The 101071-nt window shown below is 64.5% G+C and carries 90 protein-coding genes and 2 tRNA genes (1 of these 92 running past the window's edge); 46 read left to right on the top strand and 46 right to left on the bottom strand.

Annotated elements, in window-relative coordinates; translation table 11 throughout:
- Positions 1 to 80: 80 nt before the first annotated feature.
- The gene (locus JAO75_RS06825; RefSeq protein ID WP_199047757.1) at positions 81 to 650 is read right to left on the bottom strand and encodes an NADPH-dependent FMN reductase; all 570 of its coding nucleotides are present in this window, start codon (positions 648 to 650) and stop codon (positions 81 to 83) included.
- A gap of 217 nt (positions 651 to 867) precedes the next feature.
- Between JAO75_RS06825 and JAO75_RS06820 the strand changes: the two genes are divergently transcribed.
- The gene (locus JAO75_RS06820; RefSeq protein ID WP_199047756.1) at positions 868 to 3210 is read left to right on the top strand and encodes an HWE histidine kinase domain-containing protein; all 2343 of its coding nucleotides are present in this window, start codon (positions 868 to 870) and stop codon (positions 3208 to 3210) included.
- 69 nt (positions 3211 to 3279) lie between these two features.
- Here the strand turns inward: JAO75_RS06820 and JAO75_RS06815 are convergent, their stop codons facing one another.
- The 4 genes from JAO75_RS06815 to JAO75_RS06800 all read right to left on the bottom strand — a co-directional run bounded on the left by JAO75_RS06815 (position 3280) and on the right by JAO75_RS06800 (position 7029).
- A complete protein-coding gene (locus JAO75_RS06815; RefSeq protein WP_199047755.1) occupies positions 3280 to 3531 on the bottom strand; it encodes a hypothetical protein in 252 nt (83 codons plus the stop codon).
- Complete coding sequence (gene clpA / locus JAO75_RS06810; RefSeq protein ID WP_199047754.1) at positions 3528 to 5993, bottom strand: ATP-dependent Clp protease ATP-binding subunit ClpA; 2466 nt, start codon at positions 5991 to 5993, stop codon at positions 3528 to 3530. Before clpA ends, JAO75_RS06815 begins: the two co-directional genes overlap by 4 nt.
- A 28-nt stretch (positions 5994 to 6021) precedes the next feature.
- Positions 6022 to 6402, bottom strand: a complete 381-nt coding sequence (clpS, locus tag JAO75_RS06805) for an ATP-dependent Clp protease adapter ClpS (RefSeq protein ID WP_425523159.1) — start codon at positions 6400 to 6402, stop codon at positions 6022 to 6024.
- A 297-nt stretch (positions 6403 to 6699) separates the two neighbouring features.
- On the bottom strand, positions 6700 to 7029 hold the full coding sequence (locus JAO75_RS06800) for a phasin family protein (RefSeq protein WP_199047752.1): 330 nt from the start codon (positions 7027 to 7029) through the stop codon (positions 6700 to 6702).
- Between the two features lie 271 nt (positions 7030 to 7300).
- On the opposite strand from JAO75_RS06800, the gene JAO75_RS06795 reads away from it, so the two are divergent.
- Positions 7301 to 8869 carry a D-alanyl-D-alanine carboxypeptidase gene (locus JAO75_RS06795; RefSeq protein WP_246742392.1) on the top strand — a complete coding sequence of 523 codons (1569 nt, stop codon included), beginning with the start codon at positions 7301 to 7303 and terminating at the stop codon, positions 8867 to 8869.
- A 79-nt stretch (positions 8870 to 8948) separates the two neighbouring features.
- Here JAO75_RS06795 and JAO75_RS06790 read toward each other — a convergent pair whose 3' ends face one another.
- The 6 genes from JAO75_RS06790 to JAO75_RS06765 all read right to left on the bottom strand — a co-directional run bounded on the left by JAO75_RS06790 (position 8949) and on the right by JAO75_RS06765 (position 13734).
- Positions 8949 to 9659: a DnaJ domain-containing protein gene (locus JAO75_RS06790; protein WP_199047750.1), complete on the bottom strand. Its 711-nt coding sequence runs from the start codon at positions 9657 to 9659 to the stop codon at positions 8949 to 8951.
- Positions 9660 to 9741: 82 nt separating this feature from the next.
- Positions 9742 to 10449 carry a glutathione S-transferase N-terminal domain-containing protein gene (locus tag JAO75_RS06785; RefSeq protein WP_199047749.1) on the bottom strand — a complete coding sequence of 236 codons (708 nt, stop codon included), beginning with the start codon at positions 10447 to 10449 and terminating at the stop codon, positions 9742 to 9744.
- Positions 10450 to 10542: 93 nt separating this feature from the next.
- A complete protein-coding gene (locus JAO75_RS06780) occupies positions 10543 to 10899 on the bottom strand; it encodes a hypothetical protein (RefSeq protein ID WP_199047748.1) in 357 nt (118 codons plus the stop codon).
- Positions 10900 to 10979: 80 nt separating this feature from the next.
- Positions 10980 to 11240, bottom strand: a complete 261-nt coding sequence (locus JAO75_RS06775) for a hypothetical protein (RefSeq protein ID WP_199047747.1) — start codon at positions 11238 to 11240, stop codon at positions 10980 to 10982.
- A gap of 25 nt (positions 11241 to 11265) precedes the next feature.
- Positions 11266 to 11703, bottom strand: coding sequence for a DUF1489 family protein (locus tag JAO75_RS06770; protein ID WP_199047746.1), 438 nt, complete (start codon positions 11701 to 11703; stop codon positions 11266 to 11268).
- Positions 11704 to 11757: 54 nt separating this feature from the next.
- A complete protein-coding gene (locus JAO75_RS06765; RefSeq protein ID WP_199047744.1) occupies positions 11758 to 13734 on the bottom strand; it encodes an acetyl/propionyl/methylcrotonyl-CoA carboxylase subunit alpha in 1977 nt (658 codons plus the stop codon).
- Between the two features lie 226 nt (positions 13735 to 13960).
- Between JAO75_RS06765 and JAO75_RS06760 the strand changes: the two genes are divergently transcribed.
- On the top strand, positions 13961 to 15307 hold the full coding sequence (locus tag JAO75_RS06760; protein ID WP_199047742.1) for an Nramp family divalent metal transporter: 1347 nt from the start codon (positions 13961 to 13963) through the stop codon (positions 15305 to 15307).
- Between the two features lie 120 nt (positions 15308 to 15427).
- On the opposite strand, the gene JAO75_RS06755 is transcribed toward JAO75_RS06760, so the two are convergent.
- From JAO75_RS06755 to JAO75_RS06735, 5 genes are all read right to left on the bottom strand, one after another.
- Positions 15428 to 18136, bottom strand: coding sequence for a valine--tRNA ligase (locus JAO75_RS06755; RefSeq protein ID WP_199047740.1), 2709 nt, complete (start codon positions 18134 to 18136; stop codon positions 15428 to 15430).
- Positions 18137 to 18227: 91 nt separating this feature from the next.
- Entirely contained in the window at positions 18228 to 18746 is a 519-nt protein-coding gene (locus JAO75_RS06750; protein ID WP_199047739.1) for a PopZ family protein, read from the bottom strand.
- Between the two features lie 157 nt (positions 18747 to 18903).
- Positions 18904 to 20316 (bottom strand): TolC family outer membrane protein, encoded by a 1413-nt coding sequence (locus tag JAO75_RS06745; protein WP_199047738.1) that lies wholly within the window; start codon positions 20314 to 20316, stop codon positions 18904 to 18906.
- Between the two features lie 191 nt (positions 20317 to 20507).
- Positions 20508 to 21170: a protein-L-isoaspartate O-methyltransferase family protein gene (locus tag JAO75_RS06740; RefSeq protein ID WP_199047737.1), complete on the bottom strand. Its 663-nt coding sequence runs from the start codon at positions 21168 to 21170 to the stop codon at positions 20508 to 20510.
- Positions 21171 to 21192: 22 nt separating this feature from the next.
- A tRNA-Cys gene (locus JAO75_RS06735) sits at positions 21193 to 21266 on the bottom strand.
- 209 nt (positions 21267 to 21475) lie between these two features.
- Between JAO75_RS06735 and JAO75_RS06730 the strand changes: the two genes are divergently transcribed.
- The 4 genes from JAO75_RS06730 (at position 21476) to sseA (ending at position 24827) form a co-directional block, all read left to right on the top strand.
- A tRNA-Asn gene (locus tag JAO75_RS06730) sits at positions 21476 to 21550 on the top strand.
- Between the two features lie 85 nt (positions 21551 to 21635).
- Positions 21636 to 23117 carry a cryptochrome/photolyase family protein gene (locus JAO75_RS06725; RefSeq protein WP_199047736.1) on the top strand — a complete coding sequence of 494 codons (1482 nt, stop codon included), beginning with the start codon at positions 21636 to 21638 and terminating at the stop codon, positions 23115 to 23117.
- A gap of 103 nt (positions 23118 to 23220) precedes the next feature.
- Positions 23221 to 23943 carry an alanyl-tRNA editing protein gene (locus tag JAO75_RS06720; RefSeq protein WP_199047735.1) on the top strand — a complete coding sequence of 241 codons (723 nt, stop codon included), beginning with the start codon at positions 23221 to 23223 and terminating at the stop codon, positions 23941 to 23943.
- Between the two features lie 29 nt (positions 23944 to 23972).
- Positions 23973 to 24827, top strand: coding sequence for a 3-mercaptopyruvate sulfurtransferase (gene sseA, locus JAO75_RS06715; RefSeq protein ID WP_199047733.1), 855 nt, complete (start codon positions 23973 to 23975; stop codon positions 24825 to 24827).
- 72 nt (positions 24828 to 24899) lie between these two features.
- Here the strand turns inward: sseA and JAO75_RS06710 are convergent, their stop codons facing one another.
- The 4 genes from JAO75_RS06710 to JAO75_RS06695 form a co-directional block, all read right to left on the bottom strand.
- Positions 24900 to 25688, bottom strand: coding sequence for an amino acid ABC transporter ATP-binding protein (locus JAO75_RS06710; RefSeq protein ID WP_425523156.1), 789 nt, complete (start codon positions 25686 to 25688; stop codon positions 24900 to 24902).
- Positions 25689 to 25694: 6 nt separating this feature from the next.
- Positions 25695 to 27014 (bottom strand): amino acid ABC transporter permease, encoded by a 1320-nt coding sequence (locus tag JAO75_RS06705; protein ID WP_199047731.1) that lies wholly within the window; start codon positions 27012 to 27014, stop codon positions 25695 to 25697.
- Between the two features lie 8 nt (positions 27015 to 27022).
- The gene (locus JAO75_RS06700; RefSeq protein WP_199047730.1) at positions 27023 to 28234 is read right to left on the bottom strand and encodes an amino acid ABC transporter permease; all 1212 of its coding nucleotides are present in this window, start codon (positions 28232 to 28234) and stop codon (positions 27023 to 27025) included.
- 113 nt (positions 28235 to 28347) lie between these two features.
- Positions 28348 to 29367 (bottom strand): amino acid ABC transporter substrate-binding protein, encoded by a 1020-nt coding sequence (locus JAO75_RS06695; protein ID WP_199047729.1) that lies wholly within the window; start codon positions 29365 to 29367, stop codon positions 28348 to 28350.
- Between the two features lie 228 nt (positions 29368 to 29595).
- On the opposite strand from JAO75_RS06695, the gene metC reads away from it, so the two are divergent.
- The gene (gene metC / locus JAO75_RS06690; protein WP_199047728.1) at positions 29596 to 30792 is read left to right on the top strand and encodes a cystathionine beta-lyase; all 1197 of its coding nucleotides are present in this window, start codon (positions 29596 to 29598) and stop codon (positions 30790 to 30792) included.
- Between the two features lie 23 nt (positions 30793 to 30815).
- On the opposite strand, the gene JAO75_RS06685 is transcribed toward metC, so the two are convergent.
- From JAO75_RS06685 to JAO75_RS06675, 3 genes are read right to left on the bottom strand one after another with little or no spacing between them, the layout of a single operon-like run.
- Positions 30816 to 31181 (bottom strand): lipid-A-disaccharide synthase N-terminal domain-containing protein, encoded by a 366-nt coding sequence (locus JAO75_RS06685; protein WP_199047727.1) that lies wholly within the window; start codon positions 31179 to 31181, stop codon positions 30816 to 30818.
- Complete coding sequence (locus JAO75_RS06680) at positions 31181 to 31915, bottom strand: glycosyltransferase family 2 protein (RefSeq protein WP_199047726.1); 735 nt, start codon at positions 31913 to 31915, stop codon at positions 31181 to 31183. Before JAO75_RS06680 ends, JAO75_RS06685 begins: the two co-directional genes overlap by 1 nt.
- 48 nt (positions 31916 to 31963) lie before the next feature.
- Positions 31964 to 33646, bottom strand: coding sequence for an ArnT family glycosyltransferase (locus JAO75_RS06675; protein ID WP_425523157.1), 1683 nt, complete (start codon positions 33644 to 33646; stop codon positions 31964 to 31966).
- Between the two features lie 218 nt (positions 33647 to 33864).
- Here JAO75_RS06675 and JAO75_RS06670 point away from each other — a divergent pair, with 218 nt between their 5' ends.
- The gene (locus JAO75_RS06670; RefSeq protein WP_199047724.1) at positions 33865 to 34158 is read left to right on the top strand and encodes a hypothetical protein; all 294 of its coding nucleotides are present in this window, start codon (positions 33865 to 33867) and stop codon (positions 34156 to 34158) included.
- A 10-nt stretch (positions 34159 to 34168) separates the two neighbouring features.
- The gene (locus tag JAO75_RS06665; RefSeq protein WP_343234565.1) at positions 34169 to 35338 is read left to right on the top strand and encodes an RtcB family protein; all 1170 of its coding nucleotides are present in this window, start codon (positions 34169 to 34171) and stop codon (positions 35336 to 35338) included.
- A gap of 21 nt (positions 35339 to 35359) precedes the next feature.
- On the opposite strand, the gene JAO75_RS06660 is transcribed toward JAO75_RS06665, so the two are convergent.
- Both JAO75_RS06660 and JAO75_RS06655 read right to left on the bottom strand, forming a co-directional pair.
- Positions 35360 to 35791 carry a hypothetical protein gene (locus tag JAO75_RS06660; RefSeq protein WP_199047721.1) on the bottom strand — a complete coding sequence of 144 codons (432 nt, stop codon included), beginning with the start codon at positions 35789 to 35791 and terminating at the stop codon, positions 35360 to 35362.
- 155 nt (positions 35792 to 35946) lie between these two features.
- Complete coding sequence (locus JAO75_RS06655; protein ID WP_246742390.1) at positions 35947 to 36636, bottom strand: sigma-70 family RNA polymerase sigma factor; 690 nt, start codon at positions 36634 to 36636, stop codon at positions 35947 to 35949.
- A 209-nt stretch (positions 36637 to 36845) separates the two neighbouring features.
- Between JAO75_RS06655 and xylB the strand changes: the two genes are divergently transcribed.
- From xylB to JAO75_RS06640, 3 genes are all read left to right on the top strand, one after another.
- On the top strand, positions 36846 to 38276 hold the full coding sequence (gene xylB / locus JAO75_RS06650; protein ID WP_199047717.1) for a xylulokinase: 1431 nt from the start codon (positions 36846 to 36848) through the stop codon (positions 38274 to 38276).
- A 112-nt stretch (positions 38277 to 38388) separates the two neighbouring features.
- The gene (locus JAO75_RS06645; RefSeq protein ID WP_199047715.1) at positions 38389 to 39339 is read left to right on the top strand and encodes a carbohydrate kinase family protein; all 951 of its coding nucleotides are present in this window, start codon (positions 38389 to 38391) and stop codon (positions 39337 to 39339) included.
- A 17-nt stretch (positions 39340 to 39356) separates the two neighbouring features.
- The gene (locus JAO75_RS06640; RefSeq protein WP_199047713.1) at positions 39357 to 40610 is read left to right on the top strand and encodes an AGE family epimerase/isomerase; all 1254 of its coding nucleotides are present in this window, start codon (positions 39357 to 39359) and stop codon (positions 40608 to 40610) included.
- On the opposite strand, the gene JAO75_RS06635 is transcribed toward JAO75_RS06640, so the two are convergent.
- Positions 40601 to 41536 (bottom strand): ribokinase, encoded by a 936-nt coding sequence (locus tag JAO75_RS06635; RefSeq protein ID WP_199047711.1) that lies wholly within the window; start codon positions 41534 to 41536, stop codon positions 40601 to 40603. The two genes, JAO75_RS06640 and JAO75_RS06635, sit on opposite strands and share 10 nt — an antisense overlap.
- Before the next feature lie 412 nt (positions 41537 to 41948).
- Between JAO75_RS06635 and JAO75_RS06630 the strand changes: the two genes are divergently transcribed.
- On the top strand, positions 41949 to 42683 hold the full coding sequence (locus tag JAO75_RS06630) for a PhoH family protein (protein ID WP_210340180.1): 735 nt from the start codon (positions 41949 to 41951) through the stop codon (positions 42681 to 42683).
- 51 nt (positions 42684 to 42734) lie between these two features.
- On the opposite strand, the gene JAO75_RS06625 is transcribed toward JAO75_RS06630, so the two are convergent.
- Entirely contained in the window at positions 42735 to 43322 is a 588-nt protein-coding gene (locus JAO75_RS06625) for a cold-shock protein (protein ID WP_246742389.1), read from the bottom strand.
- A gap of 507 nt (positions 43323 to 43829) precedes the next feature.
- On the opposite strand from JAO75_RS06625, the gene JAO75_RS06620 reads away from it, so the two are divergent.
- Together JAO75_RS06620 and JAO75_RS06615 are read left to right on the top strand one after the other, a co-directional pair.
- Positions 43830 to 43991, top strand: a complete 162-nt coding sequence (locus JAO75_RS06620; RefSeq protein WP_199047709.1) for a hypothetical protein — start codon at positions 43830 to 43832, stop codon at positions 43989 to 43991.
- 338 nt (positions 43992 to 44329) lie between these two features.
- Positions 44330 to 44713, top strand: coding sequence for a response regulator (locus JAO75_RS06615; RefSeq protein WP_199047708.1), 384 nt, complete (start codon positions 44330 to 44332; stop codon positions 44711 to 44713).
- Positions 44714 to 44798: 85 nt separating this feature from the next.
- Here JAO75_RS06615 and JAO75_RS06610 read toward each other — a convergent pair whose 3' ends face one another.
- Positions 44799 to 46175: a cytochrome P450 gene (locus tag JAO75_RS06610; protein ID WP_199047707.1), complete on the bottom strand. Its 1377-nt coding sequence runs from the start codon at positions 46173 to 46175 to the stop codon at positions 44799 to 44801.
- Between the two features lie 209 nt (positions 46176 to 46384).
- On the opposite strand from JAO75_RS06610, the gene JAO75_RS06605 reads away from it, so the two are divergent.
- Positions 46385 to 46807, top strand: coding sequence for an SET domain-containing protein (locus tag JAO75_RS06605; RefSeq protein WP_199047706.1), 423 nt, complete (start codon positions 46385 to 46387; stop codon positions 46805 to 46807).
- A gap of 12 nt (positions 46808 to 46819) precedes the next feature.
- Here the strand turns inward: JAO75_RS06605 and JAO75_RS06600 are convergent, their stop codons facing one another.
- The 6 genes from JAO75_RS06600 to uxaC are packed head-to-tail and all read right to left on the bottom strand — an operon-like array spanning position 46820 to position 53810.
- Positions 46820 to 48298, bottom strand: a complete 1479-nt coding sequence (locus JAO75_RS06600) for a mannitol dehydrogenase family protein (RefSeq protein ID WP_199047704.1) — start codon at positions 48296 to 48298, stop codon at positions 46820 to 46822.
- A 7-nt stretch (positions 48299 to 48305) separates the two neighbouring features.
- Positions 48306 to 49148, bottom strand: a complete 843-nt coding sequence (locus JAO75_RS06595) for an ABC transporter permease (protein WP_199047703.1) — start codon at positions 49146 to 49148, stop codon at positions 48306 to 48308.
- Between the two features lie 3 nt (positions 49149 to 49151).
- Positions 49152 to 50063 carry an ABC transporter permease gene (locus JAO75_RS06590; protein ID WP_199047702.1) on the bottom strand — a complete coding sequence of 304 codons (912 nt, stop codon included), beginning with the start codon at positions 50061 to 50063 and terminating at the stop codon, positions 49152 to 49154.
- Positions 50063 to 51148 carry an ABC transporter ATP-binding protein gene (locus JAO75_RS06585; protein ID WP_199047701.1) on the bottom strand — a complete coding sequence of 362 codons (1086 nt, stop codon included), beginning with the start codon at positions 51146 to 51148 and terminating at the stop codon, positions 50063 to 50065. The genes JAO75_RS06590 and JAO75_RS06585 overlap by 1 nt, the downstream gene beginning before the upstream one ends.
- A gap of 21 nt (positions 51149 to 51169) precedes the next feature.
- Complete coding sequence (locus tag JAO75_RS06580) at positions 51170 to 52357, bottom strand: ABC transporter substrate-binding protein (protein ID WP_199047700.1); 1188 nt, start codon at positions 52355 to 52357, stop codon at positions 51170 to 51172.
- Positions 52358 to 52406: 49 nt separating this feature from the next.
- Positions 52407 to 53810, bottom strand: a complete 1404-nt coding sequence (gene uxaC, locus JAO75_RS06575) for a glucuronate isomerase (RefSeq protein ID WP_199047699.1) — start codon at positions 53808 to 53810, stop codon at positions 52407 to 52409.
- Positions 53811 to 53929: 119 nt separating this feature from the next.
- Here uxaC and JAO75_RS06570 point away from each other — a divergent pair, with 119 nt between their 5' ends.
- Positions 53930 to 54658: a GntR family transcriptional regulator gene (locus JAO75_RS06570; protein ID WP_199047694.1), complete on the top strand. Its 729-nt coding sequence runs from the start codon at positions 53930 to 53932 to the stop codon at positions 54656 to 54658.
- A 61-nt stretch (positions 54659 to 54719) separates the two neighbouring features.
- Complete coding sequence (gene uxuA / locus JAO75_RS06565) at positions 54720 to 55916, top strand: mannonate dehydratase (protein WP_199047692.1); 1197 nt, start codon at positions 54720 to 54722, stop codon at positions 55914 to 55916.
- A 14-nt stretch (positions 55917 to 55930) separates the two neighbouring features.
- Here the strand turns inward: uxuA and JAO75_RS06560 are convergent, their stop codons facing one another.
- The gene (locus JAO75_RS06560; RefSeq protein WP_199047690.1) at positions 55931 to 57079 is read right to left on the bottom strand and encodes an amidohydrolase; all 1149 of its coding nucleotides are present in this window, start codon (positions 57077 to 57079) and stop codon (positions 55931 to 55933) included.
- Positions 57080 to 57284: 205 nt separating this feature from the next.
- On the opposite strand from JAO75_RS06560, the gene JAO75_RS06555 reads away from it, so the two are divergent.
- The 11 genes from JAO75_RS06555 to JAO75_RS06505 all read left to right on the top strand — a co-directional run bounded on the left by JAO75_RS06555 (position 57285) and on the right by JAO75_RS06505 (position 68759).
- Positions 57285 to 58172, top strand: a complete 888-nt coding sequence (locus JAO75_RS06555; protein WP_199047688.1) for an SDR family oxidoreductase — start codon at positions 57285 to 57287, stop codon at positions 58170 to 58172.
- Between the two features lie 214 nt (positions 58173 to 58386).
- Positions 58387 to 59163, top strand: a complete 777-nt coding sequence (locus JAO75_RS06550) for a FadR/GntR family transcriptional regulator (RefSeq protein ID WP_199047687.1) — start codon at positions 58387 to 58389, stop codon at positions 59161 to 59163.
- The gene (locus tag JAO75_RS06545; protein ID WP_199047686.1) at positions 59153 to 60214 is read left to right on the top strand and encodes an ABC transporter ATP-binding protein; all 1062 of its coding nucleotides are present in this window, start codon (positions 59153 to 59155) and stop codon (positions 60212 to 60214) included. The genes JAO75_RS06550 and JAO75_RS06545 overlap by 11 nt, the downstream gene beginning before the upstream one ends.
- Before the next feature lie 5 nt (positions 60215 to 60219).
- Positions 60220 to 61314 (top strand): ABC transporter ATP-binding protein, encoded by a 1095-nt coding sequence (locus JAO75_RS06540; protein WP_425523154.1) that lies wholly within the window; start codon positions 60220 to 60222, stop codon positions 61312 to 61314.
- A gap of 39 nt (positions 61315 to 61353) precedes the next feature.
- The gene (locus JAO75_RS06535; protein ID WP_199047684.1) at positions 61354 to 62853 is read left to right on the top strand and encodes an ABC transporter substrate-binding protein; all 1500 of its coding nucleotides are present in this window, start codon (positions 61354 to 61356) and stop codon (positions 62851 to 62853) included.
- Between the two features lie 76 nt (positions 62854 to 62929).
- Positions 62930 to 63877: an ABC transporter permease gene (locus JAO75_RS06530; RefSeq protein ID WP_199047683.1), complete on the top strand. Its 948-nt coding sequence runs from the start codon at positions 62930 to 62932 to the stop codon at positions 63875 to 63877.
- Positions 63874 to 64749, top strand: coding sequence for an ABC transporter permease (locus tag JAO75_RS06525; protein WP_199047682.1), 876 nt, complete (start codon positions 63874 to 63876; stop codon positions 64747 to 64749). Before JAO75_RS06530 ends, JAO75_RS06525 begins: the two co-directional genes overlap by 4 nt.
- Before the next feature lie 25 nt (positions 64750 to 64774).
- The gene (locus tag JAO75_RS06520; protein ID WP_199047681.1) at positions 64775 to 66568 is read left to right on the top strand and encodes a gamma-glutamyltransferase family protein; all 1794 of its coding nucleotides are present in this window, start codon (positions 64775 to 64777) and stop codon (positions 66566 to 66568) included.
- 12 nt (positions 66569 to 66580) lie between these two features.
- Positions 66581 to 67303 carry a DUF1028 domain-containing protein gene (locus JAO75_RS06515; protein WP_199047679.1) on the top strand — a complete coding sequence of 241 codons (723 nt, stop codon included), beginning with the start codon at positions 66581 to 66583 and terminating at the stop codon, positions 67301 to 67303.
- A 78-nt stretch (positions 67304 to 67381) separates the two neighbouring features.
- The gene (locus JAO75_RS06510) at positions 67382 to 68233 is read left to right on the top strand and encodes a sulfite exporter TauE/SafE family protein (protein WP_199047677.1); all 852 of its coding nucleotides are present in this window, start codon (positions 67382 to 67384) and stop codon (positions 68231 to 68233) included.
- Between the two features lie 46 nt (positions 68234 to 68279).
- Entirely contained in the window at positions 68280 to 68759 is a 480-nt protein-coding gene (locus JAO75_RS06505) for an opioid growth factor receptor-related protein (RefSeq protein ID WP_199047675.1), read from the top strand.
- A gap of 13 nt (positions 68760 to 68772) precedes the next feature.
- Here the strand turns inward: JAO75_RS06505 and JAO75_RS06500 are convergent, their stop codons facing one another.
- The 6 genes from JAO75_RS06500 to JAO75_RS06475 form a co-directional block, all read right to left on the bottom strand.
- On the bottom strand, positions 68773 to 70296 hold the full coding sequence (locus tag JAO75_RS06500) for a carboxypeptidase M32 (RefSeq protein ID WP_199047673.1): 1524 nt from the start codon (positions 70294 to 70296) through the stop codon (positions 68773 to 68775).
- Positions 70297 to 70311: 15 nt separating this feature from the next.
- Positions 70312 to 71316, bottom strand: a complete 1005-nt coding sequence (locus tag JAO75_RS06495; protein ID WP_199047671.1) for an ABC transporter ATP-binding protein — start codon at positions 71314 to 71316, stop codon at positions 70312 to 70314.
- Entirely contained in the window at positions 71268 to 72287 is a 1020-nt protein-coding gene (locus tag JAO75_RS06490; RefSeq protein ID WP_199047669.1) for an ABC transporter ATP-binding protein, read from the bottom strand. The genes JAO75_RS06495 and JAO75_RS06490 overlap by 49 nt, the downstream gene beginning before the upstream one ends.
- Positions 72284 to 73195, bottom strand: a complete 912-nt coding sequence (locus tag JAO75_RS06485) for an ABC transporter permease (RefSeq protein ID WP_199047667.1) — start codon at positions 73193 to 73195, stop codon at positions 72284 to 72286. Before JAO75_RS06485 ends, JAO75_RS06490 begins: the two co-directional genes overlap by 4 nt.
- Positions 73192 to 74166, bottom strand: a complete 975-nt coding sequence (locus tag JAO75_RS06480; RefSeq protein ID WP_199047665.1) for an ABC transporter permease — start codon at positions 74164 to 74166, stop codon at positions 73192 to 73194. The genes JAO75_RS06485 and JAO75_RS06480 overlap by 4 nt, the downstream gene beginning before the upstream one ends.
- A gap of 143 nt (positions 74167 to 74309) precedes the next feature.
- The gene (locus JAO75_RS06475) at positions 74310 to 75890 is read right to left on the bottom strand and encodes an ABC transporter substrate-binding protein (protein WP_199047663.1); all 1581 of its coding nucleotides are present in this window, start codon (positions 75888 to 75890) and stop codon (positions 74310 to 74312) included.
- Between the two features lie 96 nt (positions 75891 to 75986).
- Between JAO75_RS06475 and JAO75_RS06470 the strand changes: the two genes are divergently transcribed.
- From JAO75_RS06470 to JAO75_RS06430, 9 genes are all read left to right on the top strand, one after another.
- Entirely contained in the window at positions 75987 to 77063 is a 1077-nt protein-coding gene (locus JAO75_RS06470) for a GntR family transcriptional regulator (protein ID WP_199047661.1), read from the top strand.
- Positions 77060 to 77755 carry a creatininase family protein gene (locus JAO75_RS06465; RefSeq protein WP_199047659.1) on the top strand — a complete coding sequence of 232 codons (696 nt, stop codon included), beginning with the start codon at positions 77060 to 77062 and terminating at the stop codon, positions 77753 to 77755. The genes JAO75_RS06470 and JAO75_RS06465 overlap by 4 nt, the downstream gene beginning before the upstream one ends.
- Positions 77755 to 78771, top strand: coding sequence for a ketopantoate reductase family protein (locus JAO75_RS06460; protein ID WP_199047657.1), 1017 nt, complete (start codon positions 77755 to 77757; stop codon positions 78769 to 78771). The genes JAO75_RS06465 and JAO75_RS06460 overlap by 1 nt, the downstream gene beginning before the upstream one ends.
- Entirely contained in the window at positions 78768 to 79523 is a 756-nt protein-coding gene (locus JAO75_RS06455; RefSeq protein WP_199047655.1) for an SDR family NAD(P)-dependent oxidoreductase, read from the top strand. The genes JAO75_RS06460 and JAO75_RS06455 overlap by 4 nt, the downstream gene beginning before the upstream one ends.
- Positions 79524 to 79569: 46 nt before the next feature.
- Positions 79570 to 80466, top strand: coding sequence for a polysaccharide deacetylase family protein (locus JAO75_RS06450; protein ID WP_199047653.1), 897 nt, complete (start codon positions 79570 to 79572; stop codon positions 80464 to 80466).
- Complete coding sequence (locus JAO75_RS06445; protein WP_199047651.1) at positions 80466 to 81500, top strand: DmpA family aminopeptidase; 1035 nt, start codon at positions 80466 to 80468, stop codon at positions 81498 to 81500. The genes JAO75_RS06450 and JAO75_RS06445 overlap by 1 nt, the downstream gene beginning before the upstream one ends.
- 25 nt (positions 81501 to 81525) lie before the next feature.
- Positions 81526 to 82497: an isoaspartyl peptidase/L-asparaginase family protein gene (locus JAO75_RS06440; RefSeq protein ID WP_199047649.1), complete on the top strand. Its 972-nt coding sequence runs from the start codon at positions 81526 to 81528 to the stop codon at positions 82495 to 82497.
- 94 nt (positions 82498 to 82591) lie between these two features.
- Complete coding sequence (locus JAO75_RS06435; RefSeq protein ID WP_199047647.1) at positions 82592 to 83446, top strand: oxidoreductase; 855 nt, start codon at positions 82592 to 82594, stop codon at positions 83444 to 83446.
- Positions 83447 to 83567: 121 nt separating this feature from the next.
- Positions 83568 to 84026: a YbaK/EbsC family protein gene (locus JAO75_RS06430; RefSeq protein ID WP_199047645.1), complete on the top strand. Its 459-nt coding sequence runs from the start codon at positions 83568 to 83570 to the stop codon at positions 84024 to 84026.
- 62 nt (positions 84027 to 84088) lie between these two features.
- Here the strand turns inward: JAO75_RS06430 and JAO75_RS06425 are convergent, their stop codons facing one another.
- Positions 84089 to 85237: a glycerophosphodiester phosphodiesterase gene (locus JAO75_RS06425; RefSeq protein ID WP_199047643.1), complete on the bottom strand. Its 1149-nt coding sequence runs from the start codon at positions 85235 to 85237 to the stop codon at positions 84089 to 84091.
- Between the two features lie 105 nt (positions 85238 to 85342).
- Positions 85343 to 86080, bottom strand: coding sequence for an FCD domain-containing protein (locus tag JAO75_RS06420; protein WP_199047641.1), 738 nt, complete (start codon positions 86078 to 86080; stop codon positions 85343 to 85345).
- A gap of 374 nt (positions 86081 to 86454) precedes the next feature.
- On the opposite strand from JAO75_RS06420, the gene aldA reads away from it, so the two are divergent.
- The 7 genes from aldA to JAO75_RS06385 all read left to right on the top strand — a co-directional run bounded on the left by aldA (position 86455) and on the right by JAO75_RS06385 (position 95421).
- Complete coding sequence (aldA, locus tag JAO75_RS06415) at positions 86455 to 87927, top strand: aldehyde dehydrogenase (RefSeq protein ID WP_199047639.1); 1473 nt, start codon at positions 86455 to 86457, stop codon at positions 87925 to 87927.
- 76 nt (positions 87928 to 88003) lie between these two features.
- Positions 88004 to 88984 (top strand): ABC transporter substrate-binding protein, encoded by a 981-nt coding sequence (locus JAO75_RS06410; protein WP_199047637.1) that lies wholly within the window; start codon positions 88004 to 88006, stop codon positions 88982 to 88984.
- A gap of 72 nt (positions 88985 to 89056) precedes the next feature.
- A complete protein-coding gene (locus tag JAO75_RS06405) occupies positions 89057 to 90580 on the top strand; it encodes a sugar ABC transporter ATP-binding protein (RefSeq protein ID WP_199047635.1) in 1524 nt (507 codons plus the stop codon).
- Positions 90573 to 91574, top strand: coding sequence for an ABC transporter permease (locus tag JAO75_RS06400; protein WP_199047633.1), 1002 nt, complete (start codon positions 90573 to 90575; stop codon positions 91572 to 91574). The genes JAO75_RS06405 and JAO75_RS06400 overlap by 8 nt, the downstream gene beginning before the upstream one ends.
- Before the next feature lie 8 nt (positions 91575 to 91582).
- The gene (locus JAO75_RS06395) at positions 91583 to 92557 is read left to right on the top strand and encodes an ABC transporter permease (RefSeq protein WP_199047631.1); all 975 of its coding nucleotides are present in this window, start codon (positions 91583 to 91585) and stop codon (positions 92555 to 92557) included.
- 42 nt (positions 92558 to 92599) lie between these two features.
- Positions 92600 to 93688, top strand: a complete 1089-nt coding sequence (locus JAO75_RS06390; protein ID WP_199047629.1) for a mandelate racemase/muconate lactonizing enzyme family protein — start codon at positions 92600 to 92602, stop codon at positions 93686 to 93688.
- 44 nt (positions 93689 to 93732) lie between these two features.
- Entirely contained in the window at positions 93733 to 95421 is a 1689-nt protein-coding gene (locus tag JAO75_RS06385; protein ID WP_199047627.1) for a GMC family oxidoreductase, read from the top strand.
- A gap of 47 nt (positions 95422 to 95468) precedes the next feature.
- Here the strand turns inward: JAO75_RS06385 and JAO75_RS06380 are convergent, their stop codons facing one another.
- From JAO75_RS06380 to JAO75_RS06370, 3 genes are all read right to left on the bottom strand, one after another.
- Complete coding sequence (locus JAO75_RS06380; RefSeq protein WP_199047625.1) at positions 95469 to 96776, bottom strand: HlyD family type I secretion periplasmic adaptor subunit; 1308 nt, start codon at positions 96774 to 96776, stop codon at positions 95469 to 95471.
- Positions 96777 to 96792: 16 nt separating this feature from the next.
- The gene (locus tag JAO75_RS06375) at positions 96793 to 98532 is read right to left on the bottom strand and encodes a type I secretion system permease/ATPase (protein ID WP_199047623.1); all 1740 of its coding nucleotides are present in this window, start codon (positions 98530 to 98532) and stop codon (positions 96793 to 96795) included.
- A gap of 127 nt (positions 98533 to 98659) precedes the next feature.
- Positions 98660 to 101071, bottom strand: the 3' portion of a protein-coding gene (locus tag JAO75_RS06370) for a peroxidase family protein (RefSeq protein WP_199047621.1). It continues 4572 nt past the right edge of the window; the window shows 2412 of its 6984 coding nt (coding positions 4573–6984); its start codon lies off the right edge, out of view; the stop codon is at positions 98660 to 98662.

The raw sequence follows: 101071 nt of genomic DNA, 5'->3' as shown, positions 1-101071 counted from the left end.
AACAGATCACCCATCAGCGCCTCCAGAACAGAGACACTGAAGCACTCCTCAGGCCAAATTAATAGGTCCTGAGCCTAGGCTTAAGGTGCGGACGCCTTCGGCCGCGCGGCGAAGGCCACGAAGCCTTCCAGGTATTTGCGAAGCTGCTCCTCGATCTTCTGGTCCGCCAGGGTGCCGTCCTGGTTGAACACCGTCTGCGCCTTGGACACCATCAGGCGCCCGCCGTTCCAGAGGTCGGCTCCGAGGTAGCGCAAAACGGGAAGCCAGGCGTTCTGTGACAGGATGGTGCCGAAGCCGCCCGGCGAGGCGCCGATCAGGCCAACGGGCTTGCCGCTGAAAACCCGCTTGATGTCGTCGGCCGGGCGGGAGAGCCAGTCGATGGCGTTCTTGAACACGCCCGGTATCGAGTTGTTGTATTCCGGCGTGACGAGCAGGAGCCCATCCGCGGCCGCGATGGCGTCTTTAAGCGCCGCAACCTTCTCCGGAATCCCCTCGTTCGCCTCGAGATCCGCATCGTAGAGCGGGATGCCCCGGATGGTCGCAACAGTGAGTTCGGCACCCTCGGGCATGAGGCCCGCCGCATTGCGCAGAAGCGCGGCATTGAACGAGCCCTGACGCAGGCTCCCCGACAGGCCGATCAATCTCGTCATGGTGCCCTCGCCTTACTGCCGATGCGGAAGGGTACCCGCCTAGGGTGCCAAGTCAAACCCTGGTGTCGGCGGCCCCGAGTAAAACGCAAACATGGATCGGGCAGGGCCTAGAAAAGGAGGGACAATGGTTCATATGTCGCCTATTGAACATTGATCATTCTGGTGAACGCTCGCCCATGAGCACCTCCCCGCCCGGCCCCTCCCACGAGAACGCTCGATGCAATATCGGTTGAAGAGCCAGCCCGACTTCCTGGCCGGCGGCGGACTCATGGGCGAGAAAATCCGCCGCCATGGCTGGTCGTCCACCCCGATCGGCGACGTGGAGACATGGCCGCACTCCCTGCGCACGGCCGTGAGCATGATGCTCCATTCGAAGTTTCCGACCTTCATGGTCTGGGGACCGGAGCTGACCGCCTTCTATAACGATGCCTACAGGCCGATGCTGGGCAGCAAGCCCGAGGCCCTCGGCCGCCCTTTTCGGGAGATCTGGTCGGAAGCCTGGGACATCATGGGGCCGATTGCCGAAAAGGCACTCACCGGCGAGGCCAGCTATTTCGAGGATCTGCCGATCACCCTGGAGCGGAAGGGATATCCGGAGCAGACCTGGTGGACCTTCTCCTACAGCCCCGTTCATGACGAGAACGGCGATGTCGCGGGCGTTCTCTGCATCGTGCATGAAACGACCGCGAAGGTGCTGAGCGAGCAGCGGCTCGAGTTTCTCGTCCGCCTGAGCGACCGCCTGCGCGGCCTGAACGAGCCGATCGAGGTCATCACCGCTGCGCAGCAGATGCTGGGAGAGCACCTCGCGGTCAGCCGCGTCGGCTTCGGAGAGGTCGAGGAGACGGCCCGCTACTTCACCACCGAGCGCAACTGGACGGACGGCACGGTGGCGCCCCAGATCGGGACCCACGATCTTACGGCGTTCGGCCCGGAGATCCATGGAGCCCTCAAGCGCGGCGAGACCCTGGTCGTCCACAACGCGGCCGAGGACCCGCGCACGAACTCGCCGGAACACCTCGCCGCCTTCGCGGCCCTGGAATTCTCGTCCGTCGTGACGGTCAGCCTGATCAAGCGCGGACGCATGGTCGCGGCGATCTACGTGCACAACCGGATGCCCCGGTTCTGGACCGCCAGCGAGGTGAAGCTCGTCGAGGATGTGGCGGAACGCATCTGGGATGCCCTCGAACGCGCCCGCGCGGAGACCGCGCTCCGGGCCAGTGAGGATCGCTTGCGACTGGCCATCGATGCAGGCCGCATGGCCGTCTGGGAACATAAAACGGCGACGGATCGCATCACGGTGAGCCCTGAGCTCAACCGCATGCTCGGGTATCCGGTGGATACGGAGCTGGACCTGGCCGACCTGCGAACGCGCTATTATCCGGGAGACCGGGAGCGGCTGTCAGCCGCCGCCATGGCGGCTCTCAAGAAGGGAGAGCGGTTCTTCGAGGTCGAGTATCGTTACTACAGGGTCGACGGATCGCTGCGCTGGCTCCTGATGCGTGCCGAGATGCTGCTGGGTCCCGATGGGTTTCCGACCAGAACCATCGGCGTTCTCCTGGACATTACCGACCGCAAGGCTGCCGAGGAGGCCCTGATCGAGAGGGAGGCGGAGCTGATGGCAGCCCTCGAGGCCGGCTCGCTCGCCATCTTCGACTTCGATCATGTCGAAGGAAGGATGAACCCCTCACCGCGCCTCAGCGAGCTTTACGGCTACCCGCCCGATCATGTGCTGACCCTTGCGGACATCCGGGCCCGCTATCATCCCGACGACGTCACGCAAATTCTCAACAAGCGCGACAGGGAGCAGGAGGACGCGAGCTTCCGCAGTTTCGAATGGACGCTGCGCCTGATGATGCCCGACGGCGAAATCCGGTGGGTGAACGGACGCGGTGAGTATGTGCGGGATGCAAACGACCGGATCGTCAGGTCCCGCGGCGTCGTCATGGATATCACCGAGCGTAAGCGGTGGGAGGAGCATCAGCAGCTTCTCATCCACGAACTGAACCACCGGGTGAAGAACACGCTGGCGACCGTCCAGTCCATCGCGTCCCAGACCCTCCGCAATGCCGGCACCATGCAGGAGGCCCGCTCCGCCATGGAGGCGCGCCTGCTCGCCCTCTCCCGCGCCCACGACGTGCTCACGCGGGAGAACTGGGAAGGAGCAGGCCTCATCGAGATCGTCCGGGAGGCCATGGCGCCTTACCGCCACGAGCGCGAGAGGCGCATCCACATCGAAGGCCCGGACGTGCGGCTTTCCCCGCGCATGGCGCTGGCCATCGCCATGGCGCTGCAGGAACTCGCCACGAATGCGGTGAAGTATGGCGCCTTGTCCAATGAAACTGGCGAAGTGCGGATTGCCTGGTCGGTGAGCGATGGATCGGACAGGCGCCTGCATCTGACCTGGTCCGAGACGAACGGGCCGGCGGTCGAAGTTCCCAAACGCCGGGGCTTCGGCACCCGGCTCATCGAGCGCAGCCTCGCCCAGGACCTCCATGGGAAGGCGTCAATCGACTTCGCCCCGGCCGGCATCGTCTGCACGGTCGATGCTCCGGTTGCCTGAGGACAAGGAAAAGCCGCACCGGATCGAATCCGGTGCGGCTTTATATGCGCTCGACTGAACGTAAGGCCTTCAGAGGGTGGCCAGGATGGCTTCGATGCCTTCCATGATCGCCGCCGGCGAGGTGCCGAGAGCGCTCAAGCCCACTTCCAGAAACCAGTAGCAGCCGAGAATGATCACCGGCACGAGGATCCAGCCGAGGATCTCCTCGAACCAGACGCGCCGGCGACGGCGCTCGTAGCGCTTCTCGCGCCACGAGACCTTCGCCGGAGCATCGAGGGTGCGGGACCCCTGGAGGGGTCCCTCGTGAATTTCAGACGTCATGCTCTAACCAGTGGAACCTTCGGAACGGTGCGGACACCTCCGCCCCCATTACCATCGGGGCCCTTCGGCTTCACCGACTTTTTCGTCTTCGAGGGCGCGGACTTCGCCTTGGGCTTCTTCTTGGCGTTGGTCGGGACCTTCTCGGGCTTCGGCTTCACCGGGCCTTCCACATACTCGAAGCCCAGGCTCTGCAGGCCGATCTCGTCGGTCTTGACCACGACCTTGACCGCGCCGCCATCCTTGAGCTTGCCGAAGAGCACCTCGTCGGCCAGCGGCGTCTTGATGGTCGACTGGATCAGACGGCCCATCGGGCGGGCGCCCATGGCCTCGTCGTAGCCGTGCTCCACCAGCCAGTCGCGGGCCTCCTCGGTGAGCTCGATCGACACGTTGCGGTCGGAGAGCTGGACGTCCAGCTGCATGACGAACTTGTCGACGACCTTCTGGACCACTTCCTTCGGCAGGTGACCGAACGAGATGATGGCATCGAGGCGGTTGCGGAATTCCGGCGTGAACAGCTTGTTCACCGCTTCCGTATCGTCACCTTCCCGCTTGGTGCGGGTGAAGCCGTAGGCCGGGCGGGCCATGTCGGCGGCGCCCGCATTCGTGGTCATGATGATGATCACGTTGCGGAAATCGACCTGCTTGCCGTTATGGTCCGTCAGCTTCCCGTGGTCCATGACCTGAAGCAGGATATTGAACAGATCCGGATGCGCCTTCTCGATCTCGTCGAGCAGGAGCACGCAGTGCGGATGCTGGTCGATCCCGTCGGTCAGGAGACCGCCTTGATCGAAGCCCACGTAGCCGGGAGGCGCGCCGATCAGGCGGCTGACCGTGTGCCGCTCCATGTACTCCGACATGTCGAAGCGCAGGAGCTCGACGCCGAGCGACGTGGCCAGCTGCTTGGCGACCTCCGTCTTGCCGACGCCCGTGGGGCCGGCGAAGAGATAGGAGCCGATGGGCTTTTCCGCATCGCGCAGGCCGGCCCGGGCCAGCTTGATCGCCGAGGAGAGCGCCTCGATGGCCTTGTCCTGCCCATAGACCACCCGCTTGAGGGTGTCCTGCAGGTGCGCGAGCACCTCCGCGTCGTCCTTCGACACGGTCTTGGGCGGGATGCGGGCCATGGTGGCGATGGTGGCCTCGATCTCCTTGATGCCGATGGTCTTCTTGCGACGGCCCTCGGGCAGGAGCATCTGCGAGGCGCCAGTCTCGTCGATCACGTCGATCGCCTTGTCCGGCAGCTTCCGGTCGTTGATGTAGCGGGCCGACAGCTCCACCGCCGCCTTCACGGCGTCGTTGGTATATTTGAGCTTGTGGAAGTCCTCGAAATAGGGCTTCAGGCCCTTCACGATCTCGATGGCGTCCGGCACGGACGGCTCGTTGACGTCGATCTTCTGGAAGCGACGGACGAGGGCCCGGTCCTTCTCGAAATACTGGCGGTATTCCTTGTAGGTGGTCGAGCCGATGCAGCGGAGGCTGCCCTGGGCAAGAGCCGGCTTCAGAAGATTCGAGGCATCCATCGCACCGCCGGAGGTGGCGCCGGCGCCGATCACCGTATGGATCTCATCGATGAACATGATGGCGTTCGGGTGGGCCTCGATCTCCTTCATGACCTGCTTCAGGCGCTCTTCGAAGTCGCCCCGATAGCGGGTGCCGGCGAGCAGCGTGCCCATGTCGAGGGAGAAGACGGTGGCGCCCTTCAGAACCTCCGGCACCTGGCCCTGGACGATCTTGCGGGCGAGGCCCTCCGCGATGGCGGTCTTGCCGACGCCGGGATCGCCGACGAGGAGCGGGTTGTTCTTCTGGCGGCGGCACAGGACCTGGATGGTGCGCTGGACCTCGGATTCACGGCCGATGAGCGGATCGATCCGGCCTTCCTTCGCCTTCTTGTTGAGGTTGACGCAGTAAGCCTCGAGGGCATCGCCCTTTTTCTTGGCCCGCGCATCGCCCTCGTCCTGGGTCGGACGCTCGTTGGACGATTCCTCCTCGGAGGACCCGCGCGGAGAGCGGCTCTCGGTGAGGCCCGGGCGCTTGGCGATGCCGTGGCTGATGTAGTTGACCGCATCGTAGCGGGTCATGTCCTGCTCCTGCAGGAAGTAGGCGGCATGGCTCTCCCGCTCGGCGAAGATGGCGACCAGCACGTTGGCGCCCGTCACTTCATCCCGCCCCGAGGACTGCACATGGATCACCGCCCGCTGGATCACGCGCTGAAAGCCGGCCGTCGGCTTGGAATCCTGGCGCCCGTCCGCGACGAGATTGGCGAGTTCACTGTCGACGTAGTCCACCAGGTTGCGGCGGAGAACGTCGAGATCGACATTGCAGGCCCGCATGACGGCCGCAGCATCCTGGTCGTCGACCAGGGCCAGGAGGAGGTGTTCGAGGGTTGCGTATTCGTGGCGGCGCTCGCCGGCGAGAGCGAGGGCTCGGTGAAGGGCTTGTTCAAGACTGCGAGAAAAGCTCGGCAACGGCTTGTCCTTTATGAGCGGGGCTCGGCTAATTCTTTTCCATTACACATTGCAGAGGGTGCTGGTGTTTCCGGGCGAAATCCATCACCTGGGTTACCTTGGTCTCGGCAATTTCGTACGTAAAAACTCCACACTCCCCGACACCGTTCTGGTGCACATGCAGCATAATCCGGGTCGCATCCTCGCGGTTCTTGTTGAAGAAACGCTCCAGCACATGCACCACGAACTCCATCGGGGTGTAATCATCGTTCAAGAGGAGAACGCGGTAAAGGTTCGGCCGTTTCGTGCGCGGCTTGGTTTTCGTGATGATGGCCGTGTTGGAGCGACCGCCATCGTCGCCTCCGGGATCCCCCCCGGGAGGCTGTGACCCGCCGGCAGCCGACAGCGGCGACTGCCCCGACAGTGTCATTGTACCTTGAGCTAACCGCAGCATCGTTGGACGACCGCCCCTTCTTCTCGTCTTGGCCCCACCCATGGCCCGCTCCGTTTTGGACCACAGCACAAAGCCAAATCTATAGTCGCTCCATCAGGTTCGCTAGATCAACCAGATGGGTGGTCGCAGCTTGGATGAAAAGAGCGACATCTTGGTCACGCCTTCGCGAGGCCGGCTCCGCGACGGCCAAGCTTGCGGCGCATGGCTCCCCAACGCAAAACGCCCGGCACGAGGCCGGGCGCTTCATCCTAAGGGATGTAAAACTTTTTAGCCTTACGACGCCTTGGAGAGGAGGCCCTCGTAGGGCTTCAGCGTCTCGGTGGCGAGGGAGGAGTAGAGCGAGCCCAGCTTGGTCGACTGGCTGACCAGGTTGTCGTAGGCGCCCTTCACATAGGCCGTCTGGATCTCGACCGCCTTGTCCAGGGTCTGCACGCCGAGCAGCTTCTCGACCGTGGAGGAGGTGTGCTCGAACGACTTGCGGGCGAAATCGGCCGCCTCGGTTGCGATGGCCTGGGAGTTGCTGGAGAAAGCACCGATGGCCTTCATGGTGGCATCCAGGTTGTCCTGGCCGAGCTTCTGGAATTGGGCGAACGGCTGAAGCATTGTGAACCTCGACAATAAGGCGTTAAATGGTGGTCGGCGCCGCTAGGCCGCTGACGGAGTTCTTTATGTGCACTGCACAAAATTTTGTCAAGTTCTATTGTGCATCGCACAATTCATTACACGACAGAATCGTCCCTGTTAACGCCCCCGTAACCGCAACCTCTTACCGTCAGAGGATGTGTTGCGCCGGCAACGGCTCCCATTAGTGAGCCGGGCGCACGGGCCTAAAAACCAAACGAAACAGGGAATTTTGAGTATGAATTCGGTTTGGATGGGACACCGAAAGACTTGGGCTCTCGTTGGTATCGCTGCGTCATTTGCCATCACGATCACCTCCCCGGCTGAAGCGGCCCGCCGCAAGGCGCCGGCTCGTGCCAGCTACAGCCCTCCCACGGCCTCCATCGTGGTCGATGCCAAGACGGGCAAGGTTCTGCAGGGCGAGAACATCGATGCGCCCCGTATCCCCGCCTCCATTACCAAGGTCATGAGCCTTTACCTGCTCTTCGAGCAGCTGGAGCGGGGCCGGATGAGCCTCAACACCCCCCTGACGGTCTCGTCCTATGCCGCCAGCCAGCCGCCGACCAAGCTCGGCCTGCGCCCGGGCTCGACCATCGAGGTCGACGACGCCATTAAGGCGATGGTCACCCTTTCGGCCAACGACGTCTCTGTCGTGGTGGCCGAGAACGTGGCCGGTTCGGAAGACGCCTTCGCCCAGATGATGACCCGCAAGGCCCGGGAACTCGGCATGAGCTCCACGGCCTTCTACAACCCGCACGGCCTGCCGCACGACCCGCCGAACATCACCACGGCGCGCGACCTGGCGGTTCTCGGCCGGGCGATCCAGGACCGCTTCCCGAAATACTTCGCCTATTTCGAGACCCGCTCCTTCCAGTACGGCCAGCGCACGATCCGCGGCCACAACCGCCTGTTGGGCAAGGTCGAGGGCGTGGACGGGATCAAGACCGGGTATACCCGCCTGTCCGGCTTCAACCTGCTGACCTCGGTCAACACCGCCAACCGCAGCATCGTGGCCGTGGTGCTCGGCGGCCGCTCCGGCGCCTCCCGCGACCAGAAGATGGCCGGTCTGATCGACGATCACCTGCCCCGTGCCTATGCCGGCGCCCGCATCGCCCCGCCAGTAGTGGAAGGCTCCCCACAGCCCGCCATGGTGGCGGAGGCTCCCGCTCCCCGTCCGGTGGAGCCTGCTCCCGCCCAGGCTCCGGTCAGGGTCGCGGCCGCCACCCCGGAGGCTCCGATGGCCCAGGCCACGACGCCTCAGCCCGAGCGCAAGCCGCTCGACCTGAACACTCTGCGTCCGGTGGTGGCATCCGCGGCGGGCGCAAGCTCCACCACGACCCCCTCCTCCACCTCCTCGGTGCGCTGGCAGAAGGGCCAGGAGCCTCTGCCGCTGAACGCCCAGGCCTATGCCTCGCTGCCAGCCCAGGCTGCTCCGGCTCAGATCCCGGCCTCGCAGAAGGCTGCTCTGGCGGCCAAGATCGAAGCGAAGCCCGTCGAGGCGGCTCCGGCCCCGACAAAGACCGCCTCTCTCAAGGTTGAAGTCCCCGAGCCGAAGAAGGTCGAGCGCCCGGCGGTGACGGGCTGGGTGATCCAGCTCGGCGCCACGGACGACGAGTCCAAGGCGAAGGAAATGCTCGACTCCGCCCGCAGCCGCTTCGGCAAGCTGCTCGGCAAGGCCTCCCCGTTCACGGAGAAGGTCACCGTCGACGGCAGCACGCTCTACCGGGCCCGTTTCTCCGGCTTCTCGGAATCGGATGCGGCCGCGAAGACCTGCAAGCAGCTCAAGAAGAGCGGCGTGAACTGCTTCGCCGCCCGCGGCTGAGACAGGATTGAAGAACCCTGAGACGGTGCGTGTGCTTGCACCGTCTCGGCTTTGATACAACCGGATCGCGCGTGGAGTATCAGCGATGTCGGCCCAGCAGGACTTCTCTCGCCTCGTTCACGCGAGCCGCGAGGTACGCCGTCCCCCCATGGTCGGGATGGAGCCTCTTCATCAAGGTTCGATGCGCTTTTCGGACCTCGTCGAGGCCCGCACCCGGCTGAAGCCCCAGGATCTGATAGGCTTCTTCTTTCGTCATTACGCCCGACTGCGCCTGAGTGCGCGTCCGCGTGTCACGGTCTCCCTGAGCGTTTTCACGCCAGCCGGTAAACCGGCGATCAAGATACGCCTCTAGCAGGGGAACACCCTGGGGATCGTGGGCGCTGCATTCGTCGTAGAGGCGGCGCAGGCTTCCCGGGTCGAGACTGGAAAGGCGCCTGCCCGCGAAGGCTCCGACCAGAATGCTGCCCTCGACCGCGCCGGTCGAATGATCGATTTCCATCTCGATCATGGCGGAGCGGATGCGGGAGAAGCGTCCAGGCTGCGGCTGAAGCCTGCGCCAGGGGCCGGTAAAGTCGATGGGGCTCCATCCGAGCGCCCAGGCGCCGAGCCCGCCGATGAGCAGCGCGAGGCCGGGCTGGCCCTTGATGCCCACCCAGGCGGCCGCACCCAGGGCGGCAACGCCGCCTATAGTCCTGACAGCCTTCGCCAAAGCCTTCGTGTCGGTGCGCGTGTAATTCCTGCCCAGCCACCACAGAAGGGCGAGCGCGGCGATTCCCAAAAGCAGCATCATCGTTTTACGTCCCCATCCCAACATGTGGGCCGGGATGGGGTGGATGTAAATCGCCGCCGGCGAGAATGCGGCAGCCGCAGGCTCACTCCGGGCGCGCCGGAATGGCGAGGCCGCGCTGAACGGCCGGACGGGCCAGGCCGCGCTCCAGCCATGCCGGCACCCTCTTCAGGGTGTCGAACTCCACCAGTTCGCCCGCGCCGTAGAAGCCGATCAGGTTGCGCACCCAGCCCAGCAGGGAGATGTCGGCGATGGTGTAGTCGTCGCCCATGATCCAGTCGCGGCCCTCGAGCCGGGTCTCCAGCACGCCGAGCAGGCGCTTGGATTCGTTGCGGTACCGCTCCAGCGGCCGCTTGTCCTCGATCTCTCGGCCGGCGAACTTGTGGAAGAAGCCGAGCTGACCGAACATCGGGCCGACAGAGGCCATCTGGAAGAACACCCACTGGACGGTCTCGTAGCGGCGTGCCGGATCGGAGGGCAGAAGCCGGCCGGTCTTCTCCGCCAGATACAGCAGGATGGCGCCGGACTCGAACAGCCCGAACGGCTTGCCGCCCGGCCCGTCGGGATCGATGATCGCCGGGATCTTGCCGTTCGGGTTCAGCGCCAGGTACTCGGGAATCCAGGTCTCGTTCTTGCCGATGTCGATGTAGTGCGGCTCGTAGGCGAGCCCGGCCTCCTCCAGCATGATGGAGACCTTCACGCCGTTCGGCGTGGGTGTGGAATAGAGCTGGATCCGGTCGGGGTGCTGGGCCGGCCAGCGGGTCGAAATCGGGAAAGCGGACAGATCGGCCATGGGAACTCCATCATCGACGTGAGTCGTGGTGGAGCGATGCTAGAGGCATGGCAACGGCTTGCAAACGCGAAGCCGCAGCCTGCCGATCAAGTCTTAGTGCAGCAGGCGGGCCGCGCCGCGTTGGCTCTCGCGCTCCCAGGCCTGGACGACGACACCGTTGATGCCTGAATCGTGCAACCTGTCGCTGAGATCGATGAAGTGGCGCTCGGTGGCCTCCACGTCGAACTCGATCTGCTCGTCTTCCGCCTGCTCCAGCTCGCAGGCCGCATAGCGTTCGTAGGCGGCCGACATCTCGGCATAGGCGAAAGCCACCGGCAGGGTGCGGAAGATGGTGGAGAATTCTTCATCCAGCTCGCCGGTCGTCAGGTCGCGCATTTGGACGAGATAGCCGTCGTCATGCTCACAGACCTCGTAACGCCAGTGCCGGCCTTCGGATGCACACATCAGCATCGGAACCTCCACTCAACTGAACTGCTGAGCCAATGCGAATCGCGGCAGTGAGGTTCCAGGATGATCCCCAGCAAATAAGTCTAACGGCGAAAGCCCATCTCGGCGCGGACGCGGCCGCTGATCCGCACCTGCGTGCCGTTGCCGAGATCGATGAAGCCCTGCTCCGCCCTGGGGCCGTCCCGCCTTTCCGCCCTTGAACGGGTGGCCGGGAGGGGCTCCTCGCAGCCGGGCGGCAGCCTCACCTCCATGCCCGGCGGCAGGTGCGGCGTGCGGCACTCTTTCGCAAGCGCCGGACCGGCTGTGGCCATCAGCAGGAGAGAGAGGACGATTGGGAGCTTCATCGCAGCGCCTCCAAACTCACATATGTTAGAGAAGGCCGAGTTCGGCCAGTTCCCGACGCATGTCCTCGGGCATCTTGGCCAGATCGCCCGCCTTCCCATCGATATCACGCGGAGCATCCTTAGCAACGAGATAGCGCCAGCCCTGGAACGGTCGGTAGGGCCTCGGCTCCACAGCGACCACCTTCGGGTCCAGCACCAACCGGCAACGCCCGATGCCCTCTCCATCGGTGAAGGGGCGCACGTCGAGAAGCGCCTGCCGGGCTGCCACATGGCCTTTGATGACCCAATACAGCGAACCGCCGCCCAGAAGCTCATCCACGCGCTTCGGCACCATGCGGGTCGTATGCGTCTGCTCGTAGTCGCGACCGAGCCGGCGATGAAGCGCGCGGTTCTCCTCGATCCATTCCTCGAGATCGGTGATCGAGTCGCAGCCGACGCAGAGTTTGATCAGGTGAAGTGCCATGTCTGCTTTCAACCATGCGCATCGCAGATCGGACATCCGGCGATGCGCCGCAGGTCAATCATTGGTCTTGAACACGATCAGGCGTGAACCTTCCGCCACCTGGGCGCCCGGCTCGGCGGCGATCTCCGCCACCTCGGCATCGGAGGGCGCCACCAGCACGTGCTCCATCTTCATGGCCTCGACGATGGCGAGCCGCTGCCCCTTCTCGACCCGATCGCCCGGCTGCACGAACACGGCGACGAGCTTGCCGTGCATTGGCGCCTTCACTGAGCCGCCCTCGTCCATGTGTTCGAGATCCACATCGAAGGGATCGTAAGGCTGCACCAGTGTCTGGCGCCCGTTGCGCAGGATGTAGACACCATGCGGCGCTTCGATCTCCCGGTCGATCTCCTCGTCGGCCCAGGGGTCGCTCTCGCCGAAAGCCACCGTGCTCGCGCCATGATGGTCGGGGCTGAACACCTCACGGGCATCGACCCGCTCGCCGTCGACGAGAAGCGGCACGCCGACACTGCGGGCGCCGAGCAGTTGGAAGCCGTCCGGGTTCGACCAGGGCGAGGACGGCTCGTCGCTCTTCTGCAGTTCGGCCATGCGCAGCCGCTCGATCTCCCGCGAGATGAGCGCCGCCGCGCCGAACGATACGGCGACATCGTCGCGTGGCTGAGGCCCGACGCCGAGCGCGTCGAGATTGCGGTCGATGAAGCCGGTGTCGAACTCCCCTGCCCTGAAGCCTTCCGCCTCGCAGAGTTTTTTCAGGAATGCCGCGTTGGTCTTGGGACCGGCGACGATCGTCTGCCCGAGCGCCTCCGCCAGAAGCGAAAGCGCTTCCTCGCGGGTCGCGCCGTGCGCAATGACCTTGGCGATCATCGGATCATAATAGGGCGTGACCTCCGCTCCGGCCTCGACGCCGGTGTCGATGCGGATGCCCTCGCCTTCCGGGAATTCCAGGGCCCAGAGCTTTCCGGTCGAGGGCAGGAACTCCTTCTCCGGATCCTCCGCATAAAGGCGCGCCTCGACCGCATGGCCATCGATGGCGAGATCGTCTTGCGAGAACGGCAAGCGCTCGCCGGACGCCGCGCGGAACTGCAGCTCCACGAGGTCGAGCCCCGTGATTGCTTCCGTGACCGGATGCTCCACCTGCAGGCGGGTGTTCATTTCCATGAAGTAGAAGCGGTCCGGGCGCAGGCCCTCGCGGCCGTCGGCGATGAACTCGACGGTGCCGGCGCCCACATAGCCGACTGCGCGGGCGGCCTCGACGGCGGCCCGGCCCATGACGTCGCGCATCTCGGGCGGCATGCCGGGAGCCGGCGCCTCCTCGATCACCTTCTGGTGGCGGCGCTGGAGCGAGCAGTCGCGCTCGAAGAGGTGCACCACGTTGCCGTGGCTGTCGGCGAAGACCTGGATCTCGATGTGACGCGGCGAGAGGATGTATTTCTCCACCAGCACGCGCGGATCGCCGAAGGCGCTCGCGGCCTCGCGCTGGGCGCTCTCGAGCGCGGCGTCGAAATCGGCCGCCTTCTCGACCCGCCGCATGCCCTTGCCGCCGCCGCCCGCGACCGCCTTGATGAGAACCGGATAGCCTATCTCGTAGGCCTTCTGGCGCAGGAAGTCGGGGTCCTGCTTGGCGCCATGGTAGCCCGGCACCACCGGCACGCCGGCCTGCTGCACGAGGGCCTTGGCGGCATCCTTCAGGCCCATGGCCTTGATCGCCGAGGCCGGCGGGCCGACGAACACGATACCGTTCGCAGCACAAGCTTCGGCGAACTCGGCCCGCTCGGACAGGAAGCCGTAGCCCGGATGAATGGAGGCTGCCTTGGCGCGCTTGGCGACTTCGATAATCCTGTCGATCTGGAGATAGCTCTCGCGGGCGGGCGCGGGGCCGATGAGATAGGCCTCGTCCGCCATCTGCACGAAGAGCGCCTCCGCGTCCGCTTCCGAATAGACCGCAATGGTGCGCATCCCCAGTTGCCGGGCGGTGCGGATGATGCGGCACGCGATCTCGCCGCGATTGGCAATCAGGACGCTCTCGAGCATGTCCATCCCTTGTCTGATGTCCGTTCAGGTTTTGGGAAACCTAGAGCAAACCTCAAGCCTCTTGTCACGCCCGAACAGCCGAACGCAGCCCTGCTCAACAGGCGCGCTGTCCCTTTTGGGTAAGGCCGAGCCATCTGTTGCAACTTTGTGCAACTCTCCTCTTGCCCGGACGTTTGTTCCACGCTAGCCTCTTATTGCAAATAATTTGCAACTGCAGAAAGTGACCATGGATCAGTCGGCTCCCGTCTCCCTCGTGCAGAAGGCCGCGTGGCGGCGCTCCTCGGACCTGCCCTCCCTGCCGGAGGTCAACCGCTCGATTGCCGTGCGGTCGGGCTCGACGTGGCGGCGGGCAGCGGCGTTCCTCGGCCCGGGCTATCTGGTGGCTGTGGGTTACATGGATCCGGGCAACTGGGCGACCTCGCTGGCGGGCGGCTCGAAATACGGCTACGCCCTGCTCTCCGTGGCGCTGATCTCCAACATCATGGCGATCATCCTGCAGTCGCTCTGCGCCCGGCTGGCGGTGGCCACCGGCCGCGACCTCGCCCAGGCCTGCCGCGACGCCTATCCGAGGCCCGTCGCCTGGGTGCTCTGGGCGCTGGCGGAACTCGCCATCTGCGCCACGGACCTTGCCGAGGTCATCGGCACGGCCATCGGCCTCAACCTGCTCTTCGGCATCCCGCTCGAGATCGGCGTCATCATCACGGCGCTCGACGTGTTCCTGATCCTGTATCTGCAGAATCTCGGCTTCCGCTGGGTCGAAGCCTTCATCATCACCCTGCTCGGCGTCATCGCGGTCTGCTTCGGCATTCAGATCGCCATGGCCGACCCGAACTGGGCCGGCGTGATCGCGGGCTTTGCGCCGACGACCCAGATCGTCACCGATCCGGACATGCTCTACCTGGCGCTCGGAATCCTCGGCGCGACGGTGATGCCGCATAACCTCTACCTGCATTCCGGCATCGTGCAGACCCGCGCCTATGGCGACACGGTTCCTGAAAAGCGCGAGGCCCTGCGCTTCGCCACCTGGGATTCCACCATCGCGCTGATGTTTGCTCTTACCATCAACGCATCGCTGCTCATCCTCGCCGCAGCCGCCTTCCACCACACGGGGCGGACGGAGATCGCCGAGCTCGGCGAGGCGCATACGCTGCTCCAGCCGATCCTGGGCAGCGCCATCGCCCCGATGCTGTTCGGCCTGTCGCTCCTGTGCTGCGGCCTGAACTCGACGGTCACGGCCACCATGGCGGGCCAGATCGTCATGGAAGGCTTCATCAACTTCAAGATGGCGCCCTGGATGCGCCGACTCGTCACCCGCGGCATCGCCATCGTTCCGGCCTCCATCGTCACCATCGCCTATGGCGAGAGCGGCACGGCGAAACTGCTGATCCTGAGCCAGGTCATCCTGAGCCTCCAGCTCCCCTTCGCGATCATTCCCCTAGTGACGATGACCGCCTCCAAGGCCAAGATGGGCGCCCTCGTCACGCCGCGCTGGCTCACGGCCCTTGCCGGCATCATCGCGGCGGTGATCGTGGTGCTGAACGTAAAGCTCTTGGTGGACTTCGTGCTGGGATGAGCAGACCGTCATGGCCGGGCTCGTCCCGGCCATCCACGTCTTTGGTACTGCTGCCCCCCTGAAACGTGGATGCCCGGCACAAGGCCGGGCATGACGACGTCATAGGGCTGAAACGCTGCCTCAAGCGTCCTTCAGTCGTCCAAGCGCCTCTTCCATCTTCGCCTTGCGGGTCAGCGCCTCCTCGCGGCGCTCGCGCTGCTCCTCGACCACCTCTTCCGGCGCGCGCTTGATGAAATCCGCGTTGCCGAGCTTCGCGTCTATCTTGGACACCTCACCATCGAGCTTCTGGACTTCCTTGGCGAGGCGCGCGCGCTCCGCGTCGAGGTCGATCACGCCCTCCAGCGGCAGGGCCGCCACCTCGCCGCGGATGAGGAGCTGGATCGAGCTCTTGGGAGCGGCCTCCGCGAAGGAGATGTCCGAGATGCGCGCGAGGCGCTTCACGATATCGCCCCAGCGGCCGGCGCGAGCCTGCACGTCGGTGGAGGACGCCACGAGCACCAGGGGGATCTGCGCGCCCGCAGGCACGTTCGTCTCGGAGCGGGCCGAGCGGATCTCGTTGACGAGATCCACCACCCAGCCGATGTCGGCTTCGGCCTTCTCGTCGATGAGGTGATCGAGGCTCGACCACGGGGCGAGCGCCAGGATCGTCTCCCGCCGAGGGCCGTCCTCGCCCTTGATCGCCCACAGCTCTTCCGTGAGGAAGGGCATGAACGGATGCAGGAGCTTGCAGATCTCGTCGAAGATGAACGCAATCGTCGCCCGCGTTTCGGTCTTCGCCGGGGAGTCGGCGCCCTGCAGCACGGGCTTGGCGAGTTCGAGCGTCCAGTCGCAGAACACATTCCAGACAAAACGGTAGGCTGCGAGCGCCGCCTCGTTGAACTTGTAGGCCTGGATGCCCGCGGACACCTCGTTGATCGCCTTGGCGCATTCGCTGAGCGCCCATTTGTTGAGCGTCTCCGTCACGGCCTTCGGATCGAAGCCCTCGACGCGGCGGCACTCGTTCATCTCGGCGAAGCGCGCCGCGTTCCAGATCTTGGTGGCGAAGTTGCGGTAGTTCTCCACGCGCTGCACGGAGAGCTTGATGTCGCGTCCCTGCGCGGCCATGGAGGCCAGCGTCATGCGCAGGGCATCGGCGCCGTACTGTTCCACCACGTCGAGCGGGTCGATGACGTTGCCCTTGGACTTCGACATCTTGGCGCCCTTCTCGTCGCGGACGAGGGCGTGGATGTAGACCGTGTCGAAGGGCACTTCATCCATGAAGTGCAGGCCCATCATCATCATGCGGGCGACCCAGAAGAAGATGATGTCGAAGCCCGTGACCAGGGTGTTGGTCGGGTAGTAGCGCTTGAGTTCCGGCGCATCGTTCGGCCAGCCGAGGGTCGAGAACGGCCACAGGGCAGACGAGAACCAGGTGTCGAGCACGTCCTCGTCGCGCTTGAGCGCCACGTCCTTGCCGTGCTTGGCGCGCGCCTCGGCCAGAGCCTCTTCCTCGCTCATGGCCACATAGGCGTTGCCCTGGTCGTCGTACCAGGCCGGGATCTGGTGGCCCCACCAGAGCTGGCGCGAGACGCACCAAGGCTCGATGTTCTCCAGCCACTGGAAGTAGGTCTTCTCCCAGTTCTCGGGCACGAACTTGGTCTGGCCCTTGCGCACCACGCCGAGAGCGCGATCGGCGAGCGGCTTCACGTTCACGTACCACTGGTCCGTGAGGTAAGGCTCGATCACCACGTTCGAGCGGTCGCCGTGCGGCACCACGTGGGTGTTCGGCTCGATCTGGACGAGGATCTCGCGCTCCTCCAGCATCGCCACGATGCGCTTGCGCGCCTCGGCCCGGTCGAGGCCGTCGAGGGCGAGAACGGCCTTGAGATCGTCCGTCTGCTGGAGCCCTTCGAGGAAGCCTTCGTTCCCGGCAAGCGCAAGCTGCGCCTCCGTGCCGAAGATGTTGATGAGCGGCAGCTTGTGGCGCTTGCCGACTTCAAAGTCGTTGAAGTCGTGCGCCGGCGTGATCTTCACCGCGCCGGTGCCCTTCTCCGGGTCGGAATATTCGTCGGCCACAATGGGAATGCGACGGCCCACCAGCGGCAGGATGGCGAACTTCCCGATCAGGTCCTTGTAGCGCTCATCCTCGGGGTGCACGGCCACGGCCACATCGCCCAGCATGGTCTCGGGACGGGTGGTAGCCACCGTGATCGAGCGATCTGGCGCGCCGTCGATGGCGTAGCGGATGTGCCAGAGATTGCCCTTCACCTCGACCTGCATGACCTCCAGGTCGGAGATAGCGGTCTGGAACTTGGGATCCCAGTTCACGAGGCGCTTGTCCTTGTAGATCAGGCCCTGCTTGTAGAGGTCGACGAAGACCTTCAGCACGGCTTGGGACAGGCCCTCGTCCATGGTGAAGCGCTCGCGCGACCAGTCGCAGGAGGCGCCGAGGCGTTGGAGCTGGCTCTTGATCTTGCCGCCGGACTCTTCCTTCCACTCCCAGACGCGGCTGATGAACTCCTCGCGGCCGAGGTCGCGGCGCTGGATCTGGCGCTCGGCGAGTTGGCGCTCGACAACCATCTGGGTGGCGATGCCGGCATGGTCCATGCCCGGCTGCCAGAGCACGTCCCGGCCGCGCATGCGCTCGAAGCGGCAGAGAATGTCCTGGATCGTGTTGTTGAGGGCATGCCCCATGTGGAGCGAGCCGGTCACGTTCGGCGGCGGGATGACGATGGTGTAGGGTACGGCGTCCTTGCGATCCTGGCGACCGGCCTTGAAGGCCTCGGCCTCCTCCCAGCGGGTGGAAATGCGGGCTTCGACAGAGGAAGGATCGAACGTCTTGTCCATCATGATAGGTACCGGCCTGTTGGCGCGAACAACGCGCAAGCAAGTGGGCTACAAACCGGACGGATTGGATGAAGTCAACAGAGGGGCTGAAATCTCAGCCCCGGCAGCGGGTCACGCGCTCGATTTCATCCCGGACGAGACGCTCGACCAGGGAAGGAAGGTTGTCGTCGAGCCAGGTCTTCAGCATGGGCCGCAGCATCTCCTTCATCAGATCCTCGACCGTCTGGGGCTGGGCGGGCTTCACGGTCTCGCTCAGGCGGTTGAAGGCACCGGACACCGAGGCGCTGGCCGCACCGGAGAGGAGACTATCGGCGGCAGCCTTCACAACGGGCTCGGGCACGATGATGGCAGCCGGTTCGTCCGCCGCATCGGGCGCCCTCCATTCAGGATAGGATCCGGCCTCGGAACGGCTGTCGACGAACTCGGCATCCCCTCGGCTCCAGGGGCCCAGAAGCGGCTCGTTGGGGCTCGTGCCGATGAGCGGCGACACATGGAGCTCCGCGATGTCCAGCACGCTCTTCAAGGGTGAGGAACTCGGCTCCTGAGGTTCTGAGGCTGGCGTTTCCTGGTCGTCGGAGATGATCCGCCGGATGGAAGCAAGAATATCTTCCATCGATGGCTCGTTAACTTTCAGGCTCGATGAACCCATAGCCGTATCCAAATCAAATTACGCTAAGAATCACATTCTCATGAATGTTCGTTAAGTATTTTACGCAAGCTTCAAGAAAACAAGCGGGGCCAGAACTAAAAAGCTCTGGCCCCGAAACTTATCAACGACCGTCAGGAATGGTCGTTCCGATCCAAAGATCCTTGACCTGCTGGTAATGGATCGTCGGGCTATAATGATTCACCCTCAAGGCAAGGGCGCGGGAGTTGAGCCGCCCCATGGCGCTGACCAGGGCATAGGAGGCCACCACCCGGTCGCGCTGGGCCTGGATGAGATTAACACGGGCCGTCAGGAGTTCCTGCTGGGCGTTCAGCACGTCCAGGGTCGTGCGCTGGCCGACGCGGGCCTCCTCGCGAACGCCGCTCAAAGCGGTCTCGGCAGCATCGATCTGCGCCTGCGCGGCCTGGATCTGGGCGCGGGCCGCCTCCAGCCGCCCCCAATTCGCGGTGACCTGAGCGCGCACCTGATCGCGCACAAGATCCGCCTCGAGGCGGCGCTGACCGGCCTCTTCCTTGGCCTGGCGGGTTTGGGAGTAGACTTGGCCGCCCTCGTAGATCGGAACCGTCAGCCGCGCGACCACGGAGGCCGACAGGGCACTGTCTCCTTCCCCCTGGCGGTCGTAGCGCTGGTCGACCGATCCTGCCACGCCCAATTGCGGCGCGAGCGCGCCCTGGGCGACCTTCACCTGCAGTTCGGCCACATCCACCGCATGCTGGCGCGCCTTAATAGCAGGATGCTCGTTCAGGGCGACCCTCAGGGCCGCCTCAATCGAACGCGGCGTCAGGGCGTCCAGAGGGCGACCGGGAGCCAGCTGCCGGGGCTCGACACCCACGATCTGGCGATAGACGGCGATGCTGTTGCGCAGGTTGGCTTCAGCCAGACTGGCCTCGGACCGCGACGCGGCAATGCGCGCCTCCGCCTGTGCGACGTCGGTCCGGGTGACCTCGCCGACGTTGAAGCGGTCCCGCGTCTGCCGCAGCTGCTCGTCGATCACCTCGACGTTGTTGCGCTGCAGGTCGAGAATGGCCGTATCCCGCAGGACATCCATATAGGCGGTCGCCGCATCGAGCAGAACGCTCTGCTCGGTCGTGTTGAGCTGCTCCCGCGAACCGAGCACGCCGGACTCGGCAGCACGGACGCGATTGCGGGTCTGAAATCCGTCGAAGATGGGCTGAGTGATCTCGACGCCGAACCCGCGGGGCGTCAGGCGGCTGATGCTGCTTCCGCCGCCGAAAGGACCTCTCGGCCTGCCGGTATCAGCCTCGGTGAAGGTGCGCCCGATATCCGCCGTCGCATTGATCCGCGGGCGATAGCCGGACTTCGCCTGAGCGACGTCCTCGTCCCGGACCCGAACCCCGGCCCGCTGGGCATTCAGCTCGGGGTTACTGCTATAGGCGCGCGCCAGCGCGCTCTCCAAGGTTTCCGCCGAAGCCCCGCTGGCGCCCATGAGCACGAACACCGAGGTCATCGCCCCAAAGAGCAAGCGATACGTCTTCTTGGAATTCTTCTCGTTCACGCGCACCTGCCTAGCGATTCAAGGCTGCCGACCGCCATCGACGCCATTCTAGAAATCGTTCCGACTCAAAGCGCAACAATAACCACGGGGATCGAGTCGGCAACCGCGCGGTGGGCTCGATTTCATTTTTGCGCCAGGGTGGCGCAAAAAAGCGACACCGCAAACCCGGGAAATTAAGGCTTTGGAAAGGATTAGAACGTGAAGCCCGGGACTTGGACGAAAGGGGTCAGCAGAGGAGCGGCCGCTTCGAACAGGGCACGCTCGCCGACCGCATCGCCTGTGCGCACGTAGACCGTCGCGCGGGCTGCGCGCCCACGGCCCTTCACGCAGGCAAGGCGCCCGCCTTCGGCAAGCTGCCGGAGCAGCGCCTCCGGGCGAACCTCGACAGCACCGTTGATGAGAATGGCGTCATAAGGAGCATTGGCCGCATGGCCCTGCTCCAGGGGCCCCGTCACGACAGTGACGTTCCCTGCGCCGGCCGCGCTCAGGCTCTGCCTTGCGGCACCGGCCAGGGTCTCGTCGGATTCGAGCGCCGTCACCTGGGCGCCAAGCTCATGGAAGACCGCCGAGGCATAACCCCGGCCGCAGGCCACGTCGAGAACGCGGTCACCCTTGTCGATCCCGAGAGCCTGAACCAGGCGCCCCAGGATCATCGGAGAGAGCATGTAACGCCGCTCGGCGCCGTCGGCGACGAGAATGTCCTGATCGATATAGGCAAGCTCTTCCCGGCCTGGCAGCACGAAAAGCTCGCGTGGCACGGCATCCATGGCGTCGAGAAGAGGGATGTCGTTCACATCGAAAGTGCGCAGCTGGCCATCAACCATGATACGGCGCGCTTGAGCGAAATCGACCATCGACAATGCCTTCAGAAATTGTTGGAGGCCTCGCCCGGAATCGAACCGGGGTGCAAGGATTTGCAGTCCTCTGCGTAACCACTCCGCCACGAGGCCATCCGGGGCGTGCCGCGAACGCGACGGCTGCTCCATAGCAAGCGTCCCCCCAAAGAGCAACAGCCCCTTTTGAACTCACGCGCGCCAAGAAGGGGGTTGCAACGCCTGAAACCCGTGCTATATGCCTCCCACCTCGCCGGGAACGGTCTTCGAAGACCCCGCGGCGCTCAAGAAGCTCACAGTTCAGCTTCTTTGGAGGTTAGGCTTATTCCGGCGTGGCGCAGCGGTAGCGCAGCGGACTGTTAATCCGTTGGTCGTAGGTTCGAATCCTACCGCCGGAGCCAACCTTCTCCCACTCTCCCATCACATACTGTCGATCATGCTGCCCTGCGGTGTCGCGCTTTGCAGGCGTGACTGTATTGTGCCGCCATGAACAGCGATTCACATGCCCCCGTTCTCGTCTGGTTTCGCGACGATCATCGCCTGAACGACAACCCTGCCCTGTCTGCAGCGGCAGCCAGCGAGTCGCAGGTTCTATGCTTTTACGTGCTCGACGATGCGCCCGAGGGTCTCCGTCCGCTCGGCGGCGCAGCCCGCTGGTGGCTTCATGGATCGCTGAAGGCGCTCGGCGATTCCTTGGAGCACGCCGGCTCCAGCCTTCTCATCCTGAAAGGCTCTCCGTCGAAGGTAGTCGAAGAGATCATACGGGCGACCGGCGCTTCGGCCATCTACTGGAACCGCCGCTACGGCGCAGCCGAGATCGCCGTCGATAGCGCCATCAAGGCGCGCCTGACCGAGGGCGGGATCAAGGCTCACAGCTTCAACGGCCGCCTCCTGCATGAGCCCTGGGAGATCACGAACCAGGCCGGCAAGCCGTTCCAGGTCTTCACGCCCTATCTTCGGGCCGTGAATGCCCGGCCCATCAAACCTCCGCTTCCAGCCCCTCGCCGGCTGAAAGGCGGGGTCTGGGCGCCGCCGATTCTCGAGCGTGCCATTCCGCTGACGGAACTCGGCCTCGAACCTTCATCCCCCGATTGGGCCGGCGGCATGCGGCAGGAATGGCAACGGGGTGAGCACGCCGCTCGAAGCAAGTTGTCCCGGTTCATCGAGACGGGCCTGAAGGGCTATGCCGAACGGCGGGACAGGCCCTCGCAGGCGGGCACCTCGCGCCTGTCGCCGCACCTGCGCTTTGGGGAGATCAGCCCGCGCCAGGTCTGGCATTCGGTCATGAGCGCGGTCGACGCAGAGCCCGGCCTGGAGCGGGATGCGGAGAAGTTCCTGAGCGAGGTCGCCTGGCGCGACTTCACCCACCAATTGCTCCACTTCTACCCGCACCTGCCGGACAGGCCGCACAGCAGCCGGTTCGAAAGCTTCCCCTGGAACGAGGACCGCCCGGCCCTCAGGGCTTGGCGGAGAGGCCTCACCGGCTACCCCATCGTCGATGCCGGCATGCGCCAGCTCTGGCAGACGGGCTGGATGCACAACCGGGTGCGCATGATCACCGCCTCCTTCCTGGTCAAGCATCTGCTGACGGATTGGCGGCAGGGCGAAGCCTGGTTCTGGGACACGCTCGTCGATGCGGATCCGGCGAACAACGCCTTCAGCTGGCAGTGGATCGCCGGCTCGGGTCCCGATTCGGCTCCCTTCCACCGGATTTTCAACCCGGTGACCCAGGGCGAGAAGTTCGATCCTGAGGGGGAGTACATCCGAACCTACGTGCCCGAACTCTCGCGGCTCCCGCCGGCCCTCATCCACAAGCCCTGGGAGGCTGCGCCCGGGTTGCTGCGTGAGGCGGGCGTCGTTCTGGGCGACACTTATCCCGAGCCCATCGTTCCTCATGGCCCGGCGCGACAGCGGGCTCTCGAGGCCTTCCGCAGCCTGCGGAGCCCGGTGTCCGAGCCCTCCGCCTGACATCCGACCAAGGGAGTGGCTTGACCCGCCGCTCCCATTGCCGTCAGCATCGCGCCTCGCTTTTCCACAAGGGCCCTTCGCCCCGCCACATGTTGAGACGCTCATGACCGCCACGACGCTGCTTTTCCGCGACGATGCCTATGCCACCTCCTGCGAAGCGCGGGTTCTCGGAACCACCCCTGAGGGTGGCGTCGTCCTCGACCGCACGGTGTTCTATGCCCAAGGCGGCGGGCAGCCGGGCGACGCGGGCATGCTCGTGAAGGCCGAAGGCGAAAGGATGGAGATCACCAACACCGTCTACGCAGCGGACCGCTCGCAGGTGGCTCATCTGATCGGACCCGAAGCGGCATCGCGGCTCATGGAGGGCGAGACCGTCACCGTACAGCTCGACTGGCCGCGGCGCCTCAAGCGCATGCGCATCCACACGGCGCTTCATCTCCTGAGCGTGGTGCTGCCCTATCCGGTCACCGGCGGAGCCATCGGAGACGGCGACGGGCGGCTCGATTTCGACATCCCGGATGCGGGACTCGACAAGGATGAGATCACGGAAAAGCTCAACGCATTGATCGCAAAGGACGCGCCCGTCACAGAGCGGTGGATCACCGATGAGGAGCTGGATGCCAATCCAGGCCTCGTGAAAACCATGGCGGTGAAACCGCCGCGCGGATCCGGACGGGTGCGTCTGGTGGAGATCGAGGGCATCGATCTTCAGCCCTGCGGCGGCACCCATGTGCGGCGCACGGCCGAGATCGGCACCGTCGCCATCACTGCCATCGAGAAAAAGGGCAAGCAGAACCGCCGCGTTCGCCTGTCCCTCGCCGACTGAATTCTTCCCTCACGCAAGAGGAATGGCCCATGCTTCAACCCTTCGTATCGACCGCCTGGCTACAGGAGCACCTCGACGATCCGGACCTCGTGGTCGTGGACGGCTCCTGGTACCTGCCCACGCAGAACCGTGACCCTCAAGCCGAGTATCTTGCGGGTCACATCCCCGGCGCAGTGCGTTTCGACATCGACACCGTGAAGGATACCTCGTCGTCCCTGCCCCACATGCTGCCCTCGCCTGAGGATTTCGCGAAGGCGGTCGGCGCGATGGGGATCAGCGAGAGCATGACCATCGTCGTTTACGACGGCGCCGGCTTGTTCTCGGCCCCACGTGTGCGCTGGACATTCCAGGCCTTCGGGGCCCGCAAGGTCTCGATCCTCGACGGCGGCTTTCCCGCATGGAAGGCGGAAGGACGGCCCGTCGAAACGGGACCGGAGAAGCCCCACGCTCCCCGCACCTTCACGCCAGCGTTCAACCCTTCGGCCGTTGCGGATGCCTCGGCGGTGCAGGGGGCGCTGCAATCGAAGACCGCCCAGGTGGTCGACGCCCGGCCTGCCGCCCGCTTCATGGGCGAGGCTCCCGAACCGCGCCCCGGCCTGCGCATGGGCCATATTCCCGGCAGCCTCAACCTGCCCTTCGACCGGATCGTCGAGAACGGCCGCCTGAAGGACAAGGACGGTCTTGAGAAGGCTATCGCGGAGGCCGGAATCGACCCCGACCAGCCGGTGATCACCAGTTGCGGCTCCGGCGTCTCGGCCGCCATCCTCGGCGTCGCCTTCGAGGTCACAGGCCGCCCGATCAAGGCGATCTATGACGGTGCCTGGGCCGAATGGGGCGCGCGAGACGACCTGCCGGTGGCGACGGGGCCGGCGAAGAAAGACTGATATCTCGATTGTGAATCGACCAACAAAAAGGCCCCGAAATGTCGGGGCCTTTTTTCGTCGGCTCGATCCGCCTCAGTGCAGGATCTGGGAGAGGAAGAGGCGGGTGCGCTCGTGCTGCGGGTTCTTGAAGAATTCGTCGGGCGTGTTCATCTCCACGATCTGCCCGTAATCCATGAAGATCACCCGGTCGGCCACCTGACGGGCAAAGCCCATCTCGTGGGTCACGCACAGCATGGTCATGCCCTCGTCGGCGAGGCCCACCATGGTGTCAAGAACCTCCTTCACCATCTCGGGGTCCAGCGCAGAGGTCGGCTCGTCGAACAGCATGATCTTCGGGCTCATGCACAGAGAGCGGGCGATCGCCACGCGCTGCTGCTGGCCGCCCGAGAGCTGGCCCGGATACTTGTTCGCCTGCTCCGGGATCTTGACCCGGGTCAGGTAGTGCATGGCGATCTCCTCGGCCTCCTTGCGGGGCATCTTCTTCACCCAGATCGGAGCCAGCGTGCAGTTCTCCAGGATCGTCAGATGCGGGAAGAGATTGAAGTGCTGGAACACCATGCCGACGTCCCGGCGCACCTCGTCGATGCGCTTGAGGTCGTCCAGCAACTCCACGCCGTCGACGATGATGCGGCCCTTCTGATGCTCCTCGAGGCGGTTGATGCAGCGGATCATCGTGGACTTGCCGGAGCCCGAGGGACCGCAGATCACGATGCGCTCGCCGCGCCGTACGTTCAGGTTGATGTCCCGCAGAACGTGGAACTCCCCGAACCACTTGTGGACGTCGATCATCTCGATCGCTGGCTGAGCCTGCGGGTCGACGGTGGCGGAGGGGATATGCTGAGCTGACATTGTCGTTGCCATGGATGTTTACCGTTTCTGACCAGCCGCAAGGCGCCGCTCGACTCCAAGCGAGTATCGCGACATGCCGAAGCAGAAGATGAAGTAGAAAAGGGCGGCGAAGGCATAACCCGTGAGGCCGATGGTGGGGGCAGCCCAGTCCGGGTCGATGCGCGAGGCCTCGATCGTCTTCACGAGGTCGAAGATGCCCACGATGGCGACCAGCGAGGTGTCCTTGAACAGGCCGATGAAGGTGTTCACGATGCCCGGGATCACGATGCGCAGGGCCTGCGGGAGGATGATCAGGGACATCATCTGTGGGTAGTTCAGGCCGAGCGACATCGCCCCCTCATACTGCCCCTTCGGCATGGCTTGAAGGCCGCCGCGCACCACCTCGGCCATGTAGGCGGAGGCGAACAGCGCCGTGCCGATGAGCGGCCGCAGCAGGCGGTCCACCGTCATGTCGCCCGGCAGGAAGAGCGGCAGCATGGTGTTGGCCATGATCAAGACCGTGATCAGCGGCACGCCGCGCACGAACTCGATAAAGATGACCGATGCCAGCCGTACAATCGGAAGATTCGAACGCCGGCCCAGGGCCAGAACGATTCCGAACGGCAGCGAGACCACGATGCCGACCGTCGCGACCAGCAGGGTCACGAGGATGCCGCCCCACAGGGACGTGGGCACATGCTCAAGGCCGAAATTGAAATCCACCAGGGCGAGGGTCACGCCGATCACGGCCACGATGCCGCCACCCAGGATGAGGGCCGGGCGCATGGAGGTCTTGAGCAGAGCGGACACGAAGGCGAAGAGCGCAATGATCAGCGCGCCGAAGATGGCGAACCCGATCCAGAAGCGGACGCTGAAATTCTCGTTGCCGCCGGTGAGCAGGATGTAGGAGACGACCGGGAACACCCAGAAGAAATAGACCGCACCCAGGTCCCGCCGCGGCGCCTTCAGCCACAGGAGCCACACGACGCCGATGGCCAGGAGGGAGAAGAAGATGTTCACCCGCCAGCGCTCGGAGATCGTGTAGGAGCCGTAGATGAAGTAGTTGATCTTGTCCCAGATGAACGCCCAGCAGGCGCCGCTCTCGCTGCCGCCTGCGTCGGCGCGGCAGGCTGCACGGTCGGCGCCGGTCCAGACAGCGTCGAACACCAGGAAATTCAGCAGAGGCGGAACGCTGATATACAGGAGGTAGAAAACCACCAGCGTCAGGATCGTGTTGAAGGGGCCGGAAAAGAGATTCTCCCGAACCCAAGCGATGGGACCGCGGGCCAGATTGGGCGGAGGCAGGGCCTCCGCCTCCCTGGCGCGGACGAAACGGGGCATATCGACGGCGGTGCTCATAGGATCTCCTACCGTTCGACGATCGCCACACGGCGGTTGTAGATGTTCATGAAGAACGAGGTCAGCAGGCTGATCGTGAGATACACGCCCATGGTGATCACCACGACCTCGATGGCCTGGCCGGTCTGGTTGAGCACGGTGCCCATGAAGACCTGCACGAGGTCCGGGTAGCCGATGGCCACCGCAAGCGACGAGTTCTTCGTCAGGTTCAGATACTGGCTCGTCAGCGGCGGGATGATGACGCGCATGGCCTGCGGGATCACCACCAGACGAAGGATTTTGCCCGGTGGAAGACCGAGAGATCCCGCGGCTTCCGTCTGCCCTTTCGACACCGCCAGGATGCCGGCGCGGACGACCTCGGCGATGAAGGCGGCCGTGTAGGTGACGAGGCCGAGAAGCAGCGCCACGAATTCAGGCAGGATCTGCATGCCGCCGGTCAGGTTGAAGGTTCCCCTGCGCGGCAGCTCGAACGTGATCGGATTGGCGCCGACGAGGGCCAGCACGATCCAGGTCAGGATCGGCAGGCCGAGGACCAAGGCGAGCGTAACCTTCCCGACGGGGTACTGCCGGCCGGTCTGCTCCTGCTGCTTCTTCGCCCAGCGCCGGTAGATGAATGTACCGATCAAGCCGAGAAGGAAGACGGCGACAAGTACACCGATGTTGGGGCCCCAGAGGGGCTGGGCCATGAACAGGCCGCGTGAGTTCAGGTAGAATCCGGCGCCCATCTCGAGGGAATCGCGCGGGTGCGGCAGGGCTCCAAGCACTGCGATGTACCAGAACAGCAGCTGGACCAGCAGCGGGACGTTCCGCAGCACCTCGACATAGACCATGGCCACTTTCGCCACCATCCAGTTCTTGGACAGCCGGGCGATGCCGATCAGGAAGCCGAGGAAGGTCGTGAAGAAGATGCCGATCGCGGAAACGATCAGGGTGTTCAGAAGGCCGACGATGAAGGCATCGCCGTAGGTGCCGCCGGCCGCACTGAACTCGATCAGGGTCTGGCTGATGTCGAAGCCGGCCGTGTTGTTGAGGAAGCCGAAGCCTGAGGCGATCCTGGCGCGCTGCAGGTTTTCGACGGCGTTCGTCGCGGCCACATAGAACAGGACGATGATCGCCGCGACGAGAACGACCTGATAAAAAGCTCCACGAACCTTGGGATCGTAGAGAAACGACTTCTTGGGGGGCGATGTCTGACTGACAGCGGTCTGCACTGAGTTCATCCTCTGGCGGCTCTCGATACCCGGCCGTCATCCCCTGTTCGTGCCCGGGTCAAGCGGCTTTCATTATTCTTGAAGGGCGCCCGGTTGTCCGGGCGCCCTGTTCTTGGATCGGCTTAGCGAACCGGGATGCCGTATTGCAGGCCGCCCTTGGTCCAGAGCGCGTTCTGACCGCGCTTGATCTTCAGGCGCGAGCCTTCGCCGACGTTCTTCTCGAACGACTCGCCGTAGTTGCCCACATGCTTGATGATCCGGTAAGCCCAGTCATTGGTGAGGCCGATGGCCTCGCCGAACTTGCCTTCGGTGCCGAGCAGACGCTTGATCTCCGGGTTGTCGGAGGTCTTCATCTGGTCGACATTGGCCTTCGTGACGCCGAGCTCTTCAGCGTTCAGCATGGCATTGTGGGTCCAGCTGACGATGTCGCTCCACTGGTTGTCGCCATGGCGGACAGCCGGGCCAAGCGGCTCCTTTGAGATGATCTCGGGCAGAACGATATGATCGTCCGGAGCCGAGGCGCGCAGACGCTCGGCGTAGAGGCCCGAGGCGTCGGTGGTGAAGGCGTCGCAACGGCCGGAATCATAGGCCTTGAAGGTCTCGTCCGAGGTCGCGAAAGCCACCACTTCGTACTTCATGTTGTTGGCACGGAAGTAGTCGGCGAGGTTCAGCTCGGTCGTGGTGCCCTGCTGCGTGCAGATCGAAGCGCCGTTCAGCTCCTTGGCCGAGGAGACGCCGAGCTTCTTGCGGACCATGAAGCCCTGGCCGTCGTAGTAGTTGATGGCCGGGAAGTCGAGGCCGAGCTGCGTGTCGCGCGACATCGTCTTGGTCGAGTTGCGGGACAGCACGTCCACCTCGCCCGACTGAAGCGCCGTGAAGCGATCCTTGGCGGCGAGCGGAATGTAGCGGACCTTGGACGGATCGTCGAAGATCGCGGCCGCGATGGCGCGGCAGAGGTCGACGTCGAGGCCGGTCCAGTTACCCTGGGCGTCCGGCTGGCCGAAGCCGGCGAGGCCGGTGTTCGAGCCGCAGGTCAGAAAGCCCTTCTGCTTCACGCTGTTGAGCGTTGCCTGGGCCGAGGCGCCCGTGGCGAACAGGCTGGCCGTCAGGCCGAAGGCAATCGATACGAGAGCCTTTTTCATGTTTCTATGTTCTCCCAATAGTTCAACATGACTCGACGGATCCTGGATATCCCCCAGCCGAGCCCCGTTTAGACCGTTCCGCGCCGCCTCGGTCGAGACGGCATCGGGATCCATCAAATTCAATGATTGATCACTGGTCAAGTCTTGATGGGAGGCAATTCGGGCCCGACTTGACGCCAAAGGCTGCGCGGTTTCAGATCGGGACCTCCTCAGCAAGCCCTTGAAGCGATGTCAAAACTCCCCCCAAAGCCAGAAAACATCTCCGAACGCACCCGCCTCGTCCACGCCGGCCGGGAGCCGTTCGACCAGCACGGATTCGTGAATACGCCGATCTATCGCGGATCCACGGTTCTCTATCCCACGACGGACGACCTGCTGCACCGGCGCGGGCGTTATTCCTATGGGACGAAGGGGACTCCGACCACCAGTTCGCTCGAAACGGCCTGGACCGAATTGACCGGCGCGGCAGGAACGGTGCTCGCACCTTCGGGCCTTGCGGCGGTCACCCTGGCCCTGATGTCCTGCCTCAAGTCCGGCGACCATCTGCTGATGACGGATTCGGTCTATTTGCCGACGCGGCAGTTCTGCAACGGCATGCTGAAGAAATTTGGTGTGGAAACCACCTATTACGATCCCGGAATCGGCGCCGGGATCGAGGCTCTGATCCGTCCGAACACTGCAGCCGTGTTCACGGAGGCACCTGGATCGCAGTCCTTCGAGATGCAGGATATCCCTGCCATCGCCGAGGTGGCGCACCGGCGTGGGGCCGTGGTCCTCATGGACAATACCTGGGCGACCCCCCTGCTCTTCCCGCCGCACGAACGCGGCGTGGACATCGCCATCGAAGCGGGCACCAAATACCTGAGCGGCGGGTCTGACCTGCTGCTCGGCATGGTCTCGGCCAACGAGCGTTGTTTCAAGGCCCTGCGCGACACTTACGATTCCTTCGCCATGTGCCCGGGGCCGGAGGACGTGTTCCTGGGCCTGAGAGGCCTGCGCACCATGGCGCTGCGCCTGCGGGAGCACGAGAAGCAGGCCCTTGAGATGGCCCGCTGGCTCGATGCCCGACCGGAGGTGGCGAAGGTGCTGCACCCGGCGCTTGAGAGCTATCCCGGCCACGAGATCTGGAAGCGCGACTTCAAGGGGTCGTCGGGCCTGTTCTCGGTGGTCCTCAAGCCGTCCTCGAACCAGGCTCTGGCGGCCATGCTCGACGGGCTCTCCCTGTTCGGCATGGGGTATTCCTGGGGCGGGTTCGAGAGCCTCGTGATCCCGTTCGACTGCGCCAGCTATCGCACGGCTACGCGATGGGAGCCGGGCGGCCACTCCCTGCGCTTCCACATCGGGCTCGAGGATCTGGACGACCTGAAGCGGGATCTCGATGCAGGCTTCGCCAGGCTCCGGGAGGCGGATGCCCGCGCGGCCTGAGGCTTGTCAGGGGTTCGGCGGGTCTATCCCGCCGAAGCCTCGGCCTCCGCGGCCGGCACGATCCCACCTTCGGACTTCCGCTTTTCCTTGGCGATCAGCATGAGATTGCGGACATAGATGAAGATCGAGAAGGCCTGGCCGAGAATGATGACGATGTCGCTGCGGGCGAAGCCGTAGACCAGGGTCATCAGGCCGCCCGAGATCGACAGGATCCAGAACCCGACCGGGATGACGCTCTTCTCCGCCTTCTCGCTGGCAACCCATTGGACGATGAAGCGCGCCCCGAAGACGAACTGGGCCAGCACGCCGAAAGCAGCCCACAGGTCGAATCGGGCGACGACCAGATCGTAGAAATAAAGTCCCAGGTCATGGGAAAGGCGCATCAACATCAGACGATTTCCTGAGCGGCGGGAACACGGCGGCGGCGACGGATCAACCACCAGACTCCGGCTAAATCAAGGATGCCGACCCAGAGGCGGTCGAACATCCCATAATTGGAACGGCCGGCATGGCGCGGGCGGTCGACCACGTCCACATGGGCGATCCGGTAGCCCTCGCGCTTGACCAGGGCCGGCATGAAGCGGTGAAGAGCGTCGAAGTAGGGCAACCGCAGGTACACGTCGCGCCGGAAGGCCTTGAGTCCGCAGCCCGTGTCCCGGGTGCCGTCCTTGAGGATCCGCCCGCGCACGCCGTTGGCGATGCGGGACTGCCACTTCTTGTAGGTGCCGTCCTTGCGCCCCACCCGCTGCCCGGCGGCAAGGGCAACAGCCGGATCGTCGAGAGCCGCGACCAGTTGGGGAATGAAGGCCGGGTCGTTCTGCCCATCCCCGTCGAGGGTGATCACGATAGGCGCCCGAGCCGCGTGAACGCCGGTCCGGACGGCAGCGCTCTGGCCGCAGCTTGCCTCGTGGCGCATGAGGCGCAGCCACGGGCGCGTCGCTCGGGCGCTCAGAACCCGCTGGCCGGTGTCGTCGGTCGAACCGTCGTCCACATAGACCACCTCAAAGGGCGCCAGTGGTGCGCAGGCCCGCTCGATCTCCTCAACGAGGGGAAGGATGTTGAGCGCCTCGTTCTTGACCGGCACGACGACGCTGATGCGCGGGCTTATGGAAAGATTGGTCATCCGTTCAGGGCCACCTGCGGCCACCTCTTCGACGTGCATGTCCAGGCCCTAGAACCCGGTCGCGTAAGCCGCGATGTCGACTTGCCGCCCGCTGTTGATATTGAATCCCATAACCCTGGTCGAGAGCACGGGCTGCTGCCGCAGGCGCTGGTTCTCGGCCTGGAACTCGCCCTCGAAGCGCTTGTCCACGAAGACGACGCGGCAGCCGCCCTGGTTCAGGAACCGGGAGGCTTCGGCCCCGCTGTCGAGCATGTCGAGATTCGTGCCCGCCAGGAAGACGAGGCTCGGCTCGCGGTAGCCCAGGGTCGCGACCTGCGGGTTCTCGCACGGCAGGTTGCGGGCCACTTCCGCCAGCCGGTCCGAGATCTTGAGAGATCGCAGGTCGAGTTGGGCGAAGCCAAACACGCCGATGGCGAGAAAGGCCGAGGAGATGAAGCTCGCCCAAAGGGTCGGGACCATCCGGTTCTTCACGAAAAGCCACCAGGCCAGGAGGGCGAGGAGGGACGACACCACGAGGGCCGGCAGCGCCCGGAAGGGCGGCAAGCCATCGAACGACCAGGCGATCGCGGACAGGCCGATCGTGAGGCCGACCGGGATGAACGGGATCAAGACCGTCGCCAGCCTGGCGAACGGCCGGTGCGGCCCGACGAAGTGCCGCGCGACGGCCATGACCGTGATGATCGCCACCGCCGGAAGCAGAGGCAGGGTATAATGGGGCAGCTTCGTCGGCACGGCTTCGAACACGATCCAGGACGGCACGATCCAGGCGAGCGCGAAGGCCACGGGCTCTTCGCGCCGGTGGATCCAGGCGAACGGGACCGCGATGGTGGCCAGGATGGCGCCGGGCCAGAAGGTCGCGAAGAAGGACAGCAAATAGAAGCCAGGCGGCGCCCAATGGTACTTCTGCGCCGTACCGACCTTGCCCAGCATGTCCTTACCCACAGAGGCGGCAAAGAACTCACCGCCGCTCTTGATGGCGATGGCGACGAACCAGGGCAGGACGATTGCGAGGGTGAAGAGGAGGCCGAGCCAGGGCCGCAGCGTCAGCAGCCAGCGGGCGGAGCGCTCCTTGTAGGAGAGAACCGCAGCCGCGAGACCGGCGAACATGAGGACGAGCGGCCCCTTGATGAGGATGCCCAGGGCGAAGCCGGCCCAGAAGATGAGCAGCGCCCGCCGGGGCAGGACGCCGGCGCCCCGGCTCAGGTAGGCCCGGGCGAGCCCCCCCATCACCGCCACCGAACAGGCCGCGAGCATCGCGTCGGTCTTGGCGAGCCGCGCTTCGACCATGAGGATGACGCAGGTCGCCATGAGGGCGGCGGTCAGGAAGGCCCCTCGCCGCCCGAAGAACGCCAGGGCGGCCCAGTAGGTCAGCAGAACCGTGGCAATCGCCCCGAGCAGGGATGGGATCCGGTAGAGCGCGATGGTGGTCCGCGCCTCCGGCACGCCCAGAGCCTCGCCGATGGCGACGCTGGCGCTCTGCATCCAATAGATGCCGACGGGCTTCTTGTGCCGGGCCTCGTCCTGGAACCGGATGTCGACGATATCGCCCGTCTCGAGCATCTGCTTGGAGGCCTGGGCATAGCGCGGCTCGTCCCGGTCCATGGGCTGAAGCGTGGTGAAGCCCGGCAGGAAGCAGGCGAGCGACAGCAGCACGAGCACGGCGCAGAGCCGCGCGTGGCTCCGCTCGACCACGCTCGTCAGCTGGGCCACGGAGAAGTGGCGCAAGGACATCCGCTGCTGGGGGACAGAACCGTCCATCAATCACTCCGGGGCGGGAAAGCCGTCGTGCCGGCAGGGATTCCCATGGGCACAGGGCCGTCAAACCGCGTGATGTCCTCCAAACCTGTCGGGAAGTCAAATCGACGGAAGGTAGCGGGCTGCCTGCAAGGAACAGGGCCGCTCGGGCGGGCATTGCCTGACAGGTCAGGCTCAACCCTGGAGGTGCCCCCATGAACAGGTCTGCCCGCCGGTTCGCCGCTGCCCTGGCAGCGCTTCTGGCCCAGCCGGCTGCTGCCCTCGACCGGCCCGTGGTCTGGCGTGATGAGGACACCGGCTGCGCCTATCTGCTCACCCCCCAGGGCGGCATCGCGCCCCGGTACCGCCGGGACGGGACCCTGGATTGCCCGGATGTGGTCGCCGGAACGGGGGTGGTCGAGAATATGGGGCGGGACATCGCGCGCGGCCTCGATGCACTGCAGCGCGAGGTCGATCGCCTGCGCGAGCGCTACAACGACCGTCCTTGAGGAGATCAGTGTGCCGGCGAACACCCGCATCTATGGCGAGCACGACGAGAAGACCATCAGGCAGCTCGACCGCTGCATGGAGGCCGGGAGTGCCTTCAAGGGCGTGCTCTGCGCCGACGGCCACCTCGGCTATGCTCATCCCATCGGCGGGGTCGTGGCCTACGAGGAGCATATCTCCATCAGCGGCGTCGGCTTCGACATAGCCTGCGGCAACATGGCGGTGCGGCTCGACACCCGCTACGAGGACATCGCGGCTCAAGCCGGCCGGATCCTCTCGGATATCGGGCGCTCCATCAGCTTCGGTGTCGGCCAGACGAACGCCGTCAAGGTCGATCACGAGCTGTTCGATTCACCCCTGTGGGACGAGGCCGGGGTTCGGGACCTCAAGACGATGGCCCGGCAGCAGCTCGGCACCGTCGGCTCCGGCAACCATTACGTGGACCTGTTCGAGGACGAGGAGGGCTTCGTCTGGATCGGGGTGCATTTCGGCTCCCGCGGCCTCGGCCACAGGATCACCACCAAGCATCTGGCCCTCGTCGGCGCCAAGGACGGCATGGAGGTCGACCCAGCCCTCGTCCACCAGGACAGCGAGGTCGGGCAAAGCTACCTCGCCGGCGTGGAGCTTGGCGGGCTCTATGCCTATGCCGGCCGCGAATGGGTGGTGGAGCGCGTGCGCCGGATCATCGGCGGGCACATCACCGATTCCGTGCATAACCACCACAACTTCGTCTGGCGGGAAGCCCATGGGGGCAGGGATTACTGGGTGGTGCGCAAGGGCGCGACGCCTGCCTTTCCGGGCCAGCGCGGTTTCGTCGGCGGGTCGATGGGCGACAACGCGGTGATCCTGCACGGGGTCGACAGCCCCGAGAGCGCCGACAGCCTGTACTCGACCGTCCACGGGGCGGGGCGCCTCTTCGGGCGGATGGACGCGAAGGGCAAGAAGAACAAGGCAGGCCAGTGGGTCCGCCCTCCCCGCTTCACCCGCGACGAGATGGACGCGTGGCTGCGCGAGAAGGGCGTTCTCCTGCGCGGCGGCGATGTGGACGAGAGCCCGATGGTCTATCGCCGCCTCGAGGACGTGCTGGCCTTCCACGGGGGCACCATCGAGATCGAGCACATCCTGCGCCCGTTCGCCGTCGCCATGGCGGGCCCCGGCGAGTTCGATCCCTACAAGGACTGAAACCGAGCCGGGGCCTCAACCTTAGCGGAACCAGCCGAAATATAGCGCCCAGAGGCTCGGCGACCGGACACCACGAACCCGCCGCGCCGCCTCATCGGCCCGCATCGATTCCCCTCCATGACACGAGCAGAGAACGATGTGGGCGTCGTGCTCGGAGATCTCGAAGAAGTCGACCGCCTCACCGAAGGTGTCGCTGCGCAGCCCGGCCCGCCGGAGCAGCGGGTCGGAATAGGCTACGGTCAGGGCGGATCCGTCGGCTCTCATGGCAAGGCGCTGGGCCTTGGGCTTCCACTCGATCTCGTCGAGGGTTCTGAGCTCCCGGTCGGGCTCCTGCTCCAGGAGCTCGATCCAGCGGTCCAGACGCTCCCGTTTGGACAGGACCGGAGCCTTGACGGTTTCAGGGATCTTCAGGTCGGCGACGCTACTGAGTTCGGAAAGAGGCCTGTGTTCCATGCTCCCCTCCTTGGCGGAAGAGCGGTTTCGAGCCACCCAGCTACAGGCTCAACCTTGAAGCACAGGGAAAAGTTCGAGGAACGGGCCGTGGATCGCCGCTGATATTTTGGGCGAGCGCGAAGACCCGACGCCTGGGCGGCACCGGGCGCGGTATGTCAGGCCGTTGCCGGCTGATCGTGATCGGCGGCCCTGGGCGTTCCCATGAGTTCCGCCAACCGATTGCGGGCGCGGTTCACACGGCTCTTGATGGTGCCGACCTTCACGCCGAGCGCCTCGGCGGCATCCTCGTAGGACATGCCTTCGGCGCCGATGAGGATGATCGCCTCGCGCTGCTCCTGCGGCAGCTTCTCGAGCGCCGACGAGAGATCCTGGAGCGCAAGCTTGTCCTCCTGGTCGGGGATCGCGATCATGCTGGCGGCGTGGGTCCCGTCCCCGTCCTCGACCTCGCGGCTGGTCTTGCGGTGGGTCGAGTAGAAACCGTTGCGCAGGATCGTGAAGAGCCAGGCCTGGAGGTTGGTGCCGGTCTCGAAGGTATCCTGCTTGGTCAGCGCTTTGAGCACCGTATCCTGCACCAGATCCTCCGCCTGATCGACCTTTCCGGTCAGCGACAGGGCGAAGGCGCGCAGGTTCGGCAGCGCGTCCATCACGCCGTTGACGAAGTCCTGATCCACAGGCTCCGTGTGCGCGCGGATGACCTGGGCGACGCGGTCGACGAGCCGCGCGAGGTCGCGCGGCAGCTTGTCTTCAGCGGGATCGCCGTAGAGCGCCCGCAATTGCTTTCCGAGATGCAGCCGAACGTTGGCGCTCAGCGCAGCCGCCGAGGACGGCGCATCAGAATGGATCAAGTGAGACTGGTTGTTCGATTTCTCGGGCATGCGTCACTATTTGGGGCATGCTCCCGGCATTTAAATATCCTGGCGACAATTCGACCGTGAGATTTTTTCATGGCCTAACCTCTGGATTTCACTGCCCCCGTGCCCCATGGAGGCACCTGAACCACAGGCCGGCCTCACCGGCCAAGCCGTGAGCCAGCGATCACCAAGGAGCGCCCAGCGTGCCTCACTATCTCGGCATCGATGTCGGCACATCGGCGGTGAAGGCGATCCTTGTCGACGAGCGGCAGGCGACGATTGCGGAGGCGGATGTCCCCCTGCAGATCTCCCGTCCGCAGGACCTCTGGTCGGAACAGGATCCCGAAGCCTGGTGGCAGGCCGTGCAGACGAGCCTCGATCAATTTGTGGTGAAGAATGCTGCGGCCCTCGCGGACGTGCGCGGCATCGGCTTGTCGGGCCAGATGCATGGCGCGGTGTTGCTCGATGCGAACAACCGCCCCCTGCGCCCCGCCATCCTCTGGAATGACGGGCGTTCGTTCCGTGAGGCGCAGGAGCTTGGCGCCGAGCATCCGGGACTCTCGCACGACATGGGCGTCATCCCGATGCCCGGGTTCACGGCGCCGAAGCTCGCCTGGCTTGCACGGCATGAACCCGAGACGTTCCGCGCTGTCCGCAAGGTGCTTCTGCCGAAGGACTACATCCGCCTCCAGCTCACCGGCGCCCTCGTGACGGACATGTCGGATGCGGCGGGCACCTGGTGGCTGGACGAGGCCAAGCGGGATTGGTCGGACAAAGCGCTTGCGGCCACCGGCCTTGGCCGCGATCACATGGCAGATCTCGTGGAAGGCTCGCAGGTCTCCGGCACCTTGCGAGCTGAGATCGCTCGTCAGTGGGGCATGCGGAGCGATGTCGTAGTGGCCGGCGGTGCGGGCGATGCGGCGGCCGGAGCCGTGGGCCTGGGTGCGATCCGGGATGGATCGGCCTTCATCTCCCTAGGAACCTCAGGCCAGCTTTTCGTCACCACGGAGAACTACAGCCCTGCCCCCGAGGCCCTGGTGCATTCCTTCTGCCATGCGCTGACCGGCCGCTGGTTTCAGATGGCCGCCATGCTGAACGGCGCAAGCTGCCTTGCCTGGGCGGCCAGTCTTCTCAGGCGGGATATCGGCGAGCTGTTGCGCGAAACGGAAGCCGCTTATCGCAAACCGTCCGACATTCTCTTCCTGCCCTATCTCGCCGGCGAGCGGACGCAGCACACGGGCTTGGCGCAGGCCGTGCTCGAAGGCGTTGCCTACAGTTTCGCCGATGCGAAGCGGGCGCTCGAGCAGGCCGGCACGTCCCTGACGCAGGCGGGCATCATCGGGGGAGGCTCGAAGAGCCAATTTTGGACGAGGATCTTCGCCAGCGTCCTGAACATTCCCATCATGCGCTATCATGGCAGCGACAAGGGTCCGGCCTTCGGCGCGGCGCGCCTGGGGCGCCTTGCCGTGACAGGCGAGGCACCGGAAGAGGTTTGCACCGCGCCGGCCATTCTCGAGACCATCGCCCCGGACCCGCGCCTTGTCGAACTCTACCAGCCTCGCATTCAGGCCTTCCGGAGCCTCTACCGAAGTCTCAAGCCGGAATTCGCCAGTGCCGCACAAGAACGGATCTGAGGATACCGGCAACCGGCGCTCGAATCCTCTTGGATTTGCAGCCGGCCCATGCTGCTTAAATGATAACCGCCCCTCATTTCGATGCTACCACAAACGCATCAGGAGCCATTCCATGATCCTGGTTTCCGGCGAAGCCCTGATTGACCTGTTCATCGGCACTGCCACGACCACAGGCTTTCCCGCAGAAGCAGTGGCCGGCGGCTCGCCCTTCAATGTGGCCATCGGGCTCGGGCGCCTCGGGCGCCCGGCGGCGTTCCTGTCCACCCTGTCCGAGGATGTGTTCGGCACCTTCCTGGCCGAGAAGCTCGCGGAATCTGGCGTAAGCTCTTCCTACATTCGGCGCCTTCCGAACGTCACGACGCTGAGCGTGGTGGCCACCAGCCCATCGGGGCAGCCGCAATACTCCTTCTATGCACCGAACAGCGCCGACCGCGCTCTCACGCCCGACATGCTGCCCGACGAACTGCCGGCAGACGTGAGCGCCATTGCGGCCGGCTCCTATGCGCTGGGTGTCGAGCCCATCGCCAGCGCCATCGAGACCCTGCTGCGCCGCGAGGCCGGATCGCGCGTGATCTCGCTCGACCCCAATGTCAGACCGCGTGTGGTTGGCAATCTCGACGCTTATCGGGAGCGGTTCGAACGCCTGCTCGCCTACGCCGATATCGTGAAAGCGAGCGACGAGGATATTGAGCTGCTCTACCGGACGCGCGACCTTGCATCCGCCGCACGGATCTGGCTCCAGCGCGGCCCCAAGCTCGTGATCGTCACGCGCGGCGAGAAAGGTCCACTGGCGGCCTTCCGACACACGGTCCTGGAGCGCCCTGCGCCCAAGATCGAGGTGGTCGATACCGTCGGCGCGGGGGACACGTTCCATGCCGGGCTGCTGGCCTGGCTCGATGCCAATAACCTGCTGACGCCTCAGGGTGTCGCGGCATTGAGCGAGGCGCAGGTCACGACTGGCCTCGATTTCGCCGCCGCTGCAGCCGCCATCGTCTGCACCCGGCGCGGAGCCAATCCGCCGTCCTGGAGCGAGGTCGAGCGATTCATGACCGGGCGCACCTGAACCGGAGGGACAGCATCATGACAAACCAGCCTGTTCTTCCGCCCCTCGGCACGCCCTGGCGCAACAACCGCTTTCACCGGCAATGGCTGTTCGAGCAAGCCGGCAACCTGTTCGACTTCTTTCAGCGCAGCGTCATCAATCCGGCCGGCGGCTTCTTCGATCTCGACGATGCGGGCCAGCCCATCGCGACCGCCAATCCGGTCCGGCAGATCCACGGCACCACCCGCATGGTGCATTGCTTTGCCATCGGCACCCTGCTCGGCCGCCCCGGCTGCGATGTCATCGTCGACCACGGCATGGAATACCTTTGGAAAGCCCATCGGGACGCGCAGAACGGCGGCTATGTCTGGTCGCTCGACGATAACGGACCGAAGGACGATACCAAGCAGGCCTATGGCCATGCCTTCGTGCTGCTGGCGGCCTCCAGCGCGAAGGTCGTCGGGCATCCGCTGGCGGACCGATTGCTGGATGATATCACGCAAACCCTCGAAGAGCGCTTCTGGGAGGAGCAGCACGGAGCCGTGGCCGAGGAGTTCACGCGCGACTGGCAGCCCCTGAGCCAATATCGCGGCCAGAACTCCAACATGCACCTCACTGAGGCCCTGATGGCCGCCTTCGAGGCAACGGGCAACCGTACCCATCTCGACCGGGCGGAGCGGATCGCGAGCCTGATCATCGCCCGGCATGCGGCCTCCCTCGGCTACCGGGTGGCCGAACACTTCGGCGCGGACTGGAGCCTCGACCGCGAGTATCGCGGCGGCGACATGTTCCGCCCCTACGGCACCACGCCCGGCCACTGGCTCGAATGGGCGAGGCTCCTTCTTCAGCTCTGGTCGCTCGGCGGACAGCGTCATGCCTGGATGCCGGATGCAGCCCGTGAGCTGTTCCGACAATCCATCGCGCTGGGATGGGACAAGGAGAAGGGCGGCTTCTTCTATGCCCTCGACTGGGACGACGAGCCGAGGCTGCCCTTGAAGCTCTGGTGGCCCTGCGCGGAGGCCATCGGCGCGGCGGCGTTCCTGTGCGAGCACGAGCCGAGCGACTTCCACGAGCAATGGTACCGCACCCTCTGGGGCTTCACGGACGCCCACCTGATCGATCACCGGCACGGAGGCTGGCGACCTGAACTCACCGAGGATCTGCCCCCCAGTGCGACCGTGTTCACCGGCAAGCCGGATCTCTACCACGCCCTCCAGGCCTGCCTGATCCCGCTCTTCCCAGCCACCGGCAGCCTGACCAAGGTCATTCCGGAGAGCAGCGTTCAGGCCTGAGCGAGATAATGCTCCAGGGCTTCCCTCCGGGGCATCCCTGCTTGCGCTCCCGGGGTCAGGCACGACAGGGATGCCGCGGCACAGGCCCGTTCCACGGCAGGGGTGATTTCCAGCCCCTCCGCGATGCCGTTCGCCAGAACGCCGACAAAGGTGTCGCCGGCGCCGGTTGTGTCGACCGGGATGATCGGGCGCGCCGCAGCATGAACCTGAGTGCCATCACGCGAAACCGCATAGGCGCCCTGGGCACCTGCGGTCACGATGCAGGTCGAGCCGAAATCCTGCGCCAGGACAGCGGCGGCCTTCAGGTAGTCGTCACCCATCCGCTCGCCAACAATCCCCGCGATAGCAAGCGCCTCGTGCTCGTTGACGACCAGCACATCCGTCGCCTCCAGCAGTTCGGCCATGCCTGCACGTTCCTTGACGGCCGGAGGCGGCGCGAAATTCCAGACCACCTTCACCCCCGCCCGGCGGGCCCGGGCAGCCACATCGAGGCTGTCGGCCAGAGGCACCTCCATCTGGAGCACCAGCACGGAAGCCTTCGACAGCAGGCTGTCCGGGAGATCCATGGAGCGCAAGGCCATGTTGGCGCCGCTCGCGACCGTGATGGCGTTCTCGCCGGTCTCGTCCACCGTGATGAAGGCGCAGCCGGTCGGCTCGTCGGTGATCCGGACGGCCTGAACGTCGATTCCGTTGTCTTCGAGGTTCTTCAGGCAGGCCATTCCGAAGGGGTCGTTCCCGACCGCGCCGACCATGGCAACCCGTTCCGGTCCGCCCTGCCCGATCCGCGCGGCCGCAACGGCCTGGTTGGCGCCCTTGCCGCCAAAGAAGCTGTCGGCCCGGCGAGAGAGGACGGTTTCACCCGGTCGGGCGATGCGCGGCACCCGCGCGACGAGATCCATGTTGATCGACCCGAAGACCACGATCATGCGCCTGTCCCTTTTCGGCTACCTGTTCGCTCCCGTCGGTCACCCGGCAGAGGCAGGATTGCAAGGGATCGACACCGGCCCGCGGCGTCTTGGGAGCCATCCACAGCTATTTCCCCTCTCTGGTTCACCAAGGGATTATGCCCTGGAACCAAGCAGCCTGCCTCAACATTTGACTCGCAGGTAGGCGTAGCAGCGGTAAACTGTCATCAGAATCAAAGATAGTTTGCCACTGGCAGATAAAGACAGGCTTTGATGGGCAGGCAGGCTGATCCTCTTCTCTCGGATCGCGGACATACACCGCCCGCAACGACGCGCTCTCGCATTCCTTCTTCGATCGCAAGTTTTTTCTCCAGGCGCCTCTGCGCGGTGCCTGGGTGATTGGTGTGCGCAGTTTCAACCCCGGAGTTGGTCATTGAGCAAGCATCATGAAAAGCAGAGACGCAAGACCCGCCGCTCCCTTGAAACAGCGCAGGTTTTCGATCTCACCGGATCCAAGTTCCAGGGAGAGCGCAGCCTTCCCCCCATCAAGCCGCTCAATGCCACACAGGATGATTATCTCGATGCGTTGAAGGCCAACTCCCAGGTCGTGGTGCTCGGGCCGGCAGGCACGGGCAAAACCTGGATCGCCGCGACGTACGCGGCGGATCTCTTCCGCCAGCGGCGCATCCGCAAGATCATTCTCACGCGTCCGAACGTGCCGAGCGGCCGATCCCTCGGCTTCTTCCCCGGCACCCTCGAGGAGAAGTTCGGCCCCTGGGCCGCTCCCGTGATCGAGGCCATCAAGGAACGCATCGGCACGGCGGCTTTCGAGATCGCGGTCAAGAACGGCGACATCGAGATGGTTCCGTTCGAGGTGATGCGCGGCCGCTCATGGCGCGATGCCTTCATCCTTCTCGACGAGGCGCAGAATGCCACGCCGGCTGAGATGAAGACGTTCCTCACCCGCATCGGGGAGGAGTGCAAGGTGGTGATCAACGGGGATGTGAGCCAGTGCGACCTGCGCGAGACGTCGGGTCTTCGCACGGTCATTCACCTGATCAAGTCGCAGATGCTGCCGGTGCCGATCGTCGAGTTCACCCTCAACGACATCGTACGATCCGGGGTCTGCGAGATGTGGGTGCGCGCATTTGAAGAGGTCCACTGCTGACGCAGTGGACCCGGATCTTTTTCACACTCAGAGTGAAGGGAGCAGAGGCTCTCAGGCGAGTTCGATGGCGCCGACTTCGGGGCCCTTGCGGCCTTCGACGATGGCGACGCGAACCGCCTGGCCCTGATCGAGCTGGCCGAGACCGGCCCGCTCCACGACGGAGATGTGCAGGAACAGGTCCTTGCTCTCACCCTCGACGGACACGAAGCCGTAGCCCTTCACGGAGTCGAACCACTTCACGGTGGCCGGCACCTCCGGCGGACCGCTCACAGGGCGGGCGCTGGGGCCGCCGCTTGGGCGGGAGAACCCGCCGGACGAGCCGCCTGGGCCACCCGCACGCGGCGGACGGGGCGAACGCGCACCGCGCGGCGGCTCCGGCTCGGCCGTGCTGGTGTCGACGCTGACGATTTCCTGGACCTGCGGACCCTTCTGGCCCGTTCCGACCTTGATGACCAGGGTCGTGCCGGATTCCAGAGCGGTGTGGCCCGCAGCCTCGACCTGCCGGACGTGCAGGAAGGCCTCGCCCGAGCCATCGGTCATCTCGACAAAGCCGAAGCCCTTGTCGGGATTGAACCATTTCACCCGTGCCTCAGTCTCGGGTCCTGCGGCTGGAGAGCCGTAGGATGTCTGCTGCCGCATGGGCCGTTCAAAAGATGTTGGCGGAGCGAAATCGCCCCAGTGATCTTCGGGTTGACCGCCAAATTGACGTCGGCGATCACGGTGATCATTTCCCCGGCCCATCAGGACTGCCTTCTAAAGTCTCATGTTTCCTAAACGCCCATAGGCGTACAGCCCCCAACCATTGAGAGCAAGAAGATAACTACTCATACCTAAACGTTTCACGCAAGCTCCCAATAAGGCGGCCCGGTCGGATTATGGGCGCTTATGCGAAATTTCCGGGCTTTCGGCCGCCTCCTCCAGGAGGCGACGCCCGTCCCCTGCCGTCCAGGCCGGGCTCCAATCTCCATCGCCAGGGTCCGTGGCAGCCGGGTCGAAAGCCTAGGCTCCGACCCCTCGCCAAAATAGTCGGCACCGTCATTCGGATGTCATCGGCTGGCATCTAAACTTCCGGCTCGTCATCTCTCGTTGCAACATCGGTTCCCCGCCGATCCGCGGGCTGGAAGCGTCACCTGAGGAGGTGGACTCATGGTGCAGATTGCGAAACAAGCCACGCAGGATGGGACATTCACCATATACCTCGGTGACAGGCCCATTGCCTGGAGTTTGACCAGCCATGCCGCTGATGCCTTGGTGGAAAGGCTGCAAGCCGTGCCGGCTACAATCCTGAAAGCCCCAAGGCTGGAATGAACACCCACGCTTGCTTTGCAGGCGAACATCTTCCTGCTTCTACCAAGCGATGGTCCAGCTTGACCGGGAGCGTGGACGGTCACCTCGACCCGTCGGCAGCTCAAGGCCCTGTTGGACCGCGCAGAGCACTTGCTGCCGAAAGACGCAGAAGAGCTCTATAAGCATCGTAGATGCGAGGTATTTACTTCGGCTTGCCGCCGGGGTTACGATAATTTCGGAAGTGTTAATAACCTAAGATAGTGAACGGCACCCGACATTAAGATTACAGTGATTGCAGCTGATTCGTATAACGACGCCAAAATGGCGCAGCATCGGATGCAATCCGGCCAGGAGGGGCTATGCTTGAAGATCGCAAGAAGCGAGTCCTGATCGTCGAAGACGAAGCCATGATCTCGATGCTGATCGAGGATATGGTTCTGGATTTCGGCTGCCAGGTCGTGGGGCCCGCCGCTCGTCTGGACCACGCCCTCACTCTTGCCCTTCAGGCCGAGATCGACATCGGCCTCCTCGACATCAATGTGGACGGGTCCGTCGTATTCCCTGTCGCGGACGTTCTGCGCTTCCGTAAAATCCCGTTCATCTTCTCGACGGGCTATGATTTCCGGTCGCTTCCGGAGCGTTTCCGCGACTGTCCGACCCTGTCGAAGCCATTCTCCTATCAGAATTTTGCGGATACGCTCCAGGCTGCTCTGGCTACACCGGCTCTTCGGGCAGCTGTCTGATCTCAAGGCGCGGGATACGCACCGGACTTTCGGTGATCATGAGGGCGAACGCAGTTCGCGATCAGAATTCTGAACGGTTGTTCATCTAGGAACGCCCTTCAACCAGCATCTCGGCATCCGCCCTCGGCCTCAGCGTCACTTTCATGACAGGCGCCGGCATGGAGCCTGATTTCGGCCGCAGACGAACGGCCTTCAGCACGACTGCTAGGATGGCCAGCGCCTCCATCTGGGCGAAGGCGCTGCCGATACAGATCCGCGGTCCCGCCCCGAAGGGCATGTAGGCATAACGATGCCGTCCCTTCGCCTGCTCCGGCGCAAAGCGCCGGGGATCGAAGCGCTCAGGCTCCTCCCAGAGCGCGGCATGGTGGTGGACGGCATGGATGGGGACGACGATCACGGCGCCCTCCGGCACCATGAACCCACCGAGCGGGAAGGCACGCGTTGCCGTCCTGGTGATGACGGGAGCCGGCGGATAGAGCCTCATGGCTTCCGAGAAGACCTGCCGGGTATAAGTCAGCTCGGAAACATGCTCTGGGCGGACGGGACCGCCGCCGGTCACAGCGTCGATCTCCGAGAGCACCCTCGCCTCATGCTCCGGATGATGCGACAGAAGGAGAAGCGTCCAGGCAAGCCCAAGGGCCGTGGTCTCATGTCCGGCCGTGATGAAGGTCAGAAGATTGTCGGCGATCTCCTCGTCGGTCATGACGCGGCCGGTCTCCGGATCGGCGGCACCCAGGAGCAAGGCCACCAGATCCTCACGCCCATCCCCGCCCCGGCGGCGTTCGGCGATCATGCCGGTGATCGCCGAACGAAGATAGCTTGTCGCCGCCCTCGCCCGGCTCCGTCCCGGGTACGGAACCCACTCGGGCGCGTTGAGGATGCTCAGGGCAAAGATCCAGCCGGTCGGCTTCAGGTAGTCCGTGATACCCCGCTCCACCCGAACCACGTCGATCCCACCCGGACCCGACATCATGGTCTCCACGATGATGTCGAAGGTCGTGCGCATCATCTCGTGGCCGATCCTGACCGTCGCGCCGGAGCCCATGCCGAGCCAACGGTCCCGGGTCCGCTCCGCCGCCGAGATCATCGCGGGAAGCAACCCGACGAGCTTCTCATGCCGGAAGGCCGGCGCCACGGACTGGCGCTGCCAGCGCCAATGGGCGCCGTCCGCCGTCAGCAGGCCCTGGCCGAGAGCCGGACCGAGGGCTCGCCGCACATCTTCTCCCTTCGACAAGGCATCGGCGTTGCGTACGAGGGCCTCCTGAATGAGCACCGGATCGAGAAGGAAAACCCTTTCTCGGCTGGCGACCCGCGAATAGACGAGCGGCTCCCGGTAGACCTCCGGCGGCAGGGCCTGAAGCGGATCCCGAACCAGCGCAGGCAGGACAGAGAGCGGAGAGCGGCGGCTGACCGTGATTCCGGGGCTCTGCTCCGACAGCACGGGAAGGGCTTCGATGCTCATGCAGTTCCTTTATCGAGACGACTCAATCACGCCTTGATATGCCAGTGCCGGACACAGATCGTGCTCGACCGGCGAGGCACCAAGAGACAGAACGCGGAAACGCGGCTTTGGATCTGGAGAACATCGCCCGGTGACCCATTTTGAACAATCGACGCGCCCCAGGCATGGCCCCTACAACGTCTCTCGAATATCGCGGAGCCTTGGTGAATATGAGTATCAAACGGCCGGAAGGCCCCTTTCGCATCGGGCGCTCGGAAACAGGCCTCGGGCTCTTCGCGACGGATGCCATCGAGAAGGGAACCTTCATCATCGAATATGTCGGGCCTCGGATCACGAGCGACGAGGTCGAGAGGCGCCGGAACACGCGCTACCTGTTCGAGATCAACAGCCGCTGGACCATCGACGGCTCGCCGCGCTGGAACACCGCCCGCTACATCAACCACTCATGCCGCCCGAACGCACAGGCGACGATCTCGCGCGGCAAGATCCGCATCAAGGCGATCAAGCGCATCAAGCCCGGCGACGAGATCACCTATAACTACGGGAAAAATTATTTCGAGACTTTCATCAAGCCTTATGGCTGCCGGTGCCACTCATGCCGGAAGAAGCGCGAACGGGAAGCTGCGACCTGAGCCCCGCCCGAACTAGTCGGGCTTGAACTCGGATACGGTGCGTCCGGCACCGATCTCATAGAGGCGTGCCAGATGGGCCGTAACTCCGCCTGTAAAGCGCGGATCTCCAGGCAGATCATCGCCGAAAATCTCGCGGATAGCGAACAGGCCGCGAGCCAGATTCTCGGCTGACTGCCCTGCCCCGTCAGCCACCTCCCTCAACCGGGCCGCCATAGGATCGCGGACGTCGATGGGCGCCCCCTTCTCGCCGACGCCTGTCACATAGCGCATCCAGGCTGCGACCCCGAGAGATAATCGCGCGATGGGCGCGCCACTGCGCAGGCGGTCGCGTACTGTGCCGAGGAGGCGCTGCGGGAGTTTCTGCGATCCATCCATGGCGATCTGCCATGTGCGGTGTTTCAGGGCGGGGTTCCTGAACCGCTCGATGAGGGCGCTCTTGTAGGATTCCAGATCGGCACCCGGCGGCATGTGCAGCGTCGGGGAGACCTCCTCATCCATGAGGCCTCGGATCAGCCGGACGAAGGCCTCTTCGGCCATGGTATCGGCAACGGTCTCATGGCCGGCGAGATAGCCGAGATAGGCGAGCGTCGAGTGGCTTCCGTTGAGCAGCCTGAGCTTCATGTGCTCATAAGGCTCCACATCGCCTACGAACTCGGCGCCTGCGCTTTCCCAGGCGGGGCGTCCCTGCGGGAAGCGATCCTCGATCACCCATTGGGTGAAGGGCTCGGTGACGACCGGCCATGCATCCGCAACGCCGAGCGCTTTACCGATCCGCTCTCGATCCTGATCGGTGGTGGCCGGGACGATCCGGTCGACCATGGTCGAGGGGCAGGAGACCTCGTCGGCCACGAACCGGCCGAGTTCCGGATCGACCAGTTCGGCAAAGCGCGTAAGAACGCGCTTCACGGTGCGCCCATTGGAGGGAAGATTGTCGCAGGTCAGCACCGTGAAGGGCGGCAGGCCCGCCATGCGGCGGCGGCGCAGGGCCTCGACGATAAACCCCGGAGCGGATTTCGGCGTCCTCAGGTAGGCCAGGTCGTGAACGATATCGGGATGGGCCTCGTTCAGGGTGCCTGTCGCGGGATCGTGGCAATAGCCCTTCTCCGTGACGGTCAAGGTCACGATCCGCGTCTGAGGATCCGACATGACTGTGAGCAGGTCTTCCGTCTCGCGGGGAGCGACGATGACGCGGCGGATCGATCCGATCACCTGGAGCGCCTCGCCGTCCTGAGAGCGCACGGAGAGGGTGTAGAGCCCGTCCTGCGGCTGAAGCGCGTCGTAGGTATCGGGGCTGCGCAAGCTTGCGGCGACGATGCCCCAACTTGGATCCTGGAGCAGCACATCGTCCGTGTAGACGGCCTGGTGAGCACGATGGAAGGCGCCCACACCGAGGTGGACGATCCCCGTCGTGACGGATCGCCGGTCGTAGGCAGGGCGTTGAACCCGTGCCGGCAGATCCGCAAGGGCATCGTCGTTCAGGCGATCTGACATGAGATCCTCAATGCGCCGGCTGCTGCTTCGCGCGGGTGACGATCTGCGTCGGGTTGACGAAGCGGAGGGCGATGATGAGCCATATCAGGGTTGTGACCATGTAGATCACCGCCATGGCGTCTATGGACTGCACCGCACGCACGCCGGCTGCGAAGACGGCATAATACAGCGCCACCACGAGGGTCTGGCTGGTCGGGCCGGCCACGAGGAAGGTCAGCTCGAACATGGCGATGGTGCGCACCAGAACCAGCAGCAGCGCCGCCAGGATTCCGGGCAGGAGAAGCGGCAGAAGCACGTAGAGGAAGAGCTTGAAGGTGTTGGCCCCGAACACCCGGGCTGCCGCCTCCACCTTCGGGTCGATCTGCTCGATGAACGGGATCATCACGAGTATCACAAACGGCACGGTCGGCACGAGATTGGCTGCCACGACGCCCCAGAAGGTGCCGGCAAGGCCGGTCTGATAGAGGACTGTTGCGAGCGGAATACCGAAGGTCATCGGCGGGATCAGGAGCGGCAGCAGGAAGAGCAGCACGAGCAGCCGCTTGCCCGGAAAGTCACGACGGGCGAGCGCGTATGCAGCGGTCACGCCCAGGACTCCCGAGATGAAGACCACTGCGCCGATCACCTGGAACGTGACGATCAGCACGTCCCAGAGCTGAAACTCGCTCCAGGCGGAGGTGTACCAGCGCGTGGTCCAGCCGGCCGGCAGCCATGTGCCGAGCCAGCGGGTGGCAAACGAACTCGTCACCACGGTGGCGATCATGGCAAGGAGGTTGAGGATGAAGAAGCCGACGGTGGCCCAGACGGCTGCGGCCCAGAGCTTGGCTCCGATGGTTGTATCGCGGATCATCGGTTACCCTTTCGCGCCGGAGGCAGGACCGCGGTAGAACAGCCCGCGCGAGGCGAGAACCGCAACGACTATGCCGAGCTGGACGAAGCCCATGATCATCGCAATCGCAGAGCCCATGGAATAATCGTATTCCTCGAACGCCGCCTGCGCGGCCACAATCGAGATGACGCGGGTCGCCCCTCCAGGCTCGCCGAGCAGCACTGCGGAGGGGAACACCGAGAAGGCCTGCACGAAGGAGAGGCAGAAGGTGATGGCAAGCCCCGGCATCAGCAGCGGCAGATAGACATGGCGGAACCGCTGCCAAGCGCTGGCCCCAAGGGTCGCGGCCGCCTGCTCGAGCGCCGGGTCGATGCCGGTCACATAGGACAGGGTGAGCAGGAAGGTGAACGGAAAGCCGGTGATCACGAGGGACGCGAAGACGCCCCAGTAATTATGCACGAGCTTCAGCGGCTGGGAGATCAAGCCGATGGTCATCAAGGTCCGGTTGAACCAGCCCTGAGGGCCGAGGTAGTTCAACAGTCCTTCCGCCACCAGCACGGTGCCGAGGGTGATCGGGAGGACGAGGAGCGTCGTCAGGAGGCGCTGGTTGCGCATGAGGCGAACGCGGAATGCGATGGGGATCGCCAGCAGCAGATTGACGAGGGTGACGGGAATGGCGAGCCAGAGCGTCTTGGCGATCGTCTCATAGAGGAACGGATCGGAAAAGAAGCGCCTGTAATTGGCCAGCCAGTCGCCGCCGGCCTTTGGCTCGAAGGAGAGAACGAAACCGAAGGCGAAGGGATAGACGAACAGCAGCAGGCTGAAGACCGCCGCCGGAATGGCGAGCAGGGTCACTGCGTCGAAACCGCGTGCCGCCAGTCGCTGACGCAGGTTGGGTCCGTGTTCGACGGCGGGCGCGTGGGCGACGGCGTCCATCAGTGTCTCCCCTGAATGGGCTCCGCGAAGACGAGTACGCGCTCGTCGTCCGCCCGCAGATGCACCCTGGATCCCGGCTCGACCGGCAGATGAGAGCGGAACACGAAGTCAAGACCGCCGGCGGAATGCGCGGTGCCGACGAACTCGCGACCGCGATACTCGATGGTATCGACAATCGCCCCGATAGCGTTCTGCCCGCCCTCGCCCACCATGAGATCGTCCGACCGGATGGCCGCATAGGCTCCCGAGCCGACTGAAACCCGCTCACGGACGACGCCGCTGATCCTTGCGCCCTCCACATCGAGGACGGCACGGTTGCCGTCGACAGCGACCACCTTCCCTTTTAGCTTGTTGCGGAAACCCATGAAGTCCGCCACGTCGAAATGGGCAGGTTCCTCGTAGAGTTCCTTCGGCGACCCGACCTGCCGGATGACGCCGTCGCGCAGCACGACGATCCGGTCAGCGAGAGAGAGAGCCTCGTCCTGGTCGTGGGTCACGTAGATGGTGGTGGCCCCAAGCTCGTTATGGATGCGCCGGATCTCCGCCCGCATCTCGAGGCGCAGCTTGGCATCGAGGTTGGAGAGCGGCTCGTCCATCAGAACCAGGGGCGGCTCGATGACGATGGCGCGGGCAATCGCCACGCGCTGCTGCTGGCCTCCGGAGAGCTGTCCCGGCAGCTTGTTTTCCTGCCCTTGCAGGCGGACGAGACTGAGCGCCTCGTCGACCTTCCGGTCGATCTCCGCCTTCGGTCGTCCGCGCATCTTCAGGCCGAAGCCGATGTTCTGGCGGACGTTGAGATGGGGAAAGAGCGCGTAGTTCTGGAACACCATGCCGAACCCGCGCTCTTCCGGGCGCAGGGTGTCGACCCGATTCTTGTCGAGCCAGATCGCCCCGCCGGTCACAGGGAGAAGACCCGCGATGCAGTTCAATGTCGTCGACTTCCCGCAGCCCGAGGGTCCGAGCAGGGCGATGAACTCGCCCCGACGGATGCTGAGGGAGACGTCGCGCAAGGCATTGAGCGCCCCGAAGTCGCGGCTCACGCGATCGAGCCGGACTTCGTCGAATTGGGAAAGGGCTATGGTCATCGCGGGTCCTTGGATTTCGGTTTACTTGCGCTTGCCGCCGGCGACCTGCTCGTCCCACATGCGGAAGGCAACGACCATCTGCTCGGGCTGGAGCGGCAACTCGATCGGATTCTCGGCAATCCACTTTTCGTATTCGGGACGGCCGAACTCCTTGATGGCGGCCTGGCTTTCCGGCGGCGCCATGTCGAGCGTCACGTTCTTCACGGCCGGACCGGGATAGAAGTAGCCCTCGTCATAGGTGTAGGCCTGCTGCTCCTTCGTGAGCAGGAAGCTCATGAGGTCGAGGAGCACCGCCACCTTCTCGTTCGCCAGCCCCTTGGGCACGCACATGTAGTGCGCATCCGCGACCCAGTGGAAGTTCTTGAGAGCCGCCACCTTGGCCTCCTTCGGCACGACGCCGAGGACGCGCGGGTTGATGTCCCAACCGGTGGTCGTCACGGTCATGTCGCGGGAGCCTTCGCCCAGCTCCTTCATCACCGCGCCTGTGCCGGACGGGTAGTACTCGATGTTCTGTCCGAGTTCCTTCAGGTAGGCCCAGGTCTTGTCCCAGCCTTTCACAGGATCTTTCGGGTTGCTGTCGCCCAGGATGTAGGGCAGGCCCATGATGAAGGTGCGGCCCGGGCCGGAATTGGCAGGACGCGCATAGATGAAGCGTCCCGGATTGGCCTTGGTATAGGCGAGCAGCTCCTCGGCCGTGCCCGGAACGGTCTTGACCTTGTCGGGCATGTATTCGAGCAGCGGACCGGACGGGTAGTAGGTGACGACGACGCCCTGCCCCTTGGCAAGGCTCTGCATCTTTGCCGCGGCCGGCAGGTAGATCTCGTCGAGATTGGGCAACGCTTTCGCGTGAGCCGGGATCAGCTCGACCCAGAGATTCTGCTCGAGGCCGGCGGAGAGCGCATCGGTGCCGGTGAGCACGAGATCGATGTCGACCCGGCCCGCATCCTGCTGCGCCTTGATCTTGCCCGCGAGTTCCGGCGCGGTCGCCTTGGTGAAGGTGATCCGCGAGACGAGGTTCGGCTTCGCCTTGCGGTAGTTCTCGATGGCCTTCTGCGTCAAGGCGAGGTTGCCGGCCACGTCGATGATGTTGAGCGTAACCGGGCTCGTCGGCAGATTGGCCTGGGCGAAGCTCGTGCCGCCGAGAGCGGCAACGCCTGCGGCGCCGGCAACGCCGCCGACGAAAGTCCGCCTGGTGATCAGGTTCGTCATTGTCTTCCTCCCGTTCTGTGCGACATGGCTCTTCTCTCCATGTCCCGTGTCACAGCTTGTAGGCCTCTTTTGCGAGGCGATAGGCGAGATCGTAAGCCACCTCGTGCGCCTCGTCCTCGTCGAGGCGGTGCGTGACGACGAGGTTGGCGAGATAGGCGCAGTCGACCCGGCGGGCGACATCGTGCCGGGCCGGAATGGAGAGATAGGCGCGCGTGTCGTCGTTGAAGCCGACCGTGTTGTAGAAGCCCGCGGTTTCCGTCGTGAGTTCGCGGAAGCGGCGCATCCCTTCGGGCGCATCGAAGAACCACCAGGCTGGGCCCAGCTTCAGGGCCGGATAATGCCCGGCGAGCGGCGCCAGTTCGCGGGAATAGCTCGTCTCGTCCAGGGTAAAGACGATGACCGTCAGGCTCGGCTCGTTGCCGAAGCGGTCGAGAAGCGGCTTGAGCGCGCGCACGTATTCGGTCCGGGAGGGAATATCGGCGCCCATGTCGCGACCGAAGCGGCCGAAGAGCCCCTCATTGTGATTGCGGAAGGAGCCGGGATGAATCTGCAGGACCATGCCGTCCTCCACGCTCATGGCCGCCATCTCGGTGAGCATCTGCGCGCGGAACAGCTCCGCATCCTCACGCGTCGCGTCTCCCGTCGAGACACGGCGGAACAGCGCTTCGGCATCGCCTTGCGAGAGGTTGGCCGTGCGTGCTGTTGGATGGCCATGATCGGTGGAGGTCGCGCCGTATTCCCGGAAGAAGGCACGCCGCTTCCGGTGCGCCTCCAGGTAGCCGCTCCAGGTCGAGGTATCGCAGCCGGCGATCTCCCCGAAGCGGGCGAGGTTCTGCCGGAAGCCTTCGAACTCAGGATCGACGACGGGGTCGGGCCGATAGGCCGTAACCACCCTGCCTTTCCAGCCGGACTGGCGGATGGTCTCGTGGTGCTTCAGCGGGTCGAGCGGGCTCTCCGTCGTGGCGATCGCCTCGATCTTGAAGCGCTCGAAGAGCGCCCGCGGCCGAAATTCCGGCGTGCGCAGGGCCGTATCGATCCGGTCGTAATAGGCATCCGCATTGGCCGCCGACAGCCGCTCCGTGAACCCGAACAGCGTCGCGAAGGTGTGATCGAGCCACGCGCGGGTCGGCGTGGCACGGAAGAGGTGGTAGTGAGCCGCGAACCGGCGCCAGATCGCACGTGGATCACGTTCCACGATGCTCCCGTCCTTGGCCGGAATGCCGAGCTCTTCCAGCCGCACGCCCTGGCTGTAGAGCATGCGGAAAATGTAGTGATCGGGAATCACGAACAGCGCCGCCGGATCGGGAAACGGTTCGTTCTCCGCATACCAGCGCGGATCCGTATGACCGTGCGGCGAGATGATGGGCAGATCCCTGACCTCCTCATAAAGCCTGCGCGCCACATCGCGGGCAGCGGGCTCTACAGGAAACAGCCGGTCGGGATGGATCAGCATCAAGTTCTCCCTCGGCGCCCTTCCGGCATTTTCTGCCGGTGCAGGACACCTCATTGACCAAACCTTAAAGCCATCCATGACCGTTTGCAATGGTCTACTAGTATGGTAGTGTGCCACTTATGAATGAGAGAAACTCACTTGCAAAGCTCGATGTCAGCCGCGAACCCATGGCTCGTCAGGTTACGCGCGCCCTCCGCCAAGCCATTGTCAGCATGAAGATTTCTCCCGGCGAAATGCTATCCGAGCAGGATCTCGCCCAGAGGTTCGGCGTCAGCCGTTCACCGGTTCGGGAGGCCTTGATCAAGCTGAGCGAGGCAGGGCTCGTGCGGGTTCTGCCCCAGCGCGGGACACAGGTCGTCAAGATCTCGAGAGCCGCCGTGGAAGATGCTCGCTTCATTCGCTTGGCTGTCGAATGTGCCGTCGTGCGAGAGGCGGCACTGAAGGCCACGCCCATCATGATCGCGGAACTGAATGCAAGCCTGACCCGGCAGCGCCGCGCCCAGCGCGCCACCTCCTCGGACGATTTCCTGGCCCTCGACGAAGAGTTTCACCGCCTCCTGGCGGAGACGGCAGGCAGGCCAGCGGCATGGCGCATGATCGAGGATGTGAAGCCTCAGATGGATCGCGTCCGCTATCTCGACGTGAAGCAGGCGACGCCCCGGCATACCATCGTGGCCCAGCATGTGATGATCGTCGATGCCATCAAGTCTTCCGATCCTGTCGCGGCGGAAAAGGCGATGCGTCAGCATCTCAGCGAAATTCTCCGCACCCTCCCGGAACTTGCCGCCCAATATCCCGACCTGTTCGAGCTTGAAGATGATGCCGTGGCGGAGGCCCTGAGCGCCTAAATCGGCTCAAGCCAGGTTCACGCCCCATCAATGATCGGCTCTATTCTGAAGAGGCAACCCCATGGAACAGGCTTGGCGCTGGTTCGGTCCTGAAGATGTCATCAAGCTGTCCCATGTCCGCCAAACCGGTGCGACCGGGATCGTGACAGCCCTGCATCACATCCCTTACGGTGTCGTCTGGAGCATCGAGGAGATCGAGAAGCGCAAGGCGCTCATTGCGGCCGATCCTTCGCTCGGCCTGCGCTGGAGCGTGGTCGAGAGCCTGCCTGTTCATGAGAATATCAAAATCGGCGAGGGCGACCTGACGCCCCTCTTCGACAACTACCGGCAATCGCTGCGCAATCTGGCTCAATGTGGCGTAACCACAATCTGCTACAACTTCATGCCGGTGGTGGACTGGACGAGAACCGAACTCGCCTACCCTCTTCCCGGCGGCGGCACGGCCCTGCGCTTCAACGCGCATGAGTTCGCCGCCTTCGATTGCTTCATGCTGGAGCGTCCCGGTGCCGAGGCGGATCACTCGCCCAAGGTTCTGGCGCAGGCAAGGGAATGGTACGACCGCTCGTCGGAAGCGGATCGGCGCCAGCTTCTCGCTAACATCATGGCCGGATTGCCCGGCGCCTATGACCGCTACGACATCCCCGGCCTGCGCGTCATGCTCGACCGATACCGGGATATCGACGCCGCGGCCCTGCGCGAAAACCTTGCCCGGTTCCTGCGCGAGGTAATTCCGACGGCGGAGGAAGTCGGCATCCGGATGTGCATCCATCCCGACGATCCGCCGCGCCCCCTCATGGGCCTGCCGCGCATCGTCTCCAATGCGGACGACATCGCCTTCATTCTCGACGCGGTCGACGCGCCTGCGAATGGGCTCACGCTCTGCAGCGGATCCCTCGGGGCCAATCCGGTCAACGATGTTTCGGCCATTGCCGCGCGCTTCGCCAGCCGCATCTGGTTCGCCCACCTGCGCAACGTGGCCAAGGAGCCGGATGGCTCCTTCATGGAGGCGGATCACCTCGGCGGCGACACCGACATGGTGGCTTTGATCACGGTGCTTCTGGAGGAGCAGAATCGGCGCAAGGAGGCCGGAGACGCGAATTGGCGGATTCCCATGCGCCCCGACCACGGCCACGAACTTCTGGACGATGTGGGCAAGCCCACCCATCCGGGCTACCCGGCCATCGGCCGCCTGCGCGGGTTGGCCGAACTGCGCGGCGTGATGACCGCCGTTTCTGCCCTGCGCAACCTGCCGCTCTGACGAGCGAGGCAACCTTATCCAAGGAGATTGCGCAGGGTCCGCATGAACACGCGGGCGCCGATGGGGATCAGGTCGTCGGGGAAGTCATAGTCGGGATTGTGCAGGCTCGGGTGCTTCTCGCCCGCGCCGAGGAAGAACATGGCCGCCGGCGCCTTCTGGCCGAAGCGGCCGAAATCCTCCGAAGCCCGCATCGGCAGGTCGCCCCGGCCGTAAGCCACGCCCTCGGCTTCGAGCGCCTGGCGCAGATGCGCGACCGCCTCGGGGGCATTCTCGCAATGGTGGAAGATGTCGTCATAGGCGATTTCGACCCCGAGCCCCTGCTCCCGCGCGGCGCTCAGCACCAGTTGCTCAGCGCTCGCGCAGAGTTCCTCCATACCTGAATCGGTGAGGGTGCGCAGGGTCGCCCAGATTTCCCCATGGGCCGGCGCCACGCCGAAGGCCGGCTCCCCGATCCGGGCGTGGGTCACGGTCACCATCGAGAAGCCCTCCTCCAGCGGCCCACCCTTTCCGAGGGCGGTCAGCTTGGGCATCAACTCGGCCACGACGTTCACGGGCGAGAGACCAGTCTCGGGCATAGAGGCGTGGGCGGTCTTGCCGGTGAGCACGACGCGCATGCCGCGCGAGGCGCAATTGACCGGCCCTTCGGTGAGCGCCACCTTGCCGAAGGGCAATCCCGGCACGTTGTGCAGGGCGAAAGAGAAGTCCGGTGCGATCTGGCGGAAGCGCGGGTCGGCCACGACGGCCGCAGCCCCCGAGCCATCCTCCTCCGCAGGCTGGAACATCAGGATGGCGCGCCCGCGCTGCGGCTTCTGGCGGCCGAGTTCCCGGGCCAGCGCCGCGAGGATAGCCATGTGGCCGTCATGCCCGCACAGGTGGCCCTTTCCGGGCGTGGCGGAGCGGTGAGGCGCATCGGAGATTTCCTGGATCGGCAGCCCATCGAGTTCTGCGCGCACCATCATGGTCGGCCCTGGCTCTCGGCCCTCGTAGACCGCCGCGATGCCATGGCCACCCAGGTCGGTGAGGATCCAGTCGGGATGGGTCTCCTTTAGAAAGGCCTGGACTTCGCGGGCGGTCTGCGCCTCTTGGCGGGAGAGTTCAGGCATGCGGTGCAGCTTGCGCCGGAAGGCCACCAACTCGACCATGTCTTGATTGGTCAGGACCATGCATCACCTCCAGGGCCGAATCCCGAAAGCCTGACCTTCTCACGACATCAGGCTTGCTTCGGGAGAGGTTTATGGCGGGAGTCCGAGGCATGATCAACTGGAACAAATCCACTCCTGAGGGATAGGCGTCCACCTCCGCCGCCGATTGCTGCACCGCATCCATGCCGCTACGTTGTCCGCGATTGCTTCAAGGCTCCACGATCCCATGCACCTCTTTGTCTTCGGCCTGGGCTACACCGCCCTCCAGTTCATTCACCTTCACCGCGACCGGTTTACGACGGTCGGCGGCACCGTTCGCTCGGAGGATAAGGCGAACGCCATGAGGGCAGCGGGAATCCAGGCCTGCCGCTTCGACGGCGCAGACTTCGATCCCGCCATTCTCCAGCATCTCGAACGCGCGGAGGCTCTCCTGATCTCCGCGCCGCCGGCCGATGGGCGCGATCCGGTCCTTGAGCAGTTTTCCAAAGCGATCGCGGCAGCCCCTCGCCTGCGCTGGGTCGGCTACTTGTCGACCGTGGGCGTCTATGGCGATTCCGGCGGCGCCTGGGTCGATGAGGCGACCCCACCCAATCCCGCAACACCGCGGGCCCGTCATCGAATCGCCGCCGAGCGGCAATGGCTCGAACTGGGCGCAGGTGCCCCGTTTGCTGTGCAGATCTTTCGGCTCGCGGGCATCTACGGTCCCGGTCGCAATGCTCTGGTGAAGGTTGCGGACGGCACCGCCAAGCGAATTGTGAAGCCGGGGCAGGTCTTCAATCGGATCCATACGGAAGATATCGCCCAGGTTCTAATGGCGTCCATCGAGAAGCCGCGCCCGAATGCCGTCTACAACGTTGCGGACGATGAGCCCGGCCCGCCTCAGGACGTGATCGCCTACGCGGCAGAGCTTCTCGGCAGAGCCTCCCCGCCCGAGATCCCGTTCGACCAAGCCGACCAGACCCCGATGGCGCGCGCCTTCTACGAAGACAACAAACGCGTGCGTAACTTCCGGATCAAGTCGCAGCTCGGGGTCACGCTTCAGCACCCGACATATCGCGACGGTCTGCGGGCACTGCTCCAGTCCAGCGAGGCCGCTTCGGTGCGCAAACCTTAGGCATATTGCAGACCTACTCCGCGAGCGCGGCGGCGCGGCGGAATACGAGCCTGACCATAGAAGCAGCAACATCGACTAATGAACCATCACCGAACCACTTGCAAATTGGTTCGGGATCGGGATAGCCTTGTTTCGTTAACGCCTCCGAGGCCGCAACAACACGTCGCCGGTGGCGATCCACCAGCAAGATTGGTTCAAAGGGAGCTGGATCATCATGTCCAACCCGGATCCTTCGGCAGACAGCTCCAACCTTGCTCTCGGGCGATTGCGGGCTCTGCTGGACGACAGCTCCTTCGAAGGGGAGCAGCGGCTCCCGCCCGAGCGGGTGCTGGCGGCGCAGATCGGAATCGGGCGCCGCGCACTGCGCCGGGCTCTCGAGGTGCTGGAGGCAGAGGGGCGGATCTGGCGTCATCAGGGCAAGGGCACCTTCCTGGGACCCCGCCCGGCTCACTCCCCGACCAGTCTCGAAGAACTGACAAAGCGCACCCATCCGCTCGAAGTGATGGACGTGCGCCTGGAGATCGAGCCCGCTCTTGCCCGGTTGGCGGCGGTGCGGGCGACGAACGGCGACATCGAGCGCCTTCTGCGCCTCGCCGAGAAGACCGCCTCCTCCTCCGATGCGGACGGGCGCGAACTCTGGGACAGCGCTCTGCACCGGACCATCGCCGAGGCTGCAGGCAACTCCCTGCTTCTCGCCATCTTCGACATGGTCGACCGCATCCGCCAGGACACCACGTGGCGGCTTCTGCGGGAGCGGGCGCGCTCCGGTGAGCGCCAGCAGATCTATGTCGAGCAGCACCGTCGCGTCATCGCCGCCATCGCCCAGCGGGAAGCCCATGCGGCCGAGCACGCGATGCGGGAGCACCTCGAACTCGTGCGTGAAGGCCTTCTCAAGGTCATGACCGCCCCCCTGCCCGATCAGGTCGATGGACAGATGTTGAAAGCACCCGTGACAGCAAGCACCAAAAAAGAGATCCGCCATGGGACATGAGGCCGCCCGCCAATCGCCTGCAGAGGTCCGTCACATTGGCAATGCTGCCCTGGCCTCCGAACCGCCGCTTCTCAGCGTTGAGGGTCTGTCGGTCCGCTTCGACAGCGCCCCGAAGGGCGTGAACGTGGTCGACGACGTGAGCTTTTCCGTGAGCAAGGGGAAGACCCTCTGCATCGTCGGCGAATCCGGCTGCGGCAAGAGCGTGACGTCGCTGGCGCTCATGGGTCTTCTCCCGACGCCCCCGGCGAGGATCGTCGCGGGCTCGGCGATGTTCGACGGACAGGACCTTCTGACGCTCTCCGAGCGCGAGCGGGCGGATCTTCGCGGCGACAAGATGGCGATGATCTTCCAGGAGCCGATGACCTCCCTCAACCCCGCCTTCACCGTGGGCGACCAGATCGCCGAGGGCATCGTCCGGCACCGCAAGGTCTCCAAGGCCGAAGCCATGGAACGGGCGCTCGACATGCTGAGGAAGGTGCGCATTCCGGCGCCCGAGAAGCGCCTTCGCGCCTACCCGCACGAAATGTCCGGCGGCATGCGCCAGCGCATCATGATCGCCATGGCGCTGGCCAACGATCCGGAGCTTCTGATCGCCGACGAGCCGACCACCGCGCTCGACGTCACGATCCAGGCGCAGATCCTCACCCTCATCCGCCGTCTGCAGGAGGAAACCGGCACCGCCATGATCCTCATCACCCACGATCTGGGCGTGGTGGCGGAAGTGGCCGATGAAGTCGCGGTCATGTATGCGGGACATGTTGTCGAAAGCGGGCCGGTCGAGGCGATCTTCGACGATCCGCAGCACCCCTACACCATCGGGCTTATGGGTTCCGTCCCATCGCTCGGACGGCGTCAGGGCAGGCTTGCCACGATCCGCGGCACCGTGCCGCCTGCGGAGCTGATGCCAAAGGGCTGCCGCTTCACGCCGCGCTGCCCCTTCTCCGACACCCGTTGCGGCAACGAGCTTCCGCCGCTCGGTGAAATCCGCCCCGGCCATCTTGCACGGTGCTGGTACGCACCTCTCGAACAGAAGCGAGGCACAGCCGCATGAGTGTCATGGCGAACACCAGCGACATCATCCTTGAAGGCGTCGGCCTGAAAAAACACTTCAGCAGCGGCGGCCTTCTCTCCTCGCCGACCGTCGTGCGCGCGGTCGATGGCGTGTCCCTCGACATCCGGCGCGGAGAGACCTTCGCCGTCGTGGGCGAGTCCGGCTGCGGCAAGTCCACGCTCGGCCGCCTTCTCCTGCGCCTCATCGAACCGACGGGCGGTGACGTTCGCTACGAAGGCCGCTCCATCCTGGAACTCAACAAGAGCGAGTTGCGGCGCCTGCGCCGCGATCTGCAGATCATCTTCCAGGACCCCTTCGCGTCGCTCAATCCTCGCATGAATGTGGGCGACATCATTGCCGAGCCGATCTGGCTGCACAATCTGGCCGCAGGTCGCGAGAAGCGCGAGCGCGTAGCGGACCTGATGCGTACGGTCGGCCTGCTTCCCACCCATTCGGACCGTTATCCGCACGAGTTCTCCGGCGGCCAGCGCCAACGCATCGGCATCGCCCGCGCCCTGGCGGGCGATCCGAAGCTGATCGTGGGCGACGAGCCGGTCTCCGCCCTGGACGTGTCGATTCAGGCCCAGATCATCAATCTGCTGGAAGACCTGAAGGACCGGTTCGGCCTCACCCTCGTGATCGTGGCCCACGACCTCGCGGTCATCCGGCACATGAGCGACCGGGTTGCGGTGATGTATCTCGGCGAGATCGTCGAGCTGTCCGACACGGATGCCCTCTTCGATAACCCGCTGCATCCCTACACCCAGGCGCTTCTCGCGGCGATTCCCATTCCGAGCCCCTCGAGCCGGCAGCCAAAGGTGCTGCTGCAGGGCGACGTTCCGAGTCCCGCGGCCCCGCCATCCGGATGCCGCTTCCACACCCGCTGCCCGCATGCACGCGCAGTCTGCAAGGAGCAGCACCCTGCCCTCGAAACGACGCCGGACGGGCGGCAGGTGGCCTGCCATTTCTGGCGCGAAATCCAGGGAGCGGGCGCTGGCTCCATCAGCGCGCCTCCCCCCAGCGCTGCGCTCACCAAGCGCCTGGCGCTCTACCGAACTTGGCGTGAACGGCAGGATAAGCCCGTCGCGACGAGCCCCTGAACGAGGACCGATCCAGAGGATCATTGGAGGACGACACAAATGAAGAAAAGACTGCTCCTAGCCATCGCCGCCGGGCTCCTTGTGAGCACTGCGGCCTCCGCGCAGACCCTGCGCATCGGACTGAACGAAGACCCGGACGTGCTCGATCCCCATCGCGCACGCACCTTCGTCGGCCGCATCGTGTTCACGTCGCTCTGCAACAAGCTCGTAGACATCACTCCCGACCTGAAGTTCACTCCGGAGCTCGCCACCGAATGGGGCTGGGGCGACGACGGCAAGTCCCTGACCTTCAAGCTGCGCCCGGGCGTGAAATTCCACGACGGCGAGCCTCTGAATGCAGCCGCCGTGAAGGCCAATATCGACCGCGCCCGGACCCTGCCGGACTCGCTTCGCAAGAGCGAGCTCAGCTCCGTCGAGAGCGTGGACGCCGTCGACGACCTGACCGTGAAGATCAATCTCTCCCGCGCCGATGCGACCCTGCTCTCGCAGCTCTCGGACCGCGCCGGCATGATCATGTCGCCGAAGGCACTGGCTTCTGCCGATTTCGCTCAGAAGCCTGTCTGCTCGGGTCCGTACAAGTTCGTCGAGCGCGTGCAGAACGACCGCATCGTGCTTGAGAAGTTCGCCGACCACTGGGACGCCAAGAACTTCAACTTCGACCGTATCGTGTTCCAGCCCATTCCGGACACGACCGTGCGCCTCGCCAACCTGCGCTCCGGCAACCTCGACCTGATCGAGCGTCTCGCGCCGAGCGACGTCCCGGCCGTGAAGAGCGACGGGAACCTGGTCTTCGCGCCGGTCTCGGGCATCGGCTACCAGGGCCTGACCATCAACACCAACAACGGCGAGCGCGCCAAGTCCCCGCTGGGCCGGGACAAGCGCGTCCGTCAGGCACTTGAGCTCTCCATCGATCGCAACGTGATCAACGAGGTGGTGGGTCAGGGCATCTTCCCGCCGGCAGGACAACCCTTCCCGCAGGCCAGCCCCTACCACAATCCGAAGTTCGCCCCTCCGGCGCGTGACGTCGCCAAGGCGAAGCAGCTCCTGAAGGAAGCCGGCGTCGATCGGGTGAAGCTTGAGCTCACCTTCGGCACCAGCACCACGACCCAGCAGATCGCCGAGATCATCCAGGCCATGGCGGCCGAGAGCGGGTTCGACATCACGTTGCGTCCGACCGAGTTCGCCGCGATGCAGAAGGAAGCACAGGCGGGCAACTTCGACGTCAACGTGATCGGATGGTCCGGCCGCGTCGATCCCGACGGCAACATCCACCCGTTCGTTTCCTGCAAGGGCGCCCTGAACGACGGCAAGTACTGCAACGAGCAGGTCGACAAGCTCCTGAACGAAGCCCGCGTCATCAACGACGAGGCCAAGCGCAAGCAGCTCTACGATCAGGCTCAGGAAATACTGAAGCAGGACCTGCCGATCATCTACACCTACTACCAGCCCTGGCCCTTCGTTCAAACGAAGAAGGTTCAGAACTTCAAGCCTTACCCGGACGGCATGATCCGTCTGAAGGGCGTCAAGTTCGGGTCCTGATCGACTAAAAACCTGCGTGCCCGGTCGATGAGACCGGGCACGCTCCTCCCTTCTCTGATGCGGGATTCTTGGGCTGATGCTGCGCTACATCGGACGACGAATACTGATTGCCATCCCGACCCTGATCATCGTGTCGCTGCTGGTCTTCGCCCTGCAGAAGCTCCTGCCCGGCGATCCGGTTCTCACCATGGCGGGCGAGGAGCGCGACCCTCAGGTTCTGGCCTTCCTGCGCGAAAAGTATCGCCTGGATGATCCGATCCCGGTCCAATACTTCGCCTGGATCGGTTCGGCTCTGACGGGCAATCTGGGCATATCGCTGCGCACCGACATTCCGGTTCTCGATCTGATCATGAGCAAGCTCCCGGTGACCCTCGAGCTCGCCATCATGGCCATGATCGTGGCTCTTGCCATCGGCATCCCCGCCGGCATCATCTCTGCGGTGAGGAAGGGGACCGCCGTCGACTACACCGCCAATGTGATCGCGCTCTCTGGCCTGTCGATCCCGAACTTCTGGCTCGGCATCATGCTCATCATGCTGATCTCGGTGCGCTGGCAGCTCCTGCCCGCATCCGGCTATGTGCCCCCGACCGAGGATCTCTGGCTGAACATCAAGACCATGATCATGCCGGCCTTCGTGCTCGGCACAGGTCTGGCCGCCAGCCTCATGCGCCATACCCGCAGCGCCATGCTCGGCGTCATGCGCTCCGACTATATCCGCACGGCACGGGCCAAGGGACTTCTGTCGCGCAAGGTCATTCTGAAGCATGCCCTCCGCAACGCCCTCGTGCCGATCGTGACCCTCTCGACGCTGCTCTTCGGCGAGCTGCTCGCCGGAGCGGTCCTGACCGAACAGATCTTCACCATCCCGGGCTTCGGCAAGCTTATCGTCGACGCGGTGTTTAATCGTGATTACGCCGTCGTGCAGGGTGTGGTGCTCTGCACCGCCGTCGGGTTCATCTTCATGAACCTCCTGGCGGATGTCCTTTACGTTCTCGTCAATCCCCGCCTGAGGCACTCAGCATGACCGCTACAGCCGCTGTCGCCGACGATGTCGCCCTGCCGAAGAAGCGCAGCCGTGTGCTCTCCAAGTTCCTGAAGAACAAGAGTGCCGTCGTCGGCGGGGCCATCGTGCTGTTCTTCATCCTGGCTGCGGTCGTCGGGCCCTATCTTGCCCCCTACGACCCGATCAAACCGAGCTTCACGAGCATTCGCAAGCCCCCATCGGAGCTGTTCTGGTTCGGCACCGATGAGCTGGGGCGTGACATGTTCTCCCGCATGCTCTGGGGCGCACGCGCCTCCATCATGGCCGGTGTCGTGTCGGTGTTCATCGCCATCGCGCTCGGCGTGCCCTTCGGTCTGATCGCCGGCTACTTCGGCGGCTGGATCGACGCCAGCATCTCTCGCGCGACCGACGCCATGCTGGCGATCCCGTTCCTCATCTTCGCCATTGCGCTCGCGGCCTTCCTGGGTCCCAGCCTCACCAATGCGATGATCGCCATCGGTCTTTCCGCCATGCCGATCTTCATCCGCCTCACCCGCGGACAGGTGCTGACCGTAAAGGCGGAAGACTACGTGGAAGGAGCACGGGCCATCGGTCTCCCGGACTTCTGGATCATGGTGCGATACGTGCTGCCCAACGTGCTGCCGCCGATCCTCGTCCAGGGCACGCTCACCATCGCCACCGCCATCATCGCAGAGGCGAGCCTCTCCTTCCTCGGGCTAGGCCAGCAGCCGCCGAACCCCTCCTGGGGCTCCATGCTCAACACGGCCAAGAACTTCATGGATCAGGCGCCCTGGATGTCGATCTTCCCAGGCTCGGCGATCTTCCTGATCGTGCTCGGCTTCAACCTTCTCGGCGATGGCCTGCGCGACGCGCTCGATCCCCGCGAACAGTAAAAACACGCAACATCGGATAAAAGACATGTTTACGACACGGCCCGAGATCCTCGGCACCTTTGGCATCGTCACCTCGACCCATTGGCTCGCGTCAGCGGCCGGCATGGCAATGCTGGAAAAGGGCGGCAACGCCTTCGACGCCTGCGTCGCCTCAGCCTTCGTGCTCCAGGTGGTAGAGCCGCATCTGGTTGGCCCGTCGGGCGAAGTCCCGGCCGTGTTCTACTCCGCCAAGACCAAGAAGGTCGAGGTGCTCTGCGGTCAGGGCACGGCGCCGATGGGCGCTACCATCGAACATTACAAGCGTGAGGGCCTCAAGCTCATCCCTGGTAACGGCATGCTCGCCACCGTGGTGCCCGGCGCGTTCGATGCCTGGATGCTCCTGCTGCGCGACCATGGACTTCTCTCGCTCAGAGAAGTGCTGGAGCCTGCCATCTACTATGCCGAGCAGGGACATCCCCTGCTGCCGCGCGTAGCCGACACCATCAAGGGCCTGAAGGAATTTTTCGAGACCGAGTGGCCCACCTCCGCTGCGGTCTACCTGCCGGGCGGTGAGGTCCCTAAAGCTCGCCAGCTCTTTCGCAACCCGCAGCTCGCCGATACCTGGAAGCGCATCATCCGCGAGGGGGAAGCCAAGGGGAGCGACCGCGAGGCGCAGATCGAGGGCGCGCGCAACGCCTTCTACAAGGGCTTCGTGGCCGAGGCCATCGATGCCTTCGTGCGCAAGACGGAGGTGATGGACCAGAGCGGCTCGCGCCACCGCGGCGTGCTCACCGCCGACGACATGGCGAAATGGCAGGCGTCCTACGACGCGCCGCAGACCTACGAGTATCACAATTTCCGGGTCAACAAGATCAGGCCGTGGGGCCAGGGGCCCGTCTTCCTGCAGACGCTGGCGTTGCTGAAAGGCTTCGATTTGGCCGCCATGGGGCCGACCAGCGGCGCGTTCGTCCACACGGTGACTGAGGCCATGAAGCTCGCCTTTGCGGACCGCGAGGCCTATTACGGCGACCCCGACTTCATCGATGTGCCGATCCAGACGCTCTTGTCGGACGCGTACAACAACGAGCGCCGCAAGCTGATCACCGACAAGGCCTCCCTGGAGCTGCGCCCCGGTCGCGTCGAGGGTTACGAGGCCCAGGTCGAGCGTACCCTGAAGGCGCTGCGCGAACTCTCCACCACGGACAAGAAGGTCTCCGGCGGTGAGCCAACACTGGCCTCAATGCGCTCGGCCCGGCGCGGCGACACGGTGCATATCGACGTCGTCGACCGCTTCGGCAACATGATCGCCGCCATGCCCTCCGGCGGCTGGCTCCAGTCCTCGCCGGTCGTTCCGGAACTCGGCTTCATGCTCAACTCCCGTGCCCAGATGTTCTGGCTGGAAGAGAACCTGCCGGCGAGCCTTGCGCCGGGCAAGCGCCCGCGCACAACGCTCACGCCTACCCTCGCTGAGAAGGACGGTGAACCCTACATGGTGTTCGGCTCCCCCGGCGGCGACCAGCAGGAGCAGTGGCAGATGCTCCTCTTCCTGCGCCATGCCCATCACGGGCTGAACCTGCAGGAAGCCATCGACCTGCCCATGTCGCACACGGCGCATTTCCCGTCCTCCTTCTACCCCCGCGAGCAGAAGCCCGGCCATCTCATGGCCGAGGAGACCTACGGTACGGAGGTGCTCGACGATCTGCGCGCCCGCGGTCACGAGGTCGAGGTCGCGCCGGCCTGGACGGTCGGACGCCTCGTGGCGGCAAGCCGCGACAAGGACGGCCTGCTGCACGGCGCCGCCACGCCGCGCCTCATGCAGGCCTATGCGGTCGGACGCTGAGGAGCACGGATCATGACCTGGTCGATCATCGCGAAGGATCCCGAGACCGGCTCGTTCGGGGTTGCCGTCACCACCAAGTTCTTCGCCGTGGGAGCGCTCTGCCCCCATGGCACGGCGAAGATCGGGGCACTTGCCACCCAGGCGCTCGTCAATCCGCTCTACGGCACGGACGGGATGCGGTTCCTGGCCGAGGGCCGAAGCGCAGAGGAGATCGTGGCGGTTCTCACCGCACAAGATCCTGGACGGGAATCCCGCCAGCTGCACGTAATCGACCGGGACGGCAGGACCGCGGCCCATACGGGCCGGGAATGCGTCGATTGGTGCGGGCATCTCACGGATGAGAACGTGTCCGTGGCCGGCAACATGCTGGCCGGGCCGACGGTGATCCAAGCCACCCTCGACACCTACAAGCGCCGCATGGACCTGCCCTTCGCCGACCGGCTTCTGACTGCGCTCGATGCGGGACAGGCCGAGGGCGGCGACAAGCGCGGCAAGCAATCGGCGGCGCTCAAGGTCTGGCGCGACGAGTCCTACCCGATGCTCGACCTGCGCATCGACGATCACCCGGAGCCCCTGGACGAGTTGCGCCGGCTCTACGGCGTTGCCCATGAACGCTTCCTGGCCTTCATGGACGCCATGGCGACCCGCGCGAATCCCGGCGGCGTCACGGACCGGTCCTGGATCGACCAGAGGGCGCGGGAGTACCAGGAGCGGCTTGCCGGAAGCGCCTCTTAAGGCACTTCCGCAACACCCTCACTTGCCGTAGGGCCGAAAAGATCCTACGGCCGTTCTGCTTTTGAAGGTGACCTTCCGATGTTCGGCATACCTCTCTTCGACTTGGCCTGGCTCGTGGTTGCGCTCCTGGTGGCTGGCGGCATCACCGGTCTGCTGGCGGGCGTGTTCGGCGTCGGCGGCGGTGCGGTCGCCGTGCCGATCCTCTACGAGCTGTTCCGCATCCTGGAGGTGCCCGAGGAAGTGCGCATGCCGCTCTGTGTCGGCACCTCGCTTGCCATCATCATCCCGACGTCGATCCGCTCCTTCTCTGCACACAAGGCCAAGGGCGCAGTCGACATGACGATCCTGCGCATCTGGGCCGTGCCTGTGGTGCTCGGTGTGGTCATCGGCAGCGTCATCGCACGTTATGCCCCCGCCGACCTGTTCAAGGCGGTGTTCGTGGTCGTGGCAGGCCTATCCGCCATCAGGTTGCTCTTCGGCAAGGATACGTGGCGCTTCGGCCTCGACATGCCTGGAAAGCCCATCATGATCGCCTATGGCTGGCTTATCGGCATCCTCTCGGCGCTGATGGGCATCGGCGGCGGTCAGCTCTCCAACCTGTTCATGACCTTCTACAACCGCCCGATCCATCAGGCGGTGGCGACCTCGTCCGGTCTCGGCATTCTCATCTCGATCCCCGGCGCCATCGGCTACATCTACGCCGGCTGGCCGCATATGGCCGATTATCCCGACGTGGTCGCTTTCCAGCTGCCTCTGGCCCTTGGTTACGTGTCGCTCCTCGGCTTCGTGCTCTTCATTCCTACCAGCACCTGGATGGCACCCGTGGGAGCGCGCCTCGCGCACCGCCTGTCCAAGCGCCGGTTGGAAGTGGCGTTCGGCATCTTCCTACTGCTCGTCTGCGCCCGCTTCGCCGCAAGCCTCCTCACTTGAGCCATGAACACCCTCCAATCTGCAACGCCAGATAGGAGGTGGCACAATGGCTGAAGCAACGGCAGGGTCTCTGCATGCCTTCCTTGCTGGCGTGGGGCGGGACGGTCGCGGACGCTCGGTTGCCGATGTGCTCGCCTTCTCGGACGACGAGCTGGAGGCTGTGCATGACTACATTCAGTGGCTATTTCCGCTCCCGACCCGCAGCGCGGCTCAGCCGCACTCCCCTGTTCTGACGCAAGCCGAAATTGAAGCGATCAGAGCCGATCCGCGCTCGATCGAGAGCCTGAAGAAGGCAACCGAACGCATGCTGCAGTTCTACCGGGAAACACACTGGTGGCTCACAGCGCACGACCATAATCACCTGCGGATCACCCGGATCCTCCACAGCCTGAGGCTGCTTGTCGGCCCCATTGAGGCAAGGGCCTTTTATGGGGTGATCATCTCGCTGCACGAGGCGGCTGGAGCCCCCATCAACACCCGCAGCCTGCACTATTGGGCAGAGGCTGCGGGCACTCCCGGCTCTTGAGCGGCCAAGGCACTTAGGAAGCGTACTTGTTCCGCAGATACGCGAGGTAGGGCGCCGGATCGAGGCGGCGCCCCGTTTCCCGCTCCAGCAGCTCATCGCGCATGAAGCGGCGCCCGTGCTGCCAGATACGGGTGCGAAGCTCCTCAGCCAGAACGCCGTAGTCACCGGCCTCGATAGAGGCATCGACGGACGGGTTCTGCTGGCGCAGGGTCTCCATGACCTGTGCTCCCATGACATTACCGATAGTGTAGGTCGGGAACGAGCCGATATAGCCGGTCGACCAATGAACATCCTGCAGCACGCCCTTGGCATCGTTCGGAACGGTCAGGTCGAGATCGCGCTTGATCGCGGCATTCCAGGCACCGGGGAGGTCGGAAACCGGAAGCGAGCCGTCCATCAGCGCGCATTCGATATCGACGCGCAGCATGATGTGGAGGTCGTAAGTCAGCTCATCCGCCTCGACACGGATGAAGCCGGGCTCCACGCGCGTGACGGCGCGATAGAACTCCTCGGCGCTCACATCGCCGAGCTGATCGGGGAAATGCCGCTGCAGGCCCGGGAAGTGCCGCTGCCAGAACGTGCGGCTGCGGACGATATGGTTCTCCCAGAGGCGCGACTGGGACTCGTGGGCGCCGAAACTGGTGCCGCCGACCGCGTAAAGTCCCACGAGGTCCGTTGCCAGGGCCGTGCGGGTATAGGCGGGGTCGACGCCCTGCTCGTAGAGTCCGTGGCCGACCTCGTGGGCCGTGCCAAACATAGATGCGGGAAGATAGTTGCGGTTGTAGCGGGTGGTGATCCGCACGTCGTTGCGGGTGAAAGACACCTCGAACGGATGAACCGTGGTATCGAGGCGCCCACGCTGGAGATCATAACCAAGCTTCTCGGCGAGGCTCAGGCCAAAGGCGCGCTGCCCTTCCTCGGGAAAGTCGCGAAACAGAAAGTCCGATCGCGGCTGCGGCCGGGAGCGGGCGGCGTCGAGGATCGGCAGCAATCCATTACGCAGCGTGGAGAACAGCGCCTTGAGGCTCGCGGCGGTCTCTCCCGGCTCGTAGATCGACACCATGGCGTCATAGGGATGCTCCGACCAGCCGATGCAATCGGCATAGGCACGGGAGAGCTCGACCGTCTTGGCGAGATAGGGCTCGTAGATCGGGAACTCGCTCTTCGCCCGTGCCTCGATCCAGGCAGACTGCGCCACGGTGCGTAGAGCCGCCCGTTCCTGGATCAGGGATGCCGGCACGCTGCGATGGTGCTCGACCGCGTGCCGCGTCTGCTCCACCATGCGCCGCTCGGCCGCGTCCGCCGGTACTCCTTCGAGGGCCCGCTCGGCTTCCTCGAGCGCCCTTTCCGTCTCGGGTGCGAGAAGAAGGTCGCGTGCGACACGGGTCAGGGTCGCGATTTGATGACCGCGGGTTTCCGCGCCACCGGCGGGCATCATCGTCCGCGAATCCCATGTGAGCAGGGACGTTGCGTTCAGCACGTCGTTGACAGCGGCAATGCGCTCCCGGAGCGCTGCGAAGGAGGCTTGCTGGGTCATGGTCGATCTCTGATCTTATTCGGTGCCGCCGGTGTTGAGATGGCAGGCGGAGAAGCGGCCGGGCCCGATGGCGGCCAGCGGCGGAGCCTCGCGCTTGCAGCGCGGACCGGCAAAGGGGCAGCGGGGGTGGAAGTGGCATCCGCTCGGCGGATTGAGCGGAGATGGGATTTCGCCCGCGATGGGGCGGAAGTTCTTTCGGCCCACGCCCACCCGAGGAACGCTTTCGAACAGCGCTCGTGTATAGGGGTGGTTGGGCTTCGCATAGAGCTCACTCGTGGGCGCCAGCTCCACGATGCGCCCGAGATACATGATCGCGACACGGTCGGAGACGTGGCGCACCACGCCGAGATCGTGGCTGATGAAGATGCCCGTCAGGTCGAGGTCCCGGCGCAGATCCATGAACAGGTTGAGCACCTGAGCCTGGATCGAGACGTCCAGCGAGGCTACGGGCTCATCGAGCACCAGGAGATCCGGCTTCATGGCGAGCGCACGCGCAATGGCAATGCGCTGCCGCTGCCCGCCGGAGAACTGGTGCGGGAACCGCCGGCGGTAGCTCGGGTCGAGGCCGACACGGCCGAGCATGTCGGCCACGTAGGAATCGGCCTCCCGCGACTTGACGATATTGTGCGCGACCGGACCCTCGGCCACCGTATCGCCGATGCGGATGCGCGGGTTGAGGCTGGCAAACGGATCCTGGTGGATCATCTGAACGCGCGTCGTCAGCTTCTGCGTGCGCCGACCCTGCTCTTTCGCAACGGGCGCATTGCCGAACAGGATCTTGCCGTCACTGGGCGTATAGATCCCGGCGATCATGCGCCCGAGCGTCGACTTTCCGCAGCCGGACTCGCCGACGAGGCCCACGACCTCGCCTTTGCCGACGCTGAGGCTGACATCCGTCACGGCACGGACGACCTCGGTCGTTCGGCCTGCGCCGAGAAGGCCTGCGATCCTTTCCCCGAGATTGGGGTGCTTTACGAAGCGCTTCGATACGTGGTCGATGTCAAGGAGAGCGGCTGGCATGAAACGGGCTCGATCGGGTAATGGCAGAGGGCGGTGCGTCCGTCCTCGAAATGCTGGACAGGCGGCGTGGTGGTGCAGGCAGGCCCTGCTTTGGCGCAGCGAGGCGCGAAGGCGCAGCCTTGCGGGAGGTTGGCAAGAGACGGGGTCGATCCGGGAACCTGCGGCAGCTTCGTGCCGGGCTCGTGCTCGGCCGGCACGGAGGCCAGGAGCCCTGCCGTATACGGGTGGCGCGGCGACGCGATGACGTCCGCCGCCGGACCGCTTTCGACCACGCGTCCCGCATACATCACGCAGATATCGTCGGCGAGGCTCGACACCACGGCAAGATCGTGTGTCACCCACACGAAGGCGGTGCCCGTCTCATCGGCGAGACGGCGCACCTCTGCGAGGATCTGGCCCTGAATGGACACGTCGAGAGCCGTCGTCGGCTCGTCGGCGATGATGACCGCCGGGCTGTGCAGGAGCGCGATTGCGATGGCAACGCGCTGGCGCATGCCGCCGGAAAGCTGATGCGGGTAAGCGTCGAGACGCTCCTCCGGGCTCGGAATGCCGACCTTGGCCAACGCATCACGGGCCCTGGAGCGGGCCACCTTGCGGGAGACCTTGTCGTGCGCCCGCACGGCAGCGATCATCTGCGTCCCGATCTTGAGAACCGGGTTGAGCGTCATCATCGGGTCCTGGAAGACCATGGCGATCTGAGCACCGCGGACCTGACGCATGGCATCACCCTTGAGGCGGGTGATATCCTTGCCGTTCAAGAGAACCTCGCCGCCGGCGACTTTTCCGGGGGGCTCGATCAGGCCGAGGATCGAATAGCCCGTGACGCTCTTACCGGAACCGGACTCGCCGACGAGGCCGAGGATGCGGCCGCGGCCGACCTCGAAGCTGACGCCGTCCACGGCCTTGAGAACGCCGCCCCGGGTCTGGAACTGCGTCTGAAGGTTATTGACGCGAAGAACTGCACCACTCATCGGCTGCGCCTCGGGTTCAGAACATTGCGGACCTGATCGCCCACGAGGTTGATGGCGACCACGGTCAGCATCAGTGCGATGCCCGGATAGATCGAGATCCAGTAGCGGCCCGACAGCAGAAATTGGAAGCCGTTGGAGATCAGGGACCCGAGCGAAGGCTGGGTGAGCGGCAGGCCAAGCCCCAGGAAGGACAGCGTCGCCTCGAGCGCAATCGAATTCGCCACCTGCACCGTAGCCACAACGATCAAAGGCGGCAGCGCGTTGGGGAGCAGGTGTCGAAACAGCACATGGCGCGCCGGAAGCGGTGTCGAGAGCGCGGCCTCGATATAGTCCTTGCGCCGCTCGGCGCTCGCCGCACCGTGGGTCGTGCGGGCAAAGTAAGCATATTGCGCGGCAACCAGAGCAGCGACGAGTTGCATCAGCCCCTGCCCCAGCATGGCGACGAGGACAAGCGCCAGGAGGATGGCCGGCAGAGAGAGCTGCAGGTCGATGATGCGCATGATCAGCGCCTCGATGCGACCGCCGTAATAAGCCGCGATGAGGCCGATTGTCGTGCCAAGGATCAAGGCCAAGCTGCCGGCCATGACGCCGACGATCAGGCTGGTGCGCAACCCGTAGAGGATGGCAGAAAAGAGGTCGCGCCCGGCGGCATCGGTGCCAAGCCAATGCACATAGCCGCCGGAACCAACCTCGCCGGGCTCGAGCCGCGCATCGAACAGGTCGAGGGCTCCCTGGTTGTAGGGATCCTGCGGTGCTACGAACGGCGCAAGAACCGCCATGAGCACTACGACCACCACGACGATCAAAGCAGCCATGGCGACGGGGCTCTGCCGGAAATCCGACCAGAAGTTGGAAAACCGGGTCCAGCCGGTTTCCGCCGGCAAGGCAAGGACAGGAGAATGGCTCATGACGCGGCCTTTACGCGGATTCGGGGATCGAGCTGGCCGTAGATGAGATCGACCACGAGATTGATCATGACGAAGAGGAACACCACGAGAATGAGGTAAGCGACCATCACAGGGCGGTCGAGCACGGTGATGGAGTCGATGATCAGCTTGCCCATTCCGGGCCAGTTGAAGACTGTTTCCGTCACCACCGCGAAGGCAAGGGTCGAGCCAAGCTCGAGGCCGAAGACCGTCACGATGGGAATCGAAATGTTCTTCAGCACATGCAGGCTCACGACCTTGCCCTCGGAGAGGCCCTGCGCCCGGGCGAAGCGCACATAATCGGAGCTCATCACCTCGACGGTGCCGGCCCGCGTCAGGCGAATGAGGAGACCGAGCTTGAACAGCGCGAGGTTGAACGCCGGCAACAGGATGTAGCTCCAGCCCTCCAGCGACGTGATCGACAGGTTCATGCCGAGCACTTCCGTCGTCGGCCCGCGGCCACCCGAGGGAAGCCAGCCGAGTTCGACCGCGAACACCATGATGAGGAGAAGGCCCACCCAGAAGCTCGGCACACTGAAGCCGAGCACCGAAAAGCCCATGATGGCTTTGGCGGAGAGTGAGTCCGGCTTGTAACCGGCCCACAGACCGAGAGGTATTCCAAGGCAGGTGGCGATCAGCATCGCCGTCAGCGCGAGTTCCAGAGTTGCCGGCAGGCGCGACAGGATCAGGTTGAGCACCGGCAACCGGTAAATGAAGGACTCACCCAGGTCGCCGTGGAGCATGTTGTTCATGAAGATGAAGTACTGCTCGAACAGGGGCCGGTCGAAGCCGTAGCGCTGGATCAGCGCCTCGCGCAGCGCCTGGTCGGATGCCGGGTCGATCATAACGTCGATCGGATTGCCGATGGCGTAGACGCCGAGGAACACGATGATCGACATGGCGATCACGACCATGAGAGCCTGCAGAACGCGTTGAATGAGAAAACCGATCATGCTGTCTCGTGAATGGACTTCAACCTGGGGAACCAGGCGGCTGCGGCCCGGCGCTCAACGAATATCAACAATGAAAAGCCGGAGGGAAAGCTCTTTCCCTCCGGAGGATATCAGCCGGGGAGACCCGGCTGACTTTGTCAGGATCAGCTCTTCGGCTTGATCTCGTAGGCCAGGGTTTCCTGATCGACCCGCGGCGGGATGGTCACCGTATCCTTCTTGGCAGCCCACACCGTCTGGATCTGCACGGTCGGGATCAGCGCGCGATCGTTCATGGAGACTTCCGTCACCTTCTCGAACAGGGCGCGACGCTTCGCGTCGTCCATCGTACGGGCGCCTTCCTGCAGCAGCTTGTCCACCTCGGGGTTAGAGTAGCCCTGCTTATTGAAGGCGCCGAGACCAACCTGCGGATCCGCCGTATGAACCAGCGAACCATAGGTGTAGCTCGCCTCGCCGGTCAGCGTGCCCCAGCCGCTCATCCAGAGGGAGAACTCGCCCTTCTGCTGAGCCGGGAAGAACACGGTGCCGTTGAGGGCGTTCGCGTTCACCTTCAGGCCGGCGCGAGCCCACATCTGCGAGAGCGCTTCGCACACCGCCGCATCGCCCGGGAGGCGATTGTTGGTGCAGTGGAAGTCGATCTCGAAGCCCTTCGGGTAACCTGCATCCGCAAGAAGCTGCTTCGCCTTCGCGAGATCGTACGGACGCTCGGGCAGGTTCTTGTTGCCGCCGAAGAAGGTGGCGGGCATCAGCTGGTTGGCCGGGCGCCCCAGCCCCTCGAGCACGACGCGCACGAGCGTCTTGCGGTCGATGGCGAGATCCATGGCTTCGCGAACCTTGGGATCACGCAGCGGGTTGGCGTCGATTTCCTTGCCGTCGACCTTGACCTTCTTGGGCAGGGTCTCCTTCACGTTGGGCGTGAGGTTCAGGAAGTAGACCGAGTCGGCCACGAACGTGTCGACCGACTTGTCCTTCTGCATGGCGGCATAGTCGGTGGCCGGCACGTAGTTCACGAGGTCGACCTGACCGGACTTGAGCGCTGCCATGCGGGCCGGATCGCTCGGAATTTCCTTGCGAACCACCTTCTGCCAGGGTTGCTTGCCGCCCCAGTAGTTGTCGTTGCGCTCCAGGACGAGATCGCCCTTCGGCTCCCAGGAGACGAACTTGTAGGGACCTGTGCCGATGGCAGCCTTGCCGGAGTTGAACTGCTCGTTGCGAGCGTCCATGCCGATGGACTTCGACACCACGAAGAGGCGGATGAAGTCGTTCGGAAGGGTGGGCGCCGGAGCCTTCGTCTTCACATGCAGGGTGTACTTGTCGGCGACCTTCGTCTCCGCCACCTGCTTGGTGTAGATGGTCATGCTCATGGGGCCGGTGACGACCGGGATGCGGTCGATGGAGAACTTCACGTCCTCGGCCGTGAGCTCCGATCCGTCGTGAAATTTCACGCCTTCACGGATCTTGAATTCCCAGGTCGTGTCGTCGATCGGCTTCCACGAGGTCGCGAGACCAGGCTTCAGACCCAGGTTCTCGTCGGACATGACGAGCGTATCGAAAATGTGGCGCAGAGCTTCCGCCTGGCTGCCCAGGGTCGACCAATGCGGGTCGATGGAGTCCGGACCGGCGCGCAGACCCATGGTCAGCGTTTGCGCCGATACGCCGCCGCTCAGCACGGTGCCGAGGACGAGAGCTGCTGCGAGTGTTCCACCCAGCTTGAAGTTTTGTTTCAATTCACTTCCCCTCTTGCTAAGACCCTGGCTTTTCGTCCAAGGTGTTCTTATCGATTAGAACGGTAGGTCACCCGAACAAGAAAAGTCAACAGCACCTTGCCCAAACTCCAATCAGCATCTGACGCTTATGAAGGCATCCGTTATAGTGAAACGGAACAGAGCCCGGATGAGCGGATTCTTGCCAACCTTGCGGGGGCGCTCGATCGCACTCTCCCCGTCCCGCTTGGCACGCAGCTGCGTGGGCTGATCGAGTTCGGGATCGCGCTGGGTGAACTGCCGACCGGTCAGCGCCTGCCGTCCGTGCGTGAGCTGGCGGAGCGGGCGGGCATCGCGCACATGACCGTTGCGACGGTCTACAGGGAATTGCGCGAGTCGGGGCTCATTGAAGCGAAGCCCGGGGCCGGCACCTATGTGGGAGACGGGCACAACAGCAACGGCGTGCGATCCCTTGCCATTCGGAAGATCCAGCGCCGCGTCGAAACGCTCTTCAACGAGGCCGAGCAATTGGGCCTTGCTCCATCGGTCGTGTCGTCCCTCGTGAATGCCCGCGCCGCGCGTGGTCCGACGCCGACGCGGCCGCTGCGCCTCGTCATGGTCGGCAACTTCATCGAGACGACCCAGCAATATGCCAATCGCATTCAGGAGCATCTCGGCCCTGAGGACACCATCGTGGTCACGACGGTGGACGCTCTGCATGCGGGCGAAACCTTTCCCCTGCCCTGCGACATCTGCGTGACGCTGGCGCATCGCCGCGGCGAGGTCGAGCACCTCGTGCCGAGCGGCATCCCGGTCGTCGGACTGAGCTTCATCCCTGCCGAGGAGACACGAGGAAGGCTCGCGATGATCGACCCCATGGCGCGGGTCGGGATCGTATCGATCTTCCCCGAGTTCACTGCGCTGATGAAGCCCGGTGTGCTGCGGTTTGCCCCTCACGTGTCCGAGGTGGACGTCCGCCTCATCACGGCTCCGGATCTGGCAGCCTTCCTGTCTCAGGTCGATGTGGCCATCTATGCCAGCGGCGCGGAGGCCGCTGTCAGGAAGTTGCTGCCGCCCGGGCGGCAGGCCATGGAATTTCGCTATGTGCCGGACCCGCATGCGATCCGCGCCACGCTGCTGCCCGTGATCGAGCGCCTGCGCTCGTCCATCGTGTCTCAAGAGGAAGTGCCTTCATGAAAATCAGTGAGATGAACTGGCTTCAGGTGGAAGAATACCTGAAGACGGATGATCGCGCCGTCGTCCCGCTGGGCTGCACGGAGCAGCACGCCTATCTGAGCCTCTCGGTCGACAGCATCCTGGCTGAACGCGTGGCCTCCGAAGCCGCTGCACCGACGGGCGTTCCGGTGTTCCCGGTTCAGGCCTATGGCATCACGCCCTATTTCATGGCCTATCCCGGCACGATCTCCCTGAAGGCCGACACCTACCTGCGGATCATCACGGATATTCTCGATTCCCTGAAGCGCACCGGCTTCCGCCGCGTCCTCTTCGTCAACGGCCATGGCGGAAACACGCCGGGCCATACGGCGGCCATCGAATGGATGGGCGAAAATCCCGAATGCCGCGTGAAGTTCCACAACTGGTGGAACGCTCCTCGCACCTTCGAGAAGGTGAAGGAGATCGATCCGGTCGCGTCGCATGCCTCCTGGATGGAGAACTTCCCCTGGACGCGCCTCCCCGGCATCGAGCAGCCGTCCCACCAGAAGCCCATGGTCGACCTGGATCGAATGCGGACCTTCGGCCCTGAGGGCGTGCGCGAGATCCTGCAGGACGGCAATTTCGGCGGATACTTCCAGCGGTCCGACGAAGACATGAACGCCATCTGGTCGGTGGCCATCGACGAGACCCGCGCGCTGATCGAGAACTGGTGATGAACGAGAATACGATCCTGATCTGGGGCGCTGGCGCCATTGGCGGCACCCTTGGCGCCTATTTTGCCCGTGCCGGCGAGGATGTGCTGCTCGTCGACATCGTCGAGCCGCATGTGGAAGCGATGAAGCGCGACGGCGTTTTCATCGAAGGTCCTGTGGAGACCTTCCGCCAGCCCGTGAAGGCCGCGTTGCCCGGTGAGGTGACGGGGCAGTTCAAGCGCATCATTCTCGCGGTCAAAGCGCATCACACCCGCGAGGCTGTCCGCGCCCTCAAGCCGCATCTGGCGGAAGGCGGCACCGTCCTGTCCGCCCAGAACGGATTGAACGAGATCATCATTGCCGAGGAGATCGGCGCCGAGCGCACGATCGGATGCTTCGTCAACTTCGGCGCCGACTGGCTGGAGCCTGGGCGCATCCTCTTCGGCAACCGCGCTGCCGTTGCGGTCGGCGGGCTCGACGGACAGACCACCGATGCGATCCGCGACTATCACCGCCTGCTCTCGATCTTCGAGCCCAAGGCGGTGCTCACCGACAACATTTGGGGCTATCTCTGGGGCAAGCTCGGCTACGGCTCCCTGCTCTTCGCGACTGCCCTGACGAATGCCTCCATGTCGGAGAACCTGGCGTCGGAGCGTCACTTCCCGGTCTATCACCGCCTCGGCCAGGAAGTGATGGCGGTCGCGAAAGCCCGCGGCGTGAAGCCTCTGGGCTTCAATGGTTTCGATCCCGACGCCTTCATGCCGGGAGCGGACGAGGCGGCCGCAAGGCGCTCCGTCGCCGACATGGCCGAGTTCAACCGGCACACGGCGAAGACCCATTCCGGCATCTGGCGCGATCTCGCCGTGCGCAAGCGCAAGACCGAGGTCGATGCGCAGATCGCCATCATCGGTGCCCTCGGCCAGGAGGCGGGCATCCCCACTCCGGCCATCAACAAACTGGTTGCTCTGATCCACGACATCGAGGACGGCCGCCGCCAACAATCCTGGTCCACCCTCGACGAGATGCTCACCCTATGAAACTCGACTTTACCAACCGCCGCGTCGCCGTCACCGGAGCCGCACAGGGCATTGGGCGCAACATCGTCCAGTCCCTCGCGGCCGAGGGTGCTCAGGTCTGGGCTCTCGACCTGGACGAAGCCGGTCTGCGCGTTGCTGCGGAGGCGGGCGCCAAGGCAACCCGCACCCTTGACCTCGCAGATCGCGCCGCCGTGGCGGGCGTCTTCAGGGACATGGCGGAGGCGCTCGGCGGCATCGACATCCTCGTCAATTGCGCCGGGGGCGTCCGCGGTCAGGTGGCGAGGCCCATCGAGGAGGTGAGCGAGCAGGATTGGCTGGTTCTGTTCGAGGCCAATGTGCATGGCGCCTTCTGGTGCTCGCAGGCGGCGGCTCCGCACATGAAGCGCGGGAAGTTCGGCCGCATCGTCAACATCTCGTCCGGCGCCGGGCTGCGCCCGAGCCTCACGGGCATTCAGGCCTACACGGCCTCGAAGCATGCGCTCGTCGGCCTGACAAAGCAGCTCAGTTTCGAGCTCGGCCCCTTCGGCATCACGGTGAACAGCGTGGCGCCCGGCTTCGTGCTGTCGAATCCTGCCACGCAGCGGCAGTGGGAGAGCTACGGACCGGAAGGTCAGGCGCGCCTGGTGGAGAGCATTCACACCCGCCGCCTGGGATATCCGCAGGACATCGCCAACGCCGTGATGTTTCTCGCCTCGGACGAGGCGGCCTGGATCTCGGGGCAGATCATCTCCGTAGACGGCGGGCGCTCCTGAACCGCACCGAACCGCAGATGACGCCAGACAAGGAATTGTGAGCACCATGGACGATATGAACAGCCAGCCCTGGACGTGGGATGAGCAGACCTGGCGCAGCAAGGTGGATCATGTGCGTGCCGGGCGCTCTCTGAAGCCTGTCCGCTGGAAGAACGGCGCCCGCTGCGCCGTAGCCTTCTCGTTCGATTCCGACCATGAGACGAACGAGCTGCGCGATGGCGGAAAGTCCATCGGCCGCATGTCGCAGGGCCAGTACGGCAACCGCCAGGGCGTGCCGCGCATCCTGAATGCCCTGGCCAAGTACGACGCCAAGGCAACGTTCTTCGTGCCCGCCGTCGCAGCCCTGCTGTATGAAGACGAGCAGCGGCGCGTCGTGGCGGAGGGTCACGAGATCGGCATCCATGGCTGGATCCACGAACTCAACAGCCAGCTTCCCTATGAGATCGAACGCGACCTGATGTTCCGGGCAACGGACACCCTGGAGCGGGTTACCGGCGTGCGCCCGGTCGGCCTGCGCACCCCCTCCTGGGATTTCAGCCCGAGCACCTTGCGGATCGAGCGCGAGCTCGGCCTCCTGTACGATTCCTCCCTCATGGCCGACGATGACCCTTACGAGCTGCTTGAGCAGGGCGAGCCGACCGGCATCGTGGAGCTGCCCGTGGAGTGGATTCGCGACGACGCGGTCTATTTCAACATGCACCGCTTCAACGGCCTTCGCCCGCACACGCCGCCGACTGCCGTCTACGATATCTTCTTCCGCGAGTTCGAGCGGGCCTATGAGGAAGGCGGCCTCTTCCTGCTGACCATGCATCCCCATGTGACCGGCTACCGCTCACGCATCTGGATTCTGGAGAAGCTCCTGGAGGAAGTCACCCGGCGCTCCGACGTATGGGTGGCAACCCATGCGGAGATTGCAGCTTTCGTGAAGGAGCAAGGCCTCTGATGCAGCGCCCTCCTCGTGCCCGCGATGTCGGCCTCGCCTGCGGCGCTCTGCCGGCGGGCGATTTGAACAGCATCGCGGACGTGCCGGGTGTTCGCGTCGGCCATCGCACCCTTGTGGACGGGGAGATCCGCACCGGGGTGACGGCGGTCATTCCCCATAGCGGAAACCTTTATCGCGACAAGCCGGTGGCGGCCGTTCATGTGCTCAACGGCTTCGGAAAGAGCGCCGGCCTGGTGCAGGTGGAGGAGCTGGGCACCATCGAGACCCCAATCCTCCTGACCAACACCCTCTCGGTCGGCACCTGCTGCACGGCGCTGGTGCGCCACGCAATCGGGCACAACCCGGATATCGGCCGCGAGACCGCCACGGTGAACCCCGTCGTGTTCGAGTGCAACGATGGTTGTCTCAACGACATCCAGGCGCTCGCCGTCACCGAGGAGGATGCGCGCTCCGCACTGTCGAGCGCCGCCTCGCGCTTCGAGGTCGGCTCCGTGGGTGCCGGCTGCGGCATGAGCACCTTCGGATTCAAGGGCGGCATCGGCACTGCGTCCCGGCGTCTCGACCTCGACGGCCACAGCTATCATCTGGGCGTGCTCGTCCTGTCCAATTTCGGACGAGCCGGCGATCTGCGCCTTCCCGACGGCAGGGTTATCGCACCTCCCGAGGCTGAGAGGGAGAGACCTGCCACGGAGAAGGGCTCGATCATCATCATCGCGGCCACGGATATTCCGCTGAGCGACCGGCAGCTCAAACGCGTTATCCGCCGTTCCGGGGTTGGGCTGGCGCGTCTCGGATCCTTCTGGGGTCATGGCAGCGGCGACATCGCGCTCGGCTTCACGACGGCCAATGTCCTCTCGCATGACGAGAAGGCCGCCCTGGTCGACATCCGCATCCTGAACGAGAACCGCATCGACCTGCTCTTCGAGGCCATGGCCGATGCCACGCAGGAGGCCGTGCTCGATGCGCTCGTCGCCGCCGGCTCCATGACCGGCCGCTCCGGACATCACCGGCCCGCGCTGACCGACGCTCTCTAATCCTTTTCATAGGACGCCTTACCTCATGACCAGCACAACACCCGGCAACGACTTCGCGCTCGCCATCCACGGCGGTGCGGGAACGATCCTGCGCAGCAAGATGACGCCCGAGCGGGAGGCGGCCTACCACGCGGGCCTGCGCCGTGCCCTCGAAGCGGGACGCATCGTTCTCACCGACGGCGGAAGCGCGCTCGATGCCGCCACTGCCGCCGTGATGGCCCTCGAAGATGAGCCGCTGTTCAATGCTGGGCGCGGCGCAGTCTACACATCTGCCGGCAAGCAGGAAATGGACGCGGCCGTCATGGACGGGCGCGACCGCTCCGCCGGTGCCGTTGCCGGCATCTGCGGCCCGCGCAATCCGGTTCTCGCCGCCCGGGCCGTGATGGAGCATTCCGGCCACGTGCTGCTCATCGGCGACAGCGCCATGGAGTTCTGCCGCCGACAGGGTCTCGCCTTCGAGGAGGCCTCCTACTTCTTTACCGAGCAACGCTGGCAGGCCCTGCAGGAGACGCTTGCCATGCGCCAGAGCGGCGCAGACGATCAGGACGAGTCGCGCAAGCACGGCACCGTGGGTGCGGTGGCCCGCGACCGGCAGGGCAATCTCGCGGCCGCTACGTCCACGGGCGGCATGACGGCGAAATCCCCTGGACGCGTGGGCGACAGCCCCGTGATCGGCGCCGGAACATGGGCCGACAACGAGACCTGTGCCATCTCGGCGACCGGCCATGGCGAGATCTTCATTCGCTATGCGGCGGCGCACGAGATCGCCTCCCGCATGCGTTATGCGGGCCAGACCTTGGACCAAGCATCGCGTGCCGTGGTGATCGACATGCTCGCCCCGGCAGGCGGCTCGGGCGGAATCATTGCCGTGGACCACGCCGGCAACGTGTCCCTGCCCTTCAACTGCTCAGGCATGTATCGTGGCGTCGTCAGACAGGATGGCAAGCTCCTCACGGGGATCTACGACGAGCCCCTGGTCGATTTCCAAAAGGCTTAGCTTCTCTGGAAATCGACGCGAAGGAGCCGGTTCACGGCCCTGGATCCGGCCCTATATGCCCTTGCCGCATTCGTCCGAGCAGAGGAGACCGCGCATGCCACTGAACGACAATCCCGTCTGGTTCATCACAGGTTGCTCCACCGGCTTCGGGCGGGAGCTCGCTCAGATCGTGCTGCGCCGGGGGTGGCGCGCGGTGGTGACCGCCCGTGACATCGGCAGGGTGCAAGACCTAACACAGGGGCATCAGGATAACGCCCTCGCCTTGTCGCTTGATGTCAACAAGCCCGATCAGATCGCCGCTGCCGTAAAAGAGGCGGAGGGCCGCTTCGGATCCATCGACGTGCTGGTGAACAATGCCGGCTACGGCTACCAGTCCTCCATCGAGGAAGGCGACGACGCCGAGATCCGCGCCCAGTTCGACACCAATGTCTTCGCCCTGGCGGCCATGACCCGGGCCGTGCTGCCCGGCATGCGGGCCCGCCGTCGCGGGCACATCGTCAACATCTCCTCCCAGGCGGGCTTCATCGGCTTCGAAGGGTCCGGCTACTACGCGGCGACCAAACATGCGGTCGAGGGCCTGTCCGACTCGCTCTCCAGGGAAGTGGCTCCGCTCGGCATCAAGGTGACCTGCGTCGAGCCCGGCCCGTTCCGCACGGACTGGGCCGGTCGATCCCTGCAGCAGCGGCGCCCGATGATTGCCGATTACCAGAACACCGTCGGAGCCCGGCTCGAGACGACGGCCAACTACAGCGGCAAACAGCCGGGTGATCCTGTGCGCGCCGTAGAGGCCATCATCAAGGCAGTCGAGGCCGAGAACCCGCCCAAGCATCTGGTCCTCGGCTCCATCGCCCTTGAAGGCGTGCGGAACAAGCTGAAGGAAACCCTGGCGGAGATCGAAGCCTGGGCCGAAACGAGCCGGGGCGCGGATTATCCAGAGGGCGAGCGCTAGGGAGCGGTTTGCCCTCTCGGCAGGGCGGCATATCATGCGGGCAGTTCTCACGCCTGTGAGAAGCGGCCGCTGTTGAGACGTGCCCTCACATCCCCGCTATTCTGAAGGGAGCCCACCGGCCATGAGCCTTGAATCCGTTCGCGCTTTCCTTGCCCAGAAGGCTCCGGATCTCGAAATCATCGAGATGGAATCGAGCACCGCCACCGTTGCGCAGGCGGCGGAGGCTCATGGCGTCGGCCCGGAGAAAATCGCCAAGACTCTGTCCCTGCGCGTCGGCGAGAAAAGTTTTCTCGTGGTCACGAGCGGCACTGCGCGGCTGGACAACAAGAAGGTGAAGGCAACGTTCGGCGGCAAGGCGTCGATGCTGGATGCGGAGCAGGTTCAGGCGCTGACCGGGCATCCCGTTGGCGGGGTCTGCCCCTTCGGCCTGGCAACGCCCCTGCCCGTCTATTGCGACATCTCGCTGAGACCCTTCGACGAGGTCGTGCCGGCTGCGGGCTCAATCCATACGGCCGTGCGCATCGAACCGCAGCGCATGGCCGATCTTGTGGGCGCCGACTGGGTGGATGTGTGCCAGTAACGTGCTGAACATGCAAAAACCCGGCACCTTACGATGCCGGGCTTATCGGTAGATCCTGGCGGTCAGCGCGCCTTCACGGCCGTATCGGGGAAGTCGCTGAAGAGGCCGTCGACGCCGAGCGCGTAGAACGCCTTGTACTCGGCCGCCGGATCGCCCTTGAAGGTCGAGGCCAGGCGCTTGGGCTCATTGCGGAAGGTCCAGGTGAAAACCTGAAGGCCCGCAGCATGAGCGTCCTTCACGACGCTGGTCGGTTCGGCGAGAACACGATCCTGCTCGTCGGCTTTTCCGTCGCCGTTCAGGTCGTCCGCCTTGCCGTCGTTGTTCTGGTCGACCTGCTTGGTCGGGAGGATGTAGGGTTTCCACGGCGCCAGGATGTCAGCGTAGGACTTGACCTCGGCCAGACCTTCCTTCGTCAGCAGGTCCTTGTAGGTGCGCTTGTCGCCGACGACCACGAAATCATAAGGCTGGGCATAGGGCGCGTTGAGGACGATGTTGCCGTCCTTGTCCACGTCCTCCGCATCGAGCAGTTGCGCCAGCTTCACGTCGATCCTCGAGTTCAGGTACTTCAGGTTCGCCACCTCGAAGCTCTGGATGACCACCGGGGCGGACGCATCCGCCCAGCCGGCCTCCTTCAGGACGTTCACCAGCCGGTCTTCCATCGGCAGGCCGAGAGCGGCATGGAAGGTCGAGTGCTTGGTCTCCGGAGCGATGCCGACGGCCTTCCCCCTTGCGGCGCCTTCCTTCTTGGCGAGGTCGATCACCTCCTGCAGGGTCGGAACCTGGAACTGGCCGTTCTTCGACTGATCGCGGTCGGACATGGCCTGCTTGGCGCGAAGCTGCTTGATCTCCGCGAGGGTGAAGTCGCTGGCGAACCAATCGGTCGTATCGACGCCGTCGACCTTGCGGGTGGTCTTGCGGGACGCGAACTCGGGCCGGTTCGCCACATCGGTCGTGCCGCTCAGCATCGGCTCGTGCCGGGCGATCAGCACGCCATCCTTCGTCACGACGAGATCGGGCTCGATATAGTCGGCCCCCATGTCGATGGCCATCTTGTAGGCTTCGAGCGTATGCTCGGGCAGATAGCCGCTGGCGCCGCGATGAGCGACCACGATGGTCGGCGCGCCAGTCAGCGTTTTTTCCTGAGCCAGGGACGATCCGATTATCGCCGGCAGAATGGCAGCGACAGATCCGAGCAGTGCAAGATAGTTCATGGTCTCTCCTCCTGGACAGGTCTCTAGCGACGCTTCTGTGACGCCGTGATGACCATCGCATCGCGGCGATTATCGCAGCCGCTGTCCGCGGCAACAAGCGCCGGTTCAGCTGTCCGACGGAAAGGTGGACCTCACGAATTCCCATGCGGCCACGAGATGGCGGCGCATGGCTTCCTCCGCGTTGTCGGGATCACGGGCGAGGATCGCTTCGAAGACGGCCTCGTGCCCGGCACAGTTCATCTGGTCGATGCCCGCACCGCGCTTCATCGAGCGCCAATGCTGGGTCAGCCATTCCACATATGCCTTGTGGATCGCCGGGTAGATCGGGTTTCCCGGAATGCGATAGAGCACCGCGTGAAAGGCGGCGTCGGTCTCATCGAAGAGCGGGGAGTTGCCGATTGCCTCCCGGTTGGCATCGAGCGCCGCCCGGAGATCTTCGAGGTCGTCGCGCCGCGCGTGCTTGGCGGCCCAGCGTGCCAGCGCAGTCTCCATGAAGATTCGGGTCTCGAAAAGATTCCAGACACCCTTCCGGTCGACCATGAGATGACCGACGAGATTGCCCACCTTGCCGACGGCGATCTCATAATCAGGCTTTCGGACGATGGGGCGATGCCCGAGGCGCGTTTCGACGAGGCCGCGATTGGCGAGCGAGGCGATTGCCTCCCGAACGGCGGAACGGCTCACGCCGTAGCGCTGCATCAGGTCGCGTTCGGCCGGCAGGCGTTCACCCTCCTGAAGGCCGCCCGTCTCGATCATCCGCACCAGTTCGGCCGCCACAGCGTCCGACCGCCGCGTGCCTGCCCCCGTCACCGCGTAGCCATGCAGCTTCTCGCTCTGGTCCATGCTCCCCTCGTTCTCGACATTTAGCTCTTGGCACGAATTCAGCGCCAGCCAAAGCTGATCTATGGGCAGGTGAGCGTAGCATATGGTCCGACCAAGATCTATTGACTGACGCCTGCCGCGCCCAACATCCGCCTGAATCGACCATCAAACCCGTATCATCGGAACCAAAAGGTCAGCAACGATGAGCCTTGACAGCTCGCGACTGTCTGACCATCCTGAATTCGGTCGAACCAAATAGATCAGAAACTGGCGTTTGGTTTGACATTGCTCCGCTTGAGCAAACAGGGAGAGAGACTGGTGACGCCAACACAAGGCACCCCGCTGTCGAACTCTGACCCGCAGTTCCCCTGGAGGGGATTTGGCGAGGCCCGGCCATGACCAACTCCATTCAGGTCGGCCGCCAAGAGGCTGTGACCCACTACCAGATGTATATCGACGGCGTCTGGACCGAGGGCCGGTCGGAAGGCCGCTCCGAGGTCGAGAACCCCGCCAACGAAGCCGTCTTTGCCTCCGTCCCGGCGGGAACGGTCGAGGACGCCAGGGCTGCGCTGGAGGCTGCGCAGCGCGCGCAACCGGCTTGGGCTGCGCTGCCGCCGATCGTCCGCGCCGGTTACGTGAGCGACCTCGCTGCGGCGGTGAAGCGGGACAAGGATCACCTCGCCCGCATCGTGGTGCTGGAGCAGGGTAAGCCCCTGAACCAGGCCGAAGGCGAGATCGATGCCGTCATCACCTTCCTGACCTTCGCCGCCGAGAGCGCACGGCGTATCGAAGGCGACATTCTCCCGTCGGACTTCCAGAACGAAGAGGTCTGGATCCGCCGCGTACCCTTCGGGGTGGTTGTCGGCCTGACCGCCTGGAACTACCCGGCGGCCTTGGCTGCCCGAAAGATCGGCCCTGCCCTCGTGGCCGGCAACACCATGGTGGTGAAGGGACACGAATCCACCCCCCTGTCGGCGCTCGAAATCGCCCGCCTCGCGCACGAAGTCGGAATCCCGAAAGGCGTGCTCAACGTTGTGACGGGCGATGGGCGCATTGTGGGCGACGCGCTGGTGCGCTCGCCCATCAGCGCCATGATCACCATGACGGGCAGCGTCCGTGCGGGACGCGAGATCTATGCCGCCGGCGCTCATGAACTCAAGGTCGTGCGCCTCGAACTCGGCGGCAAGGCGCCGTTCATCGTTCTCGATGACGCGGACATCGACGCGGCCGTGGAAGCGGCGATCGTCTCGCGCTTCACCAATTGCGGGCAGATCTGCACCTGCAACGAACGCATGTACCTGCACAAAGCCATCGCAGAGCCCTTCCTCGACAAGTTCGTGACGCGCGTGAAGCAGATGCGCCTTGCCGATCCCATGACGAACCCTGACATGGGGCCGAAGGTGAACCGGCCCGAGGTCGACAAGGTCGAGGAGATCGTGAACGACGCTATCGCGGCCGGTGCAGAAGTCTTGGCAGGCGGGCGCAGGCTGACCGAGGGAGATTTCTCCCGCGGCCACTGGTTCGAGCCTACCGTTCTGCGCGTGGACAGCAACGAGGCTTCCGTCATGCGGCGGGAGATCTTCGGTCCGGTTGCGCCGGTCATGACGGTCGACAGCTTCGAGCAGGCGCTGAGCTTCGCCAACGACAGCAGCTACGGCCTGTCGGCCTATGTCTACACCAACGATCTGCGCAGGGTGATGCGGCTCTCGCGTGAGCTTGCCTTCGGCGAGCTCTACGTCAATCGCCCGTGCGGCGAGCTCGTGCAAGGCTTCCACAGCGGCTGGAAGCATTCGGGCCTCGGCGGCGAGGACGGGAAATACGGTTTCGACGGATACCTGCGGAAGCAGACCACTTACGTCCGCTGGTGACGACCCGCAGCCGTAAGGGCTGCGGCAATGACTCAAGAACCCCAACAAAGGGGCATCAAAAACCTGATGGAGGAAGATGATGCTGAGAAGGACTTTCCTTGCACTCGCGACAGGTGTCGCCGCCCTCAGCCTGGGCCTCGGCGGCGTGTCCGCGCAGGAGCTGCCCAAGCTGAAGCAGAAGGACAAGTACAAGGTCGGCTTTGCCCAGACCGAGTCGAACAATCCATGGCGCATCGCGCAGACGGAGAGCATGAAGGCCGAAGCCGCCAAGCTCGGGCATCAGCTCGTCTACACCGATGCCGCCGGCTCCGCCGCCAAGCAGGTCGCCGACGTCAACTCGATGATCGCCCAGGGCGTCGATCTGATCTTCCTGGCTCCCCGCGAGGAGAAGCCCCTGATCCCCGCCGTCATGGCGGCCAAACGCGCCGGCATTCCGGTCGTTCTTCTCGACCGCAACGTCGATCAGAACGTCGCGAAAGCCGGCAGGGACTACGTCACGTTCATCGGCTCGGACTTCATCGAGCAGGGCAAGCGCGCCGCGGAAGCCTTGACCAAGGCCATGAACGGAAACGCGAAGATCATCCAGCTTGAGGGCACCACCGGATCTTCCCCTGCGAACGACCGCCGCAAAGGCTTCGAGGACTACATCAAGGCTCATCCCGGCATGAAGGTCGTGGCCTCTCAGTCGGGTGACTTCGCCCGTGACAAGGGCCGCCAAGTGGCCGAGACCCTGCTGCAAGCCCACCCGGATGCGACGGCCATCTACGCCCACAACGACGAGATGGCCATCGGGGCGATTGCCGCGCTGGAGGCCGCCGGCAAGACGCCCGGCAAGGACGTGATCATCGTTTCCGTCGATGGCACGCGCGATGCTCTCCAGGCGATTTCCGATGGCAAGATGCTCGCCACCGTCGAGTCGAACCCGCGCTTCGGCCCCAAGGCCTTCGAGACGATGGCACGTTACGCCAAGGGAGAGCAGATCGAGCCTTGGGTGGTCGTGCCCGATCGCTTCTTCGACAAGTCCAATGCGGCGCAGTTCATCGGCGAAGCATATTGATCTGAACGCTGCCTGCTCCTGACCGGGCAGGCAGCGTCAAACCTTGTTTGACAGGCCAGCAACGGACCTCCCATGGCGCCGCTTCTTTCCATGCATGGCATCGACAAGCGCTTCGCCGGCATTCCGGCCCTGCGCTCGGCGGAGCTCGTGGTGGAGAAAGGCGAGGTTCATGCGCTGATCGGCCAGAACGGTGCCGGCAAGTCCACGATGATCAAGATTCTCACCGGCTACTACAGGAAGGGTGCGGGCGAGGTCCTGTTCGACGACAGGCCTGTGGCGTTCTCCTCGCCACAGGAAGCCCAGCGGGCCGGCATCAGCACGATCTATCAGGAGATCAACCTGGTGCCCTACCGGTCCGTGACGGAAAACATCTGCCTCGGCCGGGAGAAGCGGCGCTTCGGCCTCCTCGACTGGTCGGCCATGCACACGGAAGCCCGCGCTCTGCTCGCCCGGTTCAATATCGACATCGATGTGCGGCGCCCGCTCATGGTCTATCCGACGGCCATCCAGCAGATGGTCGCCATCGCCCGCGCCATCGGCTTCGAGGCCAAGCTCGTCATCATGGACGAGCCGACATCCTCCCTCGACGAGCGCGAGGTCGAGGTCCTGTTCGAGGTGATCCGGCAGCTGAAAGCCTCCGGCGTATCGGTGATCTTCGTAAGCCACAAGCTCGACGAACTCTACGCCGTCTGCGACCGCGTCACCATCATGCGGGACGGCCGCACCGTGCAGGTCGCCCCGATGGCAGACCTGTCACGCCTCGATCTGGTCACGTCGATGCTGGGGCGCGAGCTGTCACAGGTCCTCCATGAGGGCCATGACACGGGCGAAGACGACACGCGTGAGCCTGTGCTGCAGGTTCGCAACCTCGCCATGGGCCGAAAGGTCCGCGATGTCAGCTTCGAGGTTCGCCCCGGCGAGATCGTCGGTCTTGCCGGCCTCCTTGGCGCAGGCCGCACGGAGTCCGTCCGTGCCGTGTTCGGAGCGGATAGGCCGGATTCCGGTACCATCGCGTTCGACGGGCGCGAGAATGCCATCTCGGCGCCTTCGGATGCGATCCGCGCCGGCATGGGCTTCTGCTCGGAAGACCGCAAGCTCGAAGGCATCATTCCCGACATGTCGGTGCGCGAGAACCTGACGCTCGCGCTCATGCCGCAACTGGCCCGCCGCGGAATCGTGAACGAGGCCCGCAGCCGCGAGATCGTCGACAGCTTCATCAAACGCCTCGGCATCCGCTGCTCCGGGCCGGAACAGCGGATCCGCGAGCTTTCCGGCGGCAACCAGCAGAAGGTGCTTCTTGCCCGCTGGCTCTGCATGAACCCCAAGCTCCTCATTCTCGACGAACCCACCCGCGGCATCGATGTCGGGGCCAAGGCCGAGATCCTCGGCCTGATCCGGGAGCTGGCCGGACAGGGCCTCGGCGTCCTGATGATCTCCTCGGAGCTGGAGGAGGTCGTGGAAGCGGCGAGCCGCATCTTCGTCCTGCGGGACGGCCGCACCGCGGCGGAGCTGGAGGGCGACGCGGTGAACGAGCAGAGTGTCATGACGGCGATGGCTCATGGGCATGACGGTGCCCGGGAGACGGCCGATGTCTGATACGGCGACCACGCTGCCTCCGACGCAAGGAGCGTCTCGCTTCGATCTCAGGACCATCCTGACGCGTCACGGCGCCTGGATCGCCCTCGCTCTTCTCATCCTTGTCAACCTCGCCATCACGCCGAACTTCGCCACCTGGCAGACGCTCAACGTCAACCTTACCCAGGTCTGCGCCATCGTCATCGTGGCCGTGGGGATGACCCTCGTCATCGCCACGGGCGGCATCGATCTCTCCGTCGGTGCCCTTATGGCGATTGCCGGCGCGCTGGCGCCGCTGATCTTCCTCGGCAAGCTGTTTCCCCTGCCCCACCCGGCCGTCGGCATCGCGCTGGCCTTCGTGGTGCCTGTCCTTGTCGCGGCGGCGCTCGGCTGGTTTAACGGCTGGCTCATAACCCGTCTTCGCATCCAGCCGATCATCGCCACCCTGGTTCTTTTCATCGCCGGGCGCGGCATTGCCCAGGTCTTCACCAACGGCAACCTGCAGGTTTTCAACCTCCCAAGCTTCCAGTTCATCGGGCTCGGGCGGGTCTTCGGAATCCCGTTCCAGGCCATCCTGATGATTGTCGTCGTCGTGGCGGCCGCCTGGATGCTGAGGCACACGGTCTTCGGCCGGCAAATCCTTGCCATCGGCGGCAACGAAAAGGCCGCCCGGCTCTCCGGCATTCCGGTGGCCTCCGTCAAGCAGCGTGTCTACCTCATCAGCGGCTTTCTCTCCGGAATCGCGGGGCTGATCGTCATCGCCCGCAACTCCGCCGCGGATGCAAACCTCGTCGGTCTCGGCATGGAGCTCGATGCCATCGCGGCGGTCGCCGTGGGTGGCACCCTCCTCACTGGCGGCCGGGCGACGGTGATCGGCACCCTGGTCGGCGCGCTCATCATCCAGCTCGTCCGCTACACGCTTCTCGCCAACGGCGTTCCCGATGCCGCCGCACTTGTGGCGAAGGCTGCCATCATCGTGCTGGCCGTCTGGCTCCAGCGGCAGAGCCATCGCTGAGGTCGCCGATGCATACAACCTCGCTCAAGCTGTTTCAGGGAATCGGGCGCTACGGGGTGCTTCTCGCCCTTGTCGCCCTGATCCTGTTCGGCTGGCTGCGCTACGAGAACTTCCTGGGCGCGTTCAACGTGCTCTCGGTCCTGCGCTACAACAGCATGTTCGCCCTGGTGGCACTCGGGATGTGCTTCGTCATCATCACCGGCGGCATCGATCTCTCGGTGGGATCGACGGCGGCTTTCGGCAGCGTCGTAGCCGCCCTGCTCTCCCCCTATGGCGTCATACCGGGGCTGCTCGGGGGGCTGGCGGCCGGGCTGGCGGTCGGCGCATGCAATGCCTTCATCATAACACGGCTCAACATCCTCCCCTTCATCGCCACGCTGGCCACGATGCTGGCCGCGAACGGCTGCGCGCTGCTGCTGGCCGACAACCAGTCGGTCTCGGTGTCCTACGAGACCGGTTTCATCGAGCTTGGACAAGGCGACTTCCTCGGCTTTCCCATTCCGGCCTGGATTGCGCTGGTCGCCTATCTCCTGGCCTCAATCGTTCTCAACTTCACCTCGTTCGGCCGCACCGTCCTGGCTATCGGCGGCAACGAGGATGCGGCCCGCCTCATGGGACTGCCGGCCCAGCGCGTGAAGGCGCTGGTATATCTGGCGAGCGGCGGTCTCGCGGGCCTCGCAGGCGTCATCCTGGCAGCGCAGTTCGGCGCCGGCCAGCCCATTGAAGGCGTCGGCTGGGAGCTGTTCGCCATCGCGGCCGTGGTCGTCGGCGGCACGCTGCTGACGGGCGGCGTCGGCTCCGTCGGATCGACGCTCGCCGGCGTGCTCCTGCTCGGCCTGATCTTCAACATCCTCAATTTCGAGAACGGCCTCGGCTGGATCAGCCTCTCCGCCTACTGGCAGTCGGTCATCCGCGGCGCATTCCTGCTGCTTGTCGTTGCCATCCAGGCGCGGCTGAGCATGCGCACCGAAGAGACGGCCTGAGCGCTGGCTGCATATTGAACATCAAGAGAGCGAAGGACAACCATGCCCCGGATCACCTCCATCGAACCCGGCTTCTACCGCATCCCGCTGCCGACCGTTCTGACCGACTCCATGCATGGCGAGATGCGCGCTTTCGAGCTGAACACGGTGCGCATCCGCGACGCGGACGGCGCCGAAGGCGTCGGCTACACCTTCACGGTCGGTCGCAACGGCGCCGCCATCGATACGATCCTCGCCCGCGAGTTGCCGGAGATCATGGACGGCGAAGAGGCCGACGAAGTCGAGCGCCTCTGGCACAAGGCCTGGTGGGCTCTGCATTACGGTGGCCGCGGCGGCCCGACGGTCCTGGCACTCTCGGCCTTCGACATGGCGCTCTGGGACCTCAAGGCAAAGCGCGCCAATCTCCCGCTCTGGAAGGCACTTGGCGGCTTCGATCCTAAGGTGCCCTGCTATGCCGGCGGCATCGATCTCGATCTGCCCCTCGACAAGCTCCTGCGCCAGACTGATGACAATCTCGGAAAGGGCTTCCGCGCCATCAAAATGAAGGTCGGCCGCACCAACCTGTTCGAGGACGTCGAGCGCGTGAAGGCGATGCGAGAGCATCTCGGCGCCGGCTTTCCCCTGATGGTCGATGCGAACATGAAATGGAGCGTCGACGGCGCCATCCGTGCGGCGCGCGCGCTCCAACCCTTCGACCTCACCTGGCTCGAGGAGCCGACCATCCCCGACGATCCGGCAGGCCATGCCCGCATCGTCCGTGAGGGCGGATTGCCGATCGCGGCCGGCGAGAATCTGCGCACCCTGTGGGAGTTCAAGCTCTACGTAGCCGGCGGTGCGGTGACCTATCCGGAACCGGACGTGACCAATTGCGGCGGGGTCACGCCCTTCATGAAGATCGCCCATCTGGCGGAGGCCTTCAATCTGCCGGTCACCAGCCATGGCGCCCATGACGTAACCGTGCATCTCCTCGCCGCCTGTCCGAACCGCTCCTACCTGGAAGCCCATGGTTTCGGACTCGAGCGCTACATTGCCGAGCCCCTGAAGATCGAGGACGGCTTCGCCCTGGCGCCGGACCGTCCCGGCCACGGGATCGCCTTCGACTGGAACGGCCTGGACAAGATCAGAGCCTGAGGGATCGGACATCCCCCTGGCCGAACGTGAAGCAGGATGCAGGAATGAAAGAGCGTTTCGACCATATCGTCGTGGGCGGCGGGTCCTCGGGCTCCGTAGCCGCCGCGCGGCTCGTCAACGAAGGCAGGCGCGTCCTGCTCCTCGAGGGCGGCTATTCCCATCGTCATCCACTTCTCGACATGCCGCCGGGCATCTTCAAGATGATCAACGGCAGCAAATACATGCGCTATCATCACACGGTGCCGCAGGAGCATCTGGGCGGTCGCGTTCACGACATCCCGCAGGCCAACGTGCTCGGCGGGGGCTCCTCGGTCAACGCGCAGGTCTACATGCGCGGCCGCCCGTCCGATTACGACGAGTGGCACGAGATGCTCCATGGGGAGAACGACTATCCGGGCTGGAGCTGGGCGGATGTCCTGCCCCATTTCCGCACCATGGAAGGCAACAACAGGCTCTACAACGAGCTGCATGGCGCCGACGGGCCGCTGCTGGTGTCGGACCCCGGACACATCAACGACATGTCGCGCTGGTTCGTGCAGGCCATCCAGGCCCTGGGCGAGCCGTTCAATCCGGATTTCAACGGGCCCAAGCAGCGCGGCGTCGGCTTCTACCAGTTCATGAACCGCCGCGGCCGGCGCAGCAGCGCGGCCTATGCGTTCCTGGCGCCGCTCGCGGACAATCCGAACCTGGTCATCCGCCTGCAGTCGCGGGTGCGCAAGATCGAGATCGATAACGGGCGCGCCGTTGGCGTCACCTACCGTGATGCCAAAGGTGTCGACCACCAGGTCTACGCCGATGGCGAGGTGATCCTGGCCTCCGGCGCCCTCGTCACGCCGCAGCTCCTCATGCTCTCAGGGATAGGCCCGGCCGATCAGCTGCGCGAGCACGGTATTGACTGCTTGGCCGATTTGCCCGGTGTCGGCGAGAACCTCATCGACCATCCGGAGGTGCCGCTGATCGCCAAGGCGAACGGACCCTACGGCTACTACAAGCAGGGCGTCGGCTGGCGGATGCTGCTCAACGGCATCCACTTCCGGCTGTTCGGCTCAGGCCCGATCCTCTCGGCCGGCGTGGAGGCTGGCGCCTTCGTGAACCCGGCCGATCCAGAGGGAGAGCCGACGATCCAGGCCTTCTGCGTGCCCATCGTTTATCTCGACAGGGATACGCTCGATCTCGTCGAGGACACCTACGGCCTGACCATCACCACCGTCGTGGTGAAGCCCAAATCGCGCGGCTATGTTCGCCTGCGCTCGGCCGATCCCGACGACATGCCGCTGGTCTCGCCCAATCTGCTGAGCCACCCTGATGACGCCAGGGCGATGATCGACGGGCAGCGCTTCTTCATCCGCGCGTTCCAGACCACGCCCCTGGCCGAGCGGATCGAGCGCGTCTCGATTCCCGATCCCGGCGACCTCAGCGACGAGGCGATCATGAAGCATTGCCGCCGCTTCGTGAAAACCAACTATCATCCCAGCGGAACCTGCCGGATGGGCACAGCCAGCGACTCCATGGCCGTTCTCGACTCACGGCTTTGCGTTCGTGGCGTCGAGAACCTGCGGGTCTGCGACCTCTCGGCCATGCCCAACATCAATGCGGGCAACACGAATGCGCCCGCAATGATGCTCGGAAGCCGTTGCGCAGAACTCATCACCGGCCGTCCGACCATCAGCACCTCGCAGTTCGGGCCTCGCCTGTCCGAACAGGGGGACATGAGCGTCGCGACGATCAGCTGAGGGACAGCAAGAGGGATCGGGACTTTGACGCCCCGATCCCTCTAGGCTCACTCCTCGCGGAAGGCCTTGGCCATGTTGTCGGCAACGGGCTTCGTCAGGTACGAGAACACCGTGCGGTAACCGGTCTGGATCAGCCCCTCCACGGGCATGCCGGGGACCAGCTTCAGATTGCCGAGACGCTCCCGCTCGCCGTCCGCAAAGGCCACGCGCACCGGATAATACTGCACGCCCGAACGCTGATCCGTCACCAGGTCGGCCGCGATCATGCTTACCTTGCCCTTCAGCTCCGGGGTGGTCCGCTGGTTGAAGGCCGACATGCGCAGGACCGTGTCCAGGCCCGGCCGGAGCTGGTCGATATCCTGCGGCAGGACCTTCACCTCGATGGACAACTCGTCCGCCTCGGGCACGATCAGCATCACCGGCTCACCGGGATTGATCACGCCGCCGACCGTATGCACGATCGACTGGTGCACAAAGCCATCCTGCGGCGCACGGATGTCGATGCGCTTGAGCTGATCCTCGGCCGTGGTCTTGCGCTCCACGAGCTCCGCCACCTTGGCCTGGACGTCACGCAGCTCCTTCGACACTTCGCTCCTGAGGTCCTGATCGATCTGAAGGATCTGGAGCGAGGTTTCGCTGATGCGGCCTTTGGCCTGCGCGATGTTCGAGATGAGCTGCCCGCGCTCGCCCCGCAGCCGCGTCTCCTCGCGCTTGAGAGAGGTCACGCGGGTGATCGGAACAAGGTTCTTCTTCCAAAGCTGCTCGACGCCGGTCAGCTCGTCCTGAATCAGCTGGATCTCATCGCCCTTCGCGGAGGCCTGCAGCTTGAGGCCGTCGATCTGCTCCTGCAGCTGGGAAATGCGTTCATGGAGCTGCGCCTTCTGGCCGGCGCGAGCCTCGCGGCGATCCCGGAACACGTTGATCTCGCCCTGGATGAGGCTTGCAAGCTCCGGGTCGTCTAGGCGGCTCTTGAATGCGGCGGGGAACACGACCTGCTCCGATCCGTCGCGCTCGGCTTCGAGCCGGCTCTGGCGGGCTGCCAGCTCGTCGAGGCTCTTGGAAACCATCGCGAGGCTTGCCCGCGCCACCGTTTCGTCGAGGCGGACGACAACATCGCCGGCCCTCACCCGGTCGCCGTCGCGGGCGAGGATCTCACCGACGACGCCGCCGGTGGGATGCTGAACCTTCTTGACGTAGGTGTCGACCACGATGGCGCCCGGCGCCACCACGGCACCGGAGAGCTCCGTGACGGCCGCCCAGCCGCCGAGACCGCCGACGAGGAAGAAGGCGGATGAGAGGCCCACCAGCGAATAGCGGCGGATCGCAGCGCGGGCACTTGTTTGCTTGGACTTCATGACGTTCCCCCAGATCCTAGACGGCTTTCAGCGATGTGGCGGTCGCCACCCGCGGCTCGGCGCTTTGCGGAGCCGGAACCGGGCGCAGCACCTTGCTCAGAACTTCGTCCTTCGGGCCGAAGCTCTGCATCCGGCCTTCGCCCATCACGAGCACCAGATCGACACCGGCAAGGGCACTCGGCCGATGGGCGATGACCACCACGACGCCGCCCCTCGCCCGGACGCCCATGATCGCGGCTGTGAGGGCCTGCTCACCCTCGCTGTCGAGGTTCGAGTTGGGCTCGTCGAGCACCACCAGGAAGGGATCGCCGTATAGGGAGCGAGCCAGAGCGATGCGCTGGCGCTGTCCGCCGGACAGGGCCGCTCCCGCCTCGCCCACCTGCGTCTCGTAGCCGTCCGGCAGTTGCAGGATCATCTCGTGGACGTTGGCGGCCTTGGCGGCGGCGATGATCGCCTCCGCCTTAGGCTCCGGATGGAAGCGCCCAATGTTCTGAGCCACGGTTCCGGCGAAGAGTTCCACGTCCTGCGGCAGGTAGCCGATGTGGTGCCCCAGATCCTCCGGCAGCCATTGCTCGACGGCGGCACCGTCGAAGCGAACCTTGCCGCGCCAGGTCGGCCACACGCCGACCAGCATGCGGGCGAGCGAGGACTTTCCCGAGGCGCTCGGGCCGATGATGCCCAGACCGCTGCCGGCCTTCAGCTCGAACGACACGTCCTGCACTGAGAACCTCTGCCCGCCGGGCGCTCCGGCGCCGGCATTCTCGATGGAAAGGACGGACCGGGGGGCGGGCAACTTTAGCGGTTCGTCGGCGCGGGCATTGGCTTCGAGGAGCGTCGTGAGCCGGCGCCAGCCCTGGCGGGCGCTGACGAAGCCCTTCCAGTTGCCGATAGCGAGTTCGACCGGGGCCATGGCCCGTGACGTGAGGATCGAGCTTGCGATCATGATACCGCCTGTCGCCTGACCGTCGATGACCAGATAGGCGCCGATCGCGAGCACCATGGATTGCAGCAGCATGCGCAGAACCTTTGACATGGCGCCGAATCCGCCCGCCACGTCGGATGCGCGCTGCTGGTGCGCCAGGTAGCTGGCATTGGCATCGCCCCAGCGCACGCCGATCCGCTGCGCCATACCCATGGCCTGTACGACCTCCGCATTGCGGCGGGCACCCTCGGAGATCCCGTTGCGGACCAGCGCTGCGCTCACTGCGGACCTCGAAGCGTCCTTGGTCAGCACCTCGGTCAGCAGAGTGAGCACCACGAGAAGGCACGCGCCGCCCAGGGCCGCAAGGCCGATCCAGGGATGGAAGGCGAAGCAGATGAACAGGTACAGCGGCATCCACGGCAGGTCGAAGAGCGCGGATGGTCCGCCGCCGGCAAGGAACGCCCGCAGCTGGTCGAGATCGCGCAGGGGCTGCTGCCCGTCGCCCTCGACCTTGCCCTTGAGAGGCGCCTTGAGCTGTCCCTGGAAGATCTGCTGGCTCAGGTCTTCGTCGACCGCGGCACCGACGCGGGCCATGATCCGGCCGCGGAGTGCATCGAAGAGACCTTGAAAGAGGTAGAGCACCACGATGATGACGGAGAGGCCGACGAGCGTCGGAATGCTCTGGCTGGGAAGCACCCGGTCGTAGACCTCCATCATGAAGATGGAGCCGGAGAGGTAAAGCAGGTTGATCAGGCCGCTCAACACTGCGACGCCCAGGAAGGCACCGCGACAGGAGGCCATGAGACTGAGACGTTTCTTGAGGGGGCTGGTCATCGACTTGTACCTTGGGAAGTTTGCATCACAGGGGTGCCTGCCGAGGCACCGGACTTGTCTGGGTAACCCCGCCGGGAGCTTTGGGGGGCATAGCTCCCGGCGGGGTCGCACCGATGTCGAGTCAGCGTCAGAAGATGAAGTCGCTGCTGTCGAGATCGGATTCCTTGACACCGTTCAGGACGAGGATCGCTGAGGCATGAGCGATCGCGATACCCTGCGTGGTGTTCATGAAGGTCACATCTGCCATGGAGTTGACGCCAGAGAGATCGCTGACATCGATCCTGTCATGACCGACGCGGAAGTCCGTAACAACGTCTGTGCCGTGCTTCTTGTCGAATACGAAGACGTCGTCGCCCGATCCACCCGTGAGCCGGTTGTTGCCGCCGCCGCCGTCGAGCCGGTCGTTGCCGGAACCGCCATTCAGACGATCGTCGCCCGATCTGCCCTTGAGGTGGTCATCGCCCGAACCGCCGTAGAGACGATCCATGCCGCTGCCGCCATCGAGATAGTCGTCGCCTCGACGGCCCTCGAGCCGGTCGTTGCCAGACCCGCCGTAGAGCTTGTCGTTGCCCGACATGCCCTTGAGCGTGTCGTGACCGCCGCCGCCTTTGAGCACGTTGTCTCCGCTGTTGCCGATGAGGCTGTTGTTGAGACCATTGCCCGTGCCGTTCAGGTTGGCCGATCCGGTCAGGACGAGCTTCTCGACGTGAGTTCCGGCCAAGGAGTAGGACACGCTCGCCTTCACCGTGTCGATGCCCTGGTTCTTGCTCTCGTAGACCCGGTCGCCGCGATCATCGACGATATAGACGTCGTTGCCGCGTCCGCCCCACATCCTGTCGGCGCCGGCGCCGCCATCGAGATGGTCGCGTCCGTTGCCGCCCTTGATGTGGTCGTTGGCGTCATCACCGTTGAGGCGATCGTTGCCGCGACCACCATTGACCGCCATCGGAGCAGGCTTCTCGACGGTGATAGACACCTTGCCTTCCGTGTAGCCGCCCTGGCCGTCCGACACCATGTAGGTGAAGGATGCCTCGCCGGTGAAGCCGAACCTGGGCGTGAAGGTGATGGTCCCGTCGCTGTTGAGAACCGCCGTTCCGTGCTCGTCCTCGTCGAGTTCGACAATCGAGAGCTCCCCACCGTCGGGATCGACATCGTTGGCGAGCAGCTGCGCAACCGTCAGATTGAGCACCTCTCCTTTCCTGACCGTGAAGCGTTCGTCATTAACGATGGGCTTGTCGTTGCCTTCAGGATTGTCGTCATCTTCATCCTCATGTTCCTTGAGAATGGGGTTCCCGTCGCTCATGTAGGTGACGGAGTGAGTTGCGCTCTTCCAGGTAACGGTGCCGTTCTCGTTGACGATTTTGGTGTAGTCGCCGATCTCCAGCCCCGGTGCCAGCTCGATCACGTCCTGGGACCGCAGCGTGCCGACGATGGTGTCGTTGCCGCCGTTGGACTTGAACACGATCCGGTGCGCCGACTGCAAGGAGGAGATGTCGACAGTGTCGTCTCCGCTGTTGCCGTCGATCGTGATGGTGCTGAAGTTCAGGCTCGTGCCGTTGAAGCTGCCGATGACCTCGATTGTGTCGCCAGCGTTGCTCCCTGTCCCGCCCGGAGGCACGCCAACCGGAGACGTAACCTGGAGCGTGTTGATCCGGATCTCCTCGATGTTGTCGAGCTCGGCAATGATGGATGCATTGTCGCTGCCGCCCCGTGTGATCACGATCTCGGTAAGGCCGTTGATCTGCCCCACCGTGTTGCCGGGAATAGCCAGCCATGCAGCCCGGGAATAGACACGGAAGATCTCCGCTCCTTCCGAACCGTTAAGCTGGTAGGTATCGACACCGGTTCCGCCATCGATGCGATCCCTGCCGTCGGTGCTGCCCTGGATGATCAGGTCATTGCCGCTTCCGGCATTGACCACATCATTTCCGGCACCGCCCACAAGAATGTCGTTGCCGCCGTTGCCGATGAGCACATCGTTGCCGCCGTGCCCGAGAAGGATATCGACGCGGTTGTTGTTAAAGAAGCCGCTACCGCCTTCAAGGGTTTGGCCAGTGTCATTGCCGTTGACCAGGGTATAGGTCGCCCCGGCAAAGCGCAGCTGGTCAATTCCCGTGAGCGTGTCGGTTCCTTCTGCTCCGGTTCGATCCGTCACGGTCAGCTGACCGGATGCATTGAGACCGAAGTCGTAGTTCGAAACCTGTCCGGCAAAGACGGCTTCATCGGTCCCGCCGCCGCCATTCAGCGCGTCGTCACCTGCGCCGCCGCTCAAGTCATCGTTACCGCCATTGCCGTTCAGGATGTCATTGCCAGCCCCACCGTTCAACGTATCGCTGCCGCCGATGAAACCCAGGAATGGGTCGACTCCATTGGCTATGTCATCGCCGCTTGTACCGTTAAAGGTATTGTTAGTGGCTGCATTGCCCGTCCAGTTAACGCCAACCGGTCCTGTAGCCGCCGAAACGACGGTTTCCTGGTTACCGAAAGTATCCGTAAAGCTCACAACAACCCGGAGCTGACGGCCAGCCTGCGGCCCGAA

Origin of the sequence: Microvirga splendida, from assembly GCF_016427565.1 — a bacterium.
GTDB lineage: Bacteria > Pseudomonadota > Alphaproteobacteria > Rhizobiales > Beijerinckiaceae > Microvirga > Microvirga splendida.
Note: the sequence above shows the minus strand (reverse complement) of the source record. Positions and strands in the feature narration are given on the sequence as shown.

Bases quoted from the DNA above. Each gene is read 5' to 3' on its own strand.
- JAO75_RS06825 (WP_199047757.1), bottom strand. From the start codon at position 650: ATGACGAGATTGATCGGCCTGTCGGGGAGCCTGCGTCAGGGCTCGTTC.
- JAO75_RS06820 (WP_199047756.1), top strand. From the start codon at position 868: ATGCAATATCGGTTGAAGAGCCAGCCCGACTTCCTGGCCGGCGGCGGA.
- JAO75_RS06815 (WP_199047755.1), bottom strand. From the start codon at position 3,531: ATGACGTCTGAAATTCACGAGGGACCCCTCCAGGGGTCCCGCACCCTC.
- clpS (WP_425523159.1), bottom strand. From the start codon at position 6,402: ATGACACTGTCGGGGCAGTCGCCGCTGTCGGCTGCCGGCGGGTCACAG.
- JAO75_RS06800 (WP_199047752.1), bottom strand. From the start codon at position 7,029: ATGCTTCAGCCGTTCGCCCAATTCCAGAAGCTCGGCCAGGACAACCTG.
- JAO75_RS06795 (WP_246742392.1), top strand. From the start codon at position 7,301: ATGGGACACCGAAAGACTTGGGCTCTCGTTGGTATCGCTGCGTCATTT.
- JAO75_RS06790 (WP_199047750.1), bottom strand. From the start codon at position 9,659: ATGATGCTGCTTTTGGGAATCGCCGCGCTCGCCCTTCTGTGGTGGCTG.
- JAO75_RS06785 (WP_199047749.1), bottom strand. From the start codon at position 10,449: ATGGCCGATCTGTCCGCTTTCCCGATTTCGACCCGCTGGCCGGCCCAG.
- JAO75_RS06780 (WP_199047748.1), bottom strand. From the start codon at position 10,899: ATGCTGATGTGTGCATCCGAAGGCCGGCACTGGCGTTACGAGGTCTGT.
- JAO75_RS06775 (WP_199047747.1), bottom strand. From the start codon at position 11,240: ATGAAGCTCCCAATCGTCCTCTCTCTCCTGCTGATGGCCACAGCCGGT.
- JAO75_RS06770 (WP_199047746.1), bottom strand. From the start codon at position 11,703: ATGGCACTTCACCTGATCAAACTCTGCGTCGGCTGCGACTCGATCACC.
- JAO75_RS06765 (WP_199047744.1), bottom strand. From the start codon at position 13,734: ATGCTCGAGAGCGTCCTGATTGCCAATCGCGGCGAGATCGCGTGCCGC.
- JAO75_RS06760 (WP_199047742.1), top strand. From the start codon at position 13,961: ATGGATCAGTCGGCTCCCGTCTCCCTCGTGCAGAAGGCCGCGTGGCGG.
- JAO75_RS06755 (WP_199047740.1), bottom strand. From the start codon at position 18,136: ATGATGGACAAGACGTTCGATCCTTCCTCTGTCGAAGCCCGCATTTCC.
- JAO75_RS06750 (WP_199047739.1), bottom strand. From the start codon at position 18,746: ATGGAAGATATTCTTGCTTCCATCCGGCGGATCATCTCCGACGACCAG.
- JAO75_RS06740 (WP_199047737.1), bottom strand. From the start codon at position 21,170: ATGGTCGATTTCGCTCAAGCGCGCCGTATCATGGTTGATGGCCAGCTG.
- JAO75_RS06725 (WP_199047736.1), top strand. From the start codon at position 21,636: ATGAACAGCGATTCACATGCCCCCGTTCTCGTCTGGTTTCGCGACGAT.
- JAO75_RS06720 (WP_199047735.1), top strand. From the start codon at position 23,221: ATGACCGCCACGACGCTGCTTTTCCGCGACGATGCCTATGCCACCTCC.
- sseA (WP_199047733.1), top strand. From the start codon at position 23,973: ATGCTTCAACCCTTCGTATCGACCGCCTGGCTACAGGAGCACCTCGAC.
- JAO75_RS06710 (WP_425523156.1), bottom strand. From the start codon at position 25,688: ATGGCAACGACAATGTCAGCTCAGCATATCCCCTCCGCCACCGTCGAC.
- JAO75_RS06705 (WP_199047731.1), bottom strand. From the start codon at position 27,014: ATGAGCACCGCCGTCGATATGCCCCGTTTCGTCCGCGCCAGGGAGGCG.
- JAO75_RS06700 (WP_199047730.1), bottom strand. From the start codon at position 28,234: ATGAACTCAGTGCAGACCGCTGTCAGTCAGACATCGCCCCCCAAGAAG.
- JAO75_RS06695 (WP_199047729.1), bottom strand. From the start codon at position 29,367: ATGAAAAAGGCTCTCGTATCGATTGCCTTCGGCCTGACGGCCAGCCTG.
- metC (WP_199047728.1), top strand. From the start codon at position 29,596: ATGTCAAAACTCCCCCCAAAGCCAGAAAACATCTCCGAACGCACCCGC.
- JAO75_RS06685 (WP_199047727.1), bottom strand. From the start codon at position 31,181: ATGTTGATGCGCCTTTCCCATGACCTGGGACTTTATTTCTACGATCTG.
- JAO75_RS06680 (WP_199047726.1), bottom strand. From the start codon at position 31,915: ATGACCAATCTTTCCATAAGCCCGCGCATCAGCGTCGTCGTGCCGGTC.
- JAO75_RS06675 (WP_425523157.1), bottom strand. From the start codon at position 33,646: ATGTCCTTGCGCCACTTCTCCGTGGCCCAGCTGACGAGCGTGGTCGAG.
- JAO75_RS06670 (WP_199047724.1), top strand. From the start codon at position 33,865: ATGAACAGGTCTGCCCGCCGGTTCGCCGCTGCCCTGGCAGCGCTTCTG.
- JAO75_RS06660 (WP_199047721.1), bottom strand. From the start codon at position 35,791: ATGGAACACAGGCCTCTTTCCGAACTCAGTAGCGTCGCCGACCTGAAG.
- JAO75_RS06645 (WP_199047715.1), top strand. From the start codon at position 38,389: ATGATCCTGGTTTCCGGCGAAGCCCTGATTGACCTGTTCATCGGCACT.
- JAO75_RS06640 (WP_199047713.1), top strand. From the start codon at position 39,357: ATGACAAACCAGCCTGTTCTTCCGCCCCTCGGCACGCCCTGGCGCAAC.
- JAO75_RS06635 (WP_199047711.1), bottom strand. From the start codon at position 41,536: ATGATCGTGGTCTTCGGGTCGATCAACATGGATCTCGTCGCGCGGGTG.
- JAO75_RS06625 (WP_246742389.1), bottom strand. From the start codon at position 43,322: ATGCGGCAGCAGACATCCTACGGCTCTCCAGCCGCAGGACCCGAGACT.
- JAO75_RS06620 (WP_199047709.1), top strand. From the start codon at position 43,830: ATGGTGCAGATTGCGAAACAAGCCACGCAGGATGGGACATTCACCATA.
- JAO75_RS06615 (WP_199047708.1), top strand. From the start codon at position 44,330: ATGCTTGAAGATCGCAAGAAGCGAGTCCTGATCGTCGAAGACGAAGCC.
- JAO75_RS06610 (WP_199047707.1), bottom strand. From the start codon at position 46,175: ATGAGCATCGAAGCCCTTCCCGTGCTGTCGGAGCAGAGCCCCGGAATC.
- JAO75_RS06605 (WP_199047706.1), top strand. From the start codon at position 46,385: ATGAGTATCAAACGGCCGGAAGGCCCCTTTCGCATCGGGCGCTCGGAA.
- JAO75_RS06600 (WP_199047704.1), bottom strand. From the start codon at position 48,298: ATGTCAGATCGCCTGAACGACGATGCCCTTGCGGATCTGCCGGCACGG.
- JAO75_RS06595 (WP_199047703.1), bottom strand. From the start codon at position 49,148: ATGATCCGCGATACAACCATCGGAGCCAAGCTCTGGGCCGCAGCCGTC.
- JAO75_RS06590 (WP_199047702.1), bottom strand. From the start codon at position 50,063: ATGGACGCCGTCGCCCACGCGCCCGCCGTCGAACACGGACCCAACCTG.
- JAO75_RS06585 (WP_199047701.1), bottom strand. From the start codon at position 51,148: ATGACCATAGCCCTTTCCCAATTCGACGAAGTCCGGCTCGATCGCGTG.
- JAO75_RS06580 (WP_199047700.1), bottom strand. From the start codon at position 52,357: ATGACGAACCTGATCACCAGGCGGACTTTCGTCGGCGGCGTTGCCGGC.
- uxaC (WP_199047699.1), bottom strand. From the start codon at position 53,810: ATGCTGATCCATCCCGACCGGCTGTTTCCTGTAGAGCCCGCTGCCCGC.
- JAO75_RS06570 (WP_199047694.1), top strand. From the start codon at position 53,930: ATGAATGAGAGAAACTCACTTGCAAAGCTCGATGTCAGCCGCGAACCC.
- uxuA (WP_199047692.1), top strand. From the start codon at position 54,720: ATGGAACAGGCTTGGCGCTGGTTCGGTCCTGAAGATGTCATCAAGCTG.
- JAO75_RS06560 (WP_199047690.1), bottom strand. From the start codon at position 57,079: ATGGTCCTGACCAATCAAGACATGGTCGAGTTGGTGGCCTTCCGGCGC.
- JAO75_RS06555 (WP_199047688.1), top strand. From the start codon at position 57,285: ATGCACCTCTTTGTCTTCGGCCTGGGCTACACCGCCCTCCAGTTCATT.
- JAO75_RS06550 (WP_199047687.1), top strand. From the start codon at position 58,387: ATGTCCAACCCGGATCCTTCGGCAGACAGCTCCAACCTTGCTCTCGGG.
- JAO75_RS06545 (WP_199047686.1), top strand. From the start codon at position 59,153: ATGGGACATGAGGCCGCCCGCCAATCGCCTGCAGAGGTCCGTCACATT.
- JAO75_RS06540 (WP_425523154.1), top strand. From the start codon at position 60,220: ATGGCGAACACCAGCGACATCATCCTTGAAGGCGTCGGCCTGAAAAAA.
- JAO75_RS06535 (WP_199047684.1), top strand. From the start codon at position 61,354: ATGAAGAAAAGACTGCTCCTAGCCATCGCCGCCGGGCTCCTTGTGAGC.
- JAO75_RS06530 (WP_199047683.1), top strand. From the start codon at position 62,930: ATGCTGCGCTACATCGGACGACGAATACTGATTGCCATCCCGACCCTG.
- JAO75_RS06525 (WP_199047682.1), top strand. From the start codon at position 63,874: ATGACCGCTACAGCCGCTGTCGCCGACGATGTCGCCCTGCCGAAGAAG.
- JAO75_RS06520 (WP_199047681.1), top strand. From the start codon at position 64,775: ATGTTTACGACACGGCCCGAGATCCTCGGCACCTTTGGCATCGTCACC.
- JAO75_RS06515 (WP_199047679.1), top strand. From the start codon at position 66,581: ATGACCTGGTCGATCATCGCGAAGGATCCCGAGACCGGCTCGTTCGGG.
- JAO75_RS06510 (WP_199047677.1), top strand. From the start codon at position 67,382: ATGTTCGGCATACCTCTCTTCGACTTGGCCTGGCTCGTGGTTGCGCTC.
- JAO75_RS06505 (WP_199047675.1), top strand. From the start codon at position 68,280: ATGGCTGAAGCAACGGCAGGGTCTCTGCATGCCTTCCTTGCTGGCGTG.
- JAO75_RS06500 (WP_199047673.1), bottom strand. From the start codon at position 70,296: ATGACCCAGCAAGCCTCCTTCGCAGCGCTCCGGGAGCGCATTGCCGCT.
- JAO75_RS06495 (WP_199047671.1), bottom strand. From the start codon at position 71,316: ATGCCAGCCGCTCTCCTTGACATCGACCACGTATCGAAGCGCTTCGTA.
- JAO75_RS06490 (WP_199047669.1), bottom strand. From the start codon at position 72,287: ATGAGTGGTGCAGTTCTTCGCGTCAATAACCTTCAGACGCAGTTCCAG.
- JAO75_RS06485 (WP_199047667.1), bottom strand. From the start codon at position 73,195: ATGAGCCATTCTCCTGTCCTTGCCTTGCCGGCGGAAACCGGCTGGACC.
- JAO75_RS06480 (WP_199047665.1), bottom strand. From the start codon at position 74,166: ATGATCGGTTTTCTCATTCAACGCGTTCTGCAGGCTCTCATGGTCGTG.
- JAO75_RS06465 (WP_199047659.1), top strand. From the start codon at position 77,060: ATGAAAATCAGTGAGATGAACTGGCTTCAGGTGGAAGAATACCTGAAG.
- JAO75_RS06460 (WP_199047657.1), top strand. From the start codon at position 77,755: ATGAACGAGAATACGATCCTGATCTGGGGCGCTGGCGCCATTGGCGGC.
- JAO75_RS06455 (WP_199047655.1), top strand. From the start codon at position 78,768: ATGAAACTCGACTTTACCAACCGCCGCGTCGCCGTCACCGGAGCCGCA.
- JAO75_RS06450 (WP_199047653.1), top strand. From the start codon at position 79,570: ATGGACGATATGAACAGCCAGCCCTGGACGTGGGATGAGCAGACCTGG.
- JAO75_RS06445 (WP_199047651.1), top strand. From the start codon at position 80,466: ATGCAGCGCCCTCCTCGTGCCCGCGATGTCGGCCTCGCCTGCGGCGCT.
- JAO75_RS06440 (WP_199047649.1), top strand. From the start codon at position 81,526: ATGACCAGCACAACACCCGGCAACGACTTCGCGCTCGCCATCCACGGC.
- JAO75_RS06435 (WP_199047647.1), top strand. From the start codon at position 82,592: ATGCCACTGAACGACAATCCCGTCTGGTTCATCACAGGTTGCTCCACC.
- JAO75_RS06430 (WP_199047645.1), top strand. From the start codon at position 83,568: ATGAGCCTTGAATCCGTTCGCGCTTTCCTTGCCCAGAAGGCTCCGGAT.
- JAO75_RS06425 (WP_199047643.1), bottom strand. From the start codon at position 85,237: ATGAACTATCTTGCACTGCTCGGATCTGTCGCTGCCATTCTGCCGGCG.
- JAO75_RS06420 (WP_199047641.1), bottom strand. From the start codon at position 86,080: ATGGACCAGAGCGAGAAGCTGCATGGCTACGCGGTGACGGGGGCAGGC.
- aldA (WP_199047639.1), top strand. From the start codon at position 86,455: ATGACCAACTCCATTCAGGTCGGCCGCCAAGAGGCTGTGACCCACTAC.
- JAO75_RS06410 (WP_199047637.1), top strand. From the start codon at position 88,004: ATGATGCTGAGAAGGACTTTCCTTGCACTCGCGACAGGTGTCGCCGCC.
- JAO75_RS06405 (WP_199047635.1), top strand. From the start codon at position 89,057: ATGGCGCCGCTTCTTTCCATGCATGGCATCGACAAGCGCTTCGCCGGC.
- JAO75_RS06400 (WP_199047633.1), top strand. From the start codon at position 90,573: ATGTCTGATACGGCGACCACGCTGCCTCCGACGCAAGGAGCGTCTCGC.
- JAO75_RS06395 (WP_199047631.1), top strand. From the start codon at position 91,583: ATGCATACAACCTCGCTCAAGCTGTTTCAGGGAATCGGGCGCTACGGG.
- JAO75_RS06390 (WP_199047629.1), top strand. From the start codon at position 92,600: ATGCCCCGGATCACCTCCATCGAACCCGGCTTCTACCGCATCCCGCTG.
- JAO75_RS06385 (WP_199047627.1), top strand. From the start codon at position 93,733: ATGAAAGAGCGTTTCGACCATATCGTCGTGGGCGGCGGGTCCTCGGGC.
- JAO75_RS06380 (WP_199047625.1), bottom strand. From the start codon at position 96,776: ATGAAGTCCAAGCAAACAAGTGCCCGCGCTGCGATCCGCCGCTATTCG.
- JAO75_RS06375 (WP_199047623.1), bottom strand. From the start codon at position 98,532: ATGACCAGCCCCCTCAAGAAACGTCTCAGTCTCATGGCCTCCTGTCGC.